Origin of the sequence: Nocardioides deserti, assembly GCF_014266025.1 — a bacterium.
Classification (GTDB): domain Bacteria; phylum Actinomycetota; class Actinomycetes; order Propionibacteriales; family Nocardioidaceae; genus Nocardioides; species Nocardioides deserti.
In genome coordinates this window covers 57500-171617 of record NZ_JACMYC010000006.1, presented here as the reverse complement: position 1 = coordinate 171617, position 114118 = coordinate 57500, and the positions used below count along the sequence as shown (strand labels likewise).

Sequence of the window (114118 nt, the reverse complement as noted above, 5' to 3'; positions counted from 1 at the left end):
ACCTCCGCCGCGTCGAGGCGGAGCGGCAGAGCCAGCGCCAGCTCACCGACCAGGAAGCCGACGAGGCCCGGGTCAGCGCCCCCGACATCGTCTGACCTCGTCGCTGACGTCGGCGCCGGGGCGCCTCCCTGCTCGACCGGCGGAGCCTGGTTGACACGTGTCATTGACAACTAGAACGCGTTCCACCGATGCTGGCGGCGCTGAGAGCCACGTCACACTCCAGATGCGTGGCCGACCCCGAGGAGCGCCCGTGACCCAGGCACCGCCGCCACCGGACATGAAGCTGCAGCGCAGCAGCCGCGACCCGAGCACGCTCGCGGACCGGCTCGCGACGTGGCTGGCGACCCAGCTGCCGGAGGGCGCCGCGCCGGCGGTCGACGTGCACGCGGGTGCGGACGCCAACGGCATGTCGGCGGAGACGCTGCCGCTGGACGTGACGTGGACCGAGGGCGGCGAGCAGCGGGTGGGCCGGTTCGTGGCGCGGGTGGCGCCGGCGGCCGAGGACTTCCCGGTGTTCCCGGACTACGCGCTGGGCGACCAGTACGACGCGATGCGGCTGGTCGGCGAGCTGACCGACGTACCCGTGCCGGTCGTGCGCTGGATGGAGCCGACGGGGGAGGTGCTCGGGACGCCGTTCTTCCTCATGGACCGCGTCGAGGGGGTCGTGCCGCAGGACGTGCTGCCCTACAACTTCGGCGACAACTGGCTTCACGACGCCTCGCCGGAGCAGCAGCGGTCCCTGCAGGACGCCACGGTCGGCGTGCTGGCGAGGCTGCACGCGATCCCCGAGGCGACCACGACCTTCGCGTTCCTCGACCCGGCGCGGCACGGCCACGAGGGGGCGACGCCGCTGGAGCGGAACCTCGCGCGGACGAAGGCGTGGTACGACTTCGCAGTCCCCGACATCGGCCGCTCCGCGGTCACCGAGCGTGGGCTGGCGTGGCTCGAGGCGCACCTGCCCGAGCAGCAGGGCGACGCGGTGCTCTGCTGGGGCGACTCGCGGATCGGGAACGTGCTGTTCCAGGACTTCGCGCCGGTCGCGGTGCTCGACTGGGAGATGGCGACGGTCGGGCCGCGCGAGCTGGACCTGTCGTGGATGGTCTTCGCGCACATGGTCTTCGAGTCGATCACCGGCGCGCTGGAGCTGCCCGGCATGCCGCACCTCCTCCGCGAGGAGGACGTGGTGGCGACGTACCGCGAGCTGACCGGCGTCGAGGTCGGCGACCTGCACTGGTACCACGTCTACAACGCGGTCCAGTGGTGCATCGTCTTCCTGCGCACCGGCGCCCGGCAGGTCCACTTCGGCGAGATCGAGCGACCCGAGGACCCCGACGCGCTCATGCACCACAAGCCGCTGCTCGACCGGCTGCTCGCGGAGGTGGGGGCCTGATGGTCGGACCGCTCGACGAGTACCCGCTGCACCAAGCGCCGCTCCCGGTCACCTGGCCCGCGAGCAGCGACCGGAACTTCTACGACCGCTGCTACTTCAACGCCCACGACCGCACCGGTGACCTGTTCCTCATCACCGGCCTGGGTTACTACCCGAACCTCGGCACCAAGGACGCGTTCCTGCTGCTCGCCCGCGACGGCAAGCAGACGGCGCTGCACCTCTCCGACCTGTGCGACGACGACCGGCTCAACCAGCACGTCGGCGGCTACCGGGTCGAGGTCGAGGAGCCGCTGCAGCGCATCCACCTGACGATCGAGGAGACCGAGGGGATCGCCGCCGACCTGACGTGGGAGGGCTCGTTCCCCGTCCTGCAGGAGCTGCCGCACGTGCTGCGCTCCGGCGCCCGGGTCACGCTCGACGCGCAGCGGTTCGCCCAGGTCGGCACCTGGAGCGGCCACGTCGACGTCGATGGCGAGCGGATCGAGGTCACCCCGGACCGCTGGGTCGGCACCCGCGACCGGTCCTGGGGCATCCGCCCGGTGGGCGAGGCCGAGCCGGCCGGCGCACCGGCGGACCCGCCGTTCGACGGCATGTGGTGGACCTACGTCCCCCTGCGCTTCGAGGAGTACGCCGTCGTGCTGATCCTCCAGGAGGACCCCTCGGGCTACCGGACCCTCAACGACTGCCACCGCGTCCATGCCGACGGGCGGGTCGAGCAGCTCGGCTGGCCGCGCGTGCAGGTGCACTACGCCTCGGGCACCCGGAAGCCGACCGGCGCGACGATCACCTGCACCAGCGGTCGCGGTGAGGAGGTGCGGCTCGAGGTGTCCTCGCTGCTGGCGGCGCCGCTGCACGTCGGCGGCGGCTACGGCGGCGACCCGGACTGGACGCACGGCATGTGGAAGGGCGAGAAGCACGTCGAGCGGCTGACCTACGACATGGCCGACGAGGCGGTGCAGGGCCGGTTCATGTTCGGCTGCGTCGACCACGTCGGTCGCGCCGTCCTCCACGAGGGCGGCCGGGAGGCCGAGGGCTGGGGCCTCTTCGAGCACTTCGCGATCGGCCGGCACGACCCCAGCGGCTTCGCCGACTGGTTCGCCACCGCCCCCTGACCGACCGCGCCCTGACCGCCCGCCCCAGCCACCCGTCGTACCCCTCAGACCAGGAGCAGCCATGACCCTCGACCGCGACGCCTTCTACATCGATGGCCAGTGGGCCGCGCCGGCGACGGCGGCGACCCTGCAGGTCGTCTCGCCGCACTCCGAGCAGGTCGTGGCGACGGTCCCCGAGGGGTCCGCCGCCGACGTCGACGCCGCGGTCGCGGCCGCCCGCCGCGCCTTCGACGAGGGGCCGTGGCCCCGGATGTCGCCGGAGGAGCGGATCGAGGTGGTCCAGGCGTTCTCGGGGCTGTATGCCGGGAAGCTGGCCGAGATGGCCGACCTGATCACCACTGAGATGGGCGCGCCGACGTCGTTCTCCAACCTCGCCCAGTCGCCGGCGCCGTGGATGCAGATCGAGGCGTTCCTCGGCATCGCCCGCGCGTTCCCGTGGGAGGATACCCGGCCGGGTGTGCTCGGCCCGGAGGTCATCGTGCGACGCGAGCCGGTCGGCGTGGTGGCTGCGATCCCGCCGTGGAACGTCCCCCAGTTCACGACGATCTCCAAGGTCGTCCCGGCGCTGCTGGCCGGCAACACGGTCGTGGTCAAGCCGGCGCCGGAGACGCCGCTGGACACCTACCTGATGGCCGAGCTGCTGGAGGAGGCCGGCGTGCCAGCCGGCGTCGTCAACATCGTGGCCGCCGGCCGGGAGGTGGGCGAGCACCTCGTCGCGCACCCCGGCATCGACAAGGTCGCCTTCACCGGGTCGACGGCGGCCGGCCGCAAGATCGCGGCGGTGTGCGGCGAGCAGCTCAAGCGCGTCAGCCTCGAGCTCGGCGGCAAGTCCGCGGCGATCGTCCTCGACGACGCCGACCTCGCCGCCACGATGGAGGGCCTGAAGTTCGTCGCGCTGATGAACTCGGGCCAGGCGTGCGTGGCGCAGACCCGCATCCTCGCCTCGCGGGCCAACTACGACGCCGTGGTCGAGGCGCTCGCCGAGACCGTCTCCGGGATGGTCGTCGGCGACCCGGCCGACCCGGCCACCGAGATCGGCCCGATGGTCGCCCAGCGCCAGCAGGAGCGGGTGGAGAAGTACATCGCCCTCGGCCAGGAGGAGGGCGCCCGCGTCGTCGTCGGTGGCAACGGCATGCCCGACGGCCTCGACCGCGGCTGGTACGTCCGCCCGACGGTCTTCGCCGACGTCGACAACCGGATGCGGATCGCCCAGGAGGAGATCTTCGGCCCGGTGCTGTCGGTCATCGCGTACGACGACGTGGACGACGCCGTCCGGATCGCCAACGACTCCGACTACGGCCTGGCCGGCACGGTCTGGACCGGTGACCCGGACGCCGGGCTGGACGTCGCCCGCCGCGTGCGGGCCGGCACCTACGGCGTCAACACCTACACGATGGACTTCGCCGCGCCGTTCGGCGGCTTCAAGGCATCGGGGATCGGCCGGGAGTTCGGGCCGGAGGGCCTGGCGCAGTACACCGAGCTGAAGGCGATCTACCCGACCGCGCCGGCCATGTAGGTCCGCCCGGTGGCGTACCCCTCGGCGGGCGCGACGGCACTCCTGGCGGGCGGTTGACAACCGTCCGCGATGTGTACAGTCCCACAATCGCTACCGATCGGTAGTCCGCGAGACTGCCGTCACATACCCTCGGTACATGAGCGCCTCCTCTCCGTCCCCGTCCGGCGGCCCGCTCGTGGAGGGTCCCCGCGACCCCGAGCACGAGCCGGGCGCGACCTACGCCCTCGAGCCGGAGTACGCCGCCTCGCTGACCCGCCGCGTGGTGGCGACGGCGGGGGAGTCGAGCGCCGTCTTCTCGCCGCTCGACGGCGCGCCGCTGGCGCACGTCCCGCAGAGCAGCGACGCCGACGTCGCCGAGGCGTTCGCCCGGGCCCGACGGGCGCAGCTGGCCTGGTCGCGGACCAGCCTCGACGAGCGCGCCGCGATGCTGCTGCGCTTCCACGACCTGGTGCTCGACCGGCAGGACGAGATCACCGACCTGATCGTGCTGGAGTCCGGCAAGGCGCGGAAGCACGCCTTCGACGAGACGCTGCACGTGGCGATGACCGCACGCTACTACGCGCGCACCGCCCACCGGCACCTCGACACCAAGCGGCACCCCGGCGTCATGCCGGTGCTGACGCGGGTCGACGTCAACCGCGTCCCCAAGGGCGTCGTCGGGATCATCTCGCCGTGGAACTACCCGTTCACGATGGCGCTCGCCGACGGGCTGCCGGCGCTCCTGGCGGGCAACGCGGTGGTCGCCAAGCCCGACGCCCAGACGATGCTGTCGGCACTGCTCGGCGCGCAGCTGCTCGAGGAGGCCGGCTTCCCGCCGGAGGTCTGGCAGGTCGTCGCGGGCCCGGGGTCGCGGGTGGGCACCGGGATCGTCGAGCGCGCCGACTACGTCTGCTTCACCGGGTCGACCGCCACCGGTCGGGTCGTGGCCCACGGCTGCGCGGAGCGGCTGATCGGCTGCTCGCTCGAGCTCGGTGGCAAGAACCCCATGCTCGTGCTCCGCGACGCCGACCTGGAGAAGGCGGCCGAGGGCGCGGTGCGCGCGACGTTCTCCAACGCCGGGCAGCTGTGCGTGTCGATCGAGCGGATCTTCGTCGCCGACCAGGTCTACGACCGGTTCGTCGAGCGGTTCGTGGCCCGCGCCCAGGCGTTGACCCTCGGCGCGACGCTGGCGTGGGAGAACGACATGGGCTCGTTGATCTCGCAGGCCCAGCTCGACGCGGTCGTGCACCACGTCGAGGAGGCGGTCGCGAAGGGAGCCCGGGTGCTCACCGGCGGCAAGGCCCGGCCCGACCTCGGCCCGTACTTCTACGAGCCGACCATCCTCGAGGGCGTCACGCCGGACATGGCGTGCTTCCAGGACGAGACCTTCGGGCCGGTCGTCTCGCTCTACCGGTTCCACGACGAGGCCGACGCGATCGCCCGCGCCAACGAGGGGGAGTACGGCCTCAACGCCTCGATCTACAGCCAGGACGGCCCGCGGGCACGCGCGATCGCGCGGTACGTCAAGGCCGGCACCGTCAACATCAACGAGGCCTTCGGCGCCACCTTCGCCAGCATCGACGCCCCGATGGGCGGCATGCGGCAGTCCGGCCTCGGCCGCCGGCAGGGTGCCGAGGGCATCCTGCGCTACACCGAGACCCAGTCGGTCGCCACCCAGCGCGTCATGCGCATCGCGCCGGTGCTGGGCCTCTCCGACGAGACCTTCGCGAAGGTCATGACCGCCAACCTCCGCCTGATGAAGAAGCTGGGACGTGCCTGATGACTGACCACACTCCTCCCGCGACCGGCAACGACGCCGGGCACGACTTCGACGTGCTCGTCGTGGGCTCGGGCTTCGGTGGCTCGGTCGCCGCGCTCCGGCTGACCGAGAAGGGCTACAAGGTCGGCGTGCTCGAGGCCGGCGCCCGCTTCGGCGACGAGGACTTCGCCGAGACGTCGTGGGACGTCAAGCGGTACCTCTTCCGCCCCGAGGTCGGCTGCTACGGCATCCAGCGGATCGACGCGCTGCGCGACTGCCTCATCGTCTCCGGCGCCGGCGTGGGCGGCGGCTCGCTGGTCTACGCCAACACGCTCTACGAGCCGCTGCCGGCGTTCTTCAACGACCCGCAGTGGAGCCACATCACCGACTGGAAGTCCGAGCTCGCGCCGTTCTACGACCAGGCCAAGCGGATGCTGGGCGTCGTCGAGAACCCGCTGCGCACCCCCGCCGACGACGTCATGGAGAAGGTCGCCGGCGAGATGGGCGTCGCCGACACCTTCCACCCCACCCCGGTCGGCGTCTTCTTCGGCGGGCCCGAGCAGGCGCAGGGCGAGACCGTCGCCGACCCGTTCTTCGGCGGGGCCGGCCCCGAGCGGAAGACCTGCATCGGCTGCGGCGCCTGCATGAGCGGCTGCCGGCACAACGCCAAGAACACGCTGGTCAAGAACTACCTCTACCTCGCTGAGGAGGCCGGCGCGAAGGTGCTGCCGCTGACGACGGTCACCAGGATCGCGCCCCGGGAGGACGGCGGGTACGACGTCCACGTCCGCTACACGAAGGCGAAGGTCTCGCGCCGCTCGGCCACGCGGGTGCTCACCGCCGACCAGGTCGTGCTCGCGGCGTCGGCGCTGGGCACCCAGCGGCTCCTGCACCGGATGAAGGACGAGGGGCACCTGCCGCGCGTCTCGGACCGCATCGGCTACCTGTCGCGCACCAACTCCGAGTCGATCCTCGGCGCGATCGCGCCGGACACGAAGGTCGACTACAGCCAGGGCATCGCGATCACGTCCTCGTTCCACCCCGACGACGACACCCACGTCGAGCCGGTCCGCTACGGCAAGGGCAGCAACTTCATGTCGCTGCTCCAGACCGTGCTCACCGACGGCGACGGCCCTGCGCCCCGCTGGCGGACGTGGCTGAAGGAGACCTGGAAGCAGCGCCGGAGCATCACCGACCTGTACGACCTGCGGCACTGGTCGGAGCGGACGGTGATCGCGCTGGTGATGCAGAGCCTGGACAACTCGATCACGACGTACACCAGGAAGATCCCCGGCACCGGCAGGAGCTTCTTGACCTCGCGCCAGGGCCACGGCGTGCCGAACCCGACCTGGATCCCCGCGGGCAACACCGCGGTGCGGCTGATGGCGAAGGTCATCGGCGGCACCCCGGGCGGCAACATCGGCGAGCAGTTCAACATGCCGCTGACCGCCCACTTCCTCGGCGGCTGCGCGATCGGCGACTCCGCCGAGACCGGCGTGATCGACCCCTACCAGCGGGTCTACGGCCACCCCGGCCTGCACGTCGCCGACGGCTCGGCGATCACCGCCAACCTCGGCGTCAACCCGTCGCTGACGATCACCGCCCAGGCCGAGCGCGCGATGGCGCTGTGGCCGAACAAGGGCGAGCAGGACCGGCGCCCCGCCCTCGGCTCGGACTACCGCCGCGTCGAGCCGGTCGCCCCGACCGCGCCGGTCGTCCCCGACAGCGCCCCGGGCGCCCTGCGGCTGCCGATCGTCGGCGTGTCCTGAACCGCGGCTCGAGCGGCCGCACCCGCTCCGACCTGCACTGATCCGACGGAGAACGGCCCGGTCCAGACCGGGCCGTTTTTCGTTCCCGACGCGCCGTAACCCGCCCCTCAGGCGGTCGTTGAGTGGTCAGACCCGGCAGTCATGCTCCCTCCCAAGAGTCGGGTCGTGGTCCAAGCACTGTCCAACAGCTGCGTGGACGATCAGGGCCCGGCCACCCTCCCTCCCCGGCCGGGCCCTGGTGCATTTCCCGGCGAAGATCCTGCGAAGAGGTCGAGGAGCGTCGGCTCACCGAGCCTGCGAGGAGAGCGACGCGTCTCGAGACCAGGCCCGCCGATAGGCTGCGGCCCATGACGGCGGTGGGAGAGCACGACCTGGTCCTGGTGGTCGACTTCGGAGCGCAGTACGCGCAACTGATCGCCCGGCGGGTCCGCGAGGCCCGGGTCTACTCCGAGATCGTGCCGCACACGATGCCGGTGGCCGACATGCTGGCGCGACAGCCGAAGGCGATCATCCTGAGCGGTGGGCCGTCGTCGGTGTACGCCGAGGGCGCGCCGTCGATCGACACCTCGCTGTTCACGGCCGGCACGCCGGTGTTCGGCATGTGCTACGGCTTCCAGCTGATGGCCAAGGGGCTCGGCGGCGAGGTGTCCCACACCGGCGCGCGCGAGTACGGCCGGACCGAGGTCACGGTCACCGAGCCGGGCACGCTGCTCTCCGACGTACCGGCCGCCCACCGGGTGTGGATGTCCCACGGCGACTCGGTCACGGCCGCGCCGGAGGGCTTCTCGGTGCTGGCCTCGACGGCCGTCACGCCGGTGGCGGCGTTCGAGGACGTCGACCGCGGCCTGGCCGGCGTGCAGTGGCACCCGGAGGTGCTGCACACCGAGCACGGCCAGCAGGTGCTCGAGCACTTCCTGCACGAGATCGCCGGCTGCCGCCCCACGTGGACGATGGTCAACATCGTCGAGGAGCAGATCGAGGCGATCCGCGCCCAGGTCGGCGAGCGCGGCCGGGCGATCTGCGGCCTCTCCGGCGGCGTCGACTCCGCGGTCGCCGCGGCGATCGTGCAGCGCGCGATCGGTGACCGGCTGACCTGCGTGTACGTCGACCACGGCCTCATGCGCCAGGGCGAGACCGAGCAGGTCGAACGCGACTTCGTGGCGGCGACCGGGGTGGACCTGAAGGTCGTCGACGCCGAGGAGCGGTTCCTCACGGCGCTGGCCGGCATCTCCGACCCGGAGGAGAAGCGCAAGACGATCGGGCGGGAGTTCATCCGCGTCTTCGAGGCCGCCCGCGGCGAGATCCTCGCCGGGTTCGTCGAGCAGAGCGCCGCCGAGGAGGGCGACAAGGTCGCGTTCCTCGTGCAGGGCACGCTCTACCCGGACGTCGTGGAGTCCGGCGGCGGCGCCGGCACCTCGAACATCAAGTCCCACCACAACGTCGGCGGCCTGCCCGAGGACATGGACCTCGAGCTGGTCGAGCCGCTGCGCACGCTCTTCAAGGACGAGGTGCGCCAGGTCGGCGAGCAGCTCGGCCTGCCCGCCGAGATCGTGCACCGGCAGCCGTTCCCCGGCCCCGGCCTCGGCATCCGGATCATCGGCGAGGTCACCCGCGAGCGCCTCGACATCCTGCGCCAGGCCGACGCGATCGCCCGCGAGGAGATGACCCGCGCCGGGCTCGACCGCGACGTGTGGCAGATGCCGGTCGTCCTCCTCGCCGACGTCCGCTCCGTCGGCGTCCAGGGCGACGGCCGCACCTACGGCCACCCCGTCGTCCTGCGCCCGGTCACCTCCGAGGACGCCATGACCGCCGACTGGGCCCGCCTGCCCTACGAGGTGCTCGAGAAGATCTCCACCCGGATCACCAACGAGGTCGCCGAGGTCAACCGGGTCACCGTCGACATCACCTCCAAGCCGCCGGGCACCATCGAGTGGGAGTGACCAGGGCCTGAGGGCGCCCGCGTCGTGCTGTCGAGATGGGCACACCGTGCGCCCCTCTCGACAGCACAGGCAGGACTGTCCCGGCGCCCGCCCGGGACGGGCGTCCCGGTGGCCGCCGGGCGAGGTCGGGACGAGGTCGGTGCTGCTGTCCCTGTCGGCCGGGACGCCGGGACCGCGAGGGTCGTGCTCACGACCAGCACCCCTCACGAAAGCGCAGAGCCATGATCCCCCTCAGCGACACCCGCACCTCCCGCACGCGACGCACCGGTCTGCTCGCCTCCGCCGCACTCGTCCTCACCACCACCCTCGCCGGCCTGGGCGGCGGCGTCGCCACCGCGGCGGCGGGCGGTGAGTGGCAGGACGGCAAGCACGACGAGGACACCGTCATCGACTGCATCACCAGCGGCCCGTCGACCGGCGTGAGCGCCAACGTCGGCTGGCGGTCGCCGTCCGGCACGGTGCCGAAGGTGGGGGAGAAGTTCTACCTCCGCGGCTACATCGGCCTGGTCAGCATCCCGTGCAGCGGCAAGGTCGCCGTCCTGCCCGAGATCCTGGTGCCGCGCGGCGTCGAGTTCGTCGACGAGGACGTCCACTGGGACCTCACCGAGGCCGGTGACGAGCAGGACCTGGGCACTGGCGACCTCGCCTTCGACCAGGGCGTCAACGGCGGCATCCTGGTGGGCAACGCCGACTTCACGCCGTTCACGCTCCGGCAGGGCGACGTGCTCGAGTTCCAGTTCCCGGTCAAGGCCACCCGCGAGCTCAAGGGTCCCGCGACCCAGCAGCCGGAGTGCCAGAGCCGGCGCGAGGGCACCGCGCCCTGCCCGATCAACCAGGCCGGCGACCACTTCCAGATGGCGTTCACCGTCGGCGGCCACGGCGGCGACAAGCAGTACGTCACGCCGTACGTCGGGCTCTTCGCCGGCGGTGACTCGACCGGGAAGATGGCCTCCCACGTCACCGCGAAGTTCGCGCTGAGTTCCCGCAAGAAGGGCTCGGCCACCGTCACGGTCGGCGCCGACAACCCGGTCGCCGGGGGCAAGGTCACGATCACCGACAACGGCCGTCGCATCGCGTCGGGCAAGGTGAACGCCGCCGGCAAGGCGCGGATCGTGCTGCCGAGGATGAAGAAGGGCAAGCACGTCCTGGTCGCGAAGTTCGGCGGCACCTCGGGCGTCAAGCCGTCGGCGTCGAAGCGGTACGTCGTCAGGGTCCGCTGACGCGGACCCGCACCACCCCACCGGCCCGGTGGCGCCCCTCGGGAGGCGTCACCGGGCCATCGGTCGTACGACGTCCTCGGCGAAGCGGGCCATCCCGTCGAGCTTCTGCTCCAGGGTGGCCTCGAGGCCGGTGTAGTAGGCCCACGGCATCGTCATGCAGTCGGTGACCCCGCCCTCCTCCGCCCGGGCGAACTGCTCGGGGAGCAGCGCATCTGTCAGTGCCACGATCACCCGGAAGTCGCCGGTCGCGCCGGTCTCGTCGCGGACCTCGCGCAGGCGGGTGGCCCAGCGGACCGCCTCGTCGGTGCGGTACATGTCGCCCACCCAGCCGTCGTGCCGTGCGGCGCGGCGGAACGCCACCTCCGAGAGCCCGCCGACGTACACCGGCACCGGCGCGGTCGGTGTCGGCTCCATCACCAGCCGCGGTGCGGAGTAGTGCTCGCCCTCGAACTCCGTCCAGCCGGGCTCCCACAGCCGCTTCATCAGCGCGAGCCCCTCGTCGGTGCGGCGCCCGCGCGTGCGGAAGCCCTGCTCGAGCAGCTCGAACTCGTCCTCGCACCACCCGATCCCGACCCCGAGCGCGACCCGGTTGCCCGACAGCACCGCCGCGGTGCCGACGGACTTCGCGACCTGGAACGGGCTCCGCATCGCGGGCACGTAGACCGAGGTGAAGAACCGCAGCCGCTCGGTCACGGCAGCGAGCGACCCGACGAGCACCCACGGGTCGGGCCACTCGGCGTCGAAGCCCCAGCGGCGCGAGCCGTCGGCCGTGTAGGGGTAAGGCGTCCGCAGCGTCTCGAGGTCGACCACGTGGTCGGGGACAGCGAGGGCGTCGTAGCCGAGCTCGTCGGCCGCCCGCGCGATCGCGGTCAGCTCGGAGACGGGCAGGAAGGCCGTGCTGATCGCGAAGCGCACGAGCGGCAGCCTAGGGCTCGCCTAGAACGCGTTCCACCGTTCCCGCGCGATGGCCAGGACGGCCTCGTCCACCGCGTCCACCCGCTCCCCGTCGCCCAGCCACGACTGACGTACGCCGCCCCGTAGCCGTGCTCGCCCGAGCGGCTCCAGGCCGCGGCCCCGCCGACACCTCCCATGCCGACCTCGACCCGCGTGGGGTCGGGCATCAGGTCGCGCTGGTAGCCCAGGGTCCAGGTGACCTCACGACCCAGCACCCGGTCGCGGCCGGCGGCCTGGCCGGTGACCAGTGCGGCGTGCAGGGTCGGTCCGAGCAGGGTGGCCAGCGCGCCGTCGGGTTCGGCGAGGTCGGCCTGGAGCAGCGCCAACCCGCGGGCGCTGGCGTGCAGGGAGATCGCCGGGAACGGCGTCGTCCGCCACCGGGCGGTGTTCACGACGGCCGGGTCGAGCAGGCCGTCCGGCCGCGACAGCACGGGGCCCCACGAGGAGTCGTCGAGGATGCTGCGCGGCCAGCTCGCTTCGAGCGCCACGACGTCGGCGACCCGGTGCAGGTCCGCCGGCGCCACGGCCAGGTGGAGGTCCCACCCATGCGGGGCCACGATCCGCGCGAAGCGGTCGGCCAGCGGCTCGCCGGCCGCGCGGCGGACCAGCTCGTCGAGCAGGTGGCCGTAGGTCAGGGCGTGCTCGGCGACAGCGGTGCCGGGCTCGTGCTCCGGTGCAGCAGCGGCCAGGGACTCGGCCAGGCCGTCACGGTCGTCGAAGGGCAGGTCGACGGCCGCCGGCGGGAACGCGGGCTGGCCGGCCTGGTGGGCCAGCACCTGCCGCACCGTGGTCGCGGCCTTGCCACGAGCCGCGTACTCCGGCCACACCGACGCGACAGCCTCGTCGAGGTCGAGCAGCCCCTCCGCGACCACCGAGAGCACCGCCAGCGCCGCCATCGGCTTGGCGACCGAGTAGCAGAGGACGAGCGTGTCCGGCGTCCACGGGGTCGTGCCGTCGCGGGTCCCGGTCCACGCCTCGTCGACGACCTCGCCGCGGCGGACCAGGCAGGCCGCGCCGCCGGGCTCGCGCCCGGCGCCGGAGAGGTCGGCCAGGGTGTCGGCGAGCGTGGGCACGCCCCCGACCCTAGGACGAGCGGTCGGGGGCGTGCGGGGGGTGCGGGACGGGGAACTACGGCTTGAGCGGGTCGTGCCCGATGTTCATCAGGCTGCGCCGCCACGTGTCCTCACCGGCGGTCGGCTCCGGCTCGGGTCCGCGCTCGGCGACGATCATCTCGACGACGCGGTCCATCACCTCGACGTCGTCGGGCGTGAGGTCCGCGCGGCGCTTGCCGAGGATCGCCAGCACCTGGTGTCCCAGCTCGGGCCCGGCCTGGTCCGGCAGCGCCTCGGTGTCCTCGCCCGCGCCCTGCACGGCCAGCCAGTCGCGCAGCTCGCGCGAGGTCATGTTGACCACCCGGTGGAAGTCCTCCCACAGCTCGTCCTCGACGATGCTCTCGGCCACCAGTCCTCCTTCTGCGTCGGTTCCGCCGTCCAACGGCGGTGGACCGGGCCGGTACCCACCCGGTCGCGATCGATCAGTGCTCGCCGCAGGCCCGACGGGGTACCGCCGTGCCGTGGCACGCGACGACGTGGACCGACCGGGCGCGGAGCAGTGGGTGCCGGAACGGCCCACGCACGAGGCGCTGCTGGAGGCGGTGCGGGGCTGCCGCGGGTGCGAGCTCCACGCCGACGCGACCCAGGCCGTGATGGGCTCCGGCCCGCCGGGTGCCCGGCTGCTCGTGCTGGGCGAGCAGCCCGGAGACCGCGAGGACGTCGAGGGCGAGCCTTTCGTCGGGCCGGCCGGGCGCCTGCTCGACCGGGCGCTGACGGACGTCGGCGTCGACCCTGCCGAGGTCTACCGCACCAACGTCGTCAAGCACTTCCGGTGGTCCGGCATGCGCGGCAAGCGGCGGATCCACCAGTCGCCGAAGACCGCCCACGTAGCGGCCTGCGCGCCGTGGCTGCGCGCGGAGCTGTCCGTCGTGCGCCCGCAGGGGGCCGTGCTGCTCGGTGGGACCGCCGGCAAGGCGGTCTACGGGTCGTCGTTCAAGGTCGGTGAGACGCGCGGCCGGCTCGTCGACTGGCCCGAGCGCCTCGGCACCGAGCACCCGCCGGCGTGGGTCCTCACCACCACCCACCCGTCCGCGGTGCTGCGCGCCGACGACCGCGACGCGGCGTACGACGATCTCGTCGCCGACCTCCGCGTCGCGGCCGAGGCGCTCAGCGCCGGGTGATCACCGGTCGATCGCTGGTCGATCGCTGGGTGGTCGCGGGCGCTAGCTGAAGATGCTGTAGCCGCCCGGGCCGACCGCGAGACCGACCACGATGAGGACGATGCCCCACAGCATCTGCCCCTTGACGAGGTTGAAGATGCCGGCCAGCACGAGGATGACGGCCAGGACCCAGAGGATGAACAGCATGGTGGAGTGCTCCTTCTAGTCGGGGGAGTGGGTGGAGGGAGCACCGGGCAGTTACCCTCCGCGGGTCCAGACCATGCGTTTCCGCAGGTCCGCGGGCGGGTAGAGCCGGTGCGAGCGGCCGGACCGGCCGCGCCTCCGCCTGGGATCGCTCCCCCCACCCTCCGAGGTAGTAGATGCGCAGAACCGTCATCGGTGCCGTCGGCGCCGTCACCCTCGCCCTCACCGCGTTGCCCGGCGTCGCCGTCGGCGCGACGCGCGTGGACGGCGACCACTTCCAGGCCTCGGGCCTCCGGCTCGCAGTCCGCGACTGCGTCGACCCTGGTGCGGCCCCCGGCAAGAAGCCGACGTTCCGCGTCGTGCGCAACAAGCCGAACTCCGGCAAGGCGAGCATCGCGTGGCAGCCGCGGGGCACGGGGACCGCTGTGGGCGCCACGGCGTACGCCGGCCGCCCCACGCAGCTGAGCCGGTTCTCCATCCGTCTGCGCACCACCGCGGCGCAGAGCCAGGGCATCGCGTCGGTGCGCTACGAGGCGCCGGACGACGACGGCTACTGGATCGGCACCTCCGACCTGATCACCGACCTCAACCCGGACGACAAGCCGAACTGGCGGACCATCGACGGGTCCGCGCTGACCTACTCGTGGCGCCACTACACCGCAGCCGGGGTCGAGGACGCGACGTCCTTCCCGCTCGACCTGCCGTCCTTCGCGGCGCTGCGGGGCGGCGACGGCAAGGGCGCGCGCATGGGCTTCCTCTTCGGCTGCGACGGCAACCCCTTCCAGGTCGACAAGCTGGTCGTCCGCGCCGGCGGCCCGCTGAAGGACTACGAGTTCGAGGGGATCCGGACCAAGGCTTCGCTGCAGCGCGGCTCGTCGGGCAAGAAGACCGTCCGGGTCACCTACGGCGAGAAGGTCAACCTCGTCGCCCGCGTCCGCGAGGTCATCGACAACGACGGCGTCCCGGGCAGGATCACCATCGCCGCCAAGGGCCCCGGGGACAAGAAGTTCCGCAAGGTCGTCAGCAAGAAGGTCGGCACCAGCGGCGCGCTGCGCAAGAAGGTGCAGCCGGCCAGGAACACGACCTACCGCGTGACGTTCCCCGGCTCGGCCAAGCACGACAAGTCCTCGGCCAAGCTGAAGGTGCTCGTCCGCAAGAACGTCACCGGCGCGCTCGCCCAGCGGACGGTCCGCCAGGGCACGCGGCTCACCATGCGCGGCCGCGCGCTGCCCGCGGGCCGTGCGGGGATCCAACTGCAGAAGTACTCCGGTGGGAAGTGGCGCACCGTCAGCCGCGGCTCCACGGCCGGCAACGGCCGCTACTCGATCTCCGCCGCGGCCAACCGCGTCGGCAAGAGCTTCTGGCGGGTCCGCGTCGCGGGCGGTGCCGGCAACATCTGGGGCGCCTCCGTCTCCCGCAAGCTGACCACCGTGGCCCCGCCGTCAGGCGGCGGCGGCGGTGGTGGCGGCGGCGGCGGTGGTGGTGGTGGCGGTGGCAACCCGCCGGCGCCGACCGACCCGACGCCCCCGCCGCCGACCCAGCCCCCGCCGCCTCCGCCGCCGGGCTCCTGACCCTCGCTGAGACGCACGCCCCCGACCGGTCCGCCGGTCGGGGGCGTGGTGCGTCGTACGCCGGGTGGTCGCTGCGGCGTGACCCGCGCGGCCGGACGCGGTGCGGCGGGTCTCGAGACGGGCGCCGGCGCGCGCTCGTCGACCAGCCGCCCGCCGGCTAGGAGTGAGCGACGCGGGCGCGGGTGCGCACGCCGTCGACGACGAGGGTCACGAGGCCCTCGTCGCGGGCGACCTTCGTCAGGCGGGCGACGCGTCCGCGACCGTCCTTGCCGACCGGGATCGGCACGCAGTCGACGCCCTCCTCGCACCACTCGCCGACGCCGCGGGAGAACAGCCGGGGAACCGGCCGGCTGCCGGAGGCGAAGCCGGCGACCTCGACGCCGTACCAGGTGCACGGGTAGGTGTAGCCCTGGGACTCGGTGGTGCACGCACCCGGGGTGCGCACGAGGCGCACGACCCGGGCCCGGGAGGTGGCGCAGTCACGCTGGACCGGGCTGGTGGCCGTGCCGCCGCCGGCGGACTCCGCGACGGTGCGCACGCGTACGCAGACCCGCTCGCCGCCCTGGCCGGTGTCGACGGTGAAGCGCTGGTCGCCGAGGGTCTGCCAGCCCTGGCCGCGGTTGTACTCCGTGGTCAGCACGACGTCGCCGCCCGGCTCGGGAGCCTCGCGGATGCGGAAGCCCACCGACCGGTAGCCGCTGCGCGCCCGGACGCTCGGCGCCTCCGGGGCGGGCAGGGTGGCGGCGGTCGCGCTGGGGCTCGGGCTCGCGGAGGCGGTCTCGTCGGCTGCGTCGCTGGTCGCCGCGGTGGTGGGGTCTCCGGCGACCGGTCGGTCGTCCTCGTCGCCCGTGGAGGCGTCGATCGCGAACGCCGCGACGGCGACCGCGGCCACCAGGCCGGCGGCGGCAGCGACGGCGAGGCCGCCGCGCCGGCGGCGCTCGCGGTGCTCGGGCGCGCTCGCCGGGCCGTCCGGCCCGTCGCCTCCGGACCCCCCACCCGTCGCGCCGCTCGAGCCGTCGCCCGGGCCGGGCACGAACGGTGCGGCGACGGCCGCCGGGGTGACCAGCTCGCGCACGACCGTGCTGCCGACCTGCGGGTCCTCGTGGTCGTCGTGGTCCTCGCGCTCGGTCCGCGCGGCGGAGGCGGCGGCCGCAGCAGCGGCACCGGCGGCGGCCGCGCCACCGACCGCCCCCGCGGCAGCACCGACAGCGCCGGCCCCGCCGAGGACCGGCTTGACCGCGGTGCGGTCGTCCTCGGGGTCGACCGAGGAGCCGGGACCGCCGGGCGCAGCCGCGTCGACCGGGTCGTCCACGCCGGCCGCAGGACCGGGGACGGGCAGCCGGCCGGAGTCGATGTCGCGGATGATCGCCAGCAGCGCCTGCCGCAGCTCGGCGGCCGACCGGACCCGCTGCTCGGGGTCCTTGTGCAGGGTGTGGGCCAGCAGCTCGTCGATGCGGTCGTCGACGGGGTGGCCGGTCGCGAGCTGCGGGATCGGCGAGTTGACGTGGCTGTTGATCATCTGGAAGTCGGTGCCGGCGTACGGCGCGTCGCCGGTCAGCACCGCCCACAGCAGGCAGCCCATCGAGTAGACGTCGCCGCGCTCGTCGGCGGCGTGGCCGAAGTGCCGCTCGGGCGCCATGTACGCCGGGCTGCCGACGAGCGTGCCGGCGCGGGTCAGGCCCTCCTGCTCCGAGGCGTTGCCGTCCAGTGCGATGCCGAAGTCGGCGAGGTAGGGGATGAGCCCCTCGGGCCGGTTCCAGAGCAGCACGTTGCCGGGCTTGACGTCGCGGTGGATGACACCGGCGGCGTGGGCGTCGGCGAGCGCTTCGCAGGTCTGCGCGACCAGCGAGAGCGCGGCGCGGCGGTCCAGCGGCCCGTGCGTCTGCAGCCAGGTCCGCAGGTCGCCGTCGGGGAAGAGCTCGGTGACGAAGTAGACGGTGTCGTCGGTCTCGCCGTACTCGTGGATGCCCACGATGTTGCGCGACCGGATCCGCGCCAGCACCGACGCCTCGCGGGCGAAGCGGGCGTGGAAGTCCTCCCGGTCGGGGAGGGACGGCAGCACGATCTTGAGCGCGACGGAGCGGTTGAGGACCTTGTCGACGGCCTCGTAGACCACGCCCATGCCGCCGTGCCCGATCCGACGCACGATGCGGTAGCGACCGTCGTACTCGTCGTCGACCTTCGGGTATCCCATGCCTGCCCTCGCCCGGGCTCCGGCGGCCCGACGCGGGGAGTTTACCGGCCGCGGTCGGTGCCCAAACCCCGGTCGGGGGCGGGGCTGGACCGGGGTGCGTACGTCGTCGTCCGCTCGACCACCGGACGGCCGATCCCGCCGCCGATCTCCTCGAGCTCGGCGACCGTCTTGGCCGACCCGTGCTCGGAGCCGGCCATCCGCGAGATGGTCTCCTCCATCAGCGTGCCGCCGAGGTCGTTGGCGCCGGCGCGGAGCATCGCGCGGGTGCCGTCGACGCCGAGCTTGACCCACGAGGTCTGGATGTTGTGGATGCGGCCGTGCAGCAGGATCCGCGCCATCGCGTGGACGGCGAGGTTGTCGCGCAGCGTGGGACCGGGGCGGGCGACGCCGGCGAGGTAGATCGGCGCGGAGGTGTGCACGAACGGCAGCGGCACGAACTCGGTGAAGCCCGTCCCCCCGGCCGCGAGGGACTCGTCCTGGATCCGCGAGAGCACCCGCAGGTGGCCCACCCAGTGGCGCGGGTTGTCGACGTGGCCGTACATCATCGTCGAGGTCGTCGGGATGCCGACGCGGTGCGCGGTGGAGACGACCTCGATCCACGTGCGGGCGGGCAGCTTGCCCTTGGTCAGCACCCAGCGGACCTCGTCGTCGAGGATCTCCGCGGCCGTGCCGGGCAGCGAGCCGAGGCCGGCCTCGCGGGCCTTGATGAGGAAGTCCTCTATCGACAGCCCGGTCCGCGCGGTGCCGTTGACGACCTCCATCGGGCTGAAGGCGTGCACGTGCATCTCGGGCACGCGCTGCTTGACCGCGGTGACGAGGTCGAAGTACGCCGTGGCCGGCAGCTCGGGGTCGATCCCGCCCTGCATGCACACCTCGGTCGCGCCGAGCTCCCAGGCCTCCTGTGCGCGGTCGGCGACCTGGTCCAGCGAGAGCGAGAACGCGTCGGCGTCGGTGCGCCGCTGGGCGAACGCGCAGAAGCGGCAGCCGACGTAGCAGACGTTGGTGAAGTTGATGTTCCGGTTGACCACGTAGGTCACGTCGTCGCCGACGGCCTCGCGGCGCAGGTCGTCGGCGAGCCGGCAGACCTGGTCGAGCAGCGGGCCCTCGGCGGTCATCAGCGTCAGGGCGTGCTCGTCGGAGAGGTTCCCCGGGTCGGCCTCGGCCGCGGCGAGCGCCTCGCGGCCCTCGCTGTGCAGCACGGCCGGAGCGCCGTCGACCAGCGCGGTGCCGGCCGCGGCGTCGCGGACCGAGTCCCAGTCGCCGTACACCTCGGTGAAGTCCGAGCGCCGGTCCTCGGTGCGTCCCGCGGTGTCGACCGCGGCGTGCAGGTCAGTGCGACCCGTGGACTCGAAGCCGCCGTCGGGTTCCTGCCACGGCCGCCCCACGGGACGTACGCCGGGGCGCGCGAGGCCGGCGCGCGGCCCGCTGGTCTCGGCGAGCGCGGCGACGTGGCCGGCGACCCGCGGGTCGAGCCAGGGGGCGCCGGCTTCGAGCGACGCGCGGACGTGCTCGGGGTGGATCGTCAGCCGCGCGGCCACCTCGAAGCCGCACTCCGCGCTCATGGCGCGCAGCCGCTCCAGCGAGGGCCAGGGCCGCTCGGGGTTGACGTGGTCGGGGGTGAGCGGCGAGACGCCGCCCCAGTCGTCGACGCCGGCCTCGAGCAGCGCCCGGCACTCGGCCAGGTCGACGAGGTTCGGCGGTGCCTGCACCCTGGCCTTGGGTCCGAGCACGATGCGGGTGACGGCGATGGCGGCGCGGTACTCGTCGAGGTCGAGGTCGTCGGCGTGCCGCATCGCGGTGTCGGGCTTGGCCCGGAAGTTCTGGACGATGACCTCCTGGACCGCGCCGTAGGCCTTCATCGTGGCGCGCAGCGCGAAGATCGTGTCGGCGCGCTCCGCGAGCGTCTCGCCGATGCCGACCAGCAGTCCGGTGGTGAACGGGATCGAGAGCCGACCGGCGTCCTCGAGCACCCGCAGCCGCACGGCCGGGTCCTTGTCCGGGGAGCCGAAGTGCGCCAGGCCCTTGGTCTCGTGCAGCCGGGTCGAGGTGGTCTCGAGCATCATCCCCATCGAGGGGGAGACGGGCTTGAGCCGGTTCATCTCCTCCCACGACATGACGCCGGGGTTGAGGTGCGGCAGCAGGCCGGTCTCCTCGAGCACCTGCACGGCGAGCGCCCGGACGTAGGCCAGCGTCGAGTCGTAGCCCTGCTCGTCGAGCCAGGCCCGCGCCTCGGGCCAGCGGTCCTCGGGCCGGTCGCCGAGGGTGAAGAGCGCCTCCAGGCAGCCCAGCTCAGCACCCTGGCGGGCGATGTCGAGCACCTCGTCGGGGGAGAGGTACGGCGCGCGGCCCTCGCGGGCGGCCTGCCCGGGTGTCTCCACGAACGTGCAGTAGTGGCACCGGTCGCGGCACAGCCGGGTGACCGGGATGAACACCTTGGGGGAGTACGTCACCACGCCGGGCCGGCCTGCGGCCACGAGGCCCGCGTCGCGGACCTTCGCCGCGGCCGCGCACAACCGGTCGAGCTCGGGGCCCGTCGCCGCCAGGAGGGCGGTCGCCTCGGCGGGGTCGAGGGCCGCACCCCGCTCGGCGCGCGCCAGCGCACGGCGTACCTGCTGGGGGGTGGGGCGGGGTCCCGCGGTCTCGGCGTCCATCGCCGTGCAGGCTATCCGGCCGCGGTGTGGGCGACGGGAGGGTGCTCGAGCTGCGGCGCGGTCGAGCTCAAGTGGCCGGCCGCCCAGGCCCGGTGCACGACCACGCCGGCGACGAGCGCGCCGAGGACGCCGAGGGCCAGGTCGCCGAGGGTGTCGGCGTACGCGTGCTGGCGCTCGGAGTGCCGGCTGAGGAACGCGGCGTACTCCGCCAGCTCCCAGGCGATCGCGGCGGTGCCGGCGAAGGCCAGGGCCCGCTCGAGCACGGCGCCGAGGCCTGCGCTGCGGTGCATCGTCAGCAGCAGCACGGCGGCGGTGAGCAGCCCGAGGTTGGCGAAGTGCATCCAGTCGTCGAACCACACGATGCGGTCGTAGAGGTCCATCCGGTTGCCGAGGGTGTCGCTGAAGCAGGTGAGGGTGACGAGCAGGTCGGCGAGCCAGGGGAACGACGCCCGCTCGCGCCAGGAGAAGAACCAGACGGCCGGGATGGCGAAGGCGAGGAGCGGGTAGCCGATCGCCCGGGCCTCGGCGCCCTTGCCCTGGAGGCCGCTGGCCTCCGGGTTGGCCAGGGCGAGGCCGAGCAGCAGCACGAGCAGCGCCTTGGCGGCGACGTCCAGGGTGCGGACGACGCCGGGCGTCTCGTAGCGCACCACGGTCACGACGTCGCTGCTCACCGCAGCACGCTACCGCCGCCCGGCCGACTGGCCGGGCGGCGGGTGCTCGAGCGTGTCCCGCAGTGTGACCCGGGGCTCAGGTCGCGCTCAGATCCCCAGGCTGCGGCCGATGATCTCCTTCTGGATCTCCGTCGTGCCGCCGTAGATGGTCTGGATGCGGCTGTCGACGTACGCCTTGGAGATCGGGTACTCGTTCATGTAGCCGTAGCCGCCGTGCAGCTGCACGCCCTGGTCGGCGAACTTCTTCTGCAGCTCGGTCGTCCAGTACTTCGCCATCGACGCCAGCGCGGTGTCGACCTTGCCCTCGTTGAGCTTCATGACGCAGTCGTTGACGAAGAGCCGGGCGATGTGGGCCTCGGTCGCCATCTCGGCGAGCAGGAACCGGTTGTGCTGGAACTTGCCGATCGGCTTGCCGAACGCCTCGCGCTGCGCGGCGTACTCCAGGCACAGGTCGAGGATGTGCTCGATCGCGGCGATGGCGATCGCGGCGATCGAGACCCGTTCCTGGGGCAGGTTGACCATGAGCGAGATGAAGCCGGAGCCCTCCTCTCCCAGGAGGTTCTCCTTGGGCACCACGACGTTGTCGAAGAACAGCTCGGCGGTGTCCTGGGCCTTGAGGCCCATCTTGTCGAGGTTGCGGCCGCGCTCGAAGCCCTCCATGCCGCGCTCGACGACGAGCAGGCTGATGCCCTGGTGGCCGGCGTCGGGGTTGGTGCGGGCGACGACGATGACGACGTCGCTCATGATGCCGTTGCTGATGAAGGTCTTCGAGCCGTTGATGACGTAGTGGTCGCCCTTGTCGACGGCCGTGGTCTTGATGCCCTGCAGGTCCGAGCCGGCGCCCGGCTCGGTCATCGCGATCGACGAGATCAGCTCGCCGCTGACCAGGCCCGGGAGCCAGCGACGCTTCTGCTCGTCGGTGCCGAGCTGGCTGATGTAGGGGACGATGATGTCGGTGTGGACGGGGAAGCCCAACCCGCTCGCGCCGACCCGGGAGATCTCCTCGGCGACGATCATGTTGTAGCGGAAGTCCTTGATCTCCGGACCGCCGTACTCCTCCTCGACGTCGAAGCAGAGCAGCCCCGCCTCGCCCGCCTTCAGCCACACCTCGCGGCTGACCTGGCCGTCCTTCTCCCACTGGTCGTGGTGGGGGACGACCTCCCTCTCGAGGAACGAGCGCACGGTGGCGCGGAAGTCCTCGTGCTCCTGCTCGTAGATCGACGGGCGCTCCGGCATGTGGTTCCTCCGACGGGTGGTGTGGTCGACGGTACGTCGTGGTGTCAGCGCAACTGTGACAGCAGAACTGTCATCGGGCAAGGTAGGGTGCCGGTCGTGTCCCCCTCCCCGTCCTCGGCCGCGTCCCTGACCGTCGACGAGCTGGCGGCCGCCGTCGGGCTGACGGTCCGCACCACGCGGTACTACGCCAGCCTCGGCCTGCTGCCGCCGCCGGAGCGCCGCGGACGGGTGGCGTACTACGGCGACGAGCACCGCGCGCGGCTCGAGCTGGTCCGCGCCCTGCAGGACCACGGCTTCACGCTGCAGGCGATCGAGCGGGTGCTGGCAGGGCTGCCCGCGTCGGCCACCGTCGAGGACCTCGCGCTGCAGCGGGCGATGCTCACCTCCTGGTCCTCCCGGCCCCGCGAGCGGCTGACCCGCAAGCAGCTGGAGGAGGTGGTCGGCCGCCGCCTCTCCGACCGCGACCTCGAGCTGCTGGTCACCCTCGGCTCGGTGGAGCGGGACGGCTCAAGGTACGTCGCCCTGCCGAACCTCTCGGTCGGCGTCGAGCTGCTCGACGTCGACATCCCCGCGGGCAGCATGGAGGCCGCGAGCGAGGCGATCAGCCGGCACATGGACGCCCTGGCCGAGGAGCTGACCGAGATCCTGCGCGAGCAGGTGCTGCGCCCCTACCGCCGCGAGGCGCAGACGGCCGAGGACGCCGAGCGGCTCGAGCAGACCGTCTCCCGCCTGCGCCGGCTCACCCTCGAGGCCGTCGTCACCGGCTTCCAGCGTGCCGCCAACGCCGTCATCGCGCGCTCGCTCGCCCGGGACTGATCTGCGGGCTGAAGTTTGCCCGGGCTGCCCGGAACTTCATCGGCCACCCGATGAACCTGTCGGTGGGCCGATGAAACTTCGGCGTCCCACCGACAGCTTCATCGGCGCCCCGATGAACCTCACAGCCGCCGGGTCAGGCGCGGGTCAGGAGACCCACTCCTTGAGCTGGGAGATCGTGGCGGCAGGGTCGGGGCTGACCGGGGTGACCTGGAGGTTGGTGACGCCGGCCTCGGCGAAGGCGGCGATCCGCTCCTTGACGTAGGACTCCGGCCCGACGAAGTTGCCGGCCTCGAGCCACTCGAGCGGCACGAGCGCCTCCGCCTCCTTCTTCTTGCCGTCGAGGTAGAGGTCCTGGATCTGCTTGGCCTCGGCCTCGTAGCCATACTGGCAGGCGAGGTCGTTGTAGAAGTTCTTGCCGCGGGCGCCCATGCCGCCGACGTAGAGGGCGTAGATCGGGCGGGCGAAGTCGAGGAGCGCCTTGGTGTCCTCGCCCTCGCCGATCGCGACCATGCCGCCGGCGGTGACCTCGAGCGGGCCGAGGTCGGCGGAGCGCTTGGCGGTGCCCTTGGCGAGGGCGGCGCCCCAGACGTCGTTCGCCTTCTCGGGCAGGAAGAGGTGGGGGATCCAGCCGTCGGCGACCTCGGCGGTCATCGCGACGTTGGCGTCGCCGAGCGAGGCCACCCACAGCGGGACGGCCGGGCGCTCGGGGCGGGTGAGCAGCTTCAGCGGCTTGCCGAGGCCGAGGCCCTGGTCGGCCGGCAGTGGGAGGGTGAAGACCTTGCCCTCGTGCTGCAGCGGCTCGCGGCGCAGGCCCTGGCGCAGGATCTTGATGACCTCACGGGTGCGGCCGAGCGGCTTGTCGTACGGCAGGCCGTGGAAGCCCTCGATCACCTGCGGGCCGGACGCTCCCAGCCCGATGACCGCGCGGCCGCCGGAGACGTTGTCGAGGCCGGCCGCGGTCTGCAGCAGCGCGCCGGGGGTGCGGGAGAAGACGTTGAGGATCGCCGCACCGATCTCGAGGGTCTCGGTCTTCGCGGCGAGGTAGCCCATCAGCGTGGGGGAGTCGAAGCCGTACGCCTCGGCCACCCACACCGTGTCGAGGCCGGCCTTCTCGAGCGCGACGACCTGGTCGGCGGCCTGGCGCGGGTTCCCGTCGTACATCAGCGGCATCGAGAGCTTCATGCCGCTCACCCTGACACCGGTGCTGTCACCGTCACAAGGTGGGGGTGCTCACCGTCGGTCGAGCATGTGCAGCGCACGGCCGAGCGCGCCGGCCAGGGACGCGGCGTACTCCGTGGTCAGGTGGTCGGTGTCGCGGTAGGTCAGCGTGCCGCCGACGACCACCGGGCAGAGGTCCTGGTAGCACAGCCACGGCGTCGGGTCGACGACCTCCGCGCCCGCCAGTCGCGCCGACGTGACCGCCACGTCGCCGAGCCTGCGGGAACGCTCGACGGGCTGGAAGGTGCAGTCGCCGAGGCTGGGCGAGCCGGTGGTCAGGCAGGTGCCGGGGTCGTACGACGACTTGGGCACGTCCCGCAGCAGCACCACCCGGTCCGCGGCCCGGCGCAGGTCGGAGAACAGGTCGTCGTACCCCTGCGCGAGCAGCGGGGTGACCCGGTCGATCGCCTCGTAGCGCCGGTCCCCGTCGTAGATCCCGTTGACCGGCGGGGAGGACGTGACCACGACGAGGTCGGGCTCCAGCGACGCGACTTGATCGGCGACCCAGTCGTGGAAGACGGTGCACTCGGTGAACGGGCGGTCCTGGTCGACCGGTGCGGGGACGACGTGGGCGGCGGTGCACTGCGGCTTGACGAGGTAGTACGCCGTCCAACCGCCCTCGTCGGCGATCCGGTCGAACGCGGGGATCCAGGCGCGGGCGTGCGAGTCGCCGGTGACCACGACCGTGCGGTCGGCCTCGGTGTCGCCGCGCGGGCAGAGCCGGCGCACGTCGGTGCTGTAGTCGCAGGCGCCGACGTCGGCGACGGACGCGCGCAGGTCGAGCAGGTCGGGGTCGAGGTCGCTCGGGACGGCCCGCCGCTCGCGGGCGGCGTCGACCGAGGCGCGCACGAGCGCGACCGTGCCGTCGGGGTCGTCGTGGGTGAGCCCGTCGGCGGTGATCGCCGGGTTGTCGCCGGCGTCCGCGCGCTCGCCGGTCCACCACCACGTGCCCGCGCAGGTGGCGGCGACGAGCGCGAAGCTCGCCGGGTAGAGCACGATCGCGCGGGGCACGCCCAGCGCGAGCGCGGGCCGGCCCTGCCGGAACGGCAGCTCGACGTAGGTGTAGGTGACGGCCGACAGCACGAATGTCACGAGCACGGCCGCCGCGGCCTCCCAGGCCTCGAGCGACCGGCCGAGCAGGCCGGCGGGCAGCACGAGGGCCGGCCAGTGCCACAGGTAGAGCGAGTACGACCAGTCGCCGACCACGCGCACCGGCCGCCACGCGAGCACGACGTCGGTCAGCGGGCGGGCCGCCCCCGCGCCGGCCAGCAGGACGAGCCCGCTGCCGACGACGGGCAGCGCGGCGGCGTACCCCGGGAAGGCCGTGCCGTCGTCGAGCACGACGCAGGCCCCGGCCACCATGGCGAGGCCGAGGGCGGCGAGCAGCGTCGCCGGGACGCGGCCCAGCCTGCGCAGCGCGGTGGCCGGGACGAGCGCGACGATCGCGCCGAGCCCGAGCTCCCAGGCCCGGGTCAGGGTCGAGAAGTACGCCGCCCCCGGCTGCTCGGCGCTGTGCAGCACCGACCAGGCGAACGACGCGCCGGTCACCACCAGCAGCGTGCCGAGCACGGCCCCGCGGGGCAGCCCGCCCGATCCGCGGCGCACCAGCCGCCAGACGGCGAGCACCAGCAGGAGCAGCAGCGGCCACGCGACGTAGAACTGCTCCTCGACGGCGAGCGACCAGTAGTGCTGCAGCGGCGAGACGCCCAGGTCGGAGGCGAAGTAGTCGACGTCCTGGCGCGCGAAGTGGATGTTGGCGGCGAAGAACGCGGACCACAGCGCGTCCTCCACGACCTGGCGGGCGTCGAGCAGGCTGAACCACGCCAGCGCGGTCAGCACGGTCACCGCCGTCACGACCGTCGCCGCCGGGAGGATCCGGCGGGCGCGTCGCGACCAGAAGCCCAGCAGCGAGAACCGGCCGTCGCGCTCGACCTCGCGGTAGAGCAGCCCGGCGATGAGGTAGCCGGAGATCACGAAGAAGACGTCGACACCGACGTACCCGCCCGGCAGCCAGGTGACGCCGGCGTGGCTGACGATGACGACCAGGACCGCGAGTGCCCGCAGCCCCTGGATGTCCCCGCGCAGCGCTCGCGCCATCAGCCTGCCCCCGTCACGTCGCCCGGCAGGGTACCAACGGGCGGGACCCCGCCCGGGTCACGCGCGGCCCGGTGGGACGATCGTGGTCCGCACCATCCGCGAGCAGAGGGAGCAGCAGCGTGACGTCGTACCGCATCGCCGTGATCGGGGGCACCGGCCCGCAGGGCAAGGGCCTAGGCTACCGGTTCGCCCGCGGCGGCCACACGGTCGTGCTCGGCTCGCGCGCTGCGGAGAAGGCCGAGGCCACCGCGGGCGAGGTCACCGAGCGGCTCGCCGGCGTCGAGGGTGCCGGCACGGTCACCGGCGCCGCGAACGCCGACGCGTGCGCCGAGGCGGACCTGGTGCTGCTCGCGGTGCCGTACGACGGCCACGACGAGCTGGTCGCCTCGCTGCCGCTGGCCGGCAAGGTCGTCATCTCCTGCGTCAACCCGCTCGCCTTCGACAAGCGCGGCGCGCACGGGCTGGTCATCGACGGCGGCGAGGGCTCCGCGGCGGAGTCCGCGCAGCGGCTCCAGCCCGAGGCCACCGTCGTCGGCGCCTTCCACCACGTCTCCGCCGTGACGCTGTGGGGCGAGGACGAGTTCCTCGACGGCGAGGACATCCTCGTCGTCGGCGACAAGACCGACGCGAAGGAGCCGGTCATGGAGCTGGCCGCCTCCGTCACCGGCCGCCCCGGCATCGACGCCGGCAAGCTCCGCCTCGCGCGCCAGCTCGAGCCCCTCACCGCGGTCCTGATCTCCATCAACCGCAAGTACAAGACCCACTCCGGCATCCGCATCCACGGCGTCTGACGAGCGCCGGCCCGCCGACCGACGCCCCCCGCCAGGTCAGGAGCGGCCGTTCCAGGACTCCCAGAGGGCGGCGTAGGAGCCGCCGGCGGCGACGAGCTCGTCGTGGGAGCCGAGCTCGGCGATGCGGCCGTCCTCGACGACGGCGACGCGGTCGGCGTCGTGGGCGGAGAAGAGGCGGTGGGCGATCGCGATGACCGTGCGGCCCTCGAGGACGGCGGCGAGCGAGCGCTCGAGGTGGCGTGCCGCGCGCGGGTCGATGAGCGAGGTCGCCTCGTCGAGGACCAGCGTGTGCGGGTCCGCAAGCACGAGGCGGGCGAGGGCTACCTGCTGGGCCTGGGCGTCGGTGAGGGTGCGGCCGCCGGAGCCGACGACGGTGTCGAGGCCCTCGGGCAGGGCGTCGACCCACTCGAGGGCGTCGACGGCGGCCAGGGCGGAGCGCACGTCGTCCTCACCGGCGCCGGGCTTGGCGGCGAGGGCGAGGTTCTCGCGCAGGGTGCCGACGAAGACGTGGTGCTCCTGGGTCACCAGGGCGACGTGGCCGCGCAGGTCGTCCAGCGGCAGCTCGGTGAGCCCGACGCCGCCGACGGTGACCGAGCCGGTGCGCGGCGGGTGGATGCCCGCGAGCAGCCGGCCCAGGGTGGACTTGCCGGCGCCCGACGGGCCGACCATGGCGATCCGCTCGCCGACGCCGACCCGGAGGTCGACGCCGTGGAGGACGTCGCGCCCGGCGGCGTACGAGAACCGGACGTCCTCGGCCGCGAGCTCCTCGCCGTCCGGCACCCGGTCGGTCGCGGTGCGGTCGTCGGGGACGTCGGCGATGCCGAGCAGGCGGGCGAGCGAGGCGGCGCCCATCTGCAGCTCGTCGAGGATCGACACGATCCGGTCGACGGGGTCGATGAGCATCTGGACGTAGAGGGTGGCGGCGGTGACGTCGCCGAGGGAGACCTCGCCGCGCAGGTAGAGCCACCCGCCGAGCAGCAGCGTGCCGACGGTCGGCAGCAGGTAGCTGATCTCCATGCTCGGGAAGAAGACCGTGCGCAGCCGCAGCGTGTAGCGCTCGGCCGCGAACGAGTCGGCGATGTCGTCGTCGATCGCGCGGACCCGCTCGTCGCCGATCCCGAGCGCCTCGACGGTGCGGGCGCCGTGGACGGTCTCGGTGAGGGTGGCGTTGATCTGGGAGTACGTCGCGGACTCGCGCAGGTAGCCGTCCTTGGCGCGGGCGAGGTACCACCGCAGGCCGACAACGAGCGGCGGGACGCCGAGCAGGCACGGCAGGATGACCCACCAGCCGACGCTCACCGCTGCGAGGAAGGTGACCACCGCGGTGATGACGGCGATCGTCCACTCCGGCAGCGCCATCCGCACCGACCAGCCGAGCTGGTCCACGTCGCGGCTGGTGCGGGTCAGCAGGTCGCCGGAGCCGGCCTCCTCGACGGTGCCGAGCGGCAGTGCGAGCGCGTTGCCGACGAAGTCCTCGCGCAGGTCGGCGAGGACCTTCTCGGCGAGCACCTGGCTGATGTAGCGGGCGTACCGGGTGAGCACGGCCTGCAGCACCACGAAGCCGGCCAGCAGCAGCATGATCCGGTCGACGTGGTCGGTGGTCGTGCCCTGCTCGACGGCCTCGACGAGGTCACCCAGCAGGCGGGGCGCGGCGAGCGCGGCGACGGCGGCGAGCACGTGCAGCAGCAGCGCGCCCCAGACCATCCGCGGGTGCTTGCGGACCAGGCGGCCCGCGTACCGCCGCACCGAGCGGGTCCCGGCGACGGGCAGGGCGGTGGTGCTCATCGGGCCGCCTCCACGGTCTCGGCGGGCAGGTCGGCAGGTGAGTCGGCGAGCGGCTCGGGGTCGGTCTCGCGCGTGACGACCCGGCGGTACGCCGCGTCGCCGGCGAGCAGGTCGACGTGGCGGCCGGTGGCGACCACGACGCCGTCGCGGACGAGCGCGACCTCGTCGACGGCGTCGAGCAGCAGCGGGCTGGACGTCGTGACGACCGTGGTCCGGCCGGCTCGGTGCTCGCGCAGCCGGGCGGCGATCCGCGCCTCGGTGTGGGCGTCGACGGCCGAGGTCGGCTCGACCAGCACGAGCACCTCCGGCTCCGCGACGAGCGCCCGGGCCAGGACGAGCCGCTGGCGCTGGCCGCCGGAGAAGCTGCGGCCGCGCTCGGCGACGAGGGTGTCCAACCCGTCGGGGAGCGCCGCGAGGATGTCGTCGGCGGAGGCGGTGCGCAGGGCGCGGTCGACCGAGCGGCCGTCGCCGGAGACGTCGAGCCGGTCGCCGAGGCGGCCGGAGAACAGCATGGAGCCGGTGTCGGAGACGACCACCCGGCGGCGTACCTCCGCCCGGGTGAGACCCGACAGCGGCACGCCGCCGAGGAGCACCTGGTCGTCGACCTCGGGTGCGCACAGGCCGAGCCGGTCGGCGAGCTCGGCGGTCTCGTGGGGCTGCTCGCTGACCAGCGCGACCATCGAGCCGGGCCGCACGCGCAGGCCGCTGCGCAGGTCGACCAGCTCCGAGCCGACCGGCGGCGAGGGGAGCGGCGCGACCGGGTCGAGGTGGTCGGGGGTGAGCGCCAGGACGCGGACGACGCGGCCGGCGGCGACGCGGGCGCGGATGAACTTGTTGGCGTACTCCGTGGCGGTCCGCAGCGGGATCATCAGGAACGCGGAGTAGCCGTAGAAGGCGACCAGCTCGCCGGGCGTGATCGTGCCCTGCACGGCGTACCGCGCGCCGAGCCAGACGACCAGCACGACGAACACACCGGGCAGGAACACCTGCAGCGCGTCGAGGACCGACTGCAGCTTCGCGACCTGGACGCCGGCGCGGCGGGTGGTCTGCGACTCGCGGCGGTAGCGGTCGTGGAAGACCTGCTCGCCGCCGATCCCGCGCAGCACCCGCAGGCCGGAGACGATGTCGGTCGCGGTGTTGGAGAGGTGGCTCATCAGCTCGCGCTGGCGGTGCGCGCGCCGCTGCAGGGGCCGGAGCAGCGGCCCGACGAGCAGCATCAGCGCGGGGACGCCGATGAGCACGACCAGCCCCAGCGTCGTCGAGGTCTGCAGCAGGATCACGGCCACGAGCACGAAGGACACGACCGCGCCGGCGAACCGGGCGGAGACGTCCATGACCTGGCCGAGGTGGGAGAGGTCGGTGGTGCCGATGGCGACGACCTCGCCGCCGGAGACCTTGCGCGGCAGCGTGCCGCCGAGGTGGACCGCCTGCCGGCCGACGAGCTGGACGGTGCGGTACGCCGCGACGAGCCAGTTCGTGACCGCGAACCGGTGCCGCATGATCCCGCTCGCCGCCTGCAGCAGGCCGACGGCCAGCAGGAGCCCGGCGAGCCACCCGAGGGTGCGGCCGTCGCGGTCGGCGACGCCCTCGTCGATCGCCCGCCCGATGATCGCCGGCATCACCGCCTGGCTGCCCATCCACACGATCCCGAACGCAGCCCCGGCGGCGAGCGTGCGCCACTGCCCACGCGCCATCCACCACAGGAACCTCCCCGGTGAGCGGGCGTCGGCGGTGCCGGGGTTCTCGAGGGGGAGGTGGATCACCGGACAACGTTAAGGACGCGGTCCGAACGGCGACGAATCCTTTTCCGTCCGTCCCCGCTCAGGTGTTGCCGAGACCACAGGAGGCGACCGCGAAGTCGATCGCCGCCGCCGCCCCGGCCGGGCCCATCCGCAGCACGAGCTCGCCCGGCTCGCCGTCCAGCACCACCCGCAGCCGCAGCGCCGTCGCGCCGCCGGACTCCAGGAAGGCGTGGGTGTCGCAGCGGGTCGGCTTCAGCGGCAGCCGCACCTCCTGTCGCGGCCCGTCGCCGCGCACCCGCAGCCGCGGCGACCACGCCGACGAGCCGTCGACGGGGGAGAGGATCGGCGTCGCGCCGACCGTCTCGACGACCAGCTCGCGGCCGGGCTCGCCGGTGGGGACCGCCACGAGCGTGAGGGCGGCGGTGTCCCCGACCTGCACGGGTACGTCGCCGGGCGCGACGACCTCGTCGGACCACCGCAGCCGCGCCACCTCCGCCACGGCGAGCTCGAGGCAGCGGGCGCGGACGAACCGCCCCACCACGTCGGTCGGGTCCTCGACCTCGACCGGCTCGGTCCGGCCGTCGTGCCGCACGACGACCTGGCCGGTGACCCGCTCGTCCCGCGCGGCGCAGGCCGGCCGATCGGGGAGGACGAGCGTGTACCCGCGCTCGGCCTGCGCCGGTGCCGGTCGCAGCCGCTCGGCGACCAGCGGCGCCCGCAGCCGGGGGTCGCGGTAGACGATCCGCGTCGGCGTCACCGTCCCGGTCGTGTCGTTGTCGAGCCACACCTGGATCCGCCCGAGCGCCGCGTCCCTCGAGGACTGCCGCAGGTCGGCCAGCAGCCGGCCGGTCGGCGGCGGCTCGGGCGGGGGCGGCAGCGGGGTGAGCGTGCGGATGGAGGGGGACGGGTCGACCGTCGCCGCGTCGGGGTCGTCCGCTGCGGAGCAGGCCGGCAGCGCCAGGAGGAGGGCCAGCGCGACCAGCGCCGCCCGGCCGCTGGTCGAGCTGGGAACCATGGCGAGCGTCGACGGGACCCGGCGACCGTCCCTGCGGTCCATCCGGCGATTGTGGGCCGGACCGGCCCGCGGCGCCACCGCCTTCCGCCGGTCGAGGCGGCGCGGACGCTCAGCCGGCGAGGTCCTCCACCAGCTCGGCGCCGGGGAGCTCGGCGACCAGACGGCCGGGCAGCAGCAGCTTGGAACGGCGTACGCCCGAGCCGATGACGGCCACGTCGATCTCGGCGACGCGGGCGTCGACGAGCAGCCGCCAGCCGGTCGGCAGGCCGACCGGGGTGATGCCGCCGTGTTCCATGCCGGACTCCTCGACGGCCCGGTCCATCGGCAGGAACGACGCCTTGCGGACGTCGAGCAGCCGCTTGACCCGGTTGTTGACGTCGGCGCGGGTGTCGGCTCGGACCACGCAGGCGGCGACCTTCTCCTCCCCGCCGCGGCGGCCGGCGACCAGCACGCAGTTGGCCGACGCGGTCAGCGGCAGGTCGAACGCCTCGGTCAGCGCCGCGGTGTCTGCGAGCGCCGGGTCGATCTCGGTCACGGCGACGTCGCCGGCGTGCGGCCAGCCGGCCAGCGCGGCGACCACGGGCGGCGCCAGGAGGTCGGGGTGATCGGTCGCGGGCAGGGACACCAGGGTCCCGAGGGACGGGAGGGGCATGTCGTGATCCTGACACCGGGTGTTCACGTCGTCCCCGCTGCCCGGCCACCCGCGGCGCGGACGCTGGTCGCGTGATCGCTCCCGTTCCCGCCCCGAGCACCGGCTCGGACCACGGACTGCTCACCGGCTCGCCGCAGGTCATCGGCCACCGCGGCGCGTCCGGCCACCGCCCCGAGAACACCCTCGCCGCCTACCGCCTCGCCGTCCGGATGGGCGCCGACGCCATCGAGCCCGACCTCGTCCCGACCCGCGACGGCGTCCTCGTCGCCCGGCACGAGAACGAGATCTCCCGCACCACCGACGTCGCCGACCACCCCGAGCTCGCCGACCGCCGCCGCACCAAGGTTGTCGGCGGCCGCGAGGTCACCGGCTGGTTCACCGAGGACCTCACCCTCGCCGAGCTCCGCACGCTCCGCGCCGTCGAGCGCCACCCGGCGATGCGGCCGGGCAACACCCGGTACGACGGGCTGTGGGCCGTGCCCACGCTCGACGAGATCTGCGCGCTCGTGCACCACGAGTCCCGGCGGTCGGGCCGCCGGATCCGGCTCTGCGCGGAGATCAAGGAGGCGTCGTACTTCGCCTCGATCGGGCTGCCGGTCGAGGAGACCCTGCTCGAGGTGCTCGCCCGCCACCGCCTCGACGGGCCGGGCGGCCGCTCGCAGCTGCAGTCCTTCGAGGAGGACGCGCTGCGCCGGCTGGCCGGGCAGACCGACGTGCCGCTGGTGCGGCTCGTCGACGAGGGCGAGTGCCCGGACGTCGCCCGCGTGGCGACGTACGCCTCGGTCCTCGGCGTGCACAAGAGCCTCGCGACCCCCGACCTGGTGGCCGAGGCGCACGCCTTCGGGCTGGCCGTCCACGCCTGGACGCTGCGCGCCGAGCTGGTGCCGGACCCGTACGCCGAGGTCCGCGACCTGCTCGACGCCGGCGTGGACGGCCTGTTCAGCGACCAGCCGGACATCACCGTCGCCGCGCGCGCCGACTGGCTGGCCGCCCAGGAGCGGACCGGCTAGACGTCCTGGTGGCGGTCGTGGTCGTCGCGGACGGCCCGGCGGCGGGGCACGAGGGTCGTCACCAGCAGGCCGACGACGCCCGCCAGCACCCACGGCACCGGCAGCAGCCAGCGGACGTCCTCGCCCTGGACGGCGTCGGACTCCACGATCGCCCAGATCGCGACCAGGCCGAGGAACGCGATCCCCATGACGAGGTGACCGACGTCGACGGGGTGACGGCCCTGCTCCCAGCTGCGCTTCATCGTGCGTCTCCTCCGGTGTGGACCTCGACCTGCCCGACGCCCAGGTGGGCGTCGAGGGTGAGGGTGGGGTTGTCGGTGCCCGGCGCGTCGTAGGCGTAGGAGTTCTCGATGCCGAGGCCACCCTGGTCCGACCCGAAGATCCGGGCGTTGCCGACGCCGACGCTCGCCTCGGCCTCGACGTCCAGGCCCGCAGGGACCAGGACCTCGATCCGGCCGATGCCGTTCTCGACCAGCACGGTGCGCCCGTCGAGGTCGTCGAGGTCCGCGACGTCGGTCAGGTCCAGGACGAGCTCGCCGGTGCCGGACTGGTAGGTCGACGCCACGCCGGCCGCGTCCGTGGGCCGGTAGGTGCTCTGCCCGCCGCCGACCGACTCGGTGAGCACGGTGGTGGCGGTGCCGAGGGCGGCGACGATGCCGACCGCGACCAGCCCGCCGGCGCGGCCCCAGAAGGCGCCGAGCAGGAGCATCACGCCGCAGACGGCCACGACGAGCGCGGAGTACGCCGAGTCGTCGACCGGCATCCCGCCGAGGTCGAGCAGGCCGAGCACGCCGATGCCCAGCGCCGCGAGCGCCATGGTGAACCAGAACAGCAGAGGTCCGCGGCGACGCGGGTTGCTCGGCGGCGGGGGTGGCGCGGTCGGGCCCCAGGTCGTGCCGGGTGTGCCCGGCGGTGCGGTGTGCGGGGCTGTGTAGGGCGCGGTGTGCGGCGCGGTGTGCGGCGCGGTGTGCGGCGCGGTGTGCGGCGCGGTGTGGGGCGCGGCGTACGGCCCGGTGTGCGGCCCGGTGTACGTGCCGGTGCTCGGGTCGCCGGGGGCCGCTGTGCGGCGCTTGCTGCGGTCTGACCGGTCGAGGAGGAGCAGCGCCAGGATCGCCACGATCGCCAGTGGCCACGGGAAGTCGAAGATTCCCCACGAGTCGCCGAGCATCGAGAGCAGCGCGACGACGCCGACGATCGTCAGGGCGACCGCGCGGTTGCGGTCGTCGAGGTGGAACGGCGCCTCCACGGCGTCGTCCTGCGGGACGAGCAGCCAGACCGCGCCGTACACGATCAGGCCCGCACCACCGAAGAACACCAGCACGACGAGCGCCACGCGCAGGATGATCGGGTCGACGTCGAGGTGGCGGGCCAGTCCGCCCGCGACGCCGGCCACCTTCCGGTCGGTGCTGCTGCGGCGCAGGCGGCCGAGGTCGCGCACCTCCTCCCGTGTGGTGCGCGGGCCGGTGCCGGGCTGAGGTCCGTGCTGGGGACCGGGCTCGGGTGGTGCGTCGGGCGGCGTGGTGGTCATGGCACCAGCCTGGCCGCCCGAACGCCTGCGGACCATCGGGGGAACCCCTGGTCCGTGCCCGACCGCACTCCCCGGATCCTGGGCACGGACCCCCGGTCCGCAGGTCAGGGTCGGCCCGGGGTCCGACCCCGTGGTGGGGGTCCGCGCCGGGTGCGACGATGGGACGGAGATGACCACCGAGACCACCGCGACGGGCACCCGGCCCCGCGACGACGTCCGCCGCGCCTACCGCGACACCGCCGAGCCGGTGGTCGGCGGTGTCGCCGGCGGCCTCGCCGAGCACCTGGCCCTCCCGGTGGTGTGGGTGCGGACGGCGTTCGTCGTCGCGACCGTGTTCGGCGGCCTGGGCGTGGCGTTGTACGGCGGCCTGTGGCTGGTGCTGCCCGCCCAGCCGTACGTCGAGGACGAGGCGCCCGGCCTCGCCAGCGCCCGCCGTCGCGGCCGGCGCCCCGGCCGGGTGCGGCGGCTCGGCGACGTCGGCCCCGCGGTCGCCGTCGTCGTGCTCGGCGTCGGCGCGGTGCTGATGGTCGAGGCGGCCTGGGGACGCGGGGCGACGCTGTGGCCGATCGCGCTCGGCCTGGCGGGGCTCGCGCTGCTGTGGCGGCAGGCCGACGAGGTCCAGCGGGAGCGCTGGCTGGACCACACCGGGCGGCTCGACCCGGTCCAGATGGTCTTCGGCGGCGGCGGCTGGGCGGCGTACGTCCGGGTCGGCCTGGGCGTGCTGCTCGTCGTCTCGGCGTTCTTCATCTTCGGCTTCGACAGCGGCTCGCTCCAAGAGGCCCGGGGGGCGGTCGTCGCCGGCGGGCTGGGCGTGATCGGCGTCGGGCTGGTCGCTGGGCCGTGGATCTTCCGGCTGGTCAGCGACCTGGCCGCCGAGCGGGCCGAGCGGGTGCGCACCCAGGAGCGCGCCGACGTCGCGGCCCACCTGCACGACTCGGTGCTCCAGACGCTCGCGCTGATCCAGAAGAACGCCGGCGACGCGGCCACCGTGGCGCGGCTGGCGCGGTCCCAGGAGCGCGACCTGCGGGCCTGGCTCTACGCCGGCGAGTCGACGGACGAGCGCACGGTCGCCAGCGCGCTGCGCGGGGTCGCCGCGGAGGTCGAGGACGCCCACGGCGTCTCGGTCGAGGTCGTCACGGTGGGGGACTGTGCGTTCGGCGAGCCGCTGCGCGCGGTCGTCCAGGCGACCCGCGAGGCGCTCACCAACGCGGCCAAGCACGCCGGCACCGGCCAGGTCGACGTGTACGCCGAGGTGACGCCCGCCGCCGTCGACGTCTTCGTGCGCGACCGCGGGATCGGGTTCGACCCGGCCGCGACCCCGTCGGACCGGTACGGCGTCCGGCACAGCATCATCGACCGGATGGAGCGCCACGGCGGGACCGCCGAGGTCCGCACCGGCGTCGGCGAGGGGACCGAGGTGCGGTTGCACCTGCCCCGGCAGGAGGAGAGCGATGAGTGAGCAGGCACCCACCCCGACCCCGACCCCGGTCACGGTCGTGGTGGTCGACGACCACGCGATGTTCCGCCGCGGGGTGATCGCGGAGCTCGGGGCTGCCGGCGGGGTTGCCGACGGGGCGGCCGGTGCCGAGGCGGTCCGCGTGCTGGGCGAGGCCGCCGACGTCGACGAGGCGGTGGCCGCCGTGGCGGCGTACCGCCCCGACGTGGTGCTGCTCGACGTCCACCTGCCCGGGGGCGGCGGGGTGGAGGTCATGCGACGCGCGACCGCGGCCGGGTCCTCGCCGGGCACGCGCTACCTCGCGCTGTCGGTCAGCGACGCCGCGGAGGACGTGATCGGGACGATCCGCGGCGGGGCGCGCGGGTACGTCACCAAGACGATCACCGGCCCCGAGCTGGTCTCCGCGATCGGCCGCGTGGCCGAGGGGGACGCGGTGTTCTCCCCGCGGCTGGCGGGGTTCGTGCTGGACGCGTTCTCCGGCTCCATCGAGGTCGCCGCCGTCGACGAGGACCTCGACCGGTTGACCGAGCGGGAGCGGGAGGTGATGCGGCTGATCGCGCGCGGCTACGCCTACAAGGAGGTCGCCAAGGAGCTGTTCATCTCCATCAAGACCGTCGAGACCCACATGTCCAGCGTGCTGCGCAAGCTCCAGCTGTCGTCCCGGCACGAGCTGACCCGGTGGGCGTCGGACCGCCGCCTGCTCTGACCTGCGGTTTCGCGTCTCCGATCGACGGGTAACGGGCTCCGCACCGACTACCCGACGGGGGCACCCATGACCGGGACGAGCGATCCCACCGCAGCTGACAGCGGCGAGCTCAAGCGCTCGATCAGCGGTTCCCAGCTGTACTTCTACGTGCTCGGGGACGTGCTCGGATCGGGCATCTACGTCCTGATCGGTCTGGTGGCCGGCGCGGTCGGCGGGGCCTTCTGGATCGCCTTCGCGGTCGGCGTCACGTTGGCGACCATCACCGGGCTCGCCTACGCCGAGCTGGTCACGAAGTACCCCCAGGCCGCCGGGGCCGCGCTCTACGTCAACAAGGCGTTCAAGAACATGCCGCTGACGTTCCTGATCACGGTGTGCATGCTGTCGGCGTCGTTCGCGGCCGCGGGGTCGCTGGCGACCGGGTTCTCGGCGTACTTCGCCGAGCTCTGGTCGCTCCCGCCGGCTCTCCTGGTGAGCCTGCTCTTCGTCCTCGTCCTCGTGGTCGTCAACCTGATCGGCATCACGGAGTCGGTGGTCGCCAACGTCGTCATGACCTTCGTCGAGATCGCGGGCCTGGTCATCATCATGGTGATCGGCGTCTGGTACGTCGCCGAGGGGAAGGCCGACTTCGGGACGCTGACCAGCTTCGACGCCGACGGCAACCCGATCTTCGCGATCATCTCGGGCGTCGCCCTCGCGTTCTTCGCGATGACCGGCTTCGAGAACGCCGCGAACGTCGCCGAAGAGTGCAGGAATCCGCAGCGGACCTTCCCGAAGGCCCTGGTCGGCGGCATGGCGACCGCCGGGGTCATCTACGTGCTGGTCGCGATGACGGCCGGCCTGACGGTCCCGCTCGACACGCTCGCCGGATCCGACGCGGCGCTGCTCGAGGTGGTCGAGACCGGGATCCTGCCGCTGCCGGTCGGCTTCATGACCATCCTGTTCGCCGTGATCGCGATGACCGCCATCACCAACACCACCCTGGTGGCGGTGGTGACCGAGTCCCGCATCCTCTACGGCATGGCCCAGGAGGACGTCGTCCCGAACGTCTTCGGCAAGCTGCTCCGCGAGCGTCGCAGCCCCTGGTTCGCGCTCGGCTTCGCCGCCATGGTGGTGGGCGGCCTGCTCGTCGCCGGCGCCCTGCTGAACGACGCGGGGATCGGCGTCGACGTCGTGGCACGCCTCGCCACGGTGACCGTGGTCTTCACGCTGTTCATCTACGGGCTCGTGATCGTCTCCGCGCTCAAGCTCCGCGGCCAGGACGAGAGCGACGGAACCTACCGGGCCAGCACCCCGCTGCTGCTGGTCGGCATCGTCGGCAACGCCCTCCTCCTCGGGTACGTCGTCTGGGACGACCCGAAGTCGCTGCTGTGGTGCGCCGCCCTGCTGGCCCTGGGCGGCGTGCTCTTCCTCGCCAGGATGATCAGCGGTCACGGCAACCGGTCCGCCGACGCACCGGCGGGGTGACCCTGATCGCACGAGCGGGACGCCGCCCGCGGCCGGTCGTGCTCCCGATCACGCCGACCCGCTAGCGTCCGCGGCATGGAGACCGTGCGGCTGATCCTGCTGTTCCTGCACATCCTGGGCTTCGCCGCCCTCCTCGGAGGCTTGCTCGCCCAGGCGCGGCTGCCCGAGAAGGCGGTCAACGCCGCCATGCGTGACGGCTCCGGCACCGCCTTCGTCGCCGGGCTCGCCCTCGTCGGCGTCATCGAGGCCGGCGACCTCGGCGACCTCGACCACGTGAAGGTCGCCGTCAAGCTCCTCATCGGCCTGGTCATCCTCGGGCTGGTCATGGCCAACGTCCGCAAGGAGCGCATCACCCAGGGCCTTTGGACCCTCCTGGTCCTCCTCACCGTCGTCAACATCGGCGTCGCTGTCTTCTGGGCCTCCGCGCACGCCTGACCAGGCCCCCCGCGCGCTTGGTAACGGACAGTTCCCCGCTCTATCTGCACGCTGCAACGTGCAGATAGAGCGGCGAACGTCGCGTTACATGTCCGGGGCTTGCGTCAGGCGGCCGGCCGCCGGCGCGGGACGACGTACGGCGCCAAGTCGCTGATGTCGATGCCGAAGCGGGCCTCGGTGTACGCCACCTCCCGCTCGAGCCGGGCCAGGGCCGCCGCCGTCCCGGGCCCGATCACGTCGGCCCAGACCAGGCGGCTCATCCCGAGCTGGTAGGAGCAGTACCAGTCCTGCCGGACCTTCTCGTCCCAGACGACCTGTTCCGCGGAGCGACCGTCGCCGAAGCCACGGTGGTACTTCAGCCGGCCGTCGAACTCGAACAGGTGCCGACCGATCCGGAGGTCGGCGAAGGCGGTCCGTCCGTCCCGCGCGAGCCCGAACTGCGTCTGCGGCCGACCCCGTCCCAGCTGCATGACGAGCAGGCGGGCGAGCGACTCGCCCAGCGACTCCGCGCCGCTGTCGCCGAGGTCGATGGCCTGGCGGACGCGGTTGATGTTCGGCCAGTAGTGCATCCGCTCGGTCACGGCCGTCAGCTCGCCACGTGGCACGCCCGCGTGCAGCGCGCCGTCCACGGCCGCCACCCCGGTCGCGAGGTCGTGCTCCCGCGCCATGTCGACCGCCGTGCGGGCGAGCCCGAGCACCGGTACTCCGTCCACGACCGTCGGTCGGTCGGCCACGCCGTACGGCGCCAGGTGGTGCTTCGTCCCGTGTCGGAACCGGCACCGTTGCGGCCGGCTCCGAGAGCCCGGTGGGACCGGCACGGTCAGGTGGGTCACCGGCACGGGCGGCAACGGCACGGCGAGGCCCCACACGACGGCCGCACTGTCGTGGCTGCGGACGTGCTCGATCCGGGTGGACAGCGCGACGGCGTCGTCGTGCAGCCGCTGGCGGGCCGAACGGGTGGTCAGCATCGCGACGTGCGTGCGATCGGCGTACACGCCCCGTCGGACCGCCACCCACGCGCCGGCCCGCACCAGGCGATCCACCTCGCGCTCGGTCATCCCCGCAGCGAGCGCCTGCCGGCGGATGACGAGGTGCGGCGCGGCGCCCAGGAGGGCGGCGATCTCGGGGTGCATGCCCGCGACGCTGCTCGCATCGCGCCGCGGCGTACCACCTCGAGCCCCCCGCTGTGGAGGACGCGTCCGGGCCTGCCTGATGTGAGCGGATCCCGGTCCGCGACGGCGGCCGCGGCACATGTAACGACAGGTTCGCCGCTCTACCAGCACGCTGCAGCGTGCTGGTAGAGCAGCCAACGTCGCGTTACAAGCCCGCGGCAGGCCGAGCGTCCCCGGCGGAACGTAGGCTGGCACCAGCATGAGCACCCCCTCCCTCCCCGGCTTCGAGCACCTGCTCGCCGACCCCGCGACCACCCCCGCCGGCGGCACCAACGGTGGCCCCGACGGCGGCTCCGACGGCCCAGGCGACCGACCCCGTACGCCGCGGCGCGGGCCGAGCCGGGAGGAGCTGCTCGAGGGGCTCAACGAGCCTCAGCGGGCCGCGGTGGTCCACGCCGGTGCGCCGCTGCTGGTGGTGGCGGGGGCGGGGTCGGGGAAGACCCGCGTGCTGACCCGGCGGATCGCCTGGCTGATCCAGGAGCGGCAGGCCCACCCGGGCTCGATCCTGGCGATCACCTTCACCAATAAGGCAGCGGCCGAGATGAAGGAGCGCGTCGAGGACCTGGTCGGCAAGCGCGCGCGGATCATGTGGGTGAGCACGTTCCACTCGGCCTGCGTGCGGATCCTGCGCAAGGAGGTCGACAAGCTCGGGTTCAAGTCGAGCTTCTCGATCTACGACGCGGCCGACCAAAAGCGCCTGATGCAGCTGGTCTGCAAGGACCTCGACCTCGACCCGAAGCGCTACCAGCCGGGCGCGCTGCTGCACCGGGTGAGCAACCACAAGAACGAGCTGCGCGACGTCGACGAGGTCAAGAAGGACGCCAAGAACAAGCTCGAGGAGACCTACGCCGCGGTCTACGAGCTCTACCAGCGGCGCCTGCGCGAGGCCAACGCGCTCGACTTCGACGACCTGATCATGGCCACGGTCAACCTGCTCCAGGCCTACCCGGAGGTGCGCGAGACCTACCGCCGGCGGTTCCGCCACGTGCTCGTCGACGAGTACCAGGACACCAACCACGCCCAGTACGCCCTCATCCACCAGCTCTGCGCCGACCCGATGGAGGAGACCGGCGCGGCCGACGACGCCCAGCGCGTGGAGCCGGCCGAGCTGATGGTCGTCGGTGACGCGGACCAGTCGATCTACGCCTTCCGCGGCGCCAACATCCGCAACATCCTCGACTTCGAGAAGGACTTCCCGAACGCCACCTCGATCCTGCTCGAGCAGAACTACCGCTCGACCCAGACCATCCTCAACGCCGCCAACGCCGTCATCGGCAACAACAAGGGCCGCAAGCCCAAGCGGCTGTGGTCCGACGCCGGCGACGGCGACCGGATCGTCGGGTACGTCGCCGACGACGAGCACGACGAGGCCCGGTTCGTCTCGCAGACCATCGACGAGCTGGTCGACGAGCACGGCGTGCGCCCGGCGGACGTCGCGGTCTTCTACCGCACCAACGCCCAGTCGCGCGTGTTCGAGGAGGTGTTCATCCGCACCGGCCAGCCGTACAAGGTCGTCGGTGGCGTCCGCTTCTACGAGCGGCGCGAGGTCCGCGACGCCCTGGCCTACCTGCGCATGCTCGCCAACCCCGACGACCAGGTCTCGCTGCGTCGGATCCTCAACACCCCCAAGCGCGGCATCGGCGACCGCGCGGTCGAGTGCGTGAGCGCGCTGGCCGACCGCGACCGACTCACCTTCTGGGAGGCACTGCGCCGCGCCGACGACGCGCCCGGCCTCGCCACCCGCTCCGCGACCAACATCCGCGGCTTCGTCGCGATGGTCGAGGAGCTCCAGTCGATGGTGGAGGCCGGCGAGCGCGCCGACGTCGTGCTCGAGACCGTGCTGGCCCGTTCGGGCTACCTCGCCGAGCTCGAGGACTCCGACGACCCGCAGGACGCCACCCGCATCGAGAACCTCGCCGAGCTCGTCGCCGTCGCCCGCGAGTTCTCCGACGACCCCGTCGCCGGGCCGTCGGCCGACCCCGCCGACGTCGACGCCGGCACGGTCGCGCCCGGCCTGCGCGACTTCCTCGAGCGGGTCGCGCTCGTCGCCGACACCGACTCGATCCCGCAGGACGATGACGGCGTGGTCACCCTGATGACCCTCCACACCGCCAAGGGCCTGGAGTTCCCGGTCGTCTTCCTCACCGGCCTCGAGGACGGTGTCTTCCCGCACGCCCGCGCGCTCGGTGACCAGCCCGAGCTGGAGGAGGAGCGCCGTCTGGCGTACGTCGGCCTCACCCGCGCCCGCGAACGGCTCTACATCTCCCGTGCGGTCGTCCGCTCGGCCTGGGGCGCGCCGTCGCACAACCCGGGCTCGCGGTTCCTCGACGAGCTGCCGGTCGACCTCGTGGACTGGAAGCGGACCGAGGCCGCGCAGACCTCCTGGAGCCGGCCGGACCTGTCCGGCGGAGGCGGCAGCACCCGCCTGGCCACCCCGACCGCCGCCGGTCGACGCAACTTCTCCTCGGCCGCCCTGCGCGCCGACGCCGCCGCGAAGTCCAAGCCGGCCCGCGAGGTGCCGTCCCTGGAGCCCGGCGACCGGGTCCTGCACGACTCGTTCGGCATGGGCACCGTCGTCGCGCTCGAGGGCGTGGCCGAGAAGGCGGTCGCCTCGATCGACTTCGGCAGCGAGGGCGTCAAGCGGCTGCTGCTGCGGTACGCGCCCGTCGAGAAGCTCTGACCCGGCGGAGCCGGGGCGGAGCTCGACGGTGGTCGAGCACGCGCCTGCGACCGAGGGACGAGGTCGCAACGAGCGTGTCGAGACCCGGTGACGTGCCCGCCGACAGCAGGGACGGGCGCGTCCTCGCTACGGCGTCAGGCCGTGGACCTGCAGCGCGGCGAACGGGTCGACGGGGTCACCGGCGCCGGGGCGGACCTCGAGGTGCAGGTGCGGGCCGGTGACGTTGCCGGTGGAGCCGACGGTGCCGATGACCTCGCCGGCGCGGACGACGTCGCCGGGGGAGACGGTCGTGGAGGTCTGGTGGCAGTACCAGAGCTCGGTGCCGTCCTCGAGGGTGAGGACGGTCTTGTTGCCGTAGGCGCCGTCGTACCCGACGCTCGTGACGACGGCGTTGGCCATGGCCAGCAGCGGGGTGCCGGTGGGCGCGGCGAAGTCGAGGCCGGTGTGGTAGCTCGCCCAGAGGCCGTAGTCGCCGAAGCGGGCGGTGAGCCGGTAACCGGCGAGGGGCATGACCCACTGGTTCTCGGCGATCTTCGCCGCGTGCTTCTCGGCGTCCTTCGCGAACTGGGCGAGCGCGGTGTTGCGCTGGCGCATCTGCTTCGCGGCCTCGGCCACGAGCTCCGCGTCGGCGGTGTCGGCGAGGGCGTCGCGCCGGGAGTCACGGCTGACGCCGCTGGAGCGGTCCAGCACGTCCACGCTGGAGACGCCGCTGGCACCGCTGAGCGCGGTGGGCTGCTGGACCTTCACCTGCTCGGCGACCAGTTCCGGGGTGCCGGTGGTGACCACGCCGCCGACCGAGACCGCGAGGGCCGCCGCACCGACGAGGACCGGCGCGGAGGGGAGGCCCTTGAGCAGCGGGCCGCGGGAGCCGGTCTGCTTGACGGCCTTGCGCTTGCCCACGGTGGTGGTCGTCGTGCGGGCGTCGGTGCGCACCAGGGGCATCTCGACGGTGACGTCGTGGTCGCGGAAGACCGTGGTCGCGTCGGAGCCGACGGCGGTCGTGGTCGCGGCGGCGGGGTTTGCCTCGAGGGAGCCCCGGGTAAGGGGTTCCCGTCCGGCCACGCGACGGCCAGCGGTCACCCGCGGGGTCTCCGAGGGACGGCGGCGAGGGCCGCGACGGTCCGCTCGGTGGTTACCCATGAATGGTGACTCCGTTGCTGTCGGCTGCAGGCGTGCGCTTCCGGCCCGTTCCCGAGGGAGGGGAGGGACGAGTGGCGACTGTAACGGACCGGTCACGGTCATCGAAATCGGGCTGGACAACCTTGTGGACGATGTGCGCGACGGTGTGGAGGACGGCTCCGGCCGGTCGTGCGACGCCCTAGGCTGCGCTCCCGTGCCCAGGCTCCTGCTCGCTGCCCTGTCGGACGCCGACGCGTCCGCGATCGGATCCGAGGGCGAGCCGACGCCGAGCGACCAGGCCCTGACGCGGTTGGCGCGAGCGCTGCGCGACGCGGGCCACGAGGTCGTCCATGCAGGTCAGGGCGTCGACGAGCGGTTGGTGACCGCCGCCGCCGTCCAGGAGGACGTCGCCGTCGTCGTCCTCCTGACGCCGCCGTCGTACGACGCGGGGTCGCTCGCCGCGGACCTCGCTGGCGACCCGGACGACGCCGACGACGCGATCGTCCTGGTGACCGCCGCGACGGACGACCGGGCCGCCGACGTGGTCCGGCGGGTGGCGGACGAGGCGCCGACCGGCTGACGGCCGGCGTGGCCGACGACACGGCGTCCCCCTGCAGGAGGAACGGGTGAGCGGAGCCCGGACGGGGCACCGGGGCCCGGACGTGGCGTCGGCCGACGGCTAGTGCGTTGCGTCACGTAGGCGCCCTCTGCCCTCGTCGCCGACCCGGCGACAGGTCTAGTGTGCCGCGAGGACACCCCCGGGCCGCCGCGCGCCCCGCGCCGGACGCGGCCCGCACCCTGAATAGGACTGGTGGAATTTCGTGGACCTGATGGAGTACCAGGCGAAGGAGCTCTTCGCCAAGCACGGTGTGGCGACCACCCTTGGGAAGGTCGTGGAGACCGCCGAGGACGCCAAGGCCGCCGCCGCGGAGATCGGTGGCGTCACCGTCATCAAGGCGCAGGTCAAGGCCGGCGGCCGCGGCAAGGCGGGCGGCGTGAAGCTCGCCAAGACCGCCGACGAGGCCTTCGAGCACGCGTCGAACATCCTGGGCATGGAGATCAAGGGCCTGACGGTCAACCGTGTGCTGGTCACCCCCGCCACGCCGCCGGTGGAGGAGTACTACTTCTCCTTCCTGCTCGACCGCTCGAACCGCTCGCACCTGTGCATCGCCTCGGTCGAGGGTGGCGTCGAGATCGAGGAGGTCGCCAAGACCAACCCCGAGGCCGTCCGCCAGATCCCGATCGACGCGCTCGAGGGCGTCACCCCGGAGAAGGCCGCCGCGATCGTCGACGAGGCCAAGTTCCCTGCCGAGCTGCGCGACCAGGCCATCGAGATGGTCCAGGCGCTGTGGAAGGTCTACGTCGAGGAGGACGCGACCCTCGTCGAGGTCAACCCGCTGGCGCGCTTGGAGGGCGACAAGCTGGAGGCCCTCGACGGCAAGGTGTCGCTCGACGACAACGCCTCGGAGTTCCGTCACCCCGACCACGCGCAGTTCGAGATCCGCGAGGAGGCCGACCCGCTCGAGGCGAAGGCCAAGGACCTCGGCCTCAACTACGTCAAGCTCGACGGTGCCGTGGGCATCATCGGCAACGGCGCGGGCCTGGTCATGTCGACCCTCGACGTCGTGGCGTACGCCGGTGAGGCGCACGGCGGCGTGAAGCCGGCGAACTTCCTCGACATCGGCGGCGGCGCCAACGCCACCGTGATGGCCAACGGCCTCGACGTGATCCTCAACGACCCGCAGGTCAAGAGCGTCTTCGTCAACGTCTTCGGCGGCATCACCGCCTGCGACGAGGTCGCCAACGGCATCAAGGGTGCGCTGGAGATCCTCGGCGACAACGCCACCAAGCCGCTCGTCGTGCGCCTGGACGGCAACAACGTGGAGGAGGGCCGTCGGATCCTCGACGAGCTCGACCACCCGTTGGTGACGCAGGTGGACACGATGGACGGTGCGGCCGACAAGGCCGCCGAGCTGGCGAACGCCTGAGACAAGGAGACCTTAGAAATGACGATCTACCTCAACAAGGACTCCAAGATCATCGTCCAGGGCATCACGGGCGGGATGGGCTCCAAGCACACCAACCTGATGCTCCAGGCCGACTCGAACATCGTCGGCGGTGTCAACGCCCGCAAGGCCGGCACCACCGTCGAGCTCAACGGCAAGGAGCTGCCGGTCTTCGGCACCGTGAAGGAGGCCATGGAGGCCACCGGCGCCGACGTGTCGGTCGCCTTCGTGCCGCCGGCCTTCACCAAGGACGCCTGCATCGAGGCCATCGACGCCGAGATCCCGCTCCTGGTGGTCATCACCGAGGGCGTCCCGGTCCAGGACAGCGCCGAGGTCTTCGCCTACCTCCAGGGCAAGAAGACCCGGATGATCGGCCCGAACTGCCCCGGCATCATCTCGCCGGAGGAGTCGCTGGCCGGCATCACCCCGCACACCATCGCGGGCAAGGGCCCGGTCGGCCTGGTGTCGAAGTCGGGCACGCTGACCTACCAGATGATGTACGAGCTGCGTGACTTCGGCTTCTCGACCGCCATCGGCATCGGTGGTGACCCGATCATCGGCACCACGCACATCGACGCCCTCGAGGCCTTCGAGAACGACCCGGAGACCAAGGCGATCGTGATGATCGGCGAGATCGGCGGCGACGCCGAGGAGCGCGCGGCGGCGTACATCAAGGACAACGTCACCAAGCCGGTCGTCGGCTACGTCGCGGGCTTCACCGCCCCCGAGGGCAAGACGATGGGCCACGCCGGTGCGATCGTGTCGGGCTCCTCCGGCACCGCGCAGGCGAAGAAGGAGGCCCTCGAGGCCGTCGGCGTCAAGGTCGGCAAGACGCCGTCCGAGACCGCGGCCCTCATGCGGGAGATCCTCCAGGCGCTCTGAGCACCTGCTCCTAGCACGCAGAACGGCCCCCGGCGATCCCGCCGGGGGCCGTTCGTGCGTTCGTACGCCGGGTGCGTGCGGGCGGCTCAGTCGGCGCGGAGGTCGCCCATCGCGGCCACGACGCCGCGGGACTCGGCCACGATCGCGGTGAACGCCTCCTGGGTGGCCGCGGCCGGGTCGAGGCCGCCGCTGCCCTCGCTCTGGTTCTCGGCCAGCAGCACCGCGCTGCCGACCCGCACGACGAACAGGGTGCTCATCCCGGGGACCGGCTCCCCGTCGCGCTCGTAGCGGGTGATCGCTCCGCCGGCGCGGTCGCCGGTGTCCGAGACGTCGTTGATGACCTGGGTGAGCCGTCGCGAGCCGTCCTCGACGACGAGGTCGATGCAGTCGTCGAAGATCGCCAGCACGTCGTCGACGTAGGCGTCCGCCTCGTCCTCGGTCGCGAAGGTGAGCAGCTGGCGCTGCCGGTAGTCCTCGGGGTTGGTGAAGGCCGCGCGCACCAGGTCGGTGTGCTCGGGCACCTCGGCGACCGCGCCGCACGCCTCCGGCTCCATGACGTCGAGCCCGGTGCGGGTCGGCCCGGCGAGGCCGAACTTCCCGCCCTCGGAGTCCGTCGGCCACCCGGAGAGCAGCGGGAAGCCGTCGGGCACGACGTGGGCGGCCGGCGAGCCGGGCTCCTCGCCCAGGACGGTGTCCAGGTCGCACGGCTGGGCGTCGAAGACGCAGAGAGCGGAGCGGGTCACAGCCGACCGTTCGAGCAGGTTGCGGGAGACCTGGTTGAGGGCCGGGGCTCCACCGGCGCTGGTGAAGGCCTGGTCGATGAGCACGGCGTTTCCATCGCGGGACAGCCGGGTGAAGGTCAGGTCGGAGAACGAGCGCTCCTCGAGCTCGGCCTGCTCCACGACGAGCAGCGCCTCGGCCTCCGTGCCGCCGGTGTCCTCGGGTCCGACGCTGTAGCGCAGCGGCCCGGAGAGCTCCTCGGCGCAGGCGGAGACGGCCGCCTCGACCCGATCGAGCGCGGCACCGGCGGCGTCGGCGTCGGCGTAGACGGCGAGCGTCCGACCCGCGAAACCCTCGACGCCGTCCCCGACGGAGACATCCGCCCGGGCGACGGCGGAGCCGAGCGCCCACGTGTCAGGAGCGCACTGCTCGAGCGGTCGAGCGCCCGAGCGGGAGCGGACCTCGCCGGTCAGGCCTTCGTCGAGCGGGAAGTCCTCCGGCACCTCCTGCAGCCAGGAGACCGACGGCGCGGGCGGGGCGGGGCTGACGTCGCGGCCGTCGTCACCGGCGCCGGAGACGACGCTGAGCGGGACGGCGACGGCGGCGAGCGCGGCGGCGACCCCGCCGACGGTCGCGAGAGCGGTGTTGCGACGCCGCATCCGGTCGCCGCGGCGGCGTACCTCGGAGGCGGGCAGCGGGTTCACGGTGGCCCCTTCGGAGCGGAAGTGCTGGAGGTCCTCGATCGGGTCACGCACGGCTCGCACCCTTCTCGTAGCCGGTGTCGTCGGAGAGCAGGGCGGCGAGCGCGGCGCGGCCGCGACTGAGCCGGGCCTTGACGGTGCCCTCGGGCACGCCGGTCTCCTGCGCCACCGCGTGGACCGGGAGGTCCGCGATGTGGTGGAGCACGAGCGCCTGCCGCTGCGCCTCGGGAAGCTGCTTGAGCGCGGCCACCAGCGCGACGTGCGCCTCGCTGGGCGCGGCGGTCTCGGTGCGGGCGCCGAGCGCGCGGTCGGCGGGCCGCCGGCTCCGCGTCGTACGTCGCCAGCGGCTGACCGCGAGGCGGTACGCCGTCGTGCGCACCCACGCCTCGGGGTGCTCGGCCCGCTCGAGCTTGCGGCGGTGCGCCCACGCCCGCACGAAGGCCTCCTGGACGCACTCCTGCGCCTCGTCCCGATCGCCGATCATCGCGTACACCTGACCGGTGATCTTCTGGAACGACGCGGTGTAGAAGTCGTCGAACTCGCGTTCGTCCATCGACTCGTTCCCGTCTCGCTGTGCTGCTCCGGCCGGCGCTCGGTGGCCGGTCAGGAGGGATACGCCCCGGTGGGCCTCACGGTTGCACGGCTGGACGAAGAAGTTCGGGAGCCGGGGGAGCCGGTCTAGGGCGCCTTCTTCGGGGCGGGGTGCTCGTGCAGGCGCTCGAGCGCGCGGCGGGCGACGCCGACGAACGCCTCGTCGGTGATCGTGCGCCGTCCGCCGGGCACGAAGCCGACCTGGCCGACCGCCGTGCCGGCCCGCAGGACGGCCATGTGGTAGCGGACGGTCGTCTCGTCGGACAGCTCGGTGGTGACCACCCAGACCGTGAGCGCCTCCCGCCGGGTGTCGCTGGTCGTCAGCCGGCGCACCTCGGTCGTGAGGTCGTCCTCGGCGCAGCGGGCGATCCGGCGGCGGACGCCGTCGACGAAGGCGTTGGCCTTCCGCCGGCCCAACGAGCCCGCGGTCTCGCTCAGCCCGAACTCGGTGGGCAGGCCCGCGTCGAGCACGACGAACGTGCGGGTGACGTTGTTGCTGATCCCGCCGCCGGTGAAGGTGGTGCGGTCGCAGGGCGTGGCGGCGGGGTTGGTGTCCGCGCGCACGGTCGGGCTGCCCGTCCACGGAGCGGCCACGCGCTCGACCGGCGGCAGGTCGATCTCGGAGAGCAGGCTCGGCACCTCGCCGACCGGCACGGGCGGGGCCAGCTGCGGCTCCGGCTTCCCGACGCACGACCCACCGTCGGGCAGCGAGCACAGCCCGCGCACGGCGTCGGCGAGCAGGTCGGTGCCGCCCGCGACGTCGGGCCGCGCGTCGTTGCCGACCCGCAGCACGGTCGTCGTCGTCAGCAGGCCGGTGCGGGCCACGCCGACGACGGTCGTGCGGACCGGCCGCGACCACGACCGCAGCGCGAGCAGCATCGCCTGGTCGCCGACCGCGCCGACGGTGCGGGTGGACAGCAGCTGCACGCGGGGCTCGGAGCACGCGGCGTACCACTGCAGGCTGCGGCGGAAGGTGCGCTTGGCCGCGCGCTCGTTGCGCGACGCCTCGGCGAGCTGCCAGGCGTTGCGGCGCGGGCCGTCGCCGGGGTCGGCGGCGGCGAAGGTGCGGAGGAGGGCGGCCGTGCCGCGGGGATCGGCGTACCGGTCGGCCTGGCAGGGCAGCACCGTCCCGTCGCCCTCGGTGTTGCCGTCGGTGCGTCGCTCGGTCCAGCCGGTGCCCTGGACGCGCGACCGCACCTGCTCGGCGCTCAGCAGCGCGTCAGCGACCAGCGGCGGCTGCGCCGCGACACCACGCCCGGCCGGCGTCTCGCCGCGCTGACCGGTCGCCGCCCGGTCGAGCGAGGTGCGGACGCCGTCGTCGCTGACCACGACGCCGCTGACCACGAGCGCGGCGACGGTGGCCAGCACGCCGGCGGCGGTGTGGGCGCGGCGCCGGCCGGAGCCGGACCGGCGCAGGATCGTGGGGCGCGGCCACCGCACGTCGGCGACCGCCGCGGACAGCGGCTCGAGCAGCGCGGCGACCTCACCGCTCGGCACGGCGCGCAGCTCGGTGAAGGCCGCGCCGGCGGTGCGCAGCTCGCGCTCGGCCTCCTCGCGGGTCAGGCCGACCTCGCGCGCCAGCTCGTCGGACGGCACCTGGGTGAGCAGGGCGAGCAGCAGCACCCGGCGCTGCCCGGCGGGGAGCGCGGCGAGGGCGTCGAAGGTGGCCTGGACGTCGGGGTCGAGGTCCTTGTCGCGATGACCGAGCCGGGCGGTGTGGCGGCGCTGCGCGTAGGCCCACGCGTGCGGCCGCAGCCACGCCTCCGGGTCCTCGCGGCGCGAGACCTTGCGCCAGTGGTGCCAGGCGACGACGTACGCGTGCTTGACCGCGCTCCGCGCCGCCGCCAGGTCGCCGGTCAGCGCCCAGGTCTGCAGCAGCAGCCGGTCGCGGGTGCTCTTGTAGAGCTCGTCGAACGCGTCCGCGGGATCGGCGGGCCCCCGGGGACCCACCGGGTCGACGGGACCCGCGGGATCGGCGGGGTCGGCGGACGGCGGCATGGCGCCGACCACCGTACCCGCGCGGCGTGGCAGCACGGCCACACCGGTCGGGCGGGTGATGATCGGGGAGCCATGACCTCCCTGCTGCCCCCGTCGACGGCCCGTTCGTCGACCTCGGTCGGCCACGACCTGGCCCACCGTCGACCGCTCGTGCTGGTCGCGACGCTCGGTGGTGCGGCGGCCGCGCTCGGTCCGCTGCTGGTGTGCCTGGCGCTGGGGGTGGTCGGTTGGTTCCTCACCGACGCCGGCGCCCACGGCTCCTCCGGCGACGGCCTCCGCGTCGGCGCGTGGGCCTGGCTGCTGGGCCACGGGTCGGGCATCCGCGTCGAGGGCGTCCCGGTGACGGCGGTGCCGCTCGGCCTCACGCTGGTCAGCGCCTGGACCGTCTGGCGGCTCGGCCTGCGGGTCGGGGACTCGGTCTCCGGCCACGGCCCGGACGCCGACCGGATCGCCGACGGCGAGCGCGACTGGACGGTGCCGGTCGCAGCCGGGCTGCTCGCCGCGGGGTACGTCGTCGTGGCGGTCGTGACCTGCGTGCTCGCCACCGACACCGGCTCCGGCGTCGCCACCGGGCGGGTCGTCGGCTGGTCGCTGCTGCTCTGCCTCGGGCTCGGCGCCCCGGCGGTCGCGGTCGGCTCGGGCCGCGCGGCGATCTGGGCCGCGGTCGTCCCGCCCGTCCTGCGGCTGGCGCTGCCCGCCTGCCGGCTGGTGCTGCTCGGCTGGCTGGCGGTCGCCGCCGCCGCGTTCCTCGTCGCGCTCGTGCTCGACCTCGGCACCGCCGCGAACGTCCTCTCCCAGCTGCACACCGACGCCGGCGCCGCCACGCTGCTCGTCCTGGTCTCGCTGCTCGTGGTGCCGAACGCCGTCGCGTTCTCCGGCTCCTACCTGCTCGGCCCCGGCTTCACGGTCGGCGCCGGCACCCTCGTCTCGCCGACGGCGGTGGTGCTCGGCCCGCTGCCGATGTTCCCGCTCCTCGCCGCGCTGCCTGATGCCGGCCCACCGCCGGCCTGGACGGCGTACCTCGCGGTGCTGCCGGCCCTCGTCGCCGCCGTCGCCGTGGCCCGCCACCACCGGCTCGTCCCGGCCGACGGGTGGGGCGAGGCCGTCGCCCGCGGGCTCGCCGCCGGCGTGCTCGCCGGTATCGCCTTCGGCCTGCTCGCCGGTCTCGCCGGGGGCGCGGTCGGTCCCGGCCGGATGCGCGACGTCGGACCGTTCGAGCTCGACGTCGCCCTCCACGCCATCACCGCCTTCGGCGTCGGCGGGCTCGTCGGCGCCCTCGCCACCACCTGGTGGCAGCGGCGCTCGGCCGTCGCCGACTGAGCGGGCGGACCAGCGGCGCTTGTAACGGACCGTCCGCTGCTCTGTCGGCACGCTGCAACGTGCAGATAGAGCAGCGAACCATCCGTTACATGTCCGGCCGCCGCCGCCCCCGCACCGCCCGCCGGTCGACCGTCTAGGCTCCGGGCCGTGCCCGACCGCAGCCCCTCCCGCCTCGTCGTCCTGGTGTCCGGCTCAGGGACCAACCTGCAGGCGCTGCTGGACGCGTGCGCGGACCCGACGTACGGCGCCTCGGTGGTTGCGGTCGGCGCCGACCGGGACGGGATCGAGGGGCTGGCGCGGGCGGACCGGGCCGGCGTGCCGACGTTCGTGACGAAGGTCGGCCAGTTCACCAGCCGCGACCACTGGGACCGCGCGCTCGCGGACCGGGTGGCCGCGTTCGAGCCGGACCTGGTCGTGCTGGCCGGCTTCATGAAGCTGGTCGGCGAGGACTTCCTCGCCCGGTTCGGCGGCCGCACGGTCAACACCCACCCGGCGCTGTCGCCGTCGTTCCCCGGCATGCAGGGGCCGGCCGACGCGCTGGCGTACGGCGTGAAGGTCACCGGGGCGACGCTCTTCGTCGTCGACGCGGGCGTCGACACCGGCGCGATCGTGGCGCAGGTGGCGGTGCCGGTGGAGGACGACGACGACGTCGACTCGCTGCACGAGCGGATCAAGGCCGCCGAGCGGGTGATGCTGGTCGACACGGTCGGCCGGATGGCGCGCGAGGGATTCGTCGTCGACGGTCGGCGGGTGCGCCTCGGCGGCTGAGCGCCTCTATGCTGGGCCGCACACGACTGGCGCAGGTGGGTGACCACCGGGGAGTGACGTCGGGAGCATCGTCCGCCTGGGTGCTCCCTCCGCGCGAGCAGGAGTGCACCCATGGCTGACCACACCGCCGACCACGCCCTCGACCAGGTCCCGGTCAAGCGGGCCCTCGTCTCCGTCTACGACAAGACCGGTCTCGACGACCTCGTCCGCGGCCTCCACGAGGCGGGCGTCGTGCTCGTCTCGACCGGCGGCTCAGCGCGGCGCATCGAGGAGCTCGGCCTCCCCGTCACCCGGGTCGAGGAGCTGACCGGCTTCCCCGAGTGCCTCGACGGCCGGGTGAAGACGCTGCACCCGCGCGTGCACGCCGGCATCCTCGCCGACCGCCGCCTCGACGCGCACGTGCAGCAGCTCGCCGACCTCGAGGTCGAGCCGTTCGACCTGGTCGTGTGCAACCTCTACCCGTTCACCGAGACCGTCGCCTCGGGTGCCACGCCCGACGATTGCGTCGAGCAGATCGACATCGGCGGCCCCTCGATGGTCCGCGCCGCGGCCAAGAACCACCCCTCGGTCGCCGTCGTCACCAGCCCCGCGCGGTACGACGACGTGCTGGCCGCCGTCGGCGCGGGCGGGTTCTCGCTCGACCAGCGCCGGGCGCTCGCGGCTGAGGCGTTCGCGCACACCGCGGCGTACGACGTGGCCGTCGCGTCCTGGATGGGCAACGTCCTGACCGACTCCTCCGAGGGCACCGGCTTCCCGGCGTGGGCCGGCGCGACGTGGGAGAAGAAGGCGACGCTGCGGTACGGCGAGAACCCGCACCAGCCGGCCGCGCTCTACACCTCCGGCCACGGCACCGGCGGGCTCGCGGCCGCCGAGCAGCTGCACGGCAAGGAGATGTCGTACAACAACTACGTCGACACCGACGCCGCCCGGCGCGCGGCCAACGACTTCGACGAGCCCGCCGTGGCCATCATCAAGCACGCCAACCCGTGCGGCATCGCGGTCGGCGCGGACGTCGCCGAGGCGCACCGCAAGGCGCACGCCTGCGACCCGACCTCGGCCTTCGGTGGGGTCATCGCCGTCAACCGGCCGGTGTCGGTGGAGATGGCGCAGCAGGTGGCCGAGGTGTTCACCGAGGTGATCGTGGCGCCGGCGTACGACGAGGGCGCCGTCGAGGTGCTCCAGGGCAAGAAGAACATCCGCATCCTCGTCTGCCCGGTCGACGCCGGCGCGGCCGTGGAGACCCGGCCGATCAGCGGCGGACTGCTCATGCAGCACGTCGACCACGTCGACGCCGAGGGCGACGACCCCTCGACCTGGACGCTCGCGACCGGCGAGGCCGCGTCGGCCGAGGTGCTCGCCGACCTCGCCTTCGCGTGGCGCGCGTGCCGCTCGGCGAAGTCCAACGCGATCCTCCTCGCCAAGGACCGCGCCTCGGTCGGCGTCGGCATGGGGCAGGTCAACCGCGTCGACTCCTGCAAGCTGGCCGTCTCGCGGGCGGGGGAGCGGGCCGCCGGCTCGGTCGCCGCGTCCGACGCGTTCTTCCCGTTCGAGGACGGTCCGCAGATCCTCATCGACGCCGGCGTCACCGCCATCGTCCAGCCGGGCGGCTCGGTCCGCGACGAGCTGACCATCGAGGCGGCGAAGGCGGCCGGCGTGACGATGTACTTCACCGGCACCCGGCACTTCGCGCACTGACCGTTCGTCCCTGAGAGGATCCCCGAGATGACTGCACAGAAGCTGGACGGCAGCGGCACCCTCAAGGCGATCAAGGCCGAGCTGACCGAGCGCGTGGCCGCGCTGCGCGAGCAGGGCGTGGTGCCCGGCCTCGGGACGGTGCTGGTGGGCGACGACCCGGGCTCGCACTGGTACGTCGGCGCCAAGCACAAGGACTGCGCCGAGATCGGCATCGAGTCGATCCGCGTCGACCTGCCCGCGAGCTCGACCCAGGCCGAGGTCGAGGCCGCGATCGACGAGCTGAACGCCGACCCGGCCTGCACCGGGTTCCTCGTGCAGCAGCCGACCGGGCTCGACGAGTTCGCGCTGCTCTCGCGCGTGGACCCCGACAAGGACGTCGACGGCCTGCACCCGGTCAACCTCGGCCGGCTCGTGCTCGGCGAGGACGGCTCGCTGCCGTGCACGCCGCTGGGCTGCATCGAGCTGCTCCGCCGCCACGGCATCGAGCTGCGCGGTGCCGAGGTGGTCGTCGTCGGCCGCGGGCTCACGGTCGGCCGGCCGATGGGGCTGCTGCTCACCCGCCGCTCGGAGAACGCCACCGCGACGCTGTGCCACACCGGCACCCGCGACCTCGCGGCGCACACGCGCAACGCCGACGTGGTCGTCGCGGCCGCCGGCGTGCCCGGCATCATCACCGGCGACATGGTCAAGCCCGGCGCGGCCGTGCTCGACGTGGGCGTCTCGCGGGTCGACGGCAAGATCGCCGGCGACGTGGCCGACGACGTGTGGGAGACCGCCGGCTGGGTCTCGCCGAACCCCGGCGGCGTCGGCCCGATGACCCGCGCGATGCTGCTGGTCAACGTCGTGACGATGGCCGAGCGCAAGCTCGCCGCCTCGAAGGTCCCGGCCTGAACGTCGTGTCCGACCCCGCCGCACCTCGACCCGAGCCCGAGCCCGACGACCAGCCCGACGAGCAGCCCGACGAGCAGCCCGGCCACGTCCCGTCCGAGGACGAGGTCGCGGCCGAGCTGGCCGAGGAGATCGAGCTGCTCGAGGAGCGGCGGTACCCCTCGACCCTCGGCGGCGCGTTCTACCTGCTCGTCCTCGCGGCGACGACCGTCGGGATCGGCGTCGTCGCCGCGGGGGAGTGGCGGCTGGGGATCCGCGTGGTGGCCGGGGCGATCCTCGCGGCGGCCCTGGTGCGGCTGGTGCTGCGCCAGCGCGACGCCGGCATGCTCGCCGTACGCCACCGGCTCGTCGACGTGCTCGTCCTGGTCCTCGTCGGGTCGGCCCTGTTCTTCCTCTCCGCCACCATCCCCGACCAGCCCCTGTAGGACCGGCCGCGTCGGCTCGGCCCGGCGCGGCTCGGCTCGGCTCGGCAGACTTCCCCGCAATTGCGCCGGAATCGCGCGCGCTCCAGACGCCCAGGGCCGCTACAACCGCGCAATTGCACGGTTGTAGCGGCCCTGGGTGTGGCGGGTCTGCGTCAGACCAGACCGAGCTGGGTGACGGCGTCGCGCTCCTCGGCCAGCTCGGCGGTGGAGGCGTCGATCCGGCCGCGGGAGAAGTCGTCGATCTCCAGGCCCTGGACGATCTCCCAGTCCCCGCCGCGGGTGGTGACTGGGAAGGAGGAGATGAGCCCCTCGGGCACGCCGTAGGAGCCGTCGGAGCGCACGGCCATCGAGACCCAGTCGCCCTCGGCCGAGCCGAAGAGCCAGTCGCGGGCCGCGTCGATGGTCGCCGAGGCGGCGGAGGCGGCCGAGGACGAGCCGCGGGCGTCGATGATCGCCGCGCCGCGCTTGGCGACGGTCGGGATGAAGTCGTTCTCGATCCAGGCCTGGTCGCCGACGACCTCGGCGGCGTTGCGGCCGCCGACCTCGGCGTGGAAGAGGTCGGGGTACTGCGTCGCCGAGTGGTTGCCCCAGATCGTCATCTTCGTGATGTCGGTGACCGGCGCGCCGGTCTTGGCCGCCAGCTGCGAGATCGCCCGGTTGTGGTCGAGGCGGGTGAGCGCGGAGAACCGCTCCTGCGGGATGTCGGGAGCGTTGCTCATCGCGATCAGCGCGTTGGTGTTGGCGGGGTTGCCGGTGACCCCGATGCGCACGTCGTCGGCGGCGACCTTGTTCAGCGCCTTGCCCTGCGTGGTGAAGATGGCGCCGTTGGCCTCGAGCAGGTCGCCGCGCTCCATGCCCGGTCCGCGCGGACGGGCGCCGACGAGCAGGGCGAGGTTGACGCCGTCGAAGATCTTCTCCGCGTCGTCGCCGATCTCGACGCCGGCGAGGCCGGGGAAGGCGCAGTCGTCGAGCTCCATGACGACGCCCTCGAGCGCCTTGAGCGCCGGGGTGATCTCCAGCAGCCGCAGCTCGATCGGGCGGTCGGCCGCGAGCGCACCGCTCGCGAGGCGGAACAGCAGGCTGTAGCCGATCTGGCCGGCGGCGCCGGTCACGGCCACCTTGAGGGGGGTAGAGCTCACGAGGACTCCTTGTCGAGGTCGGCGGACGCTGCCGACGCTAGCAGCGGACGTGAGGTGGACCACGCCGGGTGAGCGGACCGCGGCCGGATGGCGGGCCGCGCCCGCCTAGGCTGGCCTCCGTGCGTACGACGGGGGCGACCGCTGCGGCTGCGTGCGCCGCGTCGCTCGCCGTCTCGCTCCTGCTCGGCGGGTGCGGCACCGCCTCGCCCACCAGCCCGCCCACCGGCGTCGACGAGCTGGTCGTGCCGACGCCGTCGCCGGACGCCGACGACTTCGTGGCGGAGATCGACAACCCGTGGTTCCTCGGCGACCTCGGGACGGCCGCGGTCGGCGGCACCGAGGAGGTGGCCGGCGTCGAGGTCACGGTCGTCGGCGACGACTACTACGCGCAGGACCGGCGCGGCAACGTGTGGTGGTTCGGCACCGCGGGGGAGTGGCAGGCCGGCGCGGACGGTGCGCAGGCGGGGCTGGCGATGCCGGCGGAGCCGCGGTACGGCGACTCCTGGCGCACGGCGTACGTCCCCGGCGTCGTCGAGGACGTCACCGCGGTCACGGACTTCGACGACGACTCCGTCCAGCTGGAGACGACGTCGCCGCTCGACCCCGGTGTGGTCGAGCGGCGGACGGTCGACCGCGCCGACTGAGCTCGCTGCTCGACCCAGCGGGACGACCAGCGGGACGACCAGCGGGGGAGGCTCAGCGGATCTGGGTCCCCTGGTCGCCGCCGCCGGAGGTGTCGGGCCAGGGGTTCTGCTGGGTGGGGTTGGCCTGCGGGGTGGTCCACTGCGGGTCGGCGGGCTTCCACTCCTGCGCGACCGGGTCCCACTGCCAGCCGTCCTGGATGATCGGCCGCTCCTGGTCCCACTGCTGGGTGGTGGCCGCGGCGCCGTCGGCGGAGCCCGAGCCCGTGCCGGAGCCCGTGTCGGAGGCGCTCCTGCGGGCCGGCAGGCGCAGGCCCGAGCCGGGGACGGGGGCGCCGGAGCGGCCCAGCACGAACGGGTGCGCGAGACCCGCGAGCAGGCCGCCGAGCAGCGGCCCGAGGATGAACACCCACTGCTGGAGGATCGCGTCGCCGCCGGCGAAGAGCGCGGGGCCGATGGAGCGGGCCGGGTTGAGCGAGGCGCCGGTGAACCGGATGGCCAGCAGGGCGAGGGCGACGAGCGCGAGACCGGTCCACAGCGGGGCGAGGTCGCGGTCCTCGCGGCGCTCGTCGAAGACGGCGAGCACCACGAGCACGAAGAGGAAGGTCACGAGCACCTCGAGCAGCAGCGCCGCCCACGCGGCGTACCCGTTGCCGAGGTCGGCGAAGGAGTTCTGGCCCATGTTGCCCTCGGCGTCGAAGCCCTCGTAGCCGTGCAGCAGCGCGAAGAGCACGAGCCCGGCGAGGACGCCGGCGACGACCTGGGTGCCGATGAGCATGCCCGCGTCGCGCCAGGCGGTGCGGCCGGCGACGGCCGATCCGACGGTGGCGGCGGGGTTGAGGTGCGCCGAGACCCGGCCGAGGGCGGCGACCGCGGCTGCGTGCGCGAGGCCGTAGGCGAGGGCGGCGGCCACGACGTCGTCGGAGAGGACGAGGGTGCCGGCGGCGACGAGGACGACGAGGAAGGTGCCGAGGGCCTCGGCAGCGATCCGCTGCCCGGTTCCGGGCAGGGCGGTGTGCGGGGTGCTCATGCCTCGGTGGTCCCCGTCGCGCACACCCCCCAAACCCCGGCGGGCACAGAAGCGGCACGTGGTCCAGGCATGGCACGTCGACCGTCCGGGTGCGAGGCTGGGCGTCGGCGCGGCCGTCAGGTATCTTGACGTCAAGAAACATGCACGACCTCGATCGTCCGCGATCCGCCCCCAGCCGTCCAGCTACAGGAGCTGCCGTTCCATGGCCAAGATCATCTACACGCACACGGACGAGGCGCCGCTGCTCGCGACGTACTCGTTCCTGCCGATCGTCTCGGCGTACGCCGCGAAGGCCGGCGTGGACGTCGAGACCCGCGACATCTCGCTCTCGGGCCGCATCCTGGCCCAGTTCGGCCTCGTCGACGACGCGCTCGCCGAGCTCGGTGAGCTGGCCACGACGCCCGAGGCCAACATCATCAAGCTGCCCAACATCTCCGCCTCCATCCCGCAGCTGAAGGCCGCGATCAAGGAGCTGCAGAAGCAGGGCCACGACATCCCGGACTACCCGGAGAACCCGCAGAGCGACGCCGAGAAGGACGCCCGCGCCAAGTACGACAAGGTCAAGGGCTCCGCGGTCAACCCGGTCCTGCGCGAGGGCAACTCCGACCGCCGCGCGCCGGCCTCGGTCAAGAACTACGCCAAGGCCCACCCCCACCGCATGGGCGCGTGGAGCAGCGACTCCAAGACCAACGTCGCGACCATGGGCGAGCACGACTTCCGCTCCAACGAGAAGTCGGTCGTCCTCGAGTCCGACGACACCCTGCGCATCGAGCTCGAGGCAGTCGACGGCACCACCACCGTGCTCAAGGACGGCATCAAGGTCCTCGCCGGCGAGGTCGTCGACGGCACCTACATGGACGTCGCCGCGCTGCGCCGCTTCCTCACCGAGCAGGTCGCCCGCGCCAAGGCCGAGGGCGTGCTGTTCTCCGCCCACCTCAAGGCCACGATGATGAAGGTCAGCGACCCGATCATCTTCGGCCACGTGGTGCAGGCGTTCCTGCCGACGCTGTTCGAGCAGTACGGCGAGCAGCTGCGCGCCGCGGGCATCTCGCCGAACGACGGCCTCGGGGCGCTGCTCAACGCGGTCGACTCGCTGCCGGAGGGCGAGGCCATCAAGGCCGCCGTCCAGCAGGGCCTGGCCGACGGGCCGGCGCTCGCGATGGTCGACTCCGACAAGGGCATCACCAACCTGCACGTGCCGAGCGACGTCATCATCGACGCCTCGATGCCGGCGATGATCCGCACCTCGGGCCACATGTGGGGCCCCGACGGCGAGGAGGCCGACACCCTCGCGGTGATCCCGGACTCCTCCTACGCCGGCGTCTACCAGACCGTGATCGACGACTGCCGCGCCAACGGCGCCTTCGACCCGGCCACCATGGGCTCGGTGCCGAACGTCGGCCTGATGGCCAAGGCGGCCGAGGAGTACGGCTCGCACGACAAGACCTTCGAGATCCCCGCGGCCGGCACCGTCCGCGTCGTCAACAGCGCCGGCGACGTGCTCATGAAGCACGACGTGCAGCCGGGCGACATCTGGCGCGCCTGCCAGACCAAGGACGAGCCGATCCGCGACTGGGTCAAGCTCGCCGTCACCCGGGCCCGCGCGAGCAGCACCCCGGCGGTGTTCTGGCTCGACGAGACCCGCGCCCACGACGCGAACCTCATCGCCAAGGTCGACGAGTACCTGAAGGACCACGACACCGACGGCCTGACCATCGAGATCATGGCGCCCGCCGAAGCCACGGCGTACTCCCTCGAGCGCATCCGCCGCGGCGAGGACACCATCTCGGTGACCGGCAACGTGCTGCGCGACTACAACACCGACCTCTTCCCGATCCTCGAGCTCGGCACCTCGGCGAAGATGCTGTCGGTCGTCCCGCTGATGAACGGCGGCGGCCTCTTCGAGACCGGCGCCGGCGGCTCGGCCCCGAAGCACGTGCAGCAGCTGGTCAAGGAGAACTACCTGCGCTGGGACAGCCTGGGTGAGTTCTTCGCCCTCGTGCCGTCGCTGGAGCTGTACGCCGAGCAGGCCGGCACGCCGGGCGCCAAGGTGCTCGCCGCCGCCCTCGACCGCGCGACCGGGACGTTCCTGGAGCAGGACAAGTCCCCGACCCGTCGCGTCGGCGGCATCGACAACCGCGGCTCGCACTTCTACCTGGCGCTCTACTGGGCCCAGGAGCTGGCGAACCAGACCGAGGACGCCGACCTGGCCGCCGCCTTCAAGCCGCTCGCCGAGCGGCTGGCCGCCGAGGAGGAGACCATCGTCGCCGAGCTGAACGGCGTCCAGGGCTCCCCGGCCGACATCGGTGGGTACTACCGCCCGGACGACGAGAAGGCCTCGGCCGTCATGCGTCCGTCGGCGACGCTGAACGAGGCGCTCGCCTCGCTCTGATCCCTCGGCACCCCGCGGCCCACCACCTTCTCGGTGGTGGGCCGCGGTGCGTCCCGGGGCCCGCAGCGCGAGGCGATCCGGCGGAGCCGCACGGCGTTGGGCACCCCGCTGGTCCCCCGGCGGAAAAGCAGGTGAGGGATGTCGGCGGCGCGCCGTAGCGTCGACCCCGATGACCGTGACGAGCGAGCCCGCGACCGACAGTGCCGCGCCGGTGCCGGGCCCGAGCGGTCCGTCCCCGGCCGACCCCGCCCGGGTCGTGGACTGGCGCCGGCTGCGGTCGGGGGTCGCGCTGGCCGCCCTGGTCGCGCTCTTCGTCGCCGCGACCGGCCAGGCACTGGGCTCGGTGGTGGCCGGCCGCCTGGCCGCCGGCCCCAGCGGCGAGCTGGTGCTGCTCCTGGCGCTGTGCGTGGTGGGCGCCGCCCTGCTCGACTCCGCCGGCCGAGTGGCCTGGGCCGGCGTCGCCGACCGGGCCGAGGGGCGGCTCCGGGCCGACCTGCTCGACGCCGCCCTCCAGCAGCCGCTGAGTCGGCTGGGGGACCAGGCCGTCGGCGAGGTCATGGACCGCGTCGACGACGACACCTACGAGGTCGGGGTGCTGGTGCGCCGCCAGGTCTGGGACGCGCTGCGCACCCTGTTCGCCACGCTCCCGATGTGGGTGATCGCCGGCCTGACCTGGTGGCCGGCGTGGCTGCTGCTGCCGGCGGTCACCGCGGTGACCGTCGTCGCGGTGCGGCCGCTGCTGCCGGAGATCTCCCGGCGCAAGGTGCTCGAGGAGATGGCCTGGACCGACCACGCCGCCGCGCTCGAGGAGGGCGTCGCCGGCCGCGACGACCTGCGCACCAGCCTCGGCCAGGCTCACGTCGTACGCCGTTTGGCCGCGCTCTCCGCGGAGGTGCACCGGCGGCTGGGGGCAGTGCTCGAGGCCGAGACGCGCCTGGCCCGGCGCGCCGGCCTGCTGCTGCACGGGTTGCTCGCGGCGGTGGTCGTCTCGGGCGTGGCCCTCGTCGCGACCGACGGCATGTCGGTCGCCCGCCTGGTGACACTGTTCCTGGTCACCTCCGGCTTCGTGGGACAGGTCAGCAACCTCGCCCAGCACCTCCCCGACCTCCAGGCCGGCCTCGGAGCCCTGGTGCGGATCCGCCAGCTGCTCGAGGCGCCGCCGGAGCCGGAGGGCGGGCTCGCGGTCCCGGCGGGCCCGCTCGACCTGCGGTTCAGCGACCTGCACTTCGCCTACGAGCAGGGCCGGTTCGCCCTGGAGGGCGTCGACCTGGTGGTGCCGGCGGGGCAGACCTGCGCCCTGGTCGGCCGGACCGGCTCGGGCAAGTCGACACTGGCCGCGCTGGTGTCCCGGGCGGTCGAGCCCGAGCGCGGGTCGGTCCTGCTCGGCGGCGTCGACGTCCTTGACCTGGACCTGCAGCAGCTGCGGGCCACCGTCGGCGTCGTCACGCAGCGCACCGAGATCCTAGCCGGCACGCTCGCCGAGAACATCACGCTCTTCGCCGAGGTGTCCACCGCGCGGGTCGAGCACGCGGTGGCCGAGCTGGGCCTCGAGTCCTGGGTCGCGGGCCTGCCCGACGGCCTCGCCACGAGGCTCGGTCCCGGTGGGACCACGCTCTCGGCGGGGGAGGAGCAGCTCGTGGCGTTCGCCCGCCTGCTCGTCCGGGACGTTCGCGTGGTCGTGCTCGACGAGGCCACCGCCCGGATGGACCCGGTCACCGAGGACCTCGTCGTCCGCGCCGCCGACCGCCTGCTCGCGCGCCGCACCGGGCTGCTCGTCGCCCACCGGCTCGGCACCGTCGAGCGCGCCAGCCTCGTCGCCGTGCTCGACCACGGCCGGGTGCTGCAGCAGGGGCCGCACGCCGACCTGGCAACCCGGCCCGGGCCGTTCCGCGACCTGCTCACCTCGGGGGCCGGGATCGAGCCGCTGGAGACCGGTCCGGCCCCGGAGCCGGAGAGCCCGAGCGCTCCGGGCCCGGCTCCGGCTTCCGAGACCGGTCCGGGCGCTGCTCCGGGCGGTGGTCCGGGCGCTGTCGGCGGCACGCGACGGAGCGGTCCGCCGCCGGTGCGGCCCGACGCCGGCGACGGTCCCACCCTGACCCGCGGCATCGCCCACGTGCTGCGCATCCACCCCGAGTGGGGCCTGGCGGGCGCCGTGCTCTTCCTCGTTGGCTCGCTGACCGGCGCGTTCGGCACGCTGACCGGGTGGGCCTGGGGCCGCCTCGTCACCGACCTCGCCGACGGTGGCACCCCGGCGGTGCTGACGCTGGTGGTCGTGGGCAGCCTGCTCACGGCGCCGCTGGTGCTCGCGGCAGCGTTCCTGCGCTACCCGCACTGGTGGGTCGCGGTGCTGCTGCGCACCCGGCTCTCGGTGCTGGTCGGGCAGACCAGGCAGCGCCGGCTCGCGCGCACGCCGCCCGGGGAGGTGGTGGCGCGGACGATGGACGCCGACCGCTACGCGCGCTACGGCGACCGCTGGGTCGACCTGGTCAACGGACTGGTCATCGTGGTCGCGACCGCGGTCGCGGGCACCAGCCTGCTCGCCGGCGGCGTGCTGCTCGCGGTCATGGTCGTCTCCGCGCTCGCCTCCTCGCTGGGCCGGCCGGTCGCCGGTCGGTCCGCCGCGGCCGCCTCGCGTGCCCGCGCGGGGTTCGGCCGGTCGCTGGTGTCGGTCCTCGACTGCGTACGCACGGTGAAGCTCGCGGCCGCCACCGCCGCGGTCCGCCGCCACCTCGGCCGGGTCGACTCCGGCCGCGTCGACGCCGCCGTGCGCGAGCACCGCGTCCAGGCCGCCCTCGACGGGGTCCCGGTCGTCGTGGTGCAGTGCGGCGTCGTGGCCGCGTGGGGCGTGCTCGCCGCGGGCGGGTGGGGCCTGGCCACGGCGCTGCTCGTCGCCTCGGCGGTCAACGGCTTCGACTGGTTCGGCCGGGTCGCGGGGTCGGTGATCACCGAGGCGCCCGGCACCCGCTCCTGGCAGCGCGCCACCAGCCGGCTCGCCGGAGGCGCCGACCTGATGACCCTGCCTCCCGGCGTCGACCTCGTCCGCGGCACCGCACCGGACCCCGAGCCCGCCCCGCGCGTGCCGCTGCGCCGCCTGGAGCTCCGCGGTGTCGACGCCGTCCACGACGACGGCACGCTCGGCGTCACCGGCGTCGACCTCAAGGTCCGGGCCGGTGAGCTGGTGCTGCTGCTGGGCCAGGTGGGGTCCGGCAAGTCCAGCCTGCTGGCGGCCCTGGCCGGGCTGGTCGACCACACCGGCTCGATCCGCTGGAACGGCCAGGAGGTCGAGGACGCCGAGGTGTTCCTCCGCCCCGGCCAGGTCGCCCACGTCGCCCAGGTGCCGCGCGTGCTGTCGGGCACCTTCGCCGACAACGTCGTCCTCGACCACGCCGGCCAGCGCGGGCTCGAGGCCGCGGTCGCCGACGCCCGGCTGCGGCGCGACGTGGAGGAGGCCGGCGGGCCGCACGCCCTCGTCGGGCACCGCGGCGTACGGCTCTCGGGCGGGCAGGTGCAGCGCCTCGCGCTCGCCCGGGCGCTGGCGACCGACGCCGAGCTGCTGCTCGCCGACGACGTCTCCAGCGCGCTCGACGCCGCCACCGAGCTGGAGCTCTGGGAGGCGCTGCGGCGGCGCGGCACGACGGTGGTCGGCGCGACCTCCAAGCGGTCCGCGCTGTCGCGCGCCGACCGGGTCGTGGTCCTCGTCGACGGGCGGGTCGCCGCGAGCGGGCCGTGGTCGGAGCTGGCCGGCACCTGGGGCCACCTGGCCGGCTGAGCCCGACGGCTTGGGCAGTCGACGGGCCGCTCCGCGTCAGACGAGGGTGGTCAGGACGCCGCCGTCGGCGCGCAGAGCGGCGCCGTTCGTGGCCGACGACAGCGGGCTCGCGAGGTACAGCACGAGGTTGGCGATCTCGTCGGGCTCGATGAACCGCTGGAGCAACGAGGTCCGGTTCTCGGCGATGACGGCAGCCTTGAGGTCCTGGACGTCCATCCCCTGGGCCTGCGCGATCCGTCCGACGACGTCGGCCACGCCGTCGGAGTACGTCGGCCCGCCCAGGACCGTGTTCACGGTGACGGCACGTCCTCGGGTGAGCTTGGCGAGGCCGTTGCTGAGGGCGAGCATGCCGGCCTTGGACAGCCCGTAGTGCACCATGTCGGCCGGGACGTCCACGCCGGACTCGCTGCTCAGGAAGATGATCCGGCCCCCGTTCCGGGCGAGCATGCCCGGCAGCGCGTGCCGCGAGAGCCGGACCCCGCTCATGACGTTGACGTCGAAGTAGCGCCGCCACTCGTCGTCGGTGATGTCCTCGAACGCCTTTCGCTCGAAGAGACCGACGTTGTTGACCAGGATGTCGACCTCGCCCAGGGAGCCCAGCAGGCCCTCGACCTGCTCGGGGTCCGCGAAGTCCGCGACGATGCCCGACACCGCGGCGTCGGGGACCTCGCCGGCCAGGCGCTCCACCGCGTCGCGGACGCGACCGTCGTGTCGACCGTTGACGACGACGGCGGCCCCTGCCCGGAGAAGTGCCCGGGCGACCGCGTAGCCGATCCCCTGCGTCGAGCCGCTCACGAAGGCCCTCGTGCCTGCCAGTTGCATGTCCATGCGTTCCCTCCGGGTCGTCACCGCACCTCGGATGAGTTGCGCAGTCAAGTGAAACGTACGCAGGCGGCACTTTCCGAGTCAAGTTAATCGGGGTGCGGGGGAGGCGCCCGTCCGCCTACGCTGGTGCCATGGCGGACACGCGCACGACCGCAGGGCTCGACGACGAGGAGCTCCAGACCTGGGCCGCGCTCGCGACCCTCCTCGAGTGGTTGCCCGCTGCGCTCGACGCCCAGCTGCAGCAGGACGCCGGCCTGACGCACTTCGAGTACGGCATTCTCTTCGCGCTGGCCGACGCGCCGGACCACACGCTGCGGATGAGCACCCTCGCCGCGTACGCCAACAGCTCCCTCTCGCGGTTGTCGCGAGCGGTGTCGCGACTCGAGTCGAGGGACTGGATCACGCGGGCCCCGGACCCCGACGACGGGCGCTACACCCTCGCGACCCTCACCGCTGCCGGCGTGACGAAGGTCGACCACGCGACCCCGGGTCACGTGCAGCTCGTCCGGCGACTCGTCCTCGGCCCGCTCACCCAGCCCCAGGCCAAGCAGCTGCGGGAGATCAGCGGGCGGATCATGCGGGGGATACGGCCCGAGGACGGCTGGACGCGCGCCGCCGGCGCGGGTGGGAAGGACCCGCAGCGGACGACCTGACCGTCTCGACGAAGGCTCGCACCCGCTTTCTCACGTCCGCAGGACGGAGGGGAACCCGCGCGCCGCTCCCCTGGAGGCACTGGCCGCCGAGGCCGCCCGCCGTGGGCACCGCGTTGACGCCCGCGGGGCCGAGGCAACCGATGGCGCGGCCTTCGGGGACCCGGTGGCTTCCGTCGTCCGCGACCACGGAGGGACGCCTCGACGTCCTGGTCGGCAAGGCGGGGGTGGTGCTCCTGTCGCGCCTCGAGTCGCTGCTCGTCGACGTGCGCGGTCTCCTCCACGGCATCGCCGCTGTGCCGCCGCACTTCCGCGAGCACGGGGGACACGTCGTGACGGTGGCCTCGATCGGAGCCCACTGGGTGGTGCCGACCTCGGCGGCCTACTCGGCGACCAAGTACGCCGCGGAGGTGATGCCCACCTACCGCGCCGCGAGCATCCCTCCCGACGCGGTCGCCGGCGCCATCGGGTTCGCCATCGACCAGCCGGACGACGTCGACGTCAACGAGGTGGTCGTGCAGGTGGTCGTGCGACCGACCCGACTGTGGTGACGACGGGCCTCGCGCCGCCCGCCGGAGCCGCCCGCCGGAGTCGCCCACCTGCAGGGCTGCGACCCCCGGAACCCCCGGAACCCCCGGCGCCCTCCGGTCGTTGCACCGGCGTGCGCACCCTCCTCGTCACGACCGCCCTCGCGACCACCCTGCTCGCCGGCTGCTCCGAGGCCGAGGACATCGTCCGCGGGGCGGCGGAGGACGCCGGCTGCGCGGCGGCGCAGCAGGCGATGGACGAGGCGGAGCGCCGCGCCCGCGACGCCGTCGCCGACCTCAAGGCCGACCCCCAGGCCGCCGAGCGCGAGCTGACCGCCGTCCGGGACGTGCTGGCCGCGGCCGAGCAGGGTCTCGGTGGCGAGACCCGCCAGCAGGTCGACCGTGCCGGGAAGGCGGTCGGCCGGCTCCTGACGCAGGCCCGTGGCGCCGCTGAGGGCACCCGCGTCGACGACGAGGCGGTCGCCGATGCCGAGCGCCGGCTCGACGACGCTGTCGGCGAGATCACCACCGTCTGCTGAGCCTCGAGGGCCGGCTGCGGAATAGGCCGGCGCCCGCGGCCGGTTGGAGGATGAGCACGTCCCCGACCGGAAGGCCCCATGACCTCCACCGCGCCCGCGCCCGCGACCGCGCCTGCCCGCGACGTCGCCACCCCGGCCGGGGGTCGCCGCTTCGTGCTGGCCGTGCTCGCCCTGGCGGTGGGCGGCTTCGCCATCGGCACCACCGAGTTCGTGACGATGGGGCTGCTGCCCCAGATCGCCGAGGGGATCGGGGTCTCCGAGCCGACCGCCGGCCACGTGATCTCGGCGTACGCGCTGGGCGTCGTGGTCGGCGTACCGATCCTGTCGTTCTTCGCCGCCCGGCTCCCGCGCCGCGGCCTGCTCGTCGGGCTGATGGCGGCGTACGCCGCGTTCAACCTGCTCAGCGCGGCCGCGACCGGCTACGGGCTGCTGACCCTGGCCCGCTTCCTCGACGGTCTCCCGCACGGGGCGTACTTCGGCGTCGCCAGCCTGGTCGCGGCCAACCTCACGACGCCGGAGAAGCGCGGCCGCGCGGTGGCCAGCGTGATGCTCGGCCTGAGCGTGGCGAACGTCGTCGGCGTGCCGGCCGCGACCTGGGTCGGCCAGCACCTGGGGTGGCGCGCGGCGTACGTCATCACCGCGGCCCTCGCCGGGCTCACCATGCTGCTGATCCTCGCGTTCGTGCCGTCGGTGCCGGGCGACAAGGAGGCGACCGGCCGCGCGGAGGCGCGCGACTTCTTCACCAACCGCCAGGTGTGGATGACGATGGCGGCCGGTGCGGTCGGCTTCGGCGGCATGTTCGCCGTCTACTCCTACATCGCGACCACCGTCACCGACGTCGGCGGGCTCGGCAGCGGCACGGTGCCGTTCTTCCTGCTCGCCTTCGGCCTCGGCATGGTCGCCGGCACCTGGCTGGGCGGCGAGCTCGCGGCCTGGTCGGTCTTCCGCTCGCTCATCTGGTCCGGCATCGGGTCGACGCTCGTGATGCTGCTCTTCTGGGCGGTCGCGCCGTTCGGCTGGTGGCTGCTGCCGGTCGTCTTCCTCATCACCGCGGTCGGGTCGGTGCTCGTCACCAACCTGCAGATCCGGTTGATGGACGTCGCCGGCAACGCGGTCACCCTCGGTGCCGCGATGAACCACGCCGCCCTGAACCTCGCCAACGCGCTCGGCGCCTGGCTCGGCGGCCTCGTGATCGCTGCCGGCCTGGGCTACCGCGCGCCGGCCCTCGTCGGCGCCGGGCTGTCGGTGCTCGGCGTCGCGATCCTGCTGTGGTCGGCGGTGGTCCACCGCAATGGCCGGGCCGCGGACGCCCGTCGGGCCTGAGCCGCACGACCGGGGTCCGGCGTGCGGCCGGGCGCGCCGGTCGGGGAGAATGGCCGCCATGTCCACCACCACCTCGCCCGAGACCGCCGCGCCCGTCGCGGCGTCCGGCGGTGCCCGCCCGCGGGTGCTGTCGGGGATCCAGCCGACGGCCGACTCGTTCCACTTCGGCAACTACCTGGGTGCGCTGCGACAGTGGGTGGACCTCCAGCGCGACCACCAGCCGTTCTTCTTCATCGCCGACCAGCACGCGATCACCGTCGAGCAGGACCCCAAGGTGCTGCGCGAGCGCTGTCTGCGCGCGGCCGCGCAGCTGCTGGCGATGGGGATCGACCCCGAGCGGTCCGCGATCTTCATGCAGTCGCAGGTCCCGGCCCACGCCCAGCTGGGGTGGGTGCTGCAGTGCCTGACCGGCTTCGGCGAGGCGCGCCGGATGACCCAGTTCAAGGACAAGTCGGCCAAGGGCGGTGAGGGCGCGGCCAGCGTCGGCCTGTTCACCTACCCGATCCTCCAGGCCGCCGACATCCTGCTCTACCGCCCGCACTACGTGCCGGTCGGCGAGGACCAGCGCCAGCACCTCGAGCTGACCCGCGACCTCGCGCAGCGGTTCAACAGCCGCTACAAGAAGACCTTCCGGCTGCCCGAGCCCTACATCCTCAAGGCGACCGCGAAGATCGCCGACCTCCAGGACCCGGCGCGCAAGATGTCGAAGTCGGCCTCGTCGCCTGCGGGCATCGTCGACATGCTCGACGACCCGAAGCAGAGCGCGAAGAAGATCCGCTCCGCGGTCACCGACTCCGAGGCGGAGATCCGCTTCGACGTCGGGGCCAAGCCGGGCGTCAGCAACCTGCTGACGATCTACTCCGCGCTGACCGGCACCACGGTCGGCGACCTGGAGGCGCAGTACGCCGGGAAGGGCTACGGCGACCTGAAGAAGGACCTCGCCGAGGTCGTGGTCGAGTTCGTGACGCCGTTCCGCGAGCGGACCATCGAGCTGCTCGACGACCAGGCGCACCTGATGGCCGTGCTGCAGCGCGGGGCCGAGACCGCCGGGGCGGTGGCCGAGGCGACGATCAAGGACGTCTACCAGCGCGTCGGCTTCGTGGCGGCGGCCCAGTAGGGTCGAGGGATGCCGACGATCGGGGTTGCCGTCGCGATCCCTGAGCCCTGGGCCAGCGAGCTCCAGGACTACCGGACCGCGCTCGGGGACACGACCGCGACGATGATCCCCACGCACATCACGCTGGTCCCGCCGACCGAGCTGGCCGAGAGCGACCTCGCGGCCGTCGAGGAGCACCTCGCCGCGGTGGCGGCCGAGCGACGGACGTTCCTCGTGCACCTGCGGGGGACCGGCACGTTCCGGCCGGTCTCGCCGGTGGTGTTCGTGTCGTTGGTCGAGGGGATCTCCTCGTGCGAGCAGCTGGCCGCCGCCGTGCGCCGGGGGCCGCTCGCGGTCGACCTGGAGTATCCCTACCACCCGCACGTCACCATCGCCCACCACCTGGGCGACGACCAGCTCGACCGTGCCTTCGACGACCTGGCCGACTTCGAGTGCGAGTTCCTCGTCGGGGAGTTCCACCTCTACGTGCACGACGAGACGCTCGGCTGGCAGCCCAGCCGGGAGTTCACGCTCGGGGGCTGACCGCGCGGGCTGACCGATCCGGGCTGACCGATCCGGGCTGACCGCTCGGGGCGGGGTGGGTACCTGCCCCGCATGCCAGCGATCCAGGAACGGGTGTCCGAGGGCGTCCAGGACGTACGCCGACGCCGCCCGTTCGTGGACCACCTGGTGCGGATGCAGGAGCACTACGGGTCGGTCCAGGCCTCGCAGCAGGCCGGCGCGGTGACGTACTTCGCCTTCCTGTCCTTCTTCCCGATCCTCGCGCTGTCGTTCTTCACGGTCGGCCTGGTCTCGGAGGTCTACCCCGACGCGAACCGCAACCTGCGCGACGCGATCGACTCGGTGCTGCCCGGCATCGTCGGCCCGGGGGAGGGGCAGGTGTCGCTGGAGCAGATCCGCACGTTCCGCGGGTGGGCGGCCGTGCTCGGTCTCGCCGGTGTCCTCTACTCCGGCCTCGGCTGGCTCTCGGCGATGCGGGCCGCGCTCCAGACCGTCTTCGCGATGCCGCGCCGGGAGCACCCGAACTTCGTCGTCGGCAAGCTCCGCGACGCGCTGACCCTCGTCGTCATCGGCACCGTGCTGCTCGTCGCCGTCGCGGTCGCCGGGTTCGTGGGCAGCTTCTCCGAGGACATCCTCGGCTGGCTAGGGCTCGACCAGGAGCTCGGCTGGCTGGTCAAGCTGCTCACCGTCGCCCTCGGCCTCGCGGCCAACACCGTGCTGTTCTACGCGCTCTACGCCCTGCTCGCCCAGCCCCGCCTGCCGCGCTCCTCGCTGCTCCAGGCCGCTCTGCTCGGCGCGGTCGGCTTCGAGGCGCTCAAGCAGCTCTCCGGCCTGCTGCTGGCCTCCACCAAGGAGCAGCCGGCGTTCCAGGCGTTCGGCATCGCGCTGATCCTGCTGGTCTGGATCAACTACTTCTCGAGGGTCGTGCTGTACTCGGCTGCGTTCGCGTACACCTCGCCCGCGGCGGTCGCCCAGCGCGTGCTGGATCCGGCCGACCCGGTGCAGGGACCGCGGACGCCCACGCCGGCGGAGCTGCACGCGCAGCACTCCGGGGTCAGGACCGCGCTCGCCCCGTTCGCGGTCGGAGGAGCGACCGCGCTCGGCGCGGTCGCGCTGCTGAGGAGGAAGAGGACCGGATGAGGTTCGAGCGACGTCACGGTTGGCTGCTCGTGGGGGTCGCGGCGTGGAACGTCCTGACCTACGCGATGTTCACCCGCAACCTGTGGAGCGCCCACGCCGACGGTGAGGACCGCCCCACCGGCTACTGGGTCGCCCACACCGTGCTCATCGTCGTCAACCTCGCCATCGCCGTCGTGCTCGGCCGGCTCGGCGTCCGTGCGTTGCGGGGGCAGGCGCAGGAGTCACCGGTTAGCCGGTGACTCCTGCACCCGGCCGCCCGGCCGCCGCTGAGCACCCCGGAGAAGCGCGAACGGCCCCTCCCCGGGTGGGGAAGGGGCCGTCGTACGACGTGCGGTCAGCCGCGGGCCAGGGTCAGCGACCCTGCTTGAGCGCGGTGCGCAGGTCCTTGTTGAGCTGGGAGATCACGTCGAGCGGGATCTCCTTGGGGCAGGCGGCGGTGCACTCGCCGATGTTGGTGCAGCCGCCGAAGCCCTCGGCGTCGTGCTGGCCGACCATGTTGACGACGCGGTCGTAGCGCTCCGGCTGGCCCTGCGGCAGCTCGCCGAGGTGGGTGATCTTGGCACCCATGAACAGGGAGGCCGAGCCGTTGGGGCAGGCCGCGACGCAGGCGCCGCAGGCGATGCAGGTGGCGACGTCGAAGGCGCGGTCGGCCTTCTTCTTCTCCACCGGCGCCGCGTGGGCGTCGGGGGCGGAGCCGGTGTTGGCGGAGATGTAGCCGCCGGCCTGGATGATCCGGTCGAACGCGCTGCGGTCGACGATGAGGTCGCGCAGCACCGGGAACACGTCGGAACGCCACGGCTCGATCGTGATGTCGTCGCCGTCCTTGAACGAGCGCATGTGCAGCTGGCAGGTCGTGGTGACCTCCGGGCCGTGCGCCTGGCCGTTGATCATCAGGCCGCAGTTGCCGCAGATGCCCTCGCGACAGTCGGAGTCGAAGGCGACCGGCTCCTCGCCCTGCTCGTTGAGCTGCTCGTTGAGCACGTCGAGCATCTCGAGGAAGCTCATGTCCTCGGAGACGCCGTCGAGCTCGTACTTCTGCATCGACCCGGCCGACGCCGCGTCCCGCTGACGCCAGATGTTGAGGGTGAGTCTCACTTGTAGCTCCGCTGCTTCATCTCGATGGCCGTGTAGATCAGGTCTTCCTTGTGCAGGACGGGCAGGCCGTCCTCGCCGCTCCACTCCCACGCGGCGACGTAGGCGAACTCGTCGTCGTGACGCAGCGCCTCGCCGTCCTCGGTCTGGGACTCGGCACGGAAGTGGCCGCCGCAGGACTCGCGGCGGTTGAGGGCGTCGATGCACATGAGCTCGCCCAGCTCGATGAAGTCGGCCACGCGGCCGGCCCGCTCGAGGCTCTGGTTGATGCTCTCGTTGGTGCCCAGGACCCGCAGGTTCGTCCAGAACTCCTTCTTGAGGTCCCGGATCATGTCGATCGCCTTGCGCAGGCCCTCCTCGGAGCGCTCCATGCCGCAGTACTCCCACATGATGTTGCCGAGCTGCTTGTGGAAGGAGTCGGCGCTGCGGGTGCCGTTGATCGAGAGGAACTTCTGGATCCGCTGCTCGACGTCGGTGCGGGCCTCGACCACGGCCGGGTGCGACTCGTCGATCTTCTCGAACGGGCCGTCGGCGAGGTACTCGCGGATGGTGTTCGGGAGGACGAAGTAGCCGTCGGCCAGGCCCTGCATCAGCGCCGAGGCGCCGAGACGGTTGGCGCCGTGGTCGGAGAAGTTGGCCTCGCCGGTGACGAAGAGGCCGGGGATCGTCGACTGCAGGTGGTAGTCGACCCACAGGCCGCCCATCACGTAGTGGACCGCCGGGTAGATGCGCATCGGCGTCTCGTAGGGGTCCTCGCCCGTGATCCGGGCGTACATGTCGAACAGGTTGCCGTACTTGGTCTCGACGGCCTTGCGACCCATGCGTGAGATCGCGTCGGCGAAGTCGAGGTAGACGCCGCGGCGGACCTGCTGCTCGGTGCCGTCGGGGCCGACCTCGGTGACGGCCGGGCCGACGCCGCGGCCCTCGTCGCACATGTTCTTCGCCTGGCGGGAGGCGATGTCGCGGGGGACCAGGTTGCCGAACGCCGGGTAGATCCGCTCCAGGTAGTAGTCGCGGTCCTCCTCGGGGATGTCGCGCGGGTCCTTGTCGCAGTCCTCGGCCTTCTTGGGCACCCAGATCCGACCGTCGTTGCGCAGCGACTCCGACATCAGCGTCAGCTTCGACTGGTGCGCACCGGAGACCGGGATGCAGGTCGGGTGGATCTGCGTGTAGCAGGGGTTGGCCATGTAGGCGCCCTTGCGGTGCGCGCGCCACGCGGCGGTGACGTTGGAGCCCATCGCGTTGGTGGAGAGGAAGAAGACGTTGCCGTAGCCGCCGTTGGCGAGCACGACGACGTCGGCGAGGTGGGTCTCGATCTCGCCGGTCACCAGGTCGCGGGCCACGATGCCGCGGGCCTTGCCGTCGGCGACGATGACCTCGAGCATCTCGTGGCGGGTGTACTGCGTGACCGTGCCGGCCGCTACCTGGCGCTCCATGGCCTGGTAGGCACCGAGCAGCAGCTGCTGGCCCGTCTGGCCGCGGGCGTAGAACGTGCGGGAGACCTGCACGCCGCCGAAGGAGCGGTTGTCGAGCAGGCCGCCGTACTCACGGGCGAAGGGGACGCCCTGCGCGACGCACTGGTCGATGATGTTCGCGCTGACCTCGGCCAGGCGGTAGACGTTCGACTCGCGCGAACGGTAGTCGCCGCCCTTGACGGTGTCGTAGAAGAGGCGGAACGTCGAGTCGCCGTCCTCCTTGTAGTTCTTCGCCGCGTTGATGCCGCCCTGGGCCGCGATCGAGTGCGCGCGGCGCGGGGAGTCCTGGTAGCAGAAGGACTTCACGTTGTAGCCGGCCTCGCCGAGCGTGGCGGCCGCGGCGCCACCGGCCAGGCCGGTGCCGACGATGATGATGTCGAGCTTGCGGCGGTTGGCCGGGTTGACCAGGCGGTTGTCGAAGACGCGCTGGGTCCAGCGCTGGTCGATCGGGCCGGTCGGGGCGACCGGGTCGACGAGCGGCTCGCCGTGCGTGTAGTAGCCGCGCGCGTCGTCGGAGACCTGCTGGGCGGGCTTGTTGAGGGGCGAGGTGCCCTGGGCGGAGGCCATGGTGCGCCTTCCTTACTTCTCGATGATGCCGGCGAGGACGGACAGGGGGACCAGCGAGAAACCGCCGGCGATCACGACCGCGAGCACCCAGCCGGCCTGCTTGGCGCGGGCGCGGGAGGAGGCGGTGTTGGTGAAGCCGAGCGTCTGGATCGCGCTGAACGTCCCGTGGTGCAGGTGGAAGCCGAGGGCGAGCATCGCCAGCAGGTAGATGACGGTCATCCACCACACGTCGAAGGTGTCGACCATCAGGTTGTACGGGTCGTCGGTCGGCCCGCCGTCGGGGTTGACCTTCGGGACCGTGAAGTTCAGCAGGTGCCAGACGATGAACAGCAGCAGCGCCAGCCCACCCCAGCGCATCGTGCGCGAGGAGAGCGAGGAGCTCTGGTTCTTCTTGACCTGGTACTTCACGGTGCGGGCCTTCGCCGCGCGGCGCCACAGGGCGTACGCCGACGCGACGTGCGCGATGAGCGCGACGATCAGCAGCAGGCGCATCACCCAGAGGAAACCCTCGTGGGGGAGCAGCGGCTCGCCGAACTCCCGCAGGTGGTGGGCGTAGTCGTTGAACGCGTCGTGACCGGCGAACGCCTTGAGGTTGCCGTACATGTGCGCGAGCACGTAGCCGATGAAGACGAGGCCGCTGACGGCCATGACGATCTTGAGCGCCACGGTGGAGCGCGTCGCGCGCGCCCCCTTGACGAGGGTCGGGGTTGCCACGAGGGACCACGCTACCTGTCGGCCACCGCGGGGTGGCACGTCAGGCGTGTGACATATGCCTTGTTACCGGCGGGTCAGGAACTTCGGCGCTCGGTCGGTCGTCGAGCCGGGGATGGTCACCGGCCGGCCTTCGCGGGGTGCACGCCGCCCGGTCGACGCCGCGGCCAGCGGTGCGAGGTGCCGCTCCACGAGCTCGTCGACGGCATCGGGCCAGGAGCGCGTGGTGGCCAGCTCGCGAGCCCGCCGACCCAGCAGCGCGCGGTGCCGGTCGCCGGCCAGGACCGCCACGGCCCGTGCCAGGCCGAGCGGGTCACCGGGCGGGTGCAGCAGACCGGTCTCGAGCGGGCGGACCAGCTCGCGGGCACCTCCGGATCGGGGTGCCACCACCGGCACGCCGCTCGCGCCGGCCGCGCGCAGCGCGTGGCAGCAGGTCTCCTCCTCGCCGGGGTGGACCAGCACGTCGAGGCTGGCCATCGCGACGGCGAGGTCGCCCGGGGCGAGAGGCCCGGTGACCTTCGCGCCGGGCAGACGGGTGGCCAGCCACTGCCGCTGCGGGCCGTCGCCGACGAGCACCGGGCGGATGCCGGGGACCTGGCCGAGGGCGGCCAGGTGGCGTACGCCGTGACGCTTGTGCAGCCCGCCGACGTACCCGACCACGACCAGCGGGCCCTCGGCCGAGCGCGCCCGCGCCCACCGGTCGTGCAGCCACGGGTCGCGCAGCGCGGGGCTGAAGGCGGCGGTGTCGACGCCGGGCAGCCAGGTCTCCGCCCGGACCCCGGCCTCGGCGAGCCGGTCGGCGTGCCAGCGGGCGGTGACGACGACGCGGTCGGCTCGGGCGCCGACCCGCAGGCGCCACCGGTCGAGCGAGGCCGCGGGCACGGCCTGCTGCTGCACCACCAGGGTCGGGATCCCCCGGCGGCGGGCGTGGGCGAGCGCCCGCCGGCCGAGCGGGCCGGGGTCGGTCACGTGCACCACGTCCGGCCGGTGGGCGTCGATCGCCGCCCGCACCTGGGTGCCCCGGCGGTCCAGCGGCGTCACCCGGTCGACCCGGCACCGCCGGTAGTCGGTCATGCCGGGCGCGGGTGCGACCAGTCGTACGTCGTGGCCGAGGTCGACGAGCCGGTCCGTCGTCGCCTTGAGCGTCGGCTCGCCCACCGGCTGGCAGGACTCGGTCACCAACGTGATCCGCATGCCGCCACCATCCCGGCCCCGGGTGGCCCGGTGGCTGCAAGCGCGTGCACGGCACGTGAACACCGCTCGCTCGTCGGGACGGACGTCCTGCGGTCGCGTCGCCAGTGACGTGGAGCGCCCCTGGCCCGCCCGCTGCGCCGCCCACATCTCAGGGGAGTCCTGCACATATCGGGGCAGATCTCCCCCGATATATGCAGGGGTCACCGGTTAACCGGTGACCCCTGCGCCCCGTGACCTGCGGCGCGGACAGCCGCGGGCCGGGTCGAAAACGTCACACTCGGTGGCCACCGTCACGTCGGCGTCCTTATCGTTCGCACCATGACGCAACCCCAAGGCGCGGTGGAGGGCGGCCTCGACGAGCCGACCGAGCTGGAGCCGGAGCAGGGCACGCTCGACCTGGCCGGCGACGGCGACCGGTGGACGGTCCAGGACTGGGAGCAGGCCGCCGCCGCGGTGCTGCGCAAGTCCCGCCGGCTCAAGGACGACGACCCCGACGACGCGGTGTGGACGAAGCTCACCCGCACCACGCTCGACGGCATCGAGGTCACGCCGCTCGGCACGCCCGCGCTGCTGGAGGGGCTGAGCACCAGCGGCCGCCCGACGCGCGTCGGGCCGTGGGACGTGCGGGCGCACCTGGGTGCGACCGGCGTGCCGGCGAAGCAGGCCAACGAGGAGGGGCTCGTCGACCTGGACGGTGGCGTCGCGTCGCTGTGGGTCACCGCCGACGCAGACACCGACCTGCTGGCGCTGCTCGAGGGCGTGCTGCTCGACCTGGCGCCGGTCGTCCTCGACGCACCGACCGCCCCGGTCGCGGTGGCCGAGGCGTTCCTCGCCCACCTCGGCGGCACCACGCCGGCCGACGGCACCAACCTCGGCGTCGACGGCCGCGCCTCCGACGAGGACCTCGTCGCCGTCGCGCGCCTCGCGCTCGACAAGGGCGTGCTCGGGGTCGTCGTCGACGCGACGGTCGCCCACGACCTCGGTGCGTCCGACGCCCAGGAGCTCGGCTACTCGATGTGGGTCGCCGCCCGCGTGCTGCGCGTCCTGACCGGGGCCGGGTTCGGCGTCGACGACGCGGCGCGGCTGGTGGAGTTCCGGTACGCCGCGACCGACGAGCAGTTCCCGACCATCGCCAAGCTCCGCGCTGCCCGCCGCCTGTGGGCGCGCGTGCTCGAGCTGAGCGAGGCGGCCCCGGCCGAGCAGCGCCAGCACGTGGTGACCAGCCGGCCGATGATGAGCAAGTACGACCCCTACGTGAACATGCTCCGCACGACCGTCGCCTCCTTCGCGGCCGGCGTCGGCGGCGCGGACGCCGTCACGGTGCTGCCGTTCGACAGCCCGCTGGGCCGGCCGGACGCCTTCGGCCGCCGCATCGCCCGCAACACCTCGCACCTGCTGGTCGACGAGGCGCTCGTCGCCAAGGTCGCCGACCCCGCGGGTGGTGCGTACGCCGTGGAGAAGCTCACCGACGACCTCGCGGTCGCCGGGTGGGACGTGCTCGGCCGACTCGACGCGGGGGAGTCCCTCGACGACGCCATCGCCGAGACCGTGGCCCGCCGCGAGCGCGAGGTCGCCACCCGCAAGCGGCCGATCACGGGGCTCACCGAGTTCCCGAACCTCGCCGAGCAGCTGCCGGAGCGGGCTCCGGACGCGGCCGCCGACGCGGTCCGCCGCTACGGCGCCGCCTTCGAGGAGCTGCGCGACGCCCCGGCGGCCCGGCCGGTGTTCCTCGCGACGATGGGCACGGTCGCGGCGCACACCGCCCGCGCGACCTTCGCCACCAACCTGCTGGCCGCCGGCGGGATCGCCGTCGAGGTGGCCGGACCGACCGGCGGCGTGGACGAGGTCGTGGCGGCGTACACCTCCGGTGGCGCGACCCCGGTGGTCTGCCTCGCCGGCTCCGACGCGGCGTACGACGAGTGGGCCGACCAGCTGGTGCCCGCCCTGCGCGAGGCCGGCGCGCGCCACGTCATCGTCGCGGGCAAGCCGCGCGACGGTGTCGACGACTCCTGCGCGATGGGCGTCGACGCCCTCGCGTTCCTGACCCGCACGAGGGAGCAGCTCCAGTGACCGTCCCGAAGAGCTTCGCCGGCCTGCCGTTGACCGGTGGCGCGGGCGCGCCGTCGACGCCGGCCCCGGCCGAGGCGTGGACCTCGCCCGAGGGCATCGAGATCAAGCCCGTCTACACCGAGGGCGACATCGCCGGCCTGGACGCGCTCGACACGCTTCCCGGTCTGAGCCCGTTCCTGCGCGGGCCCTACCCGACGATGTACACCACCCAGCCGTGGACGATCCGGCAGTACGCCGGCTTCTCCACCGCCGAGGAGTCCAACGCCTTCTACCGCCGCAACCTCGCGGCCGGCCAGAAGGGCCTCTCGGTCGCCTTCGACCTCGCGACCCACCGCGGCTACGACTCCGACCACCCGCGCGTGCGCGGCGACGTCGGCATGGCCGGCGTGGCGATCGACTCGATCTACGACACCCGAACCCTCTTCGACGGCATCCCGCTCGACGAGATGTCGGTGTCGATGACCATGAACGGCGCCGTCCTGCCGGTGCTCGCGCTCTACATCGCGGCGGCCGAGGAGCAGGGGGTGAAGCCGGAGCAGCTCGCGGGGACGATCCAGAACGACATCCTCAAGGAGTTCATGGTCCGCAACACCTACATCTACCCGCCGGCGCCGTCGATGCGGATCATCTCCGACATCTTCGCGTTCACCAGCCAGCGGATGCCGCGGTTCAACTCGATCTCGATCTCCGGCTACCACATGCAGGAGGCCGGGGCGACCGCCGACCTGGAGCTGGCCTACACGCTGGCCGACGGCGTGGAGTACATCCGCGCCGGCCTCGAGAGCGGGCTGACCATCGACCAGTTCGCGCCGCGCCTGAGCTTCTTCTGGGCGATCGGCATGAACTTCTACATGGAGGTCGCCAAGATGCGCGCCGCCCGCGCGCTGTGGTCGCGCCTGGTGCGCCAGTTCGACCCGCAGAACCCCAAGTCGCTGAGCCTGCGCACGCACAGCCAGACCTCCGGCTGGTCGCTGACCGCCCAGGACGTGTTCAACAACGTCCAGCGCACCGCGATCGAGGCGATGGCCGCGACCCAGGGCCACACCCAGTCGCTGCACACCAACGCGCTGGACGAGGCGATCGCCCTGCCGACCGACTTCTCCGCGCGCATCGCCCGCAACACCCAGCTGCTGCTGCAGCAGGAGAGCGGCACGACCGGGACGATCGACCCCTGGGCCGGCTCCTACTACGTCGAGCGGCTGACCCACGACATCGCCGAGCGCGCGTGGGCCCACATCCAGGAGGCCGAGCAGGCCGGCGGCATGGCCAAGGCCATCGAGCAGGGCATCCCGAAGATGCGCATCGAGGAGGCCGCGGCCCGCACCCAGGCGCGGATCGACTCCGGCGCCCAGAAGGTCATCGGCGTCAACACCTACCGGCTGGCCGCCGAGGACAAGCTCGACGTCCTCAAGGTCGACAACGACGACGTCTACCGCCAGCAGGTCGCCAAGCTCGATCGGCTGCGCGCCGAGCGCGACGACGACGCGGTACGCCGTGCGCTCGAGGCGCTGACGAACAGCGCGGAGCGGGGCGCGGGGCAGGGCCTCGACGGCAACCTGCTCGGGCTCGCCGTCGACGCGGCCCGCGCGAAGGCCACCGTCGGGGAGATCTCCGAGGCGCTGGAGAAGGTCTACGGCCGGCACCAGGCCGTCATCCGTACGATCAGCGGCGTGTATCGCGACACCGCCGGCGAGGGCGACGGCACCCTGGTCCAGCAGGTCCTCGACGCCACCGCGGAGTTCGAGGAGAACGAGGGCCGCCGGCCCCGCATCCTCGTCGCGAAGATGGGTCAAGACGGCCACGACCGGGGCCAGAAGGTCATCGTGTCCGCCTTCGCCGACATGGGCTTCGACGTCGACGTGGGGCCGCTGTTCTCCACGCCCGAGGAGGTCGCGCAGCAGGCGGTCGACGCCGACGTCCACATCGTCGGTGTCAGCTCGCTCGCCGCGGGCCACCTCACCCTCCTGCCGGCGCTGCGCGACGCGCTCGCCGAGCAGGGCCGGTCCGACATCATGGTCGTGATCGGCGGCGTGATCCCGCCCGACGACGTGCCGACGCTGACGGAGATGGGGGCGGCCGCGGTGTTCCTGCCCGGCACCGTCATCGCCGAGTCCGCGCTCGACCTGCTGGCCCGGTTGCGCGAGCAGCTCGGTCACTGATGCCGCCGGACGTCCCGACGCTCGTCGAGGGGATCCGGTCCGGCAAGCGGGCCGCGGTCTCGCAGGCGATCACGCTGGTGGAGTCCTCGCGCCCGCAGCACCGGGCGCTCGCCCGGGAGCTGTTGACCGAGCTCGCGGACGACTCGGGCGGCGGCGACGTCGTCCGGGTCGGCATCTCGGGCGTGCCCGGGGTCGGGAAGTCGACGTTCATCGAGTCGCTCGGCAGCCGGCTGACCGCGGCCGGCCACCGGGTCGGGGTGCTCGCCGTCGACCCGTCGTCGGTGCGCACCGGTGGGTCGGTGCTCGGCGACAAGACCCGGATGGGCCGACTCGCCTCCGATCCGGCAGCGTTCATCCGGCCCTCGCCCAGCGCGGGCACCCTCGGCGGCGTCGCCCGCGCGACGGTGCAGGCGATGGCGGTGCTCGAGGCGGCGTCGTACGACGTGGTGCTGGTGGAGACGGTCGGCGTGGGGCAGTCGGAGGTCACCGTCGCGGGGATGGTCGACACCTTCCTCTTCCTGACGCTGGCGCGCACCGGTGACCAGCTGCAGGGCATCAAGAAGGGCATCCTCGAGATCGCCGACGTCATCGCGGTCAACAAGGCCGACGGCGACCGCGAGGGCGAGGCTCGCGTGGCCGCGCGCGACCTGGCCGGCGCGCTGCGAATGGTCCGCGGGATGGAGGAGTGGGCGCCCCCGGTGGTGACCTGCTCGGGCCTGACCGACGTCGGCGTCGACGACCTGTGGGACCGCGTCCTGGCCCACCGCGAGCACCTCGGCGCCGACGGGCTGGCCCGCAAGCGCGCGGAGCAGCAGCTCGACTTCACCTGGGCGATGGTCCGCGACGAGCTCGACCAGCGGCTGCGGCACTCACCCGCGGTGCGGGCCGTCCGCGAGGAGGTCCGGGCCGCCGTGCTGGCCGGCGACCTGCCCGCCACGGTGGCCGCCGACCGGATCCTCGCGGCCTACGACGCGGTTCCATCCGGGGCATCCCCCACCCCCGGGAACTGACCCGGACGGGTCCCTCGAAGATGGGACATCTGACTCATGCGGCCGGGACGGCGGGCCGCCCAGGATCGGGACTCCAGCCACCCCTCCTGGAGGAACCCCATGAAGCGCACCACCCTCGCCGCCGCCTCGGTCGCCACCCTCGCGCTCGCCGTGCCGGCCGCCGCCGCGTCCGCCGCCCCCACGGCCGCCGCCGGTGACAAGCAGGTCGTCGCCAGCAAGCTGTTCAGCCCGCTCAGCCTCGCCGTGAAGTCGAACGGCGCCGCGTTCGTGTCCCAGAACTTCGCCGGCCAGCTGATGAAGGTCAAGAAGGGCAAGAAGCCGGTCGTCGTCGCCAAGGCGATGGAGGGCCGCGAGATCGGCGCGGTCGACGTCACCGACAACGTCATCACCTACGCCGTGTCGTGGGGCGAGAACGAGGGCGGCATCGTCCGCCAGGTCCGGAAGGGCAGGACGCGCACCATCGGCGACATCGGTGCCGCTGAGCGCGCGCTGAACCCCGACGGAAGCACCGTCTACGGGTTGCAGGACCTCGACGAGGGCTGCGAGGTGCCGCCGTTCCTCCAGGAGTACGAGGGCATCGTCGAGACGCACCCCTACGCCACCGCGGTCGCGGGCAGCACGGTGTACGTCGCCGACGCCGGCGCCAACGCGATCTTCAAGATCGCCGGCGGCGAGGTGACCCCGGTGGCCGCGCTGCCGCCGGTCGAGGTCGTCGTCCCGGCCGAGGCCGCCGAGGCGCTGGAGCTGCCCGAGTGCGTCGCAGGCAAGACCATGGCCCTCGAGGGCGTGCCCACCGACATCGAGGTCGGCCCCGACGGCGACCTCTACGTCACCAGCCTGCCCGGCGGTCCGGAGGACGGCAGCCTGGGCGCCAACGGCTCGGTGCTCCGCATCGACCCGGCGACCGGCGACGTCACCAAGGTCGCCGGCGGGTTCATCAGCACCACCGGCCTGGCCGTCGCCCGCAACGGCGACGTCTACGTGAGCGAGATCTTCACCGGGCGCATCCTCAAGGTCGCCGCCGGCACCGACACCCCGCAGCTGTTCCGCAAGGCGGCGATGCCGGCCGGGCTGGAGATCAAGGGCGGCTCGCTGTGGGCCACCACCAACGCGATGACCGGCATGTCCGGCGAGCCGGGCGACACCCCCAACGGCAAGGTCATGCGCTTCGGCCTCTGATCCGCGACTGCTGCCACACCCCTCCCGCCTCGTGATGCCCACCGTGAGCCCCGGCGCTCGCCCGGCAGCACGAGGCGGGAGGGGTCCCGCTCCTGGGTGGTCGAGCGGGGCGTGCGAGCCGGGGGACTAACCTGGGAGGCCTGATGACCAGGGACCCCCGCGTGCACGAGCTGATCCGCGAGGTCGTCGAGAAGCACGAGGCGGAGCTCGTCGACCTGCGTCGTGACCTGCACGCCCACCCGGAGCTGTCCTGGCACGAGGAGCGCACCTCCGCCCTGGTCGCGGAGCGGGTGCAGGAGGTCGGCTGGCGGGTCCGGCGGATGCCGCGGTCCGGCGTCGTCGCCGAGATCGGCGAGGGCGGCCCGGTGGCCGCGCTGCGGGCCGACATGGACGCGCTGCCGGTGCACGACGTCACCGAGGACCCGTGGCGCAGCACCGTGCCGGACGTCGCGCACGCCTGCGGTCACGACGTGCACACCACGGCCGCCGTCGGCGCCGCGCTCGCGCTGGCGCGGGTGCACGAGGAGGGGCTGCTCGGGGGCCGGGTCCGGGTGGTGTTCCAGCCCGCCGAGGAGGTCATGCCCGGCGGGGCGGTGCACCTGATGAGCCTGGGCGTCCTCGACGACGTCGACCGGATCTTCGCCCTGCACTGCGACCCCGGCGTCGACGTGGGCCAGGTCGGGCTCCGGCTCGGGCCGCTGACCAGCGCGGCAGACCGGGTCGAGGTCCGGCTGGAGGGGCGGGGCGGCCACACCAGCCGACCGCACCTGACCGGGGACCTGACCTTCGCGCTCGCCAAGGTGACCACCGAGCTCCCCGCCGTGCTGAGCCGGCGGATGGACCCCCGGGCCGGCGTCTCGGTCGTGTGGGGCATGGTCCGCGCGGGCGCCGCACCCAACGTCATCCCCGACGTCGGCGCGCTCGCGGGCACGGTCCGCATCCTCGACGCGGTCGCCTGGGCCGACTGCGAGCGGATCGTGCGCGAGGTCGTGCACGAGATCGTGGCGCCGTACGGCGTGACCGCGGTCGTGGACTACCAGCGCGGCGTGCCGCCGGTGGTCAACGAGCCGGTCTCCAACCGGATCCTCGCCCGCACCGTCCACGAGGTGCTCGGCGACGGTGGCCAGGTGGTCGCGCCGCAGAGCCTCGGCGGCGAGGACTTCGGCTGGTACCTCGACCAGGTGCCCGGCGCGATGATGCGACTCGGCACGCGCACCCCGGGCGGCCCGACGTACGACCTGCACCAGGGCGACCTGCGCGTCGACGAGCGGGCGATCGGCATCGGCGCCCGCGTCCTCGCGGGTGCGGCGGCCGCCGCCGTCGCGACCGACCGCTAGCCCGCTGCGCCGGCCGCCCGGTCGGGCGCGGGTCGGGGCTCGGATCGGGGCGCGGGTCACGGCTCGGCACGGTCGAGGTAACAACCGGGACACGACGGCACCGATCCGGTCGTCGGCGCCGTCGCCGGGACTTAGGGTGTGCCGGTGCCCCGTCCGGGGCGAGCGACAGATCAACATCTCCAGGAGGTGCCGTGAAGAAGACGGCTCGTATGGCAATGGTGGCCGGGCTGGTGGCCCTCTCCCTGACGGCGTGCGGTGAGCGCGACAGCGACGAAAGCGCGAGTGAGCCGAGCTCGTCCGCCCCGACCAGCGAGGCGACCTCCGAGGCGCCGAGCGAGCAGTTCCCCGACCACAAGGCCTGCATCGTCTCCGACTCCGGCGGCTTCGACGACAAGTCCTTCAACCAGACCTCCTACGCCGGCCTGACCAAGGCCGCCGAGGACTACGGCGTGCAGACCGCCGAGGTGGAGTCCAACGCTCCCTCGGAGTTCGGCGACAACATCAACGAGATGGTCCAGCAGGGCTGCAACACCATCGCCACCGTCGGCTTCCTGCTCGGCGACGCGACCGAGGCCGCGGCGAAGAAGAACAAGGACGTCGACTTCGCGATCGTCGACTTCGCCTACGAGAAGCCGCTCCCGAACGTCAAGGGCCTGACCTTCAACACCGCCGAGCCGTCCTTCCTCGCGGGCTACCTCGCCGCGGCGAAGTCCGAGACCGGCACCGTCGGCACCTTCGGTGGGGTCAACATCCCGACCGTCACCATCTTCATGAACGGCTTCTACCAGGGCGTCCAGAAGTACAACGAGGACGAGGGCGCCGACGTCCAGGTCATCGGGTGGAACCCCGAGACCCAGGAGGGCTCGTTCACGAACGACTTCGAGAACAAGACCCTCGGCCAGTCCACCGCCGAGGAGATGATCACCCAGGGTGCCGACGTGATCTTCCCGGTCGCCGGTCCCGCCGGCCTCGGTGGCCTGCAGGCCGCCCAGGACAACGACGTCAAGGCCATCTGGGTCGACACCGACGGCTGCGAGTCGGCCGCCGAGTACTGCGACGTGCTGCTGACCTCGGTCGTCAAGGCCATGGACGTCGCCGTCGAGCAGGCGATCCTCGAGTCCGCCCAGGACACCTTCTCCAACGAGGTCTACGAGGGCACGCTGGAGAACGAGGGCGTCGGCCTGGCGCCGTACGGCCCGGAGGCTGACATCGACGACGAGCTCTCGAGCAAGATCGACGAGCTCAAGCAGCAGATCATCGACGGGGAGATCACCGTCGAGTGACCTCGGTCCACCGGATCCCGTCGTACGACGGGGGCCCGGTGGGCCACGGGGCAGGCCGGGGCGGGGAGACCCGTCCCCGGCCTGCCCCTTATCGTCTTCTGGTCGCCGTGAGGCCCTGGGCCCGGTGACCAGCGGTGCAACGACGCGCCACGCGGCACATCGAGGAGACCATGAAGCTGGAGATCAAGGGGCTGACCAAGCGGTTCGGCTCCTTCACGGCCAACGACCACATCGACCTCACGGTCGAGCCGGGCGAGATCCACTGCCTCCTCGGCGAGAACGGTGCCGGCAAGTCCACCCTGATGAACATGCTCTACGGCCTGCTCGAGCCCACCGAGGGCCAGATCGTGGTCGACGGCGAGCCGGTCACCTTCTCCACCCCGGGTGAGGCGATCGAGGCCGGCATCGGGATGGTCCACCAGCACTTCATGCTGGTCCCCGTCTTCACCGTCGCCGAGAACGTCATGCTCGGCCGCGAGCAGACCCGCCGCGGCGTGCTCGACCGCAAGGCGGCGTCGCGCCTGGTCCGCGACCTCTCGGACCGCTACGGCCTCAAGGTCGACCCCGACGCGCTGGTCGAGAACCTCCCGGTCGGCGTACAGCAGCGCGTGGAGATCCTCAAGGCGCTCGCGAACGACGCGAAGGTGCTGATCCTCGACGAGCCCACGGCGGTCCTGACGCCGCAGGAGATCGACGAGCTGATGGCGATCATGCGCGGGCTCAAGGAGCAGGGCACGTCGATCATCTTCATCACCCACAAGCTGCGCGAGGTCAAGGCGATCGGCGACCGGATCAGCGTCATCCGCCGCGGCAAGGTCGTGGGTACGGCGCAGCCGTCGGCCAGCGAGGCCGAGCTGGCCGAGCTGATGGTGGGCCGCTCGGTGCAGCTGACCGTGGACAAGGCGCCGGCCACGAGCGGCGCCGCGGTGCTCGAGGCGCGTGGGATCAGCGTCGTCGACCCGCGTGGCCACCTCGTGGTCAAGGACGTCAGCTTCGAGGCGCGCGCCGGCGAGGTGCTCGGCATCGCGGGCGTCCAGGGCAACGGCCAGACCGAGCTGATCAAGTCGCTGCTCGGCCTGGTGCGGCCCGACGCCGGCCAGGTCTGGATCGACGGTCGTGACATCAGCAGGCACAACCCGCGCGAGAGCCTGGAGGAGGGCATCGGCTACGTCCCCGAGGACCGTTCGCACGACGGCTTCGTCGGCTCCTTCAGCGTCCGCGAGAACCTCGTGCTCGACCTGTTCCGCAACGAGGAGTTCTCCCGCGGCCCGGTGCTGAAGCGCGACGCGATCGAGGCGAACGCGCGTCACCGGATCGAGGAGTTCGACATCCGCACCGAGACGATGGAGACGCCGGTGGCGTCCCTCTCGGGCGGCAACCAGCAGAAGGTCGTCGTGGCGCGGGAGTTCTCCCGCCCGCTGAAGGTGCTCATCGCCTCCCAGCCCACCCGCGGCGTGGACGTCGGCTCGATCGAGTTCATCCACAAGCGGATCATCGCCGAGCGCGACCGCGGCACCGCCGTGATCATCGTGTCGACCGAGCTCGACGAGATCTACGCGCTCTCCGACCGCATCGCGGTCATGTACGACGGCCGCATCGTCGGCACCGTCGACCCCAGCATCCCTCGTGAGGAGATCGGACTGATGATGGCCGGGGCCACCACCTCTGCGGCCGCGAACGGCGGTGCGGCATGAGCGAGACCCCGAAGGACCCGCTCGGCCCGGGCACCCCGGACAACGGCGACCAGGGCCAGGGCACGACCACCCAGGGCGCCGTGCCGGCGGGCAAGAACGACGCCGCCAGGAACGGGGCCGGGCGCGACCGCGACCTGACCTCCTGGCTGCCCACCGTCGTCGACAGCATCGCTGCGGTGGTGCTGGCGCTGCTCGTCGGCGCCCTGCTCATCATGTTCTCGACCCCGCGCGTGGTGGAGTCGCTGAGCTACTTCTTCAGCTACCCGTGGGACTTCTTCAAGTTCTCCGGCGAGGCGGTCTGGGACGGCTACCGCGCCCTGATCTCCGGCTCGATCGGCTCCGGCACCGCCTGGACCCGCACCCTCGAGCGGGCCGCGCCGCTGATCTGCGCCGGCCTCGGCGTGAGCCTGGCGTTCCGCGCCGGCATGTTCAACATCGGCGCGCAGGGCCAGATCCTGCTCGGCGCGCTGGTCGGCGGCTTCATCGGCTTCCACTACGACCTGCCGCCGGGCATCCACCTGCTGGCCGCGCTGCTCGGCGCGCTGGTCGCCGGCGCCGCGTGGGGCGCGATCGCGGGCATCCTCAAGGCGCGGACCGGCGCCCACGAGGTGATCACGACGATCATGCTCAACTACGTCGGCCGCTTCACGATGCTCTACTTCCTGGGCAAGGAGGCGCTCCAGCGCCCCGACAGCGACAACCTGCTCTCGCCGCCGGTCGACGACAGCGCCGCGTTCCCGACCATCGCCGGCGTGCACGTCGGCGTCCTGCTCGCCGTCGTCGCCGCGCTGTTCGTGTGGTGGCTGCTCGAGCGCAGCACGCTCGGCTTCGAGATGCGCGCGGTGGGTGCCAACCCCGACGCGGCGCGGACCGCGGGCATGAGCGTGGCCCGGGTCTACGTCTCGGCGATGGCGCTGGCCGGCATGCTCGCCGGCCTCGCGGCCACGATGACCGTGCTGGGCCGCCAGGACTCGCTGACCGACCAGGTCGCGGGCACGGTCGGCTTCGACGCGATCACGGTCGCGCTGCTGGGCCGGACCACTCCGCTCGGCACCGTGCTCGCCGGCCTGCTCTTCGGCGCGCTCTCCGCGGGCGGCCTGAGCATGCAGGGCGCCGCCGGCGTGCCGCCGGAGCTCACGCAGGTGCTGCAGGCGCTGATCGTGCTCTTCGTGGCGGCGCCGGCGCTGGTGCGCGGGATCTTCCGGCTGCGCGGCCAGGGCCGCAAGGCCGACGTGATGGCGACGGGTTGGTGAGGGACGACATGACGACGACCACGACCGGGCCGGCCCCGGCCAGCCCGGGCCCCGGGGCCCCCGAGGCTCCCGTCCGCGACCGTGCCGACGTACGCCGCCAGGTGCGCCTGGTCATCACCTTCGGGCTGGTGCTCGCGTCGCTGGTGGTCTTCGCGCTGCTGGTCGACGACCCGGCGTTCACCTACCTGCTCGGTGAGAAGCGCACCGCCGAGTTCGTGCCGAAGGACGGCAACGCGACCTACATCTCCTGGGGCGCGGTCGTCATCGCCGCGATCGCGCTCGTGCTCGCGGCGCTCGACCGGTTCCCGCGCGGCTGGAAGGGTGCGCTGCTCGGCATCCTCGTGGGGCTGGCGTTCTACGCCGGGTTCCTCATGTGGGCCTACACCGACCAGGCCGAGGGCGGTATCCAGGTCTTCATCGCCAACCCGATCCCGGGCACCATCCGGATCGCGACGCCGCTGGTGCTGGGCGCGCTGGCCGGCTGCCTGTGCGAGCGGGCCGGTGTCATCAACATCGCCATCGAGGCGCAGTTCCTCTCCGGCGCGTTCTTCGCCTCGGTGTTCTCCAGCATCGCCTACAGCTCGTTGGTCTTCATCCCGGTCGCCCTGTGCGCGGTCTTCGGCCTGCTCGGCGGCGTCCTCGCCGGTGTCCTCATCGCGGCGATGCTCGGCTGGTTCGCTCTGCGCTACCGGGTCAACCAGGTCGTCCTCGGCGTCGTGCTCGTCGCCTTCGCGACCGGCCTGACCAGCTTCCTGCTCGGCCAGATCCCGAGCGACCACAAGGAGACGCTCAACGACCCGCAGGTGCTGGAGAAGATCGAGATCCCGGTCCTCGCGGACATCCCGGTCGTCGGCGACGCGCTGTTCAACCAGACGCTGCTGGTCTACCTGATGTACGCCTCGGTCGCGCTCGTCACCTTCCTGCTCTTCCAGACCCGGTGGGGCCTGCGGGTCCGCGCGGTCGGCGAGCACCCGAAGGCCGCCGACACCGTCGGCATCCAGGTCAACCGGGTCCGCTGGCAGGCGGTGCTCCTCGGCGGCGTCTTCGCCGGCCTCGGCGGGGCCTACTACACCGTGGGCTCCACCGGCGCCTTCGACCGCGAGGTCTCGGCCGGCACCGGCTTCATCGCGCTCGCCGCGGTGATCATGGGCCGCTGGCACCCGGTCGGCGCGACCTTCGCCGCGGTGTTCTTCGGCTTCATGTGGAACCTGCAGAACCAGCTGTCGTTCGTGCAGCCGGTCCCCGGCGAGCTGCTCGGCGCGGCGCCGTACCTCGCCACCATCATCGCCGTGGCCGGCTTCGTCGGCCGGGTCCGCCCGCCGGCGGCCGACGGCGAGCCGTACGTGAAGGAGTGACGGCGATGAGCCAGGGCACGAGCGAGGAGTTCGACTGGGAGGGCCTGCGCGAGCAGGCCGTCGCGGCGATGCGGCGCGCGTACGCGCCGTACTCCGGCTACCCCGTCGGCGCCGCCGCGGTCGTCCAGGACGGGCGCACCGTGGCGGGGTGCAACGTGGAGAACGCCGGGTACGGCGTGACGCTGTGCGCCGAGTGCGGGCTGGTGAGCCAGCTCCACATGACCGGTGGCGGGCTGCTGACCCACTTCGTGTGCGTCGACAGCGGGGGCACGGTGATCATGCCGTGCGGCCGCTGCCGCCAGCTGCTGTGGGAGAACGGCGGCGCGGACCTGCAGGTGATGACCCCCCTCGGCGTGCGACCCATGACCGAGGTGCTGCCCCAGGCGTTCGGACCGGACGACCTGGCGAGAGGAGAACAGTCTTGAGCACCCACGACGCCGTCGAGGTGATCACCGCCAAGCGGGACCGCCAGTCCCTGAGCGACTCCCAGATCGACTGGGTCGTCGACGCCTACACGCGTGGCGACGTCGCCGACGAGCAGATGGCCTCGCTGGCCATGGCGATCCTGCTCAACGGCATGGACCAGCGCGAGATCGCCCGGTGGACCGCCGCGATGATCGCGTCGGGGGAGCGGATGGACTTCTCCGCCCTCTCCCGCCCGACCGCCGACAAGCACTCAACCGGCGGCGTCGGCGACAAGATCACCCTGCCGCTCGCGCCGCTGGTCGCGGCCTGCGGCGTGGCGGTGCCGCAGCTCTCCGGACGCGGGCTCGGGCACACCGGCGGCACGCTCGACAAGCTCGAGGCGATCCCCGGCTGGCGCGCGTCGCTGACCAACGCCGAGATGATGGAGCAGCTGGAGTCGGTCGGCGCGGTCATCTGCGCCGCCGGCGAGGGCCTGGCCCCCGCGGACAAGAAGCTCTACGCCCTGCGCGACGTCACCGGCACCGTCGAGGCGATCCCGCTCATCGCGTCGTCGATCATGAGCAAGAAGATCGCCGAGGGCACCGGCGCGCTCGTGCTCGACGTCAAGGTCGGCTCCGGCGCCTTCATGAAGGACGTCGCCCGCGCGCGCGAGCTCGCCGAGACGATGGTCGCGCTCGGCACCGACGCCGGCGTGCGGACCACCGCGCTGCTCACCGACATGTCCGTCCCGCTCGGCCGCACCGCCGGCAACGCGATCGAGGTCGCGGAGTCCGTCGAGGTGCTCGCGGGCGGCGGGCCCGCCGACGTCGTCGAGCTCACCGTCGCGCTGGCCCGCGAGATGCTCGCCGGTGCAGGCGTCACCGACGTGGACCCGGCCGACAAGCTGGCCGACGGCTCGGCGATGGACGTCTGGAAAGCGATGATCCGCGCCCAGGACGGGGACCCCGACGCGGAGCTGCCCACCGCGCGCGAGCAGCACGTCGTCACCGCCCCCTCGACCGGTGTGCTGACCCGGCTCGACGCGATGTCGGTCGGCCTGGCCGCCTGGCGCCTCGGCGCCGGCCGGGCCCGCAAGGAGGACCCGGTGCAGGCCGGCGCGGGCGTCGTCTGGCACGCGCGCCCCGGTGACCGGGTCGCCGAGGGCGAGCCGCTCTTCACGCTGCTCACCGACGACGAGCACCGCTTCGAGCGGGCGCTCGCCTCGCTCGAGGGCGGCTACGAGGTCGCCGCCGGCGACACCGACTTCACGCCCGGACCGCTCGTCATCGACCGGATCGGCTGACCGGTGCGCGGCGGGCGCGGCCCGGTTCCCGGACCCCGGGAGTCGGCCGCGCTCGTCTTCGGCTCGTCGGCGGCGGTGCTCGTCGTCGAGCTCGTCGCGCTGCGGCTGCTCGCGCCGTACCTCGGGCTGACGCTGGAGACCAACACCCTGGTGATCGGCCTTGCGCTCACCGCGATCGCGGTCGGCTCGTGGGCCGGGGGCCGGGCGGCGGACGTCGTCGATCCCCGGGCGGCCCTGGCACCGCTGCTCGGGGTGTCGGGGGTGGTGGTCGCCGGCACACCGTTCCTGGTCCGGGGCGCGGCCGAGGCCGGTGACGGCTCGCTGCTGCTGCCCGCCACCGCTTTCGCCATCGGCGTGCCGGGCGCGCTGCTCTCGGCGGTCACGCCGATGGTCACCAAGCTGGCGCTCACCTCGCTGACGGAGACCGGGACGGTCGTCGGCCGGCTCTCCGGCATCGGCACCGCCGGGTCGATCGTCGGCACCGTGCTCACCGGGTTCGTGCTGGTCTCGACCCTGCCGGTCAGCGGCATCCTCGTCGGGCTCGGCGTCCTGCTCGTGCTGGTGGCGGTCGTGGTCGGCGTGCGGGTGCGGGGCTGGCGGGCGGCCGCCCCGGCGCTGGCGCTCCTGGTCGGCGGCGCCGGCATCGGCGGCCTCGCGGCGGTCCTGGCGCCGGGCGGCTGCGACGTGGAGACGCGCTACCACTGCGCCCGGGTCGAGGCCGAGCCGCCGGGCGGGTCCGGGCGGGTGCTGGTGCTCGACGGCCTGCGCCACTCCTACGTCGACCTCGACGATGCCACCCACCTGGAGTTCGAGTACGTCCAGGCGATCGCGTCCGTCGTCGACACGGCCTTCCCGGCGGGCGAGCCGCTGGCGGCGTACCACCTGGGCGGCGGCGGGCTCACCTTCCCCCGCTACCTCGCCGAGGTGCGTCCGGGCACGACGAGCCTGGTCTCGGAGATCGACCCGGGCGTGCTCGCCCTCGACCGGGACCTGCTGGGGCTCGAGACCGGCCCGGCGCTGCAGGTGCGTGTCGAGGACGGGCGGCTCGGCCTCGAGCGCCTTCCCGCCGACAGCCGCGACCTCGTGGTCGGCGACGCGTTCGGCGGCGTGAGCGTGCCGTGGCACCTGACGACCCGCGAGGCCATGGAGCAGGTGTCGCGCGTGCTGCGCGACGACGGGGTGTACGTCGCCAACCTCATCGACCACGGACCGCTCGCCTTCGCCCGCGCGCAGGCGGCGACCCTGCGCGAGGTGTTCGCCCACGTCGGCCTCGTCGCCCGGCCCGGGGCGTTCAGCCGGATCGACGGCGGCAACCTCGTCGTCGTCGCCTCGGACCGCCCGCTCGACCTCGGCGCGGTGACCCGCTCGCTGGCCGGGCGCGACCTCGCGTGGGAGGCCCGGGCCGGCGTCGGCCTCGACGGCTGGGTCGGCCACGCCGAGGTGCTGACCGACGACCACGCGCCGGTCGACCAGCTGCTCAGCCACGCCGCGGGCTGAGTGGCCCCGAGGTTGTGACCGGAGCGGTTCCGGGCACAGGCCCATCGACGTGTGTCCGGTTCGAACCAGGAGGAGTGTCGTGACCACAGCGCCGCCGGAGCAGGACAAGCGCCGAGGAGCGTTCTCCTCACGCCGGGTCTTCATCCTCGCCGCCATCGGGTCGGCCGTCGGGTTGGGCAACATCTGGCGCTTCCCGTACGTCGCCTACGAGAACGGCGGTGGCGCCTTCGTCATCCCCTACCTCGTCGCTCTGGTCACCGCGGGCCTGCCGTTCCTCTTCCTCGACTACGCACTCGGGCACCGCCACCGCGGCTCCGCGCCGCTGTCCTTCGCACGACAGTCCCGCGGCACCGAGGGGCTGGGGTGGTGGCAGGTAGGCATCTGCTTCATGATCGCCATCTACTACGCCGCGGTCATCGCCTACGCCCTGCGCTACACGTTCTTCTCCGTCGGCCAGTCGTGGGGCGACGACCCCGAGGGCTACTTCTTCGAGCAGTTCCTCCAGGTCGAGGGTTCCGGGATCACCGCCGACGTCGTCGTCGGCGTGCTGGTGCCGCAGCTCGTCGTGTGGGCGGCCGTGCTGCTGATCATGGGCCTGGGCGTGCAGAAGGGCATCGGCGCGAGCTCGGTGGTCTTCATCCCGTTGCTGATCCTCGCCTTCGTGGTCCTGGTGGTCCGCTCGCTGTTCCTCCCCGGCGCGGCGGCGGGCCTCGACGAGCTGTTCACCCCGGACTGGGGCGCCCTGACCGACGCTTCGGTGTGGGCGGCGGCCTTCGGCCAGATCTTCTTCTCGCTCTCGATCGGCTTCGGCATCATGATCACCTACGCCTCCTACGTCGGCCGGCGCACGGACATGACCGGCTCCGGCTTCGTGGTCGGCTTCGCCAACTCCGGCTTCGAGCTCCTGGCGGGCATCGGGGTCTTCGCCGCGCTCGGCTTCATGGCGCAGGCCAACGGGGTCGCGGTCGACGACGTGGTCGACGACGGCATCGGGCTCGCCTTCGTCGCCTTCCCCGCGATCATCAGCGAGGCGCCGGGCGGGGCGCTCATCGGCGTGCTGTTCTTCGGCTCGCTCGTCATCGCCGGCCTGACCTCGCTGGTCAGCGTGCTCGAGGTCGTCGTCTCCGCGGTGCGCGACAAGCTCGCGCTCACGCGCCTCACCGCCGTCGCGGTCGTCGGCGGCCCGGCCGCCCTGATCAGCCTCGTGCTCTTCTCGACCACCAGCGGGCTGTCGGTGCTCGACATCGTCGACTACTTCATCAACCGCTTCGGCATCCTGCTCGTCGCGGTCGTCTCGATGGTGGTGCTGGCCTGGTTCGTCCGGGCGCTGCCCGGTCTCGCCGGCCACCTCAACCGGCACGGGTCGATCCGGCTCGGCCGGGTCTGGATGGCGCTGGTGGCGATCGTCGCGCCCCTCGCGCTGGCCTTCGTGCTCGTCCGCGACTTCCTCGACACGCTCGAGGAGCCGTACGGCGGCTACCCCGGCTGGATGCTCGGCGTCTTCGGCTGGGGCGCCGCCGGCCTGGTGCTGGTGCTCGGCTTCGTGCTGGCCGCGCTGCCGTGGCACCGCTCGGTCGACCTCAGCCCGGGGGAGACGGCCGGGACCGAGCGGGAGGAGGTGGACCGATGAGCACCGAGGCGATCGTGATGATGGTGGTGGCGATGCTCGTGCTGTGGGGCGGCCTGGCGGTGGCGGTGCTGAACATCAGCCGCGGCGGTCGGCGGGACGTCTAGCCGCGGGCGGCGCCGGCCCCGATGGTCAGCGGGCGGCGCGGCGGTACTGCACCGGCCACAGGTCGGTGCCCTCGACGCCGAGCTCCGTGGCGGCGCGCAGCGGCCAGTGCGGGTCGCGCAGCAGCTCGCGGGCCAGCAGCACCACGTCGGCGGAGCCGTCGGCCAGGACGTCCTCGGCCTGCTTCGGCTCGGTGATCAGGCCGACGGCTCCCGAGGGGATGCCGGCCTCGGTGCGGATGCGGCGGGCGAACGGCACCTGGTAGCCCGGCCCGACCGGGATGTCCGCGGGCGCGTTGCCGCCGGTCGAGGTGTCGACGAGGTCGACGCCCTCCTCACGGAGCAGCGCGGCGAGGCGGACCGTCTCGTCGGCGGTCCAGCCGCCCTCGAGCCAGTCGGTCGCGGAGACCCGCACGAGCAACGGCACGCCGGCGGCGACCCGCCCGCGGACCTCGCGGACGACCTCCAGGACCAGCCGGACGCGGTCGTCGAACCCGCCGCCGTACTCGTCGGTGCGGTGATTGGACAGCGGCGAGAGGAACTCGTGGAGCAGGTAGCCGTGCGCGGCGTGCACCTCCAGGACGTCGAACCCGGCGGCGACCGCGCGCTCGGCGGCGTCGCCGAACGCGGTCACGACGCGGCGGATGCCGGCGGCGTCGAGCTCGTCGACGTCCTCGCGGAGACCGGGGTACGCCGCCGCCGACGGCCCGACCGGCTGCCAGCCGCCGTCGGTGTCCGGGACGCCGCCGCGGCGGCCGTCGAAGCCGGAGTGCGTCGACGCCTTGCGGCCGGCGTGCGCGAGCTGGATGCCGGCGGTGGCGCCCTGGCCCTTGACGAAGGCGACGATCCGTGCCCAGGCGGCCTGCTGCTCGTCGTTCCAGAGACCCGTGTCGTCGGGGGAGATCCGCCCCTCGGGCACGACCGCCGTGGCCTCGCTGATCACCAGCCCGGCGCCGCCGCGGGCGAACGAGCCGAGGTGCACGAGGTGCCAGTCGTTCGGGACGCCCTCGACCGCGGAGTACTGGCACATCGGCGCCACCCACACCCGGTTGCGGACGGTGACGTCGCGGAGGGTGATCGGGGTGAAGAGCTGGCTCACGGGGTGCTGCCTCCTGCACGGGGTCGCGGATGGTCCACGTGCCCCAACCCCGGGCGCCGCCGCGGGATTCCGACGCTCCCTCGACGTCCGGCTAGCTCCCGCCGCCGATCCACTGGTTCGTGGTCATGCGGTCGGCCGGGCTCGACTGCTTCCGGGCGCGGTGGCGCTGGGCAGCGGCAGCGGACCGGCGCACGCCCGCTGCGGCGCGGCGGGCGCCGGCGAGGGCCGCGTCCTTGCCGGCGTCCTTGCCGGCTTCCTGCGAGGCCTGGGTCGGGCGCCGGCGTCGGAAGGGCCACATGCCTCGAGGCTACGCCGCGCGACGAGGCGCGGGCTCTCAGCCGCCGCCGGCCGGGAGCGCCTCGAGCAGGACGTCGGGGTGGTCGCGGGCGGTGACCTTGGCGCGCCACTGGTCGACGAAGAGCGCGAGGTGGGTGCCGTCGCTGCGCTGCAGGATCTCCACGCCGCGCATGCCGGCCAGTGCCTCGGCGCCGGCGGCGTCGGTGCGGCGGGCGAGCTGGTAGTCGAGCCGGCTGAACCGGATGGGGGCGTTGAACTCGTTGGTCATCCGGTCCTCGACGACCTCGAACTGCATGGGACCGACCGCCGCGAGGACCGGGTTCTGGTCGCCGCGCAGGTCGGAGCGGAGCACCTGGACGACGCCCTCCTGGTCCAGCTGCTCGATGCCGCGGCGGAACTGCTTGTAGCGGCCGATGTCTCCGGCGCTGGCGGTCACGAAGTGCTCGGGGGCGAAGGTCGGGACGGGCGGGTACTCGATCGGCTCGCCGACGTAGATGGTGTCGCCCACGCGCAGCGCGGTGGCGTTGACCAGGCCGATGATGTCGCCGGGCTCCGCGGTCTCGACCGACGTGGTCTCGCGGCCGAAGACCGCCTGGGCGAACTTGGTCGCGAACGGCCGGCCGGTGGCGGCGTGGGTGACCACCATGCCGCGCTCGAAGGTGCCCGAGACGACCCGCGCGTAGGCCAGCCGGTCGCGGTGGGCGGCGTTCATGCCGGACTGCACCTTGAAGACGAACGCGCTGAAGTCGTCCGCCACGCGGCGTACCGACCCGTCGACGCCCTCGGCGGCGCCGGGGGCCGGGGCCAGGTCGAGCAACAGGTCGAGGAGCTGGGCGACGCCGAAGTTCTGCAGGGCGGAGGCGAACATGACCGGGGTCGTGCGGCCGGCGAGGAACGCGTCCTGGTCGTGGTCGGCCTCGTCGAGGCCGAGCAGCTCGTGCTCCTCGACCGCGTCGGTCCACACGTGCGCGTCGTCCTCGCCGACCTCGTCGGGGGAGAGCCGGACCTCGGGGGCGCGGGTGGCGCCGCCGGCCGTCCGGGTGTACTTCACGAACTCACCGGTCCGACGGTCGAGCACGCCTCGGAAGTCGCCCGCCTCGCCGACCGGCCAGGTCAGCGGTGTGGGGCGGAGGCCGATCTTCTCCTGGATGAGGTCCATCAGGCCCAGCGCCGAGAGGCCGGGGCGGTCCCACTTGTTGATGACGGTGATGACCGGGATACCGCGCAGCGCGCAGACCCGGAACAGCTTGAGCGTCTGCGGCTCGAGCCCCTTGCCCGCGTCGACGAGCATCACGGCCGAGTCGACCGCGGACAGCACCCGGTAGGTGTCCTCGGAGAAGTCGCTGTGGCCAGGGGTGTCGACCAGGTTCACCACGTGGTCGCGGTAGACGAACTGCAGCGCCGCCGAGGTGATCGAGATGCCGCGGGCCTTCTCCATCGCCATCCAGTCCGACACCGTCGCGCGCCGGTCGCCCTTGCCGTGGACGGCGCCGGCCTCGTTGATCGCCCGGGCGTGCAGCGCGAGCGCCTCGGTCAGCGTCGACTTGCCCGCGTCGGGGTGGCTGATGACGGCGAAGGTACGGCGGGGGCGGGAGTCGGGCACGCCGAGAACCTAACCGCCGCGGGGCCCGACGTCCGTTTCGGCACCGATGCGCGGGCGCCGCGGCCGTCGTGCACGATGTGCGCATGCATGATGCGCCGGCACTGGACGTCCAAGCGCTCCTGGACGCGGTGGAGAACGCCTCGCCGGCGGCTGCGGTGACCACCGCCGCCCGACACCTCGCGGACGCGGTCGGGGCGCAGGAGGTGGCCTTCTGGATCGCCGACGCGGCCGGCCAGGCACTGCTGCGGATCCACGACGGCGAGCGGCTGGACGTGGAAGGGACCCCGGCGGGCGCAGCGTGGCGCGAGCAGCGCGTGGAGCGGGACGGGTCGTGGTGGGTGCCGGTGACGGTGCGCGGCGACGCGCAGGGGGTCCTGGAGGTCTGCTTCCAGGGCGATGCCGCCACCGACGGCATCACGGACGGCATCACGGGCGGGGGCACGGACGGGGGCACGGACGGGGTGCTCGCGCACGTCCGGACGGTCGCGCACCTCCTGGGCTACGTCATGGTGGCCAACCAGCGGCACACCGATGAGTACGAGACCGGTCGGCGCTCGGAGTCCTTCGAGCTGGCGATGGAGATCCAGCGACGGCTGCTCCCGCAGGCCTACGTGTGCGAGGGAGGGTCGTTCACGCTCGCCGGGTGGTTGGAGCCGAGCAGCAGCGCCGGCGGCGACACCTTCGACTACATCGCCTCCCCGGACCGGCTCACGGTCAGCCTGATCGACGCGGTCGGTCACAACGTCAACGCGGCCCTGCTGGCGACGCTGACGGTCAACGCCATGCGCAAGGCACGCCGCGACGGCGGCGACCTGGGTGCCCAGGCGCACGCGGCGGACGTGGCCCTCACGCAGCATGCCCAGGAGGAGGAGTACGCCACCGGCGTCATCCTCGAGCTGCCGCTGGGTGACGGGCCGGGCCCGCTGCCCGTGCGGGTCCTCAACGCGGGCCACCCGCCGATGCGGCTCGTCCGGGGAGGCGCCGTCACCGTGGTCGACGTCGCCCCCGATCCGCCGTTCGGCCTGGACTACGGGCGGGACCGGAAGGCGTTCGGCAGCCACACCCTCGAGCTGAACGCCGGCGACCGACTGGTGCTGCTGACCGACGGCATGTACGAGCAGTCGGCCGCGACGTTCGAGCTCGACGACCACATCGCCCGCACCAGCGGCCTCCACCCCCGCAACGCCGCGCAGGACATCGCGCGCGCCTTCCGTGACCACGTGCACGGGCAGCCGGAGGACGACGCGACGTTCGTCATCCTGGACTGGCACGGCGGCACGACCTCGCGGGAGACCGACGGCGGGTCCGACCTGACCTGACCCGGACCTTCCCGACCCTCAGGGGGTCTGCGCCGATCCTCGGCGTGCCTGCGCCACGAGCGCATCCAGGACTCCGCGGGCCGCGGGGCCGGGCACCCAGGAGCGCGGCCAGGTCGTGGTGCCCCACGGCTCCGGCACCTGCAGCTGCCAGGTCCCGCACACCGGCCCGAGGGCCACCCGCTCGCCCCGGGCGGTCAGTCCGACGAGGGACACCTGGGTGGCGTCGGGGCAGCTGCGGAACGCGATGCGGGGGAGCTCGCCGCGCAAGTCCTCGCGGAGCAGGTGCAGGTCGGCTGCCGGCACCGGTGTGCCCCGGGCCCCGTCGGCCGTGTGCACGCACAGCACGGCCTGCTCGATCTCGTCGGGTCGCGCGACGGCGGACGCCCGGGTAGGTCCGTCGCAGGCGATGATCCGGACCTTTCCGGGACCGGGGCCGGCGTCGGTGGCCGGCGCGCCCTCGCCCTCGCCCTCGCCCTCGCCCTCGCGCTGCGCGCGCAGCAGCGCGGCGTACTCCTCCAGCAGGTCGTCGGCGCCGCGTCGCTGGTCGGGGCCGACGATCACGAGCCGGCAGCCGTACAACGCGCCGGACACCTGGTAGCGGTCACCGTCGGGGTAGCCGAGGACGAGGCGGTAGCCGTACCCCAGCTCCTGGGTGCACGCGAAGCCGTCCTCGGGCACAGGAAGCTCGTTGACGGCGTCGACGAGACGGTCGACCCCTAAGGTCAGGGCCTCGGGCGGCACCTCGAGCCGGTGACCGTTGCCGGGGCACAGCCGGGCCGAGGTCGCGCCCTGCGGGACGGCGTCGGGCACGCCGTCGCGGGGCTCGTCGAAGAAGTCCGGGTCGCGGGGACCAGCCGGTGCCGGAGGGCATTCGTCGGCCGCGACCGGGGCGTCGACCGCCGACCGGTCCGCAGGGCCGCCGGTCAGGGACGTGGTCACGACGGCGCCGGCCACGACGGCGGCCGCCGGCCCCGCCGACCAGGACCGTGGTGCGGAGGCGGGCCGCCGCTCGTGCCCTGCGCACCGCGCCGGCGGCTCGGCCGGGTGCCGGGTGCGGATCGGGGACCACCGCGTGGAGCTCCTCGCGGAGCCACTCCTCGTCATCCACCTGCGTGCTCCTCTCGGGCGACATGGGGTGAGGAGCACAGGATCCGGAGCGCTCGCGAGGCCTGGCTCTTGACCGTGCCGACGCTGATGCCGAGCACGTCGGCGGTCTCGCGCTCGGTGAGGTCCTCGAAGTAGCGGAGCACGACCACCGCCCGCTGACCGCGGGGCAGCGCCGCCAGAGCGATGACCAGGTCCAGCCGCGCGCTGCTGTCGGCCCCGGGCGTGGGTCCCTCGGGAAGGTCGGCGGTGGGACGCTCGCCGCGCCACTTCCGCCGCCACCACGAGGCGTGGGTCGTGAACATCGCGCGGCGGACGTAGGCCTCGAACGCCTCCGGGCCCACGCGGTCCCAGGCACGCCAGCTCTTGCCCAGCGCCGTCTGGACCAGGTCCTCCGCCAGCTGGTGGTCGCCGTTCAGCAACCAGGCAGCGCGCCACAACGCGTCGCCGCGCGCCGCCACGAACCCCTCGAACGTGACGGCGCGCTGCTCGCGCCGTGCTGCCGCCGGCTCGTCCACCGTGCTCCGCTCCATCCGCCACGCTCCTCAGCCACCAGGACCGGCTGAGCCGCCCGAAAGGTTGTCACGCCGGTCGCGTCCGACCTGGCGAGCCGGCGCGTCGGGGGCTCAGACCGCGCGCAGCAGCTCGTTGGTGAACCAGCCGCGGCGGTGGTGGCCACCGCGCTCGTGCTTGCTCACCACGATGCCCACCTCGAGGTCCAGGGCGAGCTCGACGTGCGTGGGCAGGACGCCGAGCGGCGGGGGAGTCCAGTCGTCTCCGTGCTCGAGGCGCTCGGAGACCTCGGAGAAGACCAGCGGGCAGCAGGAGCAGACGGGGTCGTAGCCGTCGACCGCGCGGGCCGTGAAGACGACCACCGGCCGCCCGAAGAGGTCGCTCCGGCGTACGTCGCCGATCTCGACGCCCGCGGTGAGCTCGTGCGGGTCGAGCATCGCCGACCACAGGTAGTTCGTCGCGTAGGGCTCCAGGGGTCGGACGTCCCAGGACGACGACGGGGCTTCGTGCTCGCGGATGCGCCGACCGTCGTCGAGCACGACGGCATCGAGCTCGCCGTGCCGGAGGGTGGCGTGCACGTCGAGGTAGTCCGAGCGGTGCACGAGCTCGAGCTCTGTCCACCGCTCGTGGGCGGTGGCGGCCAGGCGCCGCACGTCCTCGGGGGTCATCCCCGCAGCCTAGGCAGGGCGGATCGGTCAGGGCCGCAAGCGGGTCGTCGCTCAGACGAGCAGCGCGGTGCGCACCAGCTGCGCCACAGCCTGCGAGCGGCTGTGCGGCGGCCACGCGACGACCGTCGTGATCGACGGCGCGTCCAGCACGGGCACCGCGACGACGTCGTCGCGCAGCTCGCTCCGGGCCGACTCCGGTGCGAGGAAGTACGTCCGCCCCAGCGAGATCAGCTGCAGGAGCTGGGTGTGGTCGCGGACCTCCGGCCCCGGCCCGTCGGGGTGGCGCCCGTCGGGCCCTGGCCAGCGCGGCACCGGCAGGTCGATCCCTGCCAGGTCGGCCATGCGCAGCACGCGGGCAGCGGTGAGCGGGTGACCGGACGGCAGGATGACCACCTGGGTCTCGGTGACGAGCTCCTCCGCGTCCAGGCCGGAGAGGTCGTCGTACGGCGCGTGCAGGATCGCCACGTCGGCGCGGCCGGTTCGCAGCAGCCGCTGCTGCTCACCGGGTCCGCACAGCGCCACGTCGACGTGGACGGCTCCGGGCTCCGCGGCGTACACGTCGAGCAGCTTGGCCAGCAGCTCCCTCGACGCCCCCGCCTTGCTCGCCAGCACGATCGTCGGGCGCCCGGTGGAGGCAACGGCCGCGCGCCGGGTGCGCTGCTCGGCGGCCTCGACCGCGTCCAGGGCGGCCCGCGCCTCGTGCAGCAGGACGGCGCCGGCCGCGGTGAGCGTCACCGAGCGGCTGGTGCGGTGGAGCAACGGCGTGCCGAGCCGGCGCTCGAGCTGGCGGATGGCGCGGGAGAGCGGCGGCTGGGCGATGCCCAGACGCTCCGCGGCGCGGCCGAAGTGCAGCTCCTCCGCGACGGCGACGAAGTAGCGCAGCTCCCGGGTCTCCACGGGCGCGACCCTAGCCCGCGCGGGCGGCGTGACCGATACCGCTGAGGTATCGCTCCTGACCAGAGCGGTGTTGGACCGCCCGCCTCTGCCGCCGCACGGTCGAGACATGACGGAGAAGAAGGTCGCCCTGGTCACGGGCGCGAACAAGGGTGTCGGGTACGGGATCGCGGCGGGCCTCGGCGCCCTCGGCTGGCGGGTCGGGGTGGGAGCGCGCGACGCCACCCGGCGCGAGCAGGCGGTCGAGCGGTTGCGCGAGGCGGGTGTCGACGCCTTCGGCGTGCCCCTCGACGTGACCGACGACGCCAGCGTCACGGCCGCTGCGCGGCAGCTGGAGGAGGTCGGCCGGCTGGACGCACTGGTCAACAATGCCGCGATCACCGGTGCGCGGGAGCAGGCGCCGACCACCGTCGAACTCGACATCATCCGCACCGTCGTCGAGACCAACGTGATCGGCGTCGTCCGGGTCACCAACGCGATGCTCCCGCTGCTGCGAGGCTCGTCCGCCCCGCGGATCGTCAACGTCTCCAGCGGTGTCGGCTCGCTGACCCGGCAGGCTGGCCCGAACGGGGAGGATCTGCTCGGTCCGATCGCGGCGGCGTACGCACCGTCGAAGACCTTCCTCAACGCGGTCACGCTGCAGTACGTCCGGGAGCTCGCCGGGACGGGCATCAAGATCAACTGCGCGTGCCCCGGGTACGTCGCCACCGATCTCAACGGCTTCCGCGGCACCCTTACCCCCGAGCAGGGCGCCGCGACGCCCATCCGCCTCGCCACTCTGCCCGACGACGGCCCGACGGGCGGGTTCTTCGAGGACGCCGGCGTCGTGCCGTGGTGATCCGTCAGCCGTGCTCGCCAGCGGCGCCGTCGAGCACCAGGGTCGCCCGGTCCCGGGGGCGGCACGTCGCGAGGTAGAGCCGCTGGTCGACGTATCGCCTCATCGAGGGGTGCCTGGAATGGCGCTGGCTCGCGTCGCGCAATGCCATCCGGCGCGCGGTCCCGGTGAACGGTACGTCGAGCAAACGTCGACCAGTCCGACGTTCGACGTCGACGGCGGCGGCCACCGCGAGCAAAGCGCCGGGTGCCCCGCGGGCCGGCGCACGGCCCGGCCGGCTCCGACCCACAAGGTCGCTTGCAGGCCACAGCCGGTGAGCGACGCCAGCGCGAATCGCTCGACGCCGGCGGCCACCTCACCCACGGCTTCCGCCCGAACATCAGCGGCGGCGGTACGGCATGATCGCCACGCCGGCGACGGCCGCCATCCGCCTGCGAACGACCGGCAACAGACGACTGACGATGATCGCCCAGGCGCCACGCCGTCGGACCAGGTCGGTGGCCCGCTCCCAGTGTCGGCGGCGGTCGAGGCTCGCGCCGAGGGTCACCGTCAGCAGGAGTGCCGCGCGTCGCTCGTCCGCGACGACATCCCACCAGGCGCCGCTCCCGAGGGGTCCGGACGAGGGGCCGGGGTTGGGTCCGACGCCGGTCGGTCGGCGCGGGTGCCCCGGCCCGACCGGTCACCACCCGGTGCCCGCGCAGCCACCACAACGCGAGCAGGCGGTCGCGTCCGGCGTACGGCGGGAGGTGCGGGCAGGCGGAGAGCGGGCGGCCGGCCCGGGCGGCGAGCACGCCGTCGTGCCAACCCTCCAGCAGGAACTGGCGTGTGGTCCGCGGCGGGGGGTGGTGCTCCGTGGTCACTGCGCCGGGACCTGTCCGGGACGCCAGCGGGGACCTGGGCGGGGACGCCGGCGGGACGCGCGCAGGAGGCCGCTGGGGCCGACGTAGGGGGAGGGGCCGTAGCGGGCCATCGTGTCGACGAAGCCCCACTCGGGGAACACCCGCGGCGGTGCGGGCGGGAAGACGACGTGGACGACGAGCGGGGCGCCGGTCTGGAGGAAGACCAGGTTGCGCACCCAGCGGTACTCCGCGAGCGATCGCCGGAGGAGACCCCAGACCAACGGCCGTCCGGCCACCGCGCTGCGGGCGGCCGGACGGGCCGGTGGGCGGTCGTGGTCACGGCGTACGGCGAGCCGCGCTCAACCAGCCTGGCCGGCGGTGGTCGCCGCCAGCGCCGCGCCGTCGGAGTCGGCCGGCTTCTTGGGTCGCTCGGGCACGTGGCGCGGACCCATCGGCGCGTGCGGGCGCGCACCGGGCCGGTTGAGCCAGCGGTCGACCACCAGGTAGTTCAGCGCCAGGCCGACGGCGCCCCAGATCGCGATGACCAGGAGGTTGCCGCCCACGCCGGTCCCGTCGAGGTAGACGATCGAGCGGGCCAGGTCGACCGCGGCGGGCAGCGGCAGCACGTCGGCGAGCGGGCGGAAGAAGTCCGGCACCATGTAGATCGACAGCCCGCCGCCGGAGGCCGGCACACCGGCCAGCATCACGACGATCATCACCGGGACCAGCGCGCCGAGGCCGCCGACGCGGATCAGGACCGCGCTCGCCCAGGCGACGGCGAAGACGGTCACCGTGCCGTAGCCGATGAGCTCGAGCGCGTGCCCGTTGACCGCGCCGATGAGCACGTCGTAGAGGAACCACAGCCAGATCGAGATGCCGAGCGACCACCCGGCGACCAGCGGCATCAGCTGGCGGGTGCGGGTGAGGTCGGGTGCTCCGCCCCGCATGACGGCGAAGAACAGGAACCCGGCCATGATCCAGCCCATCCCGACGTACATGCTGTTGCTGCCGCCGGTGTCGTCGTCGGTCAGCGGCGCGATGTCCTCGGTGGCGAGCTCGCTCCCGCCCTCGGCCGCCACGGCCGAGAACATCTGGACCACGGTCGACTGCTGGCTGGCGCCCGCGCCGGCGGCGGTGACGAGGGTCGGGCTCCCGCCCTGCGCGGTCGGCACGACGTACGCCGCGACCAGGTCCTGGCTGCGGATGAGGTCGACCGCCTCGTCCTCCGAGCCCACCACCTCCAGGTCGAGGTAGTCCCCGAGACCGGGTTCGAGCTGGTCGACCACCTCGCCGGCGGCGTCGGCCGGGCCGACGACCGCGACCGGCATGTCGTGGATGTCGGGCTGGTGCATCGACAGGCTCATCAGGGTGACGACGGTGACGACGATGCTCAGCGGGAAGAGCGCCACCGCGACCAGGCGCCGGCGGTACGGCGCGACCGGTCCGCCCGACAGCGCCGGGAGCGGGGCGTCCGGCTCGGTGTAGAGCGGGCCGCCGACGATCATCGGCCCGGAGCGGCGCTCCTTGAGGAACGCCAGGCCCGCGCCGGCGACCAGCCAGCCGGCGAGCGTCAGCACGTGACCCCAGAAGCCGGCGCCGTCGAAGTAGATCGCCGAGCGGAGGGCCTCACCGGCGGCCGGCAGCGGGAGCACCTCGTGCAGCCACTGGAGGAACCCGGGCATCGTGTGGACCGAGAGGGCGAGGTTGGACGCGGGTACACCGAAGACGACCAGCAGGAGCATCCCGAGGAGCACCGCGAACGGGCCGAGGACCTTGGTGAACAGCAGCTGGGTGGCGCCGACCGCGGTGACCGCGAGGGTGCCGACGCCCAGGAACAGCGGGTAGTGCCCGTCGACGGCACCGACGAGCGGACCGAGGATCAGCCAGATCAGCGAGCTGGTCAGCGCGCCCCAGCCGACCGCGATCGGCAGGAAGCGGCGCACGCGGAGCAGGTTGGGCGTGCCCAGCAGCATGGCGCTCAGCGGGACGTAGCCGGCGAGCATCATGCCCATGGCGGCGAACAGGACCATGGTCCCCGAGCCGTCACCCTCGGGGAGCGGCTCGAGGTCGACGGTCTCCACCTGCCAGGACTCCGCCACCGCGGCCGCGCCGAGAGCACGGTCGACCAGCGACGCCTGGGAGGCGCCGCCGGCCATGGCGCGGTAGACCGTCGCCGTCGCGCCGCGCTCGGGGACGGCGATCGCGCCGGCGATCTCCTCGTCCGCGACGAGGTCCTCGACGTCGGACTCGTCGGCCACACGACGTACGTCGAGGGCACCGTCGGACTCCGCCTCGAGCCGGTCGGCGAACCGCTCGGCGGCCGCGCCCTCACCGACGACGGCGACCGGGAGGTCGCGGGGCTGCGGGTCGTGCATCGTGCCCATGTACGTCGCGTACATCATCGTCACGATCAGGAACGGCATCACGAACAGGGCGGCCATCCGGCCCTTGCGCTCGGCCGGGGTCTCCGGCGGAGGCGGCGGGTACTTCGCGTCCGTCGCGGCCGGGCTGTTCGCCCCGCTGAGGTCTTGTCGGTCGGTCATCGTCGGCGGGTCCTGTGCCTCTCGCGCGGCCGCTGTGTGTGTCGGCGTGCCGCTGGTCGTCCTCGTGCCCGGATGCGGGCTCGCCGTCGATAGTAAGCCACATGGCGTAATACGCGGAAAACGCTAGGGTCGGGGCTTCTCCTGCCGCCGATCGAGAGGGAGCCATGCCGCGTCCGGACGCCCGGGTGCCCCTGCTCGACGCCGCCGAGCGGCTCTTCGCGGAGCGGGGCATCGCCACGGTCTCCGACCGCCAGGTCGCCGAGGCCGCCGGCAACAGCAACCACTCCGCGGTGCGCTACTACTTCGGCGGCCGTACCGGCCTGGTCGAGGCGCTCCTCGAGCGCCACCGCGCCGCGGTCGAGCCCGCCCAGCAGCAGATGTTCGCGGAGTCCGACTCCCTCCTGGGCGACGTCCGCGCGCTCGTCATCCCGTTGACGGACTCCTTCGCAGAGCTCCCGACGCCGTCGTGGCGCGCGCGGTTCCTGCGCCAGGCGTTGAGCGACCCTACGACCACCGACCTGATGCGTGCGGGCACCGGCCGGTTCCCCACCTCCGGGCGCATCGTCGTCTCGGCCGCCGAACGGCTCGCGCACCTCGACCGGGGCGTCGTGGAAGGACGCGCCCGGCTGACCGTGCACCTCATCACCACCGCCTGCGCCGAGATCGAGGAGCGGGCCCAGGTCTCGGGGGAGCCGCCGCGGTGGCGCGACGCCGGCACCTTCCTCTGCGACGCGGTTGGCGGGCTGCTGCAGGCCCCGGTCACGGCGGCGTTCCACGTCTGAGCCGTCGTGCCACCATGCGTGGGGTGGGCGACGAGGAGCTCGACGACAACGACGTGCCCGACCTGATCTGGCAGCGGGCGGTGCACGCGCCCCTGGCCGGGGCGGGATCCGGGCCCGGAGACGTCGCGCTGGCGGACGTGCTGCTCGTCCACGGCACGGTGATGAACGGCGGCCTGCTGCACGCGGCCACGGAGTCGTTCAGCCCCGAGGAGCTCGACGCGGCCGAGCCCGGCTTCCGCTGGCTCGGCCTCGGCGGTGCGGCTGAGGCCCTCGCCGAGACCCGGCGCGCGGCGCGGAAGGTGGGCGACGACCTGGCGGCGGCGGAGGAGCTCGAGGGGCGGGCGGACGCGGCGTACGACGCGGCGGTGCCCGACGACGACGCGACGCTGGAGCAGGCGATGCGGGCGCGGTACGCCGCGTCGCCGGGGTCGTTCGCGCCCGTCGACGACGAGCTGGACATCGACACGGGCTCCGAGCAGACCGGACCGCTGCGGCGGTTCTTCCGGCGCCGGCGGTGACCGACCGGCATCCGTCGAGGTGTCGTCCCGCGCGGGGGCCTGCCGGAGAAGTGCGACCCGTCGGCGGGGGCACCGTCCGCCGGAGCCCGTTCGGCCGTAGGGTCGACCCATGATCACCCCGCGGATGCTCGCGGACGAGCTCGGCGTCACCGACCGGACCATCCGGCGGTGGCTGCACGCCATGGGGTGGCAGGTCACGCCGTACGCCTACTTCCGCCTCACGGAGGCGGAGGCCGAGAAGGTGCGGGCCTACGGGCGCGATCGCCTCGCGCGGCGCGCGAGGTACTGAGCGGTCGCCGTGCCCGCCGCGCCCGCCGTGCGACCAGCGGAGCGCGTCAGTCGGCGAGGAGCAGGACGACGGTCTCGGCGACGCAGGCGGGCTTGGTCTCGCCCTCGATCTCGACGGTGTACTTGATGACCAGCTGCTTGCCGGCGGGGATGTCGGTGACCTCACCGAAGGCGACGTGGCCGCGGACGCGCTTGCCGACCAGGAGCGGGTTGGGGAAGCGGACCTTGTTGACACCGTAGTTCAGCTTCGCGCCGGGGGTGTCGAGCTCGAAGACCTGGCTGCCGAGCCACGGCACGAGCGAGAGCGTGAGGTAGCCGTGGGCGATGGTGCCGCCGAAGGGGCCGGTCTTCGCGCGCTCGACGTCGACGTGGATCCACTGGTGGTCGCCGGTGGCCTCCGCGAACCGGTCCACCCGCTGCTGGTCGATCTCCACCCAGTCGGTCGAGCCGATGTCGGTCCCGGCCGCCTCGGCGACCTCCTCGAAGCTGGCGAACGTGCGCATGAAGGTGCTCCTTGCAGCGATGTTGTAGACGAGCAGCGGGATGCTTGGATGGTCCGCATGCAAGATAGTGCCCCCGCCCCGCTGACCAAGGAGCAGGTGCGCCGGGCACCGAAGGTCCTCCTGCACGACCACCTCGACGGCGGCCTGCGCCCGCAGACGATCGTCGAGCTCGCCGCCGAGAGCGGCCACGAGCTGCCCGTGAGCGGCGGCGCCGAGGAGCTCGGCCGCTGGTTCACCGAGTCGGCCGACTCCGGGTCGCTGGAGCGCTACCTCGAGACGTTCGACCACACCGTCGGCGTCATGCAGACCCCGGACGCGCTGACCCGCGTCGCCCGCGAGTGCGTGGAGGACCTGGCGGCGGACGGCGTGGTGTACGCCGAGGTCCGCTACGCCCCCGAGCAGCACGTCCGGGACGGGCTCAGCCTCGACGAGGTCGTCGCGGCGGTGCAGCGCGGCTTCGACGAGGGCTGCGCCGGCGCCGGCGACCGGATCGTCGTACGCCAGCTGCTCACCGCGATGCGGCACCAGGCCCGCTCGATGGAGATCGCCGAGCTCGCGGTCGCCTGGCGCGACCGCGGGGTCGCCGGCTTCGACATCGCCGGCGCGGAGGCGGGCTACCCGCCCACCCGCCACCTCGACGCGTTCGAGTACCTCCAGCGCGAGAACTCCCACTTCACCATCCACGCCGGCGAGGCGTTCGGGCTGCCGTCTATCTGGCAGGCCATCCAGTGGTGCGGCGCCGACCGGCTCGGCCACGGCGTGCGGATCATCGACGACATCACCGTCAGCGAGGACGGCCGCGTCGAGCTCGGCCGGCTCGCGGCGTACGTCCGCGACACGCGCATCCCGCTCGAGATGTGCCCGAAGTCCAACCTCCAGACCGGTGCCGCCGCCTCGATCGCCGAGCACCCCATCGGGTTGCTCAAGGAGCTGAAGTTCCGCGTCACCGTCAACACCGACAACCGACTGATGAGCGGGACCTCGATGACCGAGGAGATGTGGTCGCTCGTCGAGGCGTTCGGCTACGGCGCCCGCGACCTCGAGTGGTTCACCATCAACGCGATGAAGTCGGCGTTCCTGCCCTTCGACCAGCGGCTCGAGATCATCTCCGCCGTCATCAAGCCGGGGTACGCCGCGCTGGCCGCCGAGCTCGTCGGCTGACCGCTGTCGGGCAGGTGCCGGGCGGGTGCAGGGGTCACCGGTTAACCGGTGACCCCTGCACATACCGGGGCAGATCTGCCCCGGTATGTGCAGGACTGCCCCGATAAGTGCGCGGCGACGACGGAGCAGGAGCCGCGGCGCGACACTTTCGAGTCATGCTCCGCACCGCGGGGCGTCACGAGGGCCGAGCACACGGCCCACCCTTCGCACGACGTCCGCGGCGCGCGTCAGGAGCGGGCCGCGGCGACGACGAACCACGGCCGGTCCCAGCCGGCCACGCGGAGTCGGCCGCCCTCGAACGCCTTCCGGGTGACGGTCGCCAGGCCGCCGTGGGAGGGGTCGTAGAGGCGCAGGCGCTGCTCGTCGGCGTCGAGCACGAGCACCACGTGGCGCGGGAGCCACCGGTTGCCGACGTAGAGGGCCGAGGGGCCGGGTGCGTCCTGGAGCGTGGACCACCGGGCGCGGCGGACGCGGTGGCGCACGCCGGCGACGAGCGTGAGCTCGCGGGCCACCGCCCACGGCGGCGTGCCGATGGAGCGCGGCCAGGGCAGCTGCGCGCGGCCGTCGCGCGAGCGTGGGCCGGTCACCCGGCGGTGCAGGGCGAGCGCCTCGGCGGCGAAGGCGCGCCCGGCCGTCGCGGCGTACTCCTCGTCGGCGAGCATGTGCGCCGCCACCAGCACCGATGCCCCGCACGAGAGCCGGTCGGGCTGGCGCAGCGCCGCACCCCACGGGAGGGTCACGGCGCCGCGGTGAGCCGGCGGACGTCGGCGCAGGCCTCGTCCGGGGTCATCGGCACGCACCCCTTGGCGACGGCGTCGGCGACCACCTCGCGTTGGGCGCGCATGAGGGCGATGCCGCGGCGGACCAGCACCAGCGGGGGTTTGCGGTGCTCGCGCAGGTCGCGCTGGAGGCGCAGCCAGAATGTGCGGAGGGGCGAGCGGCGGATGCAGTACGCCGCGGCGAGCAGCCCCGCTTCGCGCGCCGGCCGGACGACGTCGGGGGCGAAGATGCCCTCGGCGACGAAGAACCGCGACCCCTCGAGGTCGAGGATCTGCCACCCACAGCGGCCGTCGTGCGCGATGTCGTAGACCGGCACCTCCGCGCGGCCCTCCTCGCACAGCACCCGCATCGCAGCGAGGGCGTCGTCGGGCAGCCAGGAGTCGGGGTGGTCCCAGTCGACCATGCCCGCGTTCGCGCCGTGCTCGATGCGGGGGAGCGTCGGGTCACCGCCGGACTTGTAGAAGTCGTCGAGGCGAAGCACCGGCAGCCCCATCCGCTCCGCCAGCCGGGACTTGCCCGACCCCGAGGGGCCGGCGAGGACGATCACCCGGGCGCGCACCGGGGCATTCTGCCGTGGACCGGTCCGATCTCCTCAGCCGGCGCCTCAGTCGACCTCGACCCGGTCCCCGACGACGTGGGCGCGGCCGCGCCGGAGCTTGAGCACCTTGGAGTACGCCGCCACGAACTGGCGGTAGCCCCGCGCCGGGCCGTGGTAGGTGAGGAAGCCCCGCGGGCCCTCCACCATCTTGCCGGTGCTGACGTCGTACTTGCTCTGGTGCCAGGGGCAGACCAGGCAGCCGTCGGCGTCGATGTGCCCCTTGCTGAGGTCGGCGAGCTGGTGCCGGCAGCGCCGCGAGACCGCGAACGGCTCGCCCGTCCGCTCGGTCGGGTCCTCGGTACTGGTGGTGCGGCGGAGGCCGACCACCCACTGCCCGACGAGACGGACCTTGCCGCCGGCGAGCTCGGCCAGGGGGACGCTGGGGCGCTTGTCGTCGCTCATGCCCCGCCGGTACCCACCCCCGCCGGCCGAGACGACTCAGCGCGGGTCGGGGTCAGTAGCCGGCGGAGCCGGAGGGCTGGTCGTCGGCGGAGGAGAGGAGCGCGCGGCTGCCGGAGACGCCGAGGCGGGTGGCGCCGGCGGCGATCATGGTGCGGGCCTGGTCGAGGGTGCGGACGCCGCCGGAGGCCTTGACCTGGAGGTCGGGGACCGTCTGCGCCATCAGCCGGACGGCGTGCTCGGAGGCGCCACCCGAGGGGTGGAAGCCGGTGGAGGTCTTCACGAAGTCCGCACCGGCCGCGGCGGCCGCCCGGCACACACCGACGATCTCGTCGTCGCTGAGCGCGGCGGACTCGATGATCACCTTCAGCACGGTGGGTGCGGGTGCCGCGGACCGGACGGCAGCGATGTCGGCCTCGACGGCGTCGTACCGGCCCTCCTTCGCCGCTCCGACGTCGATGACCATGTCGATCTCGTCGGCACCGAGGGCGACCGACTCGGCGGCCTCGGCAGCCTTCACTGCGGAGGTGTGCTTCCCGCTGGGGAAGCCGCAGACGACGGCGACCTTCAGGTCGCTGCCCTCCGGAACGGCGACGGGCAGCATCGAGGGGGAGACGCAGACGGAGTACGTCCCGAGCTCGACGGCCTCGGCCACCAGCGCCTCGACGTCGGCGTGGGTGGCCTCCGGCTTGAGCAGCGTGTGGTCGATGGCCCGGGCGACCTGGGTGATGGAGGGTTCGCTCACCGCCTCAGCATAGGCTCGACGTCGTGCCTGCCGGGACGGCGGGCGGAGCGGATCGAGGAGGAGCAACCGGTGGTCGACGCAGCACCCGACGAGGTCACCGAGCGCTACCGGCCCACCAACGGTCTGGCGATCGGCATCCTCACGCTGGTCGCAGCCGTCGGCACGCTGGTCCTCGGCATCGTCGACGACTTCCCCGCACCGGTGGTCGCCGGGGCGTTCCTCGTCGGCGTGCTCGCCTGGGCCGCGCTGCTCAAGCCGCGGGTCAAGGTCGCCGACCGGCGGCTCGTGCTGGTCAACATGCTCGAGACCGTCTCCATCCCGCTCGCCGCCGTCGAGGAGGTCGTCGTGCGGCAGGTGCTTGCCGTGCGGGTGGGGGAGAAGCGGTACGTCTCGCCCGCCATCGGCCACACCCTGCGCGCGACGCTCGCCTCGACCCGGCCGCCCAAGCGCGACCCCCGTCGCGGTGACGTCCTCGCGACGCCCCAGGCGCCGTCGTACCCCGACGTCGTCGAGAACCGGATCGACCAGCTCGTCACGGAGGATCGCAAGCGGCTCGGCGTCGGCCGCGGATCGCCGGAGGTCGCCGCGCTCGGCGCCGAGGTGCGGCGCACGCCGGCCTGGGTGGAGATCGGTCTTCTCGCCGTGGGGGTCGTCGCCCTCGTGGCGACGATCGTCGTCTGACCCGTCAGATGCCGGCGGCGGCCTTGATGTCGCTGCGGAGGGCGTCGAGTCGGCCGACCGCGTGGATGCGGGCGGCGTCGACGCCGTCCTCGGGGTCGACGGGCACGACCACCTCGAGGTAGCACTTCAGCTTCGGCTCGGTCCCGCTGGGACGTACGACGACGCGCGCACCACCCGCGAGGGAGTAGCGCAGTCCCTCGGTCGGGGGAAGGTCGGCCGAGCCGGTGGCGAGGTCGTCGACCCGCTCGACGGCGAGCCCGCCCAGCTCGGCCGGCGGGGTGGTGCGCAGCCGCTCCATCGCGGCGGCGATCTCGGCGAGGTCGGTGACCCGGACCGAGAGCTGGTCGGTCGCGTGGAGGCCGTGCTCGAGCGCGATGTCGTCGAGCAGGTCGACGAGGCCGCGGCCCTCGGCCTTCGCGCGGGCGGCGAGCTCGCAGAGCAGGAGCAGCGCGGAGACGCCGTCCTTGTCCTTCACGTGCTCGGGGTCGACGCAGTAGCCGAGCGCCTCCTCGTAACCGAAGGCGAGCCCGTCGACGCGGCCGATCCACTTGAAGCCGGTGAGCGTCTCGGCGTACGGCTGGCCGTGCGCCGCGGCCATCTTGCCCAGCAGCGAGGAGGAGACGATCGAGGTGGCGTAGGTGCCCTGCTTGCCGCTGGTCAGCAGCGCGTGGGCCAGCAGTGCGCCGACCTCGTCGCCGCGCAGCATCCGCCAGCCGTGCGGGCCGGGGACGGCCGCGGCGCAACGGTCGGCGTCGGGGTCGTTGGCGACGACGAGGTCGGCGCCGTGCTGCTCGGCGAGCGCCATCGCGAGGTCCATCGCCCCCGGCTCCTCGGGGTTGGGGAACGCGACGGTCGGGAAGTCCGGGTCGGGGTGCTCCTGCTCGGCGACGACCCGCGGCTCGGAGAAGCCGGCCGACTCCAGCACCTGCGCGACGGCGGTGCCGCCGACGCCGTGCAGCGGCGTGTAGACGATGTCGAGGTCG

General features: G+C 73.3%; 101 protein-coding genes and 1 riboswitch (2 of these 102 cut by a window edge). Of the genes, 58 read left to right on the top strand and 43 right to left on the bottom strand.

Going from position 1 to position 114118, the window contains the following annotated elements:
- The 8 genes from glpD to H7344_RS12395 form a co-directional block, all read left to right on the top strand.
- On the top strand, positions 1-95 hold the 3' end of the coding sequence (gene glpD, locus H7344_RS12430; RefSeq protein ID WP_186346346.1) for a glycerol-3-phosphate dehydrogenase. Its footprint begins 1651 nt before the window's first position; the window shows 95 of its 1746 coding nt (coding positions 1652-1746); its start codon lies beyond the left edge, outside the window; the stop codon is at positions 93-95.
- Between the two features lie 155 nt (positions 96-250).
- Complete coding sequence (locus H7344_RS12425; protein ID WP_229707101.1) at positions 251-1390, top strand: phosphotransferase family protein; 1140 nt, start codon at positions 251-253, stop codon at positions 1388-1390.
- The gene (locus tag H7344_RS12420) at positions 1390-2502 is read left to right on the top strand and encodes a hypothetical protein (RefSeq protein ID WP_186346345.1); all 1113 of its coding nucleotides are present in this window, start codon (positions 1390-1392) and stop codon (positions 2500-2502) included. Before H7344_RS12425 ends, H7344_RS12420 begins: the two co-directional genes overlap by 1 nt.
- A gap of 61 nt (positions 2503-2563) precedes the next feature.
- Positions 2564-4018 carry an aldehyde dehydrogenase gene (locus H7344_RS12415; RefSeq protein ID WP_186346344.1) on the top strand — a complete coding sequence of 485 codons (1455 nt, stop codon included), beginning with the start codon at positions 2564-2566 and terminating at the stop codon, positions 4016-4018.
- 136 nt (positions 4019-4154) lie between these two features.
- Positions 4155-5777, top strand: a complete 1623-nt coding sequence (locus H7344_RS12410; protein ID WP_186346343.1) for a succinic semialdehyde dehydrogenase — start codon at positions 4155-4157, stop codon at positions 5775-5777.
- Positions 5777-7525, top strand: coding sequence for a GMC oxidoreductase (locus tag H7344_RS12405; RefSeq protein WP_186346342.1), 1749 nt, complete (start codon positions 5777-5779; stop codon positions 7523-7525). Before H7344_RS12410 ends, H7344_RS12405 begins: the two co-directional genes overlap by 1 nt.
- A 347-nt stretch (positions 7526-7872) precedes the next feature.
- On the top strand, positions 7873-9465 hold the full coding sequence (gene guaA / locus H7344_RS12400) for a glutamine-hydrolyzing GMP synthase (protein WP_186346341.1): 1593 nt from the start codon (positions 7873-7875) through the stop codon (positions 9463-9465).
- Positions 9466-9686: 221 nt separating this feature from the next.
- The gene (locus H7344_RS12395) at positions 9687-10685 is read left to right on the top strand and encodes an Ig-like domain-containing protein (RefSeq protein WP_186346340.1); all 999 of its coding nucleotides are present in this window, start codon (positions 9687-9689) and stop codon (positions 10683-10685) included.
- A 48-nt stretch (positions 10686-10733) separates the two neighbouring features.
- On the opposite strand, the gene H7344_RS12390 is transcribed toward H7344_RS12395, so the two are convergent.
- Genes H7344_RS12390 through H7344_RS12380 form a run of 3 tightly spaced genes read right to left on the bottom strand, consistent with a single transcriptional unit; the run spans position 10734 to position 13100 of the window.
- Positions 10734-11600, bottom strand: a complete 867-nt coding sequence (locus tag H7344_RS12390) for a TIGR03619 family F420-dependent LLM class oxidoreductase (protein ID WP_186346339.1) — start codon at positions 11598-11600, stop codon at positions 10734-10736.
- Positions 11555-12712: a serine hydrolase domain-containing protein gene (locus H7344_RS12385; protein WP_186346338.1), complete on the bottom strand. Its 1158-nt coding sequence runs from the start codon at positions 12710-12712 to the stop codon at positions 11555-11557. The genes H7344_RS12390 and H7344_RS12385 overlap by 46 nt, the downstream gene beginning before the upstream one ends.
- Before the next feature lie 55 nt (positions 12713-12767).
- On the bottom strand, positions 12768-13100 hold the full coding sequence (locus H7344_RS12380; protein ID WP_229707100.1) for a DUF3140 domain-containing protein: 333 nt from the start codon (positions 13098-13100) through the stop codon (positions 12768-12770).
- Positions 13101-13212: 112 nt separating this feature from the next.
- Between H7344_RS12380 and H7344_RS12375 the strand changes: the two genes are divergently transcribed.
- Positions 13213-13872 carry a UdgX family uracil-DNA binding protein gene (locus H7344_RS12375; protein WP_229707099.1) on the top strand — a complete coding sequence of 220 codons (660 nt, stop codon included), beginning with the start codon at positions 13213-13215 and terminating at the stop codon, positions 13870-13872.
- 42 nt (positions 13873-13914) lie between these two features.
- Here H7344_RS12375 and H7344_RS12370 read toward each other — a convergent pair whose 3' ends face one another.
- Positions 13915-14058: a GPGG-motif small membrane protein gene (locus H7344_RS12370; protein WP_186346336.1), complete on the bottom strand. Its 144-nt coding sequence runs from the start codon at positions 14056-14058 to the stop codon at positions 13915-13917.
- 173 nt (positions 14059-14231) lie between these two features.
- Here H7344_RS12370 and H7344_RS12365 point away from each other — a divergent pair, with 173 nt between their 5' ends.
- Positions 14232-15626, top strand: coding sequence for a hypothetical protein (locus H7344_RS12365; RefSeq protein ID WP_186346335.1), 1395 nt, complete (start codon positions 14232-14234; stop codon positions 15624-15626).
- A gap of 157 nt (positions 15627-15783) precedes the next feature.
- Here the strand turns inward: H7344_RS12365 and H7344_RS12360 are convergent, their stop codons facing one another.
- The 4 genes from H7344_RS12360 to H7344_RS12345 form a co-directional block, all read right to left on the bottom strand.
- Positions 15784-17820, bottom strand: a complete 2037-nt coding sequence (locus tag H7344_RS12360; RefSeq protein WP_186346334.1) for a serine/threonine-protein kinase — start codon at positions 17818-17820, stop codon at positions 15784-15786.
- A 41-nt stretch (positions 17821-17861) separates the two neighbouring features.
- Complete coding sequence (locus H7344_RS12355) at positions 17862-20471, bottom strand: bifunctional FO biosynthesis protein CofGH (RefSeq protein ID WP_186346333.1); 2610 nt, start codon at positions 20469-20471, stop codon at positions 17862-17864.
- A gap of 11 nt (positions 20472-20482) precedes the next feature.
- Positions 20483-21142 (bottom strand): hypothetical protein, encoded by a 660-nt coding sequence (locus tag H7344_RS12350; protein ID WP_186346332.1) that lies wholly within the window; start codon positions 21140-21142, stop codon positions 20483-20485.
- 87 nt (positions 21143-21229) lie between these two features.
- A complete protein-coding gene (locus H7344_RS12345; protein ID WP_186346331.1) occupies positions 21230-22378 on the bottom strand; it encodes an acyl-CoA dehydrogenase family protein in 1149 nt (382 codons plus the stop codon).
- A gap of 96 nt (positions 22379-22474) precedes the next feature.
- Here H7344_RS12345 and H7344_RS12340 point away from each other — a divergent pair, with 96 nt between their 5' ends.
- Positions 22475-23194 carry a MerR family transcriptional regulator gene (locus H7344_RS12340; protein WP_229707098.1) on the top strand — a complete coding sequence of 240 codons (720 nt, stop codon included), beginning with the start codon at positions 22475-22477 and terminating at the stop codon, positions 23192-23194.
- 144 nt (positions 23195-23338) lie between these two features.
- On the opposite strand, the gene H7344_RS12335 is transcribed toward H7344_RS12340, so the two are convergent.
- Together H7344_RS12335 and H7344_RS12330 are read right to left on the bottom strand one after the other, a co-directional pair.
- Positions 23339-24376 (bottom strand): LLM class F420-dependent oxidoreductase, encoded by a 1038-nt coding sequence (locus tag H7344_RS12335; protein WP_186346330.1) that lies wholly within the window; start codon positions 24374-24376, stop codon positions 23339-23341.
- A gap of 48 nt (positions 24377-24424) precedes the next feature.
- Complete coding sequence (locus H7344_RS12330) at positions 24425-26509, bottom strand: acyltransferase family protein (protein ID WP_186346329.1); 2085 nt, start codon at positions 26507-26509, stop codon at positions 24425-24427.
- Between the two features lie 119 nt (positions 26510-26628).
- On the opposite strand from H7344_RS12330, the gene npdG reads away from it, so the two are divergent.
- On the top strand, positions 26629-27300 hold the full coding sequence (npdG, locus tag H7344_RS12325) for an NADPH-dependent F420 reductase (RefSeq protein ID WP_186346328.1): 672 nt from the start codon (positions 26629-26631) through the stop codon (positions 27298-27300).
- 36 nt (positions 27301-27336) lie between these two features.
- On the opposite strand, the gene H7344_RS12320 is transcribed toward npdG, so the two are convergent.
- From H7344_RS12320 to H7344_RS12305, 4 genes are all read right to left on the bottom strand, one after another.
- Entirely contained in the window at positions 27337-29085 is a 1749-nt protein-coding gene (locus tag H7344_RS12320; protein WP_186346327.1) for an ABC transporter ATP-binding protein, read from the bottom strand.
- Complete coding sequence (locus H7344_RS12315) at positions 29082-30848, bottom strand: ABC transporter ATP-binding protein (RefSeq protein ID WP_186346326.1); 1767 nt, start codon at positions 30846-30848, stop codon at positions 29082-29084. The genes H7344_RS12320 and H7344_RS12315 overlap by 4 nt, the downstream gene beginning before the upstream one ends.
- A gap of 58 nt (positions 30849-30906) precedes the next feature.
- Positions 30907-31884 carry a hypothetical protein gene (locus H7344_RS12310; RefSeq protein ID WP_186346325.1) on the bottom strand — a complete coding sequence of 326 codons (978 nt, stop codon included), beginning with the start codon at positions 31882-31884 and terminating at the stop codon, positions 30907-30909.
- A gap of 67 nt (positions 31885-31951) precedes the next feature.
- Complete coding sequence (locus H7344_RS12305; protein WP_186346324.1) at positions 31952-32494, bottom strand: YbaK/EbsC family protein; 543 nt, start codon at positions 32492-32494, stop codon at positions 31952-31954.
- Between the two features lie 71 nt (positions 32495-32565).
- Here H7344_RS12305 and H7344_RS12300 point away from each other — a divergent pair, with 71 nt between their 5' ends.
- On the top strand, positions 32566-33504 hold the full coding sequence (locus tag H7344_RS12300; RefSeq protein WP_186346323.1) for a glycerophosphodiester phosphodiesterase family protein: 939 nt from the start codon (positions 32566-32568) through the stop codon (positions 33502-33504).
- On the opposite strand, the gene H7344_RS12295 is transcribed toward H7344_RS12300, so the two are convergent.
- Together H7344_RS12295 and H7344_RS12290 are read right to left on the bottom strand one after the other, a co-directional pair.
- Positions 33501-33746: a hypothetical protein gene (locus H7344_RS12295; RefSeq protein ID WP_186346322.1), complete on the bottom strand. Its 246-nt coding sequence runs from the start codon at positions 33744-33746 to the stop codon at positions 33501-33503. The two genes, H7344_RS12300 and H7344_RS12295, sit on opposite strands and share 4 nt — an antisense overlap.
- Positions 33743-35032: a PspC domain-containing protein gene (locus H7344_RS12290; protein ID WP_186346321.1), complete on the bottom strand. Its 1290-nt coding sequence runs from the start codon at positions 35030-35032 to the stop codon at positions 33743-33745. Before H7344_RS12290 ends, H7344_RS12295 begins: the two co-directional genes overlap by 4 nt.
- Before the next feature lie 169 nt (positions 35033-35201).
- On the opposite strand from H7344_RS12290, the gene H7344_RS12285 reads away from it, so the two are divergent.
- From H7344_RS12285 to H7344_RS12270, 4 genes are all read left to right on the top strand, one after another.
- Positions 35202-36491: an ATP-binding protein gene (locus tag H7344_RS12285; RefSeq protein ID WP_186346320.1), complete on the top strand. Its 1290-nt coding sequence runs from the start codon at positions 35202-35204 to the stop codon at positions 36489-36491.
- Positions 36484-37194 carry a LuxR C-terminal-related transcriptional regulator gene (locus H7344_RS12280; RefSeq protein ID WP_186346319.1) on the top strand — a complete coding sequence of 237 codons (711 nt, stop codon included), beginning with the start codon at positions 36484-36486 and terminating at the stop codon, positions 37192-37194. Before H7344_RS12285 ends, H7344_RS12280 begins: the two co-directional genes overlap by 8 nt.
- A gap of 66 nt (positions 37195-37260) precedes the next feature.
- Positions 37261-38658: an APC family permease gene (locus H7344_RS12275; protein ID WP_186346318.1), complete on the top strand. Its 1398-nt coding sequence runs from the start codon at positions 37261-37263 to the stop codon at positions 38656-38658.
- A 75-nt stretch (positions 38659-38733) separates the two neighbouring features.
- Positions 38734-39093, top strand: coding sequence for a hypothetical protein (locus H7344_RS12270; protein WP_186346317.1), 360 nt, complete (start codon positions 38734-38736; stop codon positions 39091-39093).
- 104 nt (positions 39094-39197) lie between these two features.
- On the opposite strand, the gene H7344_RS12265 is transcribed toward H7344_RS12270, so the two are convergent.
- Complete coding sequence (locus H7344_RS12265; RefSeq protein WP_186346316.1) at positions 39198-40226, bottom strand: type IV toxin-antitoxin system AbiEi family antitoxin domain-containing protein; 1029 nt, start codon at positions 40224-40226, stop codon at positions 39198-39200.
- 238 nt (positions 40227-40464) lie between these two features.
- Here H7344_RS12265 and pcrA point away from each other — a divergent pair, with 238 nt between their 5' ends.
- On the top strand, positions 40465-42945 hold the full coding sequence (gene pcrA, locus H7344_RS12260; protein WP_186346315.1) for a DNA helicase PcrA: 2481 nt from the start codon (positions 40465-40467) through the stop codon (positions 42943-42945).
- A 126-nt stretch (positions 42946-43071) separates the two neighbouring features.
- Here pcrA and H7344_RS21210 read toward each other — a convergent pair whose 3' ends face one another.
- On the bottom strand, positions 43072-44025 hold the full coding sequence (locus tag H7344_RS21210; protein WP_186346314.1) for a M23 family metallopeptidase: 954 nt from the start codon (positions 44023-44025) through the stop codon (positions 43072-43074).
- A 253-nt stretch (positions 44026-44278) separates the two neighbouring features.
- On the opposite strand from H7344_RS21210, the gene H7344_RS12250 reads away from it, so the two are divergent.
- From H7344_RS12250 to sucD, 3 genes are all read left to right on the top strand, one after another.
- Positions 44279-44644: a hypothetical protein gene (locus tag H7344_RS12250; RefSeq protein ID WP_186346313.1), complete on the top strand. Its 366-nt coding sequence runs from the start codon at positions 44279-44281 to the stop codon at positions 44642-44644.
- 241 nt (positions 44645-44885) lie between these two features.
- On the top strand, positions 44886-46052 hold the full coding sequence (gene sucC / locus H7344_RS12245) for an ADP-forming succinate--CoA ligase subunit beta (protein ID WP_186346312.1): 1167 nt from the start codon (positions 44886-44888) through the stop codon (positions 46050-46052).
- Positions 46053-46070: 18 nt separating this feature from the next.
- Positions 46071-46952, top strand: a complete 882-nt coding sequence (gene sucD / locus H7344_RS12240) for a succinate--CoA ligase subunit alpha (protein ID WP_186346311.1) — start codon at positions 46071-46073, stop codon at positions 46950-46952.
- 86 nt (positions 46953-47038) lie between these two features.
- On the opposite strand, the gene H7344_RS12235 is transcribed toward sucD, so the two are convergent.
- From H7344_RS12235 to H7344_RS12225, 3 genes are all read right to left on the bottom strand, one after another.
- Positions 47039-48427, bottom strand: a complete 1389-nt coding sequence (locus H7344_RS12235) for a hypothetical protein (protein WP_186346310.1) — start codon at positions 48425-48427, stop codon at positions 47039-47041.
- Complete coding sequence (locus H7344_RS12230; protein ID WP_186346309.1) at positions 48420-48926, bottom strand: RNA polymerase sigma factor; 507 nt, start codon at positions 48924-48926, stop codon at positions 48420-48422. Before H7344_RS12230 ends, H7344_RS12235 begins: the two co-directional genes overlap by 8 nt.
- Positions 48927-49051: 125 nt before the next feature.
- Complete coding sequence (locus H7344_RS12225; RefSeq protein ID WP_186346308.1) at positions 49052-50962, bottom strand: SigE family RNA polymerase sigma factor; 1911 nt, start codon at positions 50960-50962, stop codon at positions 49052-49054.
- A 72-nt stretch (positions 50963-51034) separates the two neighbouring features.
- Between H7344_RS12225 and H7344_RS12220 the strand changes: the two genes are divergently transcribed.
- The 5 genes from H7344_RS12220 to H7344_RS21205 all read left to right on the top strand — a co-directional run bounded on the left by H7344_RS12220 (position 51035) and on the right by H7344_RS21205 (position 56058).
- Positions 51035-52282, top strand: a complete 1248-nt coding sequence (locus tag H7344_RS12220; protein ID WP_186346307.1) for a cell division protein PerM — start codon at positions 51035-51037, stop codon at positions 52280-52282.
- Positions 52283-52429: 147 nt separating this feature from the next.
- Entirely contained in the window at positions 52430-53050 is a 621-nt protein-coding gene (purN, locus tag H7344_RS12215; protein ID WP_186346306.1) for a phosphoribosylglycinamide formyltransferase, read from the top strand.
- A gap of 12 nt (positions 53051-53062) precedes the next feature.
- Positions 53063-53139: riboswitch (ZMP/ZTP riboswitch) on the top strand.
- Between the two features lie 22 nt (positions 53140-53161).
- On the top strand, positions 53162-54745 hold the full coding sequence (gene purH, locus H7344_RS12210; protein WP_186346305.1) for a bifunctional phosphoribosylaminoimidazolecarboxamide formyltransferase/IMP cyclohydrolase: 1584 nt from the start codon (positions 53162-53164) through the stop codon (positions 54743-54745).
- 27 nt (positions 54746-54772) lie between these two features.
- Positions 54773-55636: a bifunctional methylenetetrahydrofolate dehydrogenase/methenyltetrahydrofolate cyclohydrolase gene (locus H7344_RS12205; RefSeq protein ID WP_186346304.1), complete on the top strand. Its 864-nt coding sequence runs from the start codon at positions 54773-54775 to the stop codon at positions 55634-55636.
- Positions 55637-55641: 5 nt separating this feature from the next.
- Positions 55642-56058, top strand: a complete 417-nt coding sequence (locus H7344_RS21205; protein ID WP_186346303.1) for a DUF3017 domain-containing protein — start codon at positions 55642-55644, stop codon at positions 56056-56058.
- Between the two features lie 152 nt (positions 56059-56210).
- Here the strand turns inward: H7344_RS21205 and H7344_RS12195 are convergent, their stop codons facing one another.
- The gene (locus H7344_RS12195; RefSeq protein WP_186346302.1) at positions 56211-57197 is read right to left on the bottom strand and encodes a malate dehydrogenase; all 987 of its coding nucleotides are present in this window, start codon (positions 57195-57197) and stop codon (positions 56211-56213) included.
- Positions 57198-57316: 119 nt separating this feature from the next.
- On the opposite strand from H7344_RS12195, the gene H7344_RS12190 reads away from it, so the two are divergent.
- A complete protein-coding gene (locus H7344_RS12190) occupies positions 57317-57841 on the top strand; it encodes a hypothetical protein (protein WP_186346301.1) in 525 nt (174 codons plus the stop codon).
- A 52-nt stretch (positions 57842-57893) separates the two neighbouring features.
- On the opposite strand, the gene H7344_RS12185 is transcribed toward H7344_RS12190, so the two are convergent.
- The gene (locus tag H7344_RS12185) at positions 57894-58868 is read right to left on the bottom strand and encodes an MIP/aquaporin family protein (RefSeq protein WP_186346300.1); all 975 of its coding nucleotides are present in this window, start codon (positions 58866-58868) and stop codon (positions 57894-57896) included.
- A 202-nt stretch (positions 58869-59070) separates the two neighbouring features.
- On the opposite strand from H7344_RS12185, the gene H7344_RS12180 reads away from it, so the two are divergent.
- Both H7344_RS12180 and H7344_RS12175 read left to right on the top strand, forming a co-directional pair.
- Positions 59071-61260, top strand: coding sequence for an NADP-dependent isocitrate dehydrogenase (locus tag H7344_RS12180; RefSeq protein WP_186346299.1), 2190 nt, complete (start codon positions 59071-59073; stop codon positions 61258-61260).
- Between the two features lie 169 nt (positions 61261-61429).
- On the top strand, positions 61430-65029 hold the full coding sequence (locus H7344_RS12175; protein WP_186346298.1) for an ATP-binding cassette domain-containing protein: 3600 nt from the start codon (positions 61430-61432) through the stop codon (positions 65027-65029).
- A gap of 36 nt (positions 65030-65065) precedes the next feature.
- On the opposite strand, the gene H7344_RS12170 is transcribed toward H7344_RS12175, so the two are convergent.
- A complete protein-coding gene (locus H7344_RS12170; protein WP_229707097.1) occupies positions 65066-65824 on the bottom strand; it encodes an SDR family NAD(P)-dependent oxidoreductase in 759 nt (252 codons plus the stop codon).
- Between the two features lie 161 nt (positions 65825-65985).
- Between H7344_RS12170 and H7344_RS12165 the strand changes: the two genes are divergently transcribed.
- The 8 genes from H7344_RS12165 (at position 65986) to H7344_RS12130 (ending at position 71890) form a co-directional block, all read left to right on the top strand.
- Positions 65986-66507 (top strand): MarR family winged helix-turn-helix transcriptional regulator, encoded by a 522-nt coding sequence (locus H7344_RS12165; protein ID WP_186346296.1) that lies wholly within the window; start codon positions 65986-65988, stop codon positions 66505-66507.
- Between the two features lie 140 nt (positions 66508-66647).
- Entirely contained in the window at positions 66648-67055 is a 408-nt protein-coding gene (locus H7344_RS12160; RefSeq protein WP_186346295.1) for an SDR family NAD(P)-dependent oxidoreductase, read from the top strand.
- Between the two features lie 110 nt (positions 67056-67165).
- Positions 67166-67570, top strand: coding sequence for a hypothetical protein (locus H7344_RS12155; protein ID WP_186346294.1), 405 nt, complete (start codon positions 67166-67168; stop codon positions 67568-67570).
- 78 nt (positions 67571-67648) lie between these two features.
- Entirely contained in the window at positions 67649-68893 is a 1245-nt protein-coding gene (locus H7344_RS12150; protein WP_186346293.1) for an MFS transporter, read from the top strand.
- Between the two features lie 58 nt (positions 68894-68951).
- Positions 68952-70010, top strand: a complete 1059-nt coding sequence (gene trpS / locus H7344_RS12145) for a tryptophan--tRNA ligase (protein ID WP_222130587.1) — start codon at positions 68952-68954, stop codon at positions 70008-70010.
- A 9-nt stretch (positions 70011-70019) separates the two neighbouring features.
- Entirely contained in the window at positions 70020-70532 is a 513-nt protein-coding gene (locus tag H7344_RS12140; RefSeq protein WP_186346291.1) for a 2'-5' RNA ligase family protein, read from the top strand.
- A 72-nt stretch (positions 70533-70604) separates the two neighbouring features.
- Complete coding sequence (locus H7344_RS12135; RefSeq protein ID WP_186346290.1) at positions 70605-71651, top strand: YihY/virulence factor BrkB family protein; 1047 nt, start codon at positions 70605-70607, stop codon at positions 71649-71651.
- Positions 71648-71890, top strand: coding sequence for an SCO4848 family membrane protein (locus H7344_RS12130; protein WP_186346289.1), 243 nt, complete (start codon positions 71648-71650; stop codon positions 71888-71890). Before H7344_RS12135 ends, H7344_RS12130 begins: the two co-directional genes overlap by 4 nt.
- A gap of 112 nt (positions 71891-72002) precedes the next feature.
- Here H7344_RS12130 and H7344_RS12125 read toward each other — a convergent pair whose 3' ends face one another.
- From H7344_RS12125 to H7344_RS12110, 4 genes are all read right to left on the bottom strand, one after another.
- Positions 72003-72746 carry a succinate dehydrogenase/fumarate reductase iron-sulfur subunit gene (locus tag H7344_RS12125; protein WP_166191235.1) on the bottom strand — a complete coding sequence of 248 codons (744 nt, stop codon included), beginning with the start codon at positions 72744-72746 and terminating at the stop codon, positions 72003-72005.
- Complete coding sequence (locus tag H7344_RS12120; protein ID WP_186346288.1) at positions 72743-74785, bottom strand: fumarate reductase/succinate dehydrogenase flavoprotein subunit; 2043 nt, start codon at positions 74783-74785, stop codon at positions 72743-72745. Before H7344_RS12120 ends, H7344_RS12125 begins: the two co-directional genes overlap by 4 nt.
- Before the next feature lie 12 nt (positions 74786-74797).
- Positions 74798-75499 carry a succinate dehydrogenase cytochrome b subunit gene (locus tag H7344_RS12115; protein WP_186346287.1) on the bottom strand — a complete coding sequence of 234 codons (702 nt, stop codon included), beginning with the start codon at positions 75497-75499 and terminating at the stop codon, positions 74798-74800.
- A gap of 63 nt (positions 75500-75562) precedes the next feature.
- Complete coding sequence (locus H7344_RS12110) at positions 75563-76690, bottom strand: glycosyltransferase (RefSeq protein WP_186346286.1); 1128 nt, start codon at positions 76688-76690, stop codon at positions 75563-75565.
- Between the two features lie 318 nt (positions 76691-77008).
- On the opposite strand from H7344_RS12110, the gene H7344_RS12105 reads away from it, so the two are divergent.
- From H7344_RS12105 to H7344_RS12040, 14 genes are all read left to right on the top strand, one after another.
- Entirely contained in the window at positions 77009-78760 is a 1752-nt protein-coding gene (locus H7344_RS12105; RefSeq protein ID WP_186346285.1) for a methylmalonyl-CoA mutase family protein, read from the top strand.
- A gap of 23 nt (positions 78761-78783) precedes the next feature.
- Positions 78784-80919, top strand: a complete 2136-nt coding sequence (scpA, locus tag H7344_RS12100) for a methylmalonyl-CoA mutase (protein ID WP_222130608.1) — start codon at positions 78784-78786, stop codon at positions 80917-80919.
- A complete protein-coding gene (gene meaB, locus H7344_RS12095; RefSeq protein ID WP_186346283.1) occupies positions 80919-81929 on the top strand; it encodes a methylmalonyl Co-A mutase-associated GTPase MeaB in 1011 nt (336 codons plus the stop codon). The genes scpA and meaB overlap by 1 nt, the downstream gene beginning before the upstream one ends.
- Before the next feature lie 99 nt (positions 81930-82028).
- Entirely contained in the window at positions 82029-83108 is a 1080-nt protein-coding gene (locus tag H7344_RS12090; RefSeq protein WP_186346282.1) for a ScyD/ScyE family protein, read from the top strand.
- A gap of 143 nt (positions 83109-83251) precedes the next feature.
- Complete coding sequence (locus tag H7344_RS12085) at positions 83252-84445, top strand: amidohydrolase (protein ID WP_186346281.1); 1194 nt, start codon at positions 83252-83254, stop codon at positions 84443-84445.
- Between the two features lie 191 nt (positions 84446-84636).
- Positions 84637-85728: a BMP family lipoprotein gene (locus tag H7344_RS12080; protein WP_229707096.1), complete on the top strand. Its 1092-nt coding sequence runs from the start codon at positions 84637-84639 to the stop codon at positions 85726-85728.
- A gap of 170 nt (positions 85729-85898) precedes the next feature.
- The gene (locus tag H7344_RS12075; RefSeq protein WP_186346280.1) at positions 85899-87422 is read left to right on the top strand and encodes an ABC transporter ATP-binding protein; all 1524 of its coding nucleotides are present in this window, start codon (positions 85899-85901) and stop codon (positions 87420-87422) included.
- The gene (locus tag H7344_RS12070; protein WP_186346279.1) at positions 87419-88675 is read left to right on the top strand and encodes an ABC transporter permease; all 1257 of its coding nucleotides are present in this window, start codon (positions 87419-87421) and stop codon (positions 88673-88675) included. The genes H7344_RS12075 and H7344_RS12070 overlap by 4 nt, the downstream gene beginning before the upstream one ends.
- Before the next feature lie 8 nt (positions 88676-88683).
- Positions 88684-90030 (top strand): ABC transporter permease, encoded by a 1347-nt coding sequence (locus H7344_RS12065; protein ID WP_186346278.1) that lies wholly within the window; start codon positions 88684-88686, stop codon positions 90028-90030.
- A gap of 5 nt (positions 90031-90035) precedes the next feature.
- Complete coding sequence (locus H7344_RS12060) at positions 90036-90455, top strand: cytidine deaminase (RefSeq protein ID WP_186346277.1); 420 nt, start codon at positions 90036-90038, stop codon at positions 90453-90455.
- The gene (locus H7344_RS12055) at positions 90452-91738 is read left to right on the top strand and encodes a thymidine phosphorylase (RefSeq protein WP_186346276.1); all 1287 of its coding nucleotides are present in this window, start codon (positions 90452-90454) and stop codon (positions 91736-91738) included. Before H7344_RS12060 ends, H7344_RS12055 begins: the two co-directional genes overlap by 4 nt.
- Positions 91739-91741: 3 nt before the next feature.
- Positions 91742-93235 carry a fused MFS/spermidine synthase gene (locus H7344_RS12050; RefSeq protein WP_186346275.1) on the top strand — a complete coding sequence of 498 codons (1494 nt, stop codon included), beginning with the start codon at positions 91742-91744 and terminating at the stop codon, positions 93233-93235.
- Positions 93236-93314: 79 nt separating this feature from the next.
- The gene (locus H7344_RS12045; protein WP_186346274.1) at positions 93315-94865 is read left to right on the top strand and encodes a sodium-dependent transporter; all 1551 of its coding nucleotides are present in this window, start codon (positions 93315-93317) and stop codon (positions 94863-94865) included.
- Positions 94862-94969 (top strand): methionine/alanine import family NSS transporter small subunit, encoded by a 108-nt coding sequence (locus H7344_RS12040; RefSeq protein ID WP_186346273.1) that lies wholly within the window; start codon positions 94862-94864, stop codon positions 94967-94969. Before H7344_RS12045 ends, H7344_RS12040 begins: the two co-directional genes overlap by 4 nt.
- Positions 94970-94994: 25 nt before the next feature.
- Here H7344_RS12040 and H7344_RS12035 read toward each other — a convergent pair whose 3' ends face one another.
- From H7344_RS12035 to H7344_RS12025, 3 genes are all read right to left on the bottom strand, one after another.
- The gene (locus H7344_RS12035) at positions 94995-96065 is read right to left on the bottom strand and encodes an NADH:flavin oxidoreductase/NADH oxidase (RefSeq protein ID WP_186346272.1); all 1071 of its coding nucleotides are present in this window, start codon (positions 96063-96065) and stop codon (positions 94995-94997) included.
- Positions 96066-96156: 91 nt separating this feature from the next.
- Positions 96157-96363, bottom strand: a complete 207-nt coding sequence (locus H7344_RS12030; protein WP_186346271.1) for a hypothetical protein — start codon at positions 96361-96363, stop codon at positions 96157-96159.
- A gap of 36 nt (positions 96364-96399) precedes the next feature.
- Positions 96400-97965: a peptide chain release factor 3 gene (locus H7344_RS12025; protein ID WP_186346270.1), complete on the bottom strand. Its 1566-nt coding sequence runs from the start codon at positions 97963-97965 to the stop codon at positions 96400-96402.
- Between the two features lie 83 nt (positions 97966-98048).
- Here H7344_RS12025 and H7344_RS12020 point away from each other — a divergent pair, with 83 nt between their 5' ends.
- A complete protein-coding gene (locus tag H7344_RS12020) occupies positions 98049-99284 on the top strand; it encodes a PP2C family protein-serine/threonine phosphatase (RefSeq protein WP_186346269.1) in 1236 nt (411 codons plus the stop codon).
- A gap of 18 nt (positions 99285-99302) precedes the next feature.
- Here the strand turns inward: H7344_RS12020 and H7344_RS12015 are convergent, their stop codons facing one another.
- The 4 genes from H7344_RS12015 to H7344_RS12000 all read right to left on the bottom strand — a co-directional run bounded on the left by H7344_RS12015 (position 99303) and on the right by H7344_RS12000 (position 102466).
- Positions 99303-100223 (bottom strand): hypothetical protein, encoded by a 921-nt coding sequence (locus tag H7344_RS12015; protein WP_186346268.1) that lies wholly within the window; start codon positions 100221-100223, stop codon positions 99303-99305.
- Positions 100224-100384: 161 nt separating this feature from the next.
- The gene (locus H7344_RS12010; RefSeq protein WP_186346267.1) at positions 100385-100921 is read right to left on the bottom strand and encodes a SigE family RNA polymerase sigma factor; all 537 of its coding nucleotides are present in this window, start codon (positions 100919-100921) and stop codon (positions 100385-100387) included.
- A 93-nt stretch (positions 100922-101014) separates the two neighbouring features.
- On the bottom strand, positions 101015-101569 hold the full coding sequence (locus H7344_RS12005; RefSeq protein ID WP_186346266.1) for a hypothetical protein: 555 nt from the start codon (positions 101567-101569) through the stop codon (positions 101015-101017).
- Between the two features lie 51 nt (positions 101570-101620).
- A complete protein-coding gene (locus H7344_RS12000; RefSeq protein WP_308423357.1) occupies positions 101621-102466 on the bottom strand; it encodes a LysR family transcriptional regulator in 846 nt (281 codons plus the stop codon).
- A 106-nt stretch (positions 102467-102572) separates the two neighbouring features.
- On the opposite strand from H7344_RS12000, the gene H7344_RS11995 reads away from it, so the two are divergent.
- Positions 102573-103301, top strand: coding sequence for an SDR family oxidoreductase (locus H7344_RS11995; RefSeq protein WP_186346264.1), 729 nt, complete (start codon positions 102573-102575; stop codon positions 103299-103301).
- Positions 103302-104154: 853 nt separating this feature from the next.
- On the opposite strand, the gene H7344_RS11990 is transcribed toward H7344_RS11995, so the two are convergent.
- On the bottom strand, positions 104155-104433 hold the full coding sequence (locus H7344_RS11990) for a phosphatase PAP2 family protein (RefSeq protein ID WP_186346263.1): 279 nt from the start codon (positions 104431-104433) through the stop codon (positions 104155-104157).
- A 63-nt stretch (positions 104434-104496) separates the two neighbouring features.
- Complete coding sequence (locus H7344_RS11985; RefSeq protein WP_186346262.1) at positions 104497-106680, bottom strand: ABC transporter permease; 2184 nt, start codon at positions 106678-106680, stop codon at positions 104497-104499.
- A gap of 164 nt (positions 106681-106844) precedes the next feature.
- Here H7344_RS11985 and H7344_RS11980 point away from each other — a divergent pair, with 164 nt between their 5' ends.
- The 3 genes from H7344_RS11980 (at position 106845) to H7344_RS11970 (ending at position 108269) form a co-directional block, all read left to right on the top strand.
- Positions 106845-107462 carry a TetR/AcrR family transcriptional regulator gene (locus H7344_RS11980; protein ID WP_186346261.1) on the top strand — a complete coding sequence of 206 codons (618 nt, stop codon included), beginning with the start codon at positions 106845-106847 and terminating at the stop codon, positions 107460-107462.
- A 23-nt stretch (positions 107463-107485) separates the two neighbouring features.
- Positions 107486-107980, top strand: coding sequence for a hypothetical protein (locus tag H7344_RS11975; RefSeq protein WP_186346260.1), 495 nt, complete (start codon positions 107486-107488; stop codon positions 107978-107980).
- Positions 107981-108089: 109 nt separating this feature from the next.
- Positions 108090-108269, top strand: a complete 180-nt coding sequence (locus tag H7344_RS11970; protein WP_186346259.1) for a MerR family transcriptional regulator — start codon at positions 108090-108092, stop codon at positions 108267-108269.
- Between the two features lie 46 nt (positions 108270-108315).
- Here H7344_RS11970 and H7344_RS11965 read toward each other — a convergent pair whose 3' ends face one another.
- Positions 108316-108771: a MaoC family dehydratase gene (locus H7344_RS11965; protein ID WP_186346258.1), complete on the bottom strand. Its 456-nt coding sequence runs from the start codon at positions 108769-108771 to the stop codon at positions 108316-108318.
- A 57-nt stretch (positions 108772-108828) separates the two neighbouring features.
- Here H7344_RS11965 and H7344_RS11960 point away from each other — a divergent pair, with 57 nt between their 5' ends.
- A complete protein-coding gene (locus H7344_RS11960) occupies positions 108829-109932 on the top strand; it encodes an adenosine deaminase (RefSeq protein ID WP_186346257.1) in 1104 nt (367 codons plus the stop codon).
- Between the two features lie 227 nt (positions 109933-110159).
- On the opposite strand, the gene H7344_RS11955 is transcribed toward H7344_RS11960, so the two are convergent.
- Genes H7344_RS11955 through deoC form a run of 4 tightly spaced genes read right to left on the bottom strand, consistent with a single transcriptional unit; the run spans position 110160 to position 112454 of the window.
- A complete protein-coding gene (locus H7344_RS11955; RefSeq protein ID WP_186346256.1) occupies positions 110160-110672 on the bottom strand; it encodes a cysteine peptidase family C39 domain-containing protein in 513 nt (170 codons plus the stop codon).
- Positions 110669-111271 (bottom strand): ATP-binding protein, encoded by a 603-nt coding sequence (locus tag H7344_RS11950; RefSeq protein WP_186346255.1) that lies wholly within the window; start codon positions 111269-111271, stop codon positions 110669-110671. Before H7344_RS11950 ends, H7344_RS11955 begins: the two co-directional genes overlap by 4 nt.
- 45 nt (positions 111272-111316) lie before the next feature.
- On the bottom strand, positions 111317-111712 hold the full coding sequence (locus H7344_RS11945) for a Rieske (2Fe-2S) protein (protein WP_186346254.1): 396 nt from the start codon (positions 111710-111712) through the stop codon (positions 111317-111319).
- Positions 111713-111764: 52 nt separating this feature from the next.
- Positions 111765-112454 (bottom strand): deoxyribose-phosphate aldolase, encoded by a 690-nt coding sequence (gene deoC / locus H7344_RS11940; protein WP_229707094.1) that lies wholly within the window; start codon positions 112452-112454, stop codon positions 111765-111767.
- Positions 112455-112523: 69 nt separating this feature from the next.
- Between deoC and H7344_RS11935 the strand changes: the two genes are divergently transcribed.
- Positions 112524-113135: a hypothetical protein gene (locus H7344_RS11935; protein WP_186346253.1), complete on the top strand. Its 612-nt coding sequence runs from the start codon at positions 112524-112526 to the stop codon at positions 113133-113135.
- Between the two features lie 4 nt (positions 113136-113139).
- On the opposite strand, the gene H7344_RS11930 is transcribed toward H7344_RS11935, so the two are convergent.
- Positions 113140-114118, bottom strand: partial view of a phospho-sugar mutase gene (locus H7344_RS11930; RefSeq protein ID WP_186346252.1) — the 3' portion only. The gene runs 674 nt beyond the window's last position; only the last 979 of its 1653 coding nucleotides appear in the window; its start codon lies beyond the right edge, outside the window; the stop codon is at positions 113140-113142.

Excerpts from the sequence above, each read along its gene's own strand:
- H7344_RS12180 (WP_186346299.1), top strand. The coding sequence starts at position 59,071 with ATGGCCAAGATCATCTACACGCACACGGACGAGGCGCCGCTGCTCGCG.
- H7344_RS12205 (WP_186346304.1), top strand. The coding sequence starts at position 54,773 with ATGACTGCACAGAAGCTGGACGGCAGCGGCACCCTCAAGGCGATCAAG.
- H7344_RS12110 (WP_186346286.1), bottom strand. The coding sequence starts at position 76,690 with ATGCGGATCACGTTGGTGACCGAGTCCTGCCAGCCGGTGGGCGAGCCG.
- H7344_RS12360 (WP_186346334.1), bottom strand. The coding sequence starts at position 17,820 with ATGGGATACCCGAAGGTCGACGACGAGTACGACGGTCGCTACCGCATC.
- H7344_RS12120 (WP_186346288.1), bottom strand. The coding sequence starts at position 74,785 with ATGGCCTCCGCCCAGGGCACCTCGCCCCTCAACAAGCCCGCCCAGCAG.
- H7344_RS11970 (WP_186346259.1), top strand. The coding sequence starts at position 108,090 with ATGATCACCCCGCGGATGCTCGCGGACGAGCTCGGCGTCACCGACCGG.
- H7344_RS12140 (WP_186346291.1), top strand. The coding sequence starts at position 70,020 with ATGCCGACGATCGGGGTTGCCGTCGCGATCCCTGAGCCCTGGGCCAGC.
- trpS (WP_222130587.1), top strand. The coding sequence starts at position 68,952 with ATGTCCACCACCACCTCGCCCGAGACCGCCGCGCCCGTCGCGGCGTCC.
- H7344_RS12270 (WP_186346317.1), top strand. The coding sequence starts at position 38,734 with ATGGAGACCGTGCGGCTGATCCTGCTGTTCCTGCACATCCTGGGCTTC.
- meaB (WP_186346283.1), top strand. The coding sequence starts at position 80,919 with ATGCCGCCGGACGTCCCGACGCTCGTCGAGGGGATCCGGTCCGGCAAG.
- H7344_RS12085 (WP_186346281.1), top strand. The coding sequence starts at position 83,252 with ATGACCAGGGACCCCCGCGTGCACGAGCTGATCCGCGAGGTCGTCGAG.
- H7344_RS12185 (WP_186346300.1), bottom strand. The coding sequence starts at position 58,868 with ATGAGCACCCCGCACACCGCCCTGCCCGGAACCGGGCAGCGGATCGCT.
- guaA (WP_186346341.1), top strand. The coding sequence starts at position 7,873 with ATGACGGCGGTGGGAGAGCACGACCTGGTCCTGGTGGTCGACTTCGGA.
- H7344_RS12070 (WP_186346279.1), top strand. The coding sequence starts at position 87,419 with ATGAGCGAGACCCCGAAGGACCCGCTCGGCCCGGGCACCCCGGACAAC.
- H7344_RS12220 (WP_186346307.1), top strand. The coding sequence starts at position 51,035 with ATGACCTCCCTGCTGCCCCCGTCGACGGCCCGTTCGTCGACCTCGGTC.
- H7344_RS12275 (WP_186346318.1), top strand. The coding sequence starts at position 37,261 with ATGACCGGGACGAGCGATCCCACCGCAGCTGACAGCGGCGAGCTCAAG.
- H7344_RS12030 (WP_186346271.1), bottom strand. The coding sequence starts at position 96,363 with ATGTGGCCCTTCCGACGCCGGCGCCCGACCCAGGCCTCGCAGGAAGCC.
- H7344_RS12160 (WP_186346295.1), top strand. The coding sequence starts at position 66,648 with ATGGCGCGGCCTTCGGGGACCCGGTGGCTTCCGTCGTCCGCGACCACG.
- H7344_RS12330 (WP_186346329.1), bottom strand. The coding sequence starts at position 26,509 with ATGGCGCGAGCGCTGCGCGGGGACATCCAGGGGCTGCGGGCACTCGCG.
- H7344_RS12420 (WP_186346345.1), top strand. The coding sequence starts at position 1,390 with ATGGTCGGACCGCTCGACGAGTACCCGCTGCACCAAGCGCCGCTCCCG.
- H7344_RS12335 (WP_186346330.1), bottom strand. The coding sequence starts at position 24,376 with ATGAAGCTCTCGATGCCGCTGATGTACGACGGGAACCCGCGCCAGGCC.
- H7344_RS12395 (WP_186346340.1), top strand. The coding sequence starts at position 9,687 with ATGATCCCCCTCAGCGACACCCGCACCTCCCGCACGCGACGCACCGGT.
- H7344_RS12150 (WP_186346293.1), top strand. The coding sequence starts at position 67,649 with ATGACCTCCACCGCGCCCGCGCCCGCGACCGCGCCTGCCCGCGACGTC.
- H7344_RS12405 (WP_186346342.1), top strand. The coding sequence starts at position 5,777 with ATGACTGACCACACTCCTCCCGCGACCGGCAACGACGCCGGGCACGAC.
- H7344_RS12005 (WP_186346266.1), bottom strand. The coding sequence starts at position 101,569 with ATGACCCCCGAGGACGTGCGGCGCCTGGCCGCCACCGCCCACGAGCGG.
- H7344_RS12305 (WP_186346324.1), bottom strand. The coding sequence starts at position 32,494 with ATGCCCCTCCCGTCCCTCGGGACCCTGGTGTCCCTGCCCGCGACCGAT.
- H7344_RS12010 (WP_186346267.1), bottom strand. The coding sequence starts at position 100,921 with ATGGAGCGGAGCACGGTGGACGAGCCGGCGGCAGCACGGCGCGAGCAG.
- H7344_RS12105 (WP_186346285.1), top strand. The coding sequence starts at position 77,009 with ATGACGCAACCCCAAGGCGCGGTGGAGGGCGGCCTCGACGAGCCGACC.
- H7344_RS12175 (WP_186346298.1), top strand. The coding sequence starts at position 61,430 with ATGACCGTGACGAGCGAGCCCGCGACCGACAGTGCCGCGCCGGTGCCG.
- H7344_RS12135 (WP_186346290.1), top strand. The coding sequence starts at position 70,605 with ATGCCAGCGATCCAGGAACGGGTGTCCGAGGGCGTCCAGGACGTACGC.
- H7344_RS12415 (WP_186346344.1), top strand. The coding sequence starts at position 2,564 with ATGACCCTCGACCGCGACGCCTTCTACATCGATGGCCAGTGGGCCGCG.
- H7344_RS12280 (WP_186346319.1), top strand. The coding sequence starts at position 36,484 with ATGAGTGAGCAGGCACCCACCCCGACCCCGACCCCGGTCACGGTCGTG.
- sucD (WP_186346311.1), top strand. The coding sequence starts at position 46,071 with ATGACGATCTACCTCAACAAGGACTCCAAGATCATCGTCCAGGGCATC.
- H7344_RS12090 (WP_186346282.1), top strand. The coding sequence starts at position 82,029 with ATGAAGCGCACCACCCTCGCCGCCGCCTCGGTCGCCACCCTCGCGCTC.
- H7344_RS12065 (WP_186346278.1), top strand. The coding sequence starts at position 88,684 with ATGACGACGACCACGACCGGGCCGGCCCCGGCCAGCCCGGGCCCCGGG.
- H7344_RS12370 (WP_186346336.1), bottom strand. The coding sequence starts at position 14,058 with ATGCTGTTCATCCTCTGGGTCCTGGCCGTCATCCTCGTGCTGGCCGGC.
- H7344_RS12040 (WP_186346273.1), top strand. The coding sequence starts at position 94,862 with ATGAGCACCGAGGCGATCGTGATGATGGTGGTGGCGATGCTCGTGCTG.
- H7344_RS12020 (WP_186346269.1), top strand. The coding sequence starts at position 98,049 with ATGCATGATGCGCCGGCACTGGACGTCCAAGCGCTCCTGGACGCGGTG.
- H7344_RS11960 (WP_186346257.1), top strand. The coding sequence starts at position 108,829 with ATGCAAGATAGTGCCCCCGCCCCGCTGACCAAGGAGCAGGTGCGCCGG.
- H7344_RS12265 (WP_186346316.1), bottom strand. The coding sequence starts at position 40,226 with ATGCACCCCGAGATCGCCGCCCTCCTGGGCGCCGCGCCGCACCTCGTC.
- purH (WP_186346305.1), top strand. The coding sequence starts at position 53,162 with ATGGCTGACCACACCGCCGACCACGCCCTCGACCAGGTCCCGGTCAAG.
- H7344_RS12365 (WP_186346335.1), top strand. The coding sequence starts at position 14,232 with ATGCGCAGAACCGTCATCGGTGCCGTCGGCGCCGTCACCCTCGCCCTC.
- pcrA (WP_186346315.1), top strand. The coding sequence starts at position 40,465 with ATGAGCACCCCCTCCCTCCCCGGCTTCGAGCACCTGCTCGCCGACCCC.
- H7344_RS11985 (WP_186346262.1), bottom strand. The coding sequence starts at position 106,680 with ATGACCGACCGACAAGACCTCAGCGGGGCGAACAGCCCGGCCGCGACG.
- H7344_RS12410 (WP_186346343.1), top strand. The coding sequence starts at position 4,155 with ATGAGCGCCTCCTCTCCGTCCCCGTCCGGCGGCCCGCTCGTGGAGGGT.
- H7344_RS11945 (WP_186346254.1), bottom strand. The coding sequence starts at position 111,712 with ATGAGCGACGACAAGCGCCCCAGCGTCCCCCTGGCCGAGCTCGCCGGC.
- H7344_RS12165 (WP_186346296.1), top strand. The coding sequence starts at position 65,986 with ATGGCGGACACGCGCACGACCGCAGGGCTCGACGACGAGGAGCTCCAG.
- H7344_RS11980 (WP_186346261.1), top strand. The coding sequence starts at position 106,845 with ATGCCGCGTCCGGACGCCCGGGTGCCCCTGCTCGACGCCGCCGAGCGG.
- H7344_RS12230 (WP_186346309.1), bottom strand. The coding sequence starts at position 48,926 with ATGGACGAACGCGAGTTCGACGACTTCTACACCGCGTCGTTCCAGAAG.
- H7344_RS12295 (WP_186346322.1), bottom strand. The coding sequence starts at position 33,746 with ATGAAGCGCAGCTGGGAGCAGGGCCGTCACCCCGTCGACGTCGGTCAC.
- H7344_RS12320 (WP_186346327.1), bottom strand. The coding sequence starts at position 29,085 with ATGAGCACCACCGCCCTGCCCGTCGCCGGGACCCGCTCGGTGCGGCGG.
- H7344_RS11995 (WP_186346264.1), top strand. The coding sequence starts at position 102,573 with ATGACGGAGAAGAAGGTCGCCCTGGTCACGGGCGCGAACAAGGGTGTC.
- H7344_RS12290 (WP_186346321.1), bottom strand. The coding sequence starts at position 35,032 with ATGACCACCACGCCGCCCGACGCACCACCCGAGCCCGGTCCCCAGCAC.
- H7344_RS11965 (WP_186346258.1), bottom strand. The coding sequence starts at position 108,771 with ATGCGCACGTTCGCCAGCTTCGAGGAGGTCGCCGAGGCGGCCGGGACC.
- H7344_RS12075 (WP_186346280.1), top strand. The coding sequence starts at position 85,899 with ATGAAGCTGGAGATCAAGGGGCTGACCAAGCGGTTCGGCTCCTTCACG.
- H7344_RS12345 (WP_186346331.1), bottom strand. The coding sequence starts at position 22,378 with ATGCCGGAGCGCCCGTCGATCTACGAGCAGGAGCACGAGGACTTCCGC.
- H7344_RS12285 (WP_186346320.1), top strand. The coding sequence starts at position 35,202 with ATGACCACCGAGACCACCGCGACGGGCACCCGGCCCCGCGACGACGTC.
- H7344_RS12060 (WP_186346277.1), top strand. The coding sequence starts at position 90,036 with ATGAGCCAGGGCACGAGCGAGGAGTTCGACTGGGAGGGCCTGCGCGAG.
- H7344_RS12130 (WP_186346289.1), top strand. The coding sequence starts at position 71,648 with ATGAGGTTCGAGCGACGTCACGGTTGGCTGCTCGTGGGGGTCGCGGCG.
- H7344_RS12355 (WP_186346333.1), bottom strand. The coding sequence starts at position 20,471 with ATGGACGCCGAGACCGCGGGACCCCGCCCCACCCCCCAGCAGGTACGC.
- H7344_RS12225 (WP_186346308.1), bottom strand. The coding sequence starts at position 50,962 with ATGCCGCCGTCCGCCGACCCCGCCGATCCCGCGGGTCCCGTCGACCCG.
- H7344_RS12310 (WP_186346325.1), bottom strand. The coding sequence starts at position 31,884 with ATGGACCGCAGGGACGGTCGCCGGGTCCCGTCGACGCTCGCCATGGTT.